This window comes from Actinoplanes sp. NPDC051470 (assembly GCF_040682035.1).
In the GTDB taxonomy this organism is placed as follows: domain Bacteria; phylum Actinomycetota; class Actinomycetes; order Mycobacteriales; family Micromonosporaceae; genus Actinoplanes.
This window is the reverse complement of record NZ_JBFBAA010000035.1, coordinates 1-107,514: the sequence shown is the minus strand read 5'-3', so window position 1 is coordinate 107,514 and position 107,514 is coordinate 1. Positions and strand designations below refer to the sequence as shown.

The window sequence follows — 107,514 nt, the reverse complement described above, 5'->3', positions numbered from 1 at the left end:
CATCGAGCACGCGCCCGGAACTACACAGCCGACACCATGTCGACCCTCCTAACTGCGAGTCCACTCGCAAAGTGCGACCTCGTGTCGCAACGGCAGATCAGGACGTGCCCTTGCCCGACGCTGTGGCCGTGTGTCCTGTACCGGGGCCGGTCAACCCCAGCCTTGGCGGCGATGCTAGATCTGGTCGAGAAGCTGGGCGGATTGACCAGGCAGTAGGACAAGAACCCGGCCGTCGAGACGGTCGTCGCGGACCAGTTCAACCACGGCGTCGGTGAACTGAGCCATTGGAATCGGATCCGGGACGGTGGCCCGCTGCGCGCCTGTCATGGCGGCCAGCTCGCGCAGCGCTCGCTCGGTGCCCACCCAGTCGGGCGCGATGCAGACGACCCGAACGTTTGTTCGTTCGCGCAGGCCGGTGAGTGACGAGGTGAACCGGATGAGCCCGGCCTTCGCCGCGCCGTACTCGGGGGACTGGTACGAACGGTGTCCCAGACCGGCGGTGGAGGCCACATTGACGATTACACCTCCGTGTCGACCCTGCATCGCCGTGATCGCCAGCTGGGTAGCCAGCATCGGGCCACGCAGGTTTAGGTCGAGCAGCGCTCCCCATTGTGCCGGGGTGGCGTCGGGGAAGTGGGGCGGGACGTGCCCGCCACCGCCGGCGTTGTTGACCAGGATGTCCAGGCCGCCTGCTTCGGTGACCGCAAAATCGATCATCCTCGCTATGCCTGTCTCTGAGCACATGTCGGCCGCGATGAACCGGGCATCACCGCCGGCGTCCCTGATCATCCGCCTGGTCTGCTCCCCACCCACACAGTCGATGTCCGCCAGCACGACCGCGGCACCCTCTGTGGCGAGGCGCCGCGCGATGGCCCGACCAGTCCCGACCGACGCGCCGGTCACCAGGGCGACCTTATTCCGGATATCCACCCACACTCCCTCGCTATGAACCAACGTCCGATCTCTCCGATACTGCCAGCGGGGTACGACAGAACAGCAATGGACAAGACCGCCCGCCAGCTCAAAAAGCATTCCCACGCGAGGCTTGACCAACTGGATTTACCGCGTCAGGCAATGGTCTACACGTTTTCATCTCGGCAAATCCGGATGCTGACCCGGCGCGACAGGGTCACGCGGAGTGACGGCACTTGGCTCACTCGGCGGTAGTCCGGTTAAGGACACCCGACGGCCGGCTGCGGCACGCATCGTGGCCGGGGGCTCCGTCCGGACCGCTCCCCCGGCGCGGCGCGACGCGCGGCCCCGCCTCCAGCGGACACCCCGCCGGACCTGACCGGTGCCCTCGCCACGCCGGACGGCCGCTGGCGCGTCGAGGTGGTCCGGCGAGACGGGCATCAGGCCGACCGCGTGCGACATGCCGACAACGGCGGGTTTCGTGAGCGGCGCCCGGGGCATTCGCCAGGACATGCATCCTGAGACGCCGACCGAGCCGTTGCCCATCGCGACGGTGAACGTGGGAATGACCGTCGTCGACCGGGACGGCGACGAGGCCGGGACCGTCACCGCCGTGCAGATGCCCGGCACCGACGTGCGGCCGGACGTGGTCGCCGGCCTGGCCGAGGAGCTGATGGGCGCCGGTTACATCCGGATCGACGGCACCGGCTTCCTGTTCAACGACACCTACGGTGGCGGGGACCAGATCAGCAAGACCGTCGAGGGCGACCCGGGCGTCGTCGAACTCCGCGTCACCCGGGGCGACCTCCACCGGGCCACCTGAGGCACCGAGCGATCCTGGCGGCGGGTAAGCCGCAGCCGGGTGGGGCACCCGGCCGCGGCTTCGGCGGCGGGTGGTTCAGATGAGCATGCCGCCGGAGACCTCGATGCGCTGCGCGGTGATCCACTGGGTGCCCTCGCCGACCAGCGCGACGATCGCGCCGGCGATGTCCTCGGGCTGCCCCATCCGGCCCATCACGTTGGCCGCGGCCAGGTGCTTCTGAACGTTCTCGTCCTGCAGACCGCCGCCGCCGAACTCGGTCGCGGTGGCGCCGGGCGCGATCGTGTTCGCGGTGATCCCGCGCGGGCCGACCTCGCGGGCGAGGTACCGGGTGAACGTTTCGACCGCGCTCTTCAGGGCGCCGTAGATCGCGTAGAGCCCCTCGCCGGTGAACCGGGCCAGGCCGGTGGAGAGGTTGACGATCTTGCCGCCGTCGGCGACCAGCGGCAGCAGCTTCTGGGTCAGGAACACCATGCCGCGCAGGTGTACGTTCATCATCCGGTCGAAGTCTTCGACCGTGGCGTCCGCGATCGTCGAGCCCAGCCCGACCCCGGCGTTGTTGATCAGGATGTCGAAGTCCTCGCGGCCGAACTGCTCGCGCAGCACGGTACGCAACTCGGTCACGAAGCCGTCGTACGACTCCAGGTCGCCGACGGTCAGCGGCAGCGCCACCGCGTCGATCTTCTCACCCGGGTTGTCGCGGTAGGTGTAGATGACCTGGAAGCCGGCGTCGAGGAGCTTGACCGCGGTGGCCCGGCCGAGGCCGCGGTTGCCGCCGGTGATCAGGGCGAGCTTGGTCATGTGGGTGCCTTTCATGATCGGGAACAGACAGGGTCAGGAATTCAGGCGCCGGGCCCGAGCAGGTCCTCGTAGCCCACGGTCCGATAGAACTCGCGCCGCACGCGGTCGCCCATGCGGAAAACCTCCTCGGCGCCGTCCTGGGCCGGGTCGATGTAGACCCGGAACGGCCGCCGGCCCCGCGGCAGGTCGACGACCCGCACGATCTCCCTTGCCACCTCCTGCGGGTCGGCGTCGTCGGGTGAGAGCCGCGCCTGCTTGCCGAGCAGGTCGTCCATCACGCCGGCGTACCTCTCCTGGTAGGACTCCACGACCGCGGTGTCCTCCGGGTGGCCGGCGTGGGCGTAGTGGTTGGTACCCGTGGTGAACGAACCGGGAACCACGATCGTGGTGTCGATCCCGAAGCGGGCGACCTCCGCCGCGATGCTGACCGCGAGGGCGTCCTCGGCGGCCTTCGCGGCGAAGTAAGGTCCCAGGTAGGGCGGGGTGCCGCCGCGGGCGCTGGACGAGCCGACCCAGACCAGCAGGCCGTCGCCCTGGCCGCGCAGGTGCGGCAGGACCGCCCGGTTGACCCGCTGGGTGGACAGCACGTTGGTGTCGTAGACGGCGGCGCTCTGCTCGACCGTGAACGCCTCGACCGGGCCGAGGGTCATGTGGCCGGCGTTGTGCACGACGACGTCGATGCGACCCGCCTCGCGCAGCACGCGCTCGACGGCGGCATCCACCGAATGCTGGTCGGACACGTCCATCTCGAGGCTGACGGCGTTCGGCGCGTACCCCTCGAAGTCGGCCGCGGCCTGCTTGTTGCGTCCCTCGATGTCGCGCATGCCGCCGAACACCCGATGGCCGGCGTCGACCAGGGCGCGCGCGCTCATGGCGCCGAACCCGCTCGACGCCCCGGTGATGATGATGGTCCTGCTGCTCACAATGATCTCCGCAGGTCGTTCGAAGTTGATCTGACGATGCGCAACTTGCCCAGGTGGAGGTGGGTGGAGGCGCGATTTATTGCGCGCTTCTCGCCGCAACTTGCGAAAGGCGACAGGCGAGACACCCATTTCCGTACGGAACGCCGCCGCGAAGTGGCGCCGGCCGGCGCCTCAGGTCGCGCGACGGGCGCCCGCCGGCGGTGAGGAACGACTCCGGGTAGTTCGGCGAGGGGCTCAGGTGCCGCGATGATGCTGTCGATAAAGGGGACGTGAGGCAGCCCGGGCCGGTGGCATGGCGGACCGTGATCGCCGTCTGCGTGATCGCAGGCGGGGTCGCCGCGACGCCGTCCGGCCGGGCGGCGCCGGTGGCGATGCTCGCGGGCCTGGCTGTGCTCGCCGCCGGGCTTGTTGCCGCCGCCCGCTCACTCGGGCCCGGCCGGCGCCGCATCTGGACGCCCTGGATCGCCGCGGTCGGCTGCGCGGTGGCCGGAGCGGCCATTTTCCAGACCGGTGTGCTGCTGGACGTCGTGCCGGTGGCGGCCGACGTGGCGCAGTTCTTCTGGCTGTTCTTCTACCTCCCGGTCACCGTTGCCACCATGCGCTTCATCGAGCGGCGCGGGCTGCCGAGGGCTGTCCGTCGCGCCGTCCTCCAGGATGTGGCGGTGGTGACCGCCGCGGCGACGGTCCTCGCCTGGTACGCCCTGATCAGGCCCGCGCTGGCGGTGACGCCGCCCGGGAACCGATGGGCGCTGATCGCCGCGTTCTCCTTCCCGCTGGGCGACGTGGTCATTCTGGCGCTCGGGCTCACCCTGGTGCTCGCTCCGGGGGCGCTGTCCGCCGCGGAGCGCCTTGCCCTGCTCGGTTTCGGCCTGACCTTGGTCCTCGACGTGGTATACGCCGTGCTGCCGATGGTGGCGGCCGGGCTGGACGCCTTCTGGCACCACCCCGGCTACCTCGTGGTCAACGCGGTGCTGACCGCCGCGGCACTGCACCCGAGCCGGGACGCCGTGTCCCCCGCCGTGCCCCGTACGACGCTCGCCGTGAGCATGACGGGCTGGCGGATGATTCTGCTCGGGGCGGCCCTGTCCGGGGTGAGCCTGAGTGTCTTCGTCATGCCACGTGACGGCTGGGACGCCGTACCGGCCGCGCTGGCGCTGCTGGTCATGATCGCTCTCATCCTCGCGCGCCTGCGCCGCTCCGTGACCGCGCTGGAACGGACCGAGCGTGCCCTGCGCCACGAGGTGACGCACGACCAGCTGACGGGCATTGCCAATCGGGCCCGCCTGATGGACGACCTCCGGGGTGCCCTGCGTACCCCTTCCGCGCTGTTCTTCATCGACCTCGACGGCTTCAAGGCGATCAACGACCAGCGTGGCCATCACAGCGGCGACCTGGTCCTGCAGACCGTCGCCGCCCGGCTCAGCACCTCGGTGCGCGAGTCGGACACGGTGGCTCGCCTCGGCGGGGACGAGTTCGTGGTGCTCTGTCCCGGACTGGAGGACGAAACCACGTCGTCGCTCGCCGCCCGGATCGAGCGGTCGATCGCCGAGCCGATCGCCGTCGACGGGGGTGCGGTCACGATCGGGGCGTCGATCGGGATCCTGATGCTGTCCGCGCCGGCGACGGCGGCCGACGGCAGCATCGATCAGGTGATCAGCGATCTGCTGCGCTCCGCCGACGCCGCGATGTACGCGGCCAAACGCGACGGCGGCGGCGTCCGCGTCGTGACCTACGGCTGAGCGGGCGCGGCGGCGTTCTCCCGGGCGAGGAATGAGCCGAGTTCGCCGATGGTGCTCATCAGCGGGGCCGGGAAGACGACCGGAATCCGAGGGCCGCCAGGGACAGCAGACACTCAGCCGTTCGCCGGCTCCTTCCCGCGGGAAGAAGCCGGCCATGGTGCGTTGGTCAGATCAGCCAGCGGTTCTTCTGGACGATGGGCAGCTGCGCCCACCGGCGACCGAGGCCCCAGGTGTGCCCGGCGTAGGTCAGGGCGAGCACGACCAGGCCGACGCCGTACACGAAGTGGTAGTCGGTGATCGGGTTGGACGATCCGGAGGGCTTGCCGTCGGCGGTGGTGCGGTCGAGCGGGAACTCGGCGAGCCACATCAGGGCCATGACGAGCACTCCGGCGCCGGCGGCGATCCGCAGGCCGATCCCGGCGATCAGGGCGACCCCGATGGCGAGCATGGAGAGCATGAACAGGCCGTTGGCGTACCAGGTGCCGGCCATCGTGTGGAACATCGACTGGAACGGACCGACGTCGACCGAGGACAGGAAACCCTTGGTCGGCGAGCCACCGTTGATCCAGGCCCGCTCCGACGGGGTCGAGAAGCCGAGCCCGAACGTCTTGTCGAGGAACGCCCACAGGAATACGAAACCGAGAGAGATCCGCAGAACCGCCAGAGCCTTCGCGGCGCCGGTCGTCAGCATCGCACCCGGCGCCTCGACATGCTCCAAGGCGTGCGATGCAGGGGGGTTGATCTTCTGAACGCTCATGAGGGCTCCTTCTAGCGGTTGACACCCAGGACTCTCGTCCCCGTAACCCCTCCGACGCCCGGGCTGCCCGACCCGACTCGACGGGACTAAAGTCCCGCCGTGCCTGCGGAGCGGGGGTGCTCGGCGATCAACCGGGTGGCCAGGACCGCGGCCTGGGTACGCCGTTCCAGGCCGAGTTTGGCCAGCAGGCTGGAGACGTAGTTCTTCACTGTCTTCTCCGCCAGGAACATCTTCGCGGCGATCTCACGGTTGGTCAGGCCCTCGGCGACGTACTCGAGGATCCTGCGTTCCTGATCGGTGAGGGAGGCCAGCTCGCGGGGCTGCTCGACGCCGTTGCGGATGCGTTCGAGGACCCGCTGGGTCACGGCCGGATCGAGCAGGGACTGCCCGGCCGCCACCCGGCGGACGGCGTCGACGAGGTCGTTGCCGCGGATCTGCTTGAGGACGTACCCGGAGGCGCCGGCCATGATCGCGGCGAACAGGGCCTCGTCGTCCTCGTACGAGGTCAGGATCAGGCCCTTGATCGTGGAGTCGACCGCGCGGACGTCGCGGCACACGTCGATGCCGTTGCCGTCGGGCAGCCGCGCGTCGAGCACAGCGACGTCCGGCCGCAGCGCGGGGATCCGCCGGGTGGCCTCCTGCGCCGAGCCGGACTCGCCGATGACCTCAATGTCTCCGGCGGCGTGCAGCAGGTCGGTCAGGCCGCGGCGGACGACCTCGTGGTCGTCGAGCAGGAAGACACGGATCATTGCTCATTCTTACCGCCGGTCCGGACGTCGACGTAGGGCCGAAGGTCCTGTCAATCAGAAACGGGCACCGGCGGCTACGACCGATAGCATGAGTGCATGGCCGGTGAGCTGGGCGAGCAGCACCGCGATGCGCCGTCGCTCGGTCTGAGCCCGCTGTCGCGGGTCCGCCTCGATGAACTCCTGCGCGAGATGCTGGACCGCGTCGGTGAGGTCGTGGCCAGCCGCGAACGACTCCGTGCACTGCTGGACGCCGTGGTCGGCATCGGCGGCGACCTCGACCTGCGGACCGTGCTGCAGCGGATCGTCGCCGCGGCGTGTGAGCTCGCCGGCGCCCGGTACGCGGCTCTGGGGATCGTCGGGTCCGACCGTCAGCTGTCCGATTTCATCACCCATGGCATCGACCCCGAGCTGCACGCGGCGATCGGTGACCTGCCGCGCGGCCGCGGGGTCCTCGGTCTGCTGATCACCGACCCCCACCCGGTCCGCATGCCGGACATCACCCAGCACCCGCGATCGTACGGTTTCCCGCCCAACCACCCACCGATGCACAGCTTCCTCGGCGCTCCGATCCGCATCCGGGACCAGGTCTACGGCAACCTGTACCTGTCCGAGAAGCAGGGCGCCGCGGAATTCACCGACGATGACGAGGAGATCGTCGCCGCGCTCGCCGCGGCCGCGGGTGTCGCCATCGACAATGCCCGGCTGTTCGCCCTGGCGACCCGCCGGGAACGCTGGCTCGCCGCGGCCGCCGAGATCACCTCGGTGCTGCTCGGCAAAGTACGCCGCACCGAGGCGCTGCGCCTGATCGCCCGCCGCGCCCGTGAGGTCGCGGATGCCGACCTGGTGCTGGTGTTGCTCTACGACGACGTGGCCGGCCAGTTCACCGTCGAGGCGGTCGACGGCCCCGACACCGTGACAGCGGGACTGCTCGGCGCCGTCCTGACCGCGGCCGACACGACCTTCCTCGACGCGGTGTCGACGCCGCACCGCATGCTGCTCGACGACCTCTCCAAGGCGGCACCGTGGCCTGTCCCGGTGCCCGGCGGGCCGGCCATGGTCGCCCCGCTGGGCCGCTCGGACGTCCTGCACGGTGTGCTGATCGTCGGCCACGGGGCCGGGCACGACGCCCGCAACGACGATGTGGCGCTGCTGTCGAGCTTCGCCGACCAGGCCGCCCTCGCCCTGGAACGCGCCCGGGCCCAGGAGGAACGCGAGCAACTCGTGGTGCTGGAGGACCGGGAGAGGATCGCCCGGGACCTGCACGACGTGGTCATCCAGCGGCTGTTCGCCACCGGCATGGAGCTGCAGAGCACCGTGCCGCACACCACCCGGCCGGAGGTCGCCAAGCGGATCAACCACGCGGTCGACGCCCTCGACGCGACCATCCGCGACATCCGCCGCTCGATCTTCGAGCTCCGCACCCCCATCGGGGTCTCCCTGCGCACCGAGTTGCGCGACACCGTCGACGCGGCGGCCGGCGTGCTCGGGTTCCGGCCCGTCCTGGACACCTCCGGGCCGGTGGACAGCGCCGTACCGGACGACATCGTCCCGGAGATCCTGGCGGTGGTACGCGAAGCCCTGTCCAATGTGGCCCGGCACGCCAACGCGAGCACCGTGCGGGTGTCGGTGCGGGCAGCCGGCGGGCAGATCGCTGTCATCGTGCAGGACGACGGAGTCGGCGCTGATGCCACGCTCGCCCGCGGCGGGCTGGTCAACCTGCTGGACCGGGCCGGCGACCTCGGCGGGACCTTCGAAGTGAGCCGCAACGAGGGCGGCGGCACCGTCGTCGACTGGCGAGTTCCCCTGAACGGCTGACCCTACGGCCCGGGTCCTTCGGCCCTGACGCAATCGCCTGCTGAGCGGCACCCTGGTCAACAGACAGAACTCGCGCCGTTGTCGTCACGACCCGCGATCTCCCGCAATCATGATCCGTGTCGCCGACGAGGGCAGCGGTGAACAGGGGTGGCCTCCATGACACCACGGTCCTACGGCCCGGCGGAGCTGCACATCGCCGCCGCAGCCGGCATCCGGGCGCCGTCACTGCACAACAGCCAACCCTGGCGATTCCGGCTGCACGACGGCGCGATCGAGGTGATGGCTGACCCCCGCGATCACCTGGCCCTGGCCGACCGGATCGGCTGGGCGGTACGGATCGCCTGCGGCGCCGCGGTGTTCAACGCCCGCCTCGCCCTGCTCGCCCACGGCAGCCCCGCCGAGGTACGGCTACGGCCCGATCCGGCTGACCCCACGGTCATGGCCGGCCTGCGACCGGGACCGCCGCGGCCCGCGACGTACCCCGAAAGTGACCTTTTCGCCGCGATCGGCCGACGGCGCAGCAGCCGGGAACCGTTCTGGCCCGATCCGGTCCCGGCCGACGTCCGGGCCCGGCTCGTCGACGCCGCCCGGGCCGAGGGCGCCTGGCTGGAGCTGCTCGTCGGGATGACCGCGCTCACCGGCTTCGCCGAGATCGCGCGGAGCGCCGACCGGGTGCTGCGCCGCGACCCCGCCTACCAGGAGCGACTGTCCGAGTGGATCCGTACCGAAGCCTCCGGCGACGGGGTGCCCGTCGCCGCGGCCGCCCGGGTCGGCGAACCCCAGGATCTACTCCCCCAGCGCGCCTACGGCGACCGCCCGCGCGCCCCGGGACGAGACTTCGAACCGGAACCGCTGATCGCGATCCTCGGCTCGACCGGTGACACCGCCGCTGACCAGATCAACGCCGGCCTGGCCCTGCAGCGGGTGCTGCTCACCGTCACCGATGCCGGCCTCGCCGCTTCGATGATCTCCCAACCCATCGAAGTGACGGGCGCCCGCGAGCAGCTGAGCCGATCACTGGGCAGCCGATTCGGCACACCGCAGATGGCCCTCCGCATCGGCTACGGGCAGCCCGGCAGCCCCACCCCCCGCCGCGACCCGGCACAGACCGTCATCTCCTGAACCACGTGCAGGAGTCACAACTGCCCGCGACCCGGCGGGTGGCCAAGTCGGGTCTTTCGGCCCTGAACACAGCCGGCCTGTCCCCGCACCCTGAGCAGTAGACAAACCGGAGGTTTCCTGTGACCGCCTCACCCCAGCGCCTGACCAGCTCCGAGACGACTGCCGTCCTCGAAGCCGCCGCGCGCGCATCGCTGCACGCACCGTCGGTGTTCAACACCCAACCGTGGCACTGGCGTGTCACCGGCGACATCTTGGAGCTGTCCTCGGACCCGGAGCGGCAGCTCGACGCCACCGACCCCGACGGACGGTTGCTGCTGATCAGCTGCGGCGCGGCGCTGCACCACGCCCGTACCGCGCTGGCGGCAGCCGGCTACGCCGTCACCGTCGACCGGATGCCCGACCCGGCTCACCCTGAACTGCTGGCTCGCATCCAGCTCGGGGCCGCCGTACCGCCCAATCCCGAGACGCAGCGGATGGCCGCCGCGATCCCCCGCCGCCGCACCGACCGGCGTGCCTTCGGCGACCGACAGGTGTCCGAGGCGATGATCACCCGGTTGCGCCGCCTCGTCGAATTCGAGGGGGCTTACCTGCACGAGGTGCCCCAGGACCAGGTGGCGATGCTGGCCATCGCCACCGAGCGGGCGGCCGGCATCGAACACGACGATCCCACGTACCGGGCGGAGCTCAACCGCTGGACCAACCGTCCTCAGTGGCGCGGCGACGGCGTGCCACCCACGACCGCGGTGGAGCCCACGCCACGACGAGTCGCTGTCCGCGACTTCACCCCCGTTGGCGCCACCGCCGGCCTGAGCGCCGGCGACGGTGTGGACAAGGGCGCCGCGTACGTCATCGTGTACGGCAATGGCGATCAGCCCACCGATCTCCTGCGCGGCGGTGAGGCCATGTCCACGCTGCTGTTGCTGGCCACCGCGGAAGGGCTCGCCACCGCACTGCTCAGCGAAGCCGTCGAAGTGACCTGGCCCCGCCGGCTGCTCCGCGGCCTGCTGTCAGATCTCGGCGAGCCCTACCTCGTCGTCCGGCTCGGATATCCCGTATCACGGGTCCCCCTGCCGCCCGTCCCCCGCCGTGACGCCGCCGAAACCATCACCACCCAGGGATAGCGGACGTCCAGACGGTCGCCCCGGAGCCCGGCCCGCTGCCCGCACCCCACAGCCTCTGCGTTCGGCGCACGTCCACGACGATCCGTGGTGCGCGCGGATGAGCGTCCGGATGAGGATGTGGCCACACGCGTGACCGGGCTTGGCGAACGTCGTGAGAAGGGTTCGCCGGAGCGGTATTCTGAAGATCAATAACCGGAGCAGATGCCCAGACCCTGCCGCTCTCCGACCGGATCGTTGTTGGGGTGACGCCGTCACCCCAACCAATGTCCTGGATATCGGCTCTGGAGGGCGACATGGTCGAGGTTGCTGAGGCGGCGCACCACGTCGGGCGCACGGAACTGGCGGCGATCGTGGCGTGTACGCACGACGCGGTCATCGGCGTGACGCCGCCAGATGTCGTCAACAGTTGCAACCCGGCGGCGGCAGCACTGTACGGCCGCCCGGCCGAACAGATCATCGGCCGTCACCTCGACGACCTCGTCGCGCCGGACCGGCGAACCGGTGATGCGGAAATCTTGCGCCGCGTGTTACGGGGCGGGCAGACCGAGCAGTACGACACGGCGTGGCTCGGCAAAGACGACCGCGTGATCGCGGTATCGCTGACCGCGTCCGCCGTCATCGACACCGCCGGCGACCAAGCGGGCGCGGTGCTGGTGTGCCGCGAACAGGACACACCGCCCGCGGAGGCGTACCCACCCGCGGAAACCGTCGATCGCGGGCCGCAGGCCGGCACCGACCAGGCCACCCTCGACGCCCAGATGCAGCAGACCCAGCGTCTGGAGGTACTCGGACGATTGGCCGGCGGGGTCGCCCACGACTTCAACAACCTGCTCGCGGTGATCCTCAACTACGCCGCCTTCGTCGCCGAAGAGCTCACCTCGGCACCCGCATGGGAGCAGCGCCAGCAAACCCAGCACGACGTCGGGCAGATCCAACAGGCCGCCGAACGCGCCGCCGAACTGACCCACCAACTCCTCGCCTTCGCCCGCCAGGACGTGATCCGGCCGCAGGTGCTACACCTCAACGACAACGTCAGCCGGGTGGAAGAACTGCTACGCCGGACCCTCGGCGAGGACGTGGAGCTGACCACCACCCTGGCCCCGGACCTGTGGCCGATCCTGGCCGACCCCGGGCAGATCGAACAGATCCTGCTCAACCTCGCGATCAACGCCCGCGACGCCATGCCCCACGGCGGCACCCTGCGTATCGACACCACCAATATCGTCGTCGACGACGACTCGGTCGCCGCCGGGTCACCAGCGCGACCCGGCCACCACGTGCAGCTGCGGGTCAGCGACACCGGCACCGGCATACCCGCCGACGTGCTCAACCACGTCTTCGAGCCGTTCTTCACCACCAAGAGCCACAACGGCGGCACCGGGCTGGGCCTGGCCACCGTGTACGGAATCGTCACCCAGGCCGAGGGCGCCATCGGCATCCAGTCCGAAGCCGGCGCCGGGACCACTTTTACCATCACCCTGCCGATCACCGACCAGGCCGCCACGCTCGAGGAACCCGACTCCTACCGGCGCACCCCGGCCGGAGAGACCATCCTCGTCGTCGAGGACCAGGAAGCACTGCGGCAGGTCACCGAACGGATCCTCACCCGCAACGGCTACAAGGTCATCACCGCCGCGAACGGCCCCGACGCCCTCGCCCTTGCCGCCGGGCACGACGGCGACATCCACCTGCTCGTCACCGACGTGGTCATGCCCAAAATGCTCGGCAAGGAAGTCGCCGAACGCATCCGCGAGTTCCAGCCGGACATCGAAGTGCTCTACATGTCGGGCTACGCCCAACCCGTCCTGGCCTCCCAGGGCAAACTCGACCGCGGCGTCGCACTCCTTGACAAACCCTTCTCCGAGGACGCCCTGATCACCAAGGCCGGACTGGTCCTCAACGCCCACTTCCACGGATACGAAACCATCGGACCCGACAAGTTGCGTCACCCTCTCGCTTGAGTAGGTCTTCGACCTGGTCACGCCGGCTCCGCAGCGCATCATGACGTCCACGTCCAGTCACGGACCTCCGGCATGTCCTCGAAGTTCTCCCGGATGTAGTCGTGGTGCCGGTCCAGCATCTCGGAACAGTGCCGGGCCAGATCAAGACCCTTTTCCGGTACGCGGTGGAAGGACACTTGGGGTGGCTTCAGGTGGTCGGATCCGGGTCAGCCGGGAACTTTCGCATCAGAGCTACGTTGCGGCTGAACCCTTGGGGTGGCGGCCTCCGCGTATCAGCAGCACCGCCCCCATGGCCGCGAAGCTGAGATCACGGACGGCGGCTGACGCCGTCTGGGCGGCGGCCGGCAGGCTCAGAGTGCTGACCATCAGCCGGCCGTACGGTCAACAGCTGCCGACGGCGGTGGTAGCCGCCCCGCCGGAACGCTGTTCCACGCCCGCAGAGCGACCGCACCGGCACGGTTCTGTGTCCTCATCGCGTACCTCCGGCAGGTGTTCGTGCCGAAAGTCTGCGCCCGCGGGTCCGCGTTGGTCAGGGCCGTTGGACCCCTCACGCCGGACGACATCCGGCAGCGCTCGGACCGGCTGGCCGGCGACAACTGCGACGCCTGACCGCTCGGCGTCTCAGCGGCCCGTCCCTCGTGCGGGCGAGATGGTTCCCGTCATCGAGCACCTCGCTGGGTGTGCCATGCACCTCCCCAACACGAGGGCCCCGGCGCTGTGAAGCGCCGGGGCCCAAGGGTTACGGGACTTTAAACACCATCTACCGACTGAAACGTCGGATTGTCATATCCACACCAGCCCGGTATTCGGGGTTCGGGTGCGAGGATCGCGTAAGCGTGACCGGAGACCACCTCTCGTTCGATGGAGAACTACGGTGTCCGCGCCCAGCCCGGAAATGCGGCTGGCAACGGGCGATCCAATGGTGTGAGACCCTCCCTTTCCTCTGACTTCTCATCCTTCGTGCTGTCCGCCGGTGTCGGAACCCACGCGACTTCATGGCCCCGGACACGTACGACGAGCCCTCTTCTTACCTGCGCGGAGCCCAGGAACTTACATCGGCCCCGCCACCTGAAACACCCCGAGACATGAACAATCAACCCCGGGAACTGCCGAACTTCACTGTCACCTGCACCCACCGGGCACATCCAACCGCGATGTGCCTGAGCCGGGGCGTTGTCGGGCCGGCTCCTTCGCCTCAGTCGGGCGGTTCTCGTCTACGTCTTTGATGTTGCCGCGTTCTCGACCAGAAATAAGTTAGCCGACGGCGGCGAGGATGTCTAGTGGCTCAGACATAGATTTTCTAACCGCCGGGTGCCGACATTGATGGGCGAGCCCGGTTAGCCACGATGGCCGCGACTAGGTCGGGCGGGGGTGGAGACCGTCGCAGACGATCTCGATCATGCGTTGTTGGGCGGCGCCGTCGTCGTCACGGGTGATGCAGCCGGCGATGAGGGCTTTGATATCGGCGGTGTCGACATCATCGCGGACCGTTCCGGCCTGCTGCGCCTGGGTGAGCAGACCGGTCATGGCCGTGCCGAAGTCGCGGATGGCGGTCGACGCGGCGGCCCGGAGGTCGAAGCCGGCGCCGGTGAGGGCGTCACCGACGGCGTGATCGGCTGCGCTCTGGCGTACCAGGAACGCGAAGAAGGTGAAGAACGCTGTTGTCGGCGGTTCCTGGGCGGCGATGTCCTCGGCGCTGCGGACGAGATGTTCGATCCGGTGGAGTGCGACCGCCCGGAAGAGCGCCTCCTTCGTCGGGAAGTGCCGGGTGACGGTGCCGGTACTGACGCCGGCGCGGCGTGCGATCTCGCGAATCGGAACCGCGGCACCGTGAGCGGCGAAGGCCGCGAAGGCTTCTTCCAGGACGCGGGCCTGGTTGCGCCGGCCGTCGGCGCGTTGGGGCCGGGGCGGCGCCGTTGAGGCGTCGGCGCGGGTGGTGTCCGGAGTTCGGTCTGACGGTGGCATCGCTGTGATCGTAAGTCCTGCCGGGCCGGCGGCTTCGTCCGCTTTCGAGCCGCCGGTCCAGTCAGCTTGGGAGAGGGCTGGAGCCGCTGATGTCGTATCGCACGACCTCCACGCTGCGGACGTGCGCCGTGGACGGCGCGGTCTGCGCGTTGCCGGACAGGTGGGCGTTGAGGTCCGCTTCGGACTCCCACCGCTCGAAGATGTTGACCCGGCCGGACTCGATGGGGTCGGCCGCCACCACGTAGTCCAGGCATCCGGGTGCGGTTCGCGTCCGGCGCAGGGCCGGCGCGAGGCCCTCCAACAGGGCGTCGCGATGGGCGGGATCGACGTAGCCGGTTCCGGCGACGATCAGCATGACGTGCCTCCAGGGTTGACCTCTCGGTGCTACGCGGGCACAGTAACACCTAAACGGCACACGCGTGCCGTTTAGGTGATCGAGGAGTTCCCTTGCGTCTGGCCATCTTCGGTGCCACCGGCCGCGCCGGCCGTGTCGTGGTCGAGCAGGCCCTTCAAAGCGGTCACCACATCAACGCGCTCGCCCGCGACCCGGCCCGGGTCCGCCCCCACGCTCAGGTTCGCGTCGTCGGCGGCGACGTACGCGACCCCGCGGCAGTAGCCCGGACGCTGCAGGGCGCCGACGCGATCGTCAGCACCCTGGGCAAACGACGGCGCGGCCCCGACGCCTGCACGGAAGGCATCCGCACAGTGCTGTCCGCCTCAGCCCACAACGGCCCCCGCCGGCTCATCATCCTGAGCAACTACGGCGTTGCGGACAGCCGCCACCGCACCGCCTACGTCGCCACATCGTGGCTGCTCGAACGGGCCGTTCTCCAGGACAAGGAAAAGATGGAGGCTCTCGTCAACAACAGCGACACCGACTGGACCGTGGTACGCGCCCCCATGCTTACCAACGGACCCCGCACCGGCCAGTACCGCACCGGAACCGACCTCCGGCTCTCCTTCGCCGCCAGGATCTCTCGCGCCGACCTTGCAGAGTTCATGCTCACCGAACTCCACGACAACGCCTACCTGCGACGAGCCGTGGCCATTACGTCCGGATAGCACGCACCAAGTCGAAGTGGCTAGAACGGGACTGAGCCGTTCCGGTTGACGTACCGTCCGGAACCGGCGCCAGGCCCCTCGGTGGCCAGTGCGACAACAGCGTCGGTGCCTTCGGTGACGCTCTGGGGGCCGGAGTGGTTGTTGAAATCCGTGGCGGTGTAGCCTGGGTCGGCCGCGTTGATCCGGATCTCCGGCATGGCCTTGGCGTACTGAGTGGTCAGCATGGTCAGTGCCGCCTTCGACGCGGTGTAGGCCGGGAAAATGACCTTCGACTCGGGCCGCGCCGGGTCGTGGGTGGCGGCGAGCGAGCCCATGTCGCTGCTCACATTGACGATGACCGGGTCGGTCGAGCGCTTCAGCAGCGGCAGGAACGCCTCGGTCGTGCGAACGACGCCGATCACGTTCACCTCGAGGACCTCGCGCAGGTCGGCGACGTCGGTCGTGCCGAACCTGCCCTGAACGCCGGCATTGTTGATCAGCACATCGACGAGGCCCTCGTGCTGTTCGACGTCCGTGACGGCCGCGGCGACCGACTCGTCGTCGGTCACGTCGATCTGCACGAATCGGGCGCCCAGCTTGTCGGCGGCCTCAGCGCCCCGGTCCGAGTCGCGGGCTCCCAGCACGACGGTGTGCCCCTGCTCGATGAGGCGGCGGGCGGTTTCGTAGCCGAGGCCCTTGTTGGCCCCGGTGATGAAGGTGATCGTCATTCGTCCATGGTTCGGCGGCCGCGGCGGCCCAGCCAGGGAAGGCTGTTACCACCCTCGGCAACCGGCCCTTGGTCATAATCGGCATCATGGCATCGGATCTCGGCACCACCATCCGCGCCTGGCGGGACCGCCTCTCTCCGGCCGAGCTGGGCCTGCCCGGCGGCCGCGCACGGCGGGCGGCCGGGCTGCGCCGTGAGGAGCTCGCTGACCTGGCCGGCATCTCGGTCGATTACGTCGTACGCCTCGAACAGGGCCGGTTCCGCACCCCGTCGGCGCAGGTCGTCGCCGCCCTGGCGCGGGCGCTGCAACTGTCCGCGGCTGAGCGCGACCACCTCTACCGGCTGGCCGGGATCGTCGCGCCGGCCGCGATCAGCGATCACCTCCCGCCGGGACTGCAGCGCCTGCTCAGGCGGCTCGGCGACACCGCCGCCATCGCCGTGTTCGCGGCCCACTGGCAGCTGATCCAGTGGAACCGCGGCTGGGCGACGTTGCTCGGCGACCCGTCCACGGTCCCACCGGCACTGCGCAACTTCGCCCGCGACACCTTCCCGGTCGACGGCGCCGCCCCACGCCTTTCGCAATGGCCGGTGATCACGTCGTCCCGCGACACGACCGAGGCCGCCGTCGTGTCCGATCTGCGCCGCGCAACCGGCCGGTTCCCGGACGACCGTCTCCTCAGCGACCTCATCGGCGATCTCCAGCGCGGCAGCCGCCGCTTCGCCGAGCTCTGGTCGGCCGGCGTGGTCGCCGCCCACCGTGAGGACCAGAAGATCATCTACCACCCGACGGTCGGCGCGATCGCCGTCGACTGCGACGTGCTCTCCGACGGTGACGCCGAACTCAAGATCGTCATCCTCACCGCCGCCACCGACAGCGAGGACGAGACCAAAATGCGGCTGGCCCTGGTCGCCGGCGCCCCACTGGAGAACCATCTCGGCCGTTCACTCATTGATGATTCGCCGACGTGAACGCCCCTGGAGTTCGGCCGGGACCACGGCCACGGCGGAAAAGCCGCGCACGATGCCGGCGCCTGTCGCGTGGCTCTACGACTTCTTCGCCACCGGGCGAATGGTGAAGCCGGAACCGGCGGCCACCACCTACTCCAGATTGCCGTAGATGAGGGCGTTGGAACCGTCGTCCTTCTGTATCCCGATCACGGCGTCGGTCGCGGACTCCACGAGCACGTCGGTGATGCGCCGGGCAGCGGTGACGGCTGGGGGGAGCTGCTGAGGCTTCGGTTCAGGCCCGGTTGTTCCAGAAGAGCCTCTCGATCCGGTCGGGGTCCTTGACGATCCTGCTGTCGGCGTCGATCCACATCGTGGCTCGGTCTTCCGGGGTATAGGCGGGCCAGCGCGGCACGCCCGGCGCGGTCGGACGGCCATGACGGGCGAAGCCTGCCCATAGCGCGCTCATGTGCCGCGCGGTCGCCCGCTGGCCCGGCCGGGCGTCAGTGGGGGTGTTGGCGAACTTGAGTGGGATGTCGGAGGCGTGCGGTGAGCCGAGCGGGAAGTTCGTGCCGGGCACCACCGTCGGGTCGGGGTAGGCGAGCTGGTACATGAACACGGGCGCGGCGTGCTGCGCCGCCTTGGCCTCGGCGATCTTGATCGCGTCGCGCCAGATCGGCGAGGTGGTGATCGCGAAATAGAGCTGAGCCGGAGTGGCGCCGGGCCGTGACCGGCGGAACGTCGCGATGATCCGGTCGAGCTCAGCGCCGTGATAAGTGCCGCTCAGGGCGCTGCGCAGGCCGGCGTCGTCGATGCGGAAGATGTCGGGTGGGCCGAAGAGGCTGAAGAACACCGTTTCGTCGCGGCAGGTGCCGACCATCAGTGGCTTGCCGGCCGACCAGGGCGCGGCGCCGTCGGCGAAGGGGTGGCGCGGGATGATGTGGCCGTCGACGAAGGCGCCGAAGCCCGGCAGCGACGGCGGGTCACCCCAGGGTGCGACGCCGTTGGCGGCCTCGGATTGCTGAATCTCGAGCAGGCGTGCGGCCGGGATTTCGTGCAGCCCGGGGATGTCCGCCGTGGTCAGTCCGAGCAGCGAGAGTGTGCGTTCGGCGCGGGCGGTGGCGCCGTCGCGGGTGGGGAAACGCAGCGGCGCGGCGCTTTCGATGGAAGCCTTGTGGAACAGGCGGGCCGCCGACGGCATGGTGTAGACGGCGGCGGTCTTGGCGCCGCCACCGCTTTCGCCCCAGACCATGATGTTGTCCGGGTCGCCGCCGAAGTTGTCGATGTTGTCGCTGGTCCAGCGCAGGGCGGCGAGGATGTCCAGCATGCCCTGGTTGGCGGCGTAGTCGCCGCGGGCGAGATCGCCCAGGAACAGGTAGCCGAGCAGGCCCAGGCGATGGTTGGACTCGACTACGACCACGTCGTAGAGCTGGGCCAGGTGGGTGCCGTCCTGACCGGTGGCGGACCCGGAGCCGATCATGTAGCCGCCGCCGTGGTTGTAGAACATCACCGGCCGGCGCCGATGGTCGGCGGCGGGGGTCCAGATGTTGAGGTACAGGCAGTCCTCCGAGGGCGCCGGCATCCGGCCGTTGCCGGTCGGTCCCATCTCGGCGCCGGCCGCCTGGAACGCCGGGTTCGGGAAGCCCACGGTGTCGCGGACGCCGGACCACCGCTGCGGCAGCTTCGGGGCCTTGAAGCGCAGTCGGCCGAGCGGGGGCGTGGCGTAGGGCACGCCGAGGAACTTGACGATGCCGTCCTCGCGGCGGCCGCGGACCTTGCCGTACCGGGTGGCCGCCTCGTCGGTCCGCCGGCCGCCGTGGGCCTGGGCCGGCAGCGGCAGGCTCAGGCCGGCGGCCGCAGCGAGCGAACCGCCGATCAGGGTCCTGCGGGTCATCGGGGTGTTCACGCTCAGATCTCCTTCGCGAAGCGGGGACAGAAGGCCGAGGGGCGGCGAGGCCGCCCCTCGGCTCGGTCAGCGCTGGACCGTGATCGTGTGGCGGCCACCGCGCAGACTCAGCTGGGCGTAGCCCTCAGTGATCCGCGGGCGTACAGGGCGGCCGTCGACCAGCACGATGCTGCGCTTGCCGGCGGGCACGGCCACGGTGCCGCTGGTGTTCCCCGGTGTGGAGACGTGCAGGTTGAAGCGGTGGTTGCCCGAGGTCCAGCGGGCGCTGATGTCGCCGTGCCGGGTGGGCACGACGCCCTGGGCCCAGGCCACCCGGCCGGGACGCGGCTGGATGGTCCACGTTGTGTAGCCCGCGCCGACCGGCTGCACGCCGAGGATCTGCTGGGTGAGCTGGACGGTGGGCGACGCGGCCCAGCCGTGGGCCAGGCTGGCCGTGGGCCGGTTGACCCCGCCACTGCTGTTCTTGAACTCCCACAGCCCACCGGTGTAGAGCGGGTTACCCGGATCGACCATCGGTCCCCAGGTGCGGCGCATCAGGGCCAGAGCCCCGTCGACGTCGTCGACGGCGAACCGGCCGGCGGTCTCCATGCCGTTGCCGAACGGCTCGATGGTGTGCCCGGTCGGATCCTGCAGACCGGGGCCGAGGATCGCACCGTACGGCGTCCACAGGGTCTTCAATGCCCGCAGCACACCGGCCCGCCGGCCGGCCGGGACGAAGCCGTACTGCAGGGCCAGGGCGTTGGCGTCCTCGACGAGCACGTCGGGGTGGTCGGTGCTCTGCCCGTACGCGCCGAGGGTGGGATTCCAGAGCTTGGCGTTGACGGCGGTCTTGATGGCGTCGGCCGTGGCGTCGTAGCCGGCCGCGTCGGTGGCCGAGCCGACGGTGCGTTCGAGCCAGGCCATCTCGCGCAGCAGGATGTAGTAGTCGATGCTGTACTTGGTGACCGCGCCGGTCTGGGTGGCCTGCCAGTAGTCGCGGTCGTTGGAGGCCACCAGGTTGTCGGCGGTCAGGAACGTGGCGTTGTAGGCCAGTTCACGGCGCAGATTCGGCAGCAGGCCGAGGATGTACTCCCGGTCGCCGGTGTAGCGGAAGTAGTCGATGGCCGCGCGGGCGCCGTACCCGGAGTAGTTGTTGGAGTAGAACAGTGGGGACCCGGCCGGTGAGGTCCGCTTGGCGAAGTCCGGCGAGCCGGGCAGGGCACCGTCGGCGCGCTGGGTGGCGAACAACGCGTCCAGCGAGGATCGCAGGTAGTCGGCGCCGACGTCGCCGAGGGTGTTGATGATGGTGGGTCCCTGGACGAGCAGGTCGCCGGTCCAGATGCTGCGGTCGCGCTTGGCGCCGTCGTAGATGCGCGCGTCGGGCAGGCCGTTGAGCCCGGCCGGTTTCATGTTGAGCTGCAGCGTGTACGCGCCGGCGTACCACATCCGGTTGAGCTGCTCGTCGCTGGACAGGAACCAGCCACGGTAGTCACGGGCGGTGGCCCGGTACGCCTGGAAGTCGACACCGAGCCCGGACACCTGCACGGTGCCCGGGGTGGTGAGGGTGAGCAGGATGAACCGGAACCCGCCGTGGAACCCGGCGGCGACCCGGCCGGGCGCGGTGACCTGCAGGTTGTCGGGCCCGCCGACCCCGGCCAGGCCGCGGGACTCGTCGGAGGCGGGCGCGCCCGGCGCGGTGGTGACCGCGGTGGCGGCGGCGACGTCCTGCTCCAGGGGCCGGTCGAGGTCGACGATGCGCGTGGCGGCGTCGAACCCGACGATGGTGCGGGTCTGCGCGCCGAGGGTGATGGTGTTGCCGACCTCCAGCCCGGTGGCGGACGCGACGGTGACCTGCTGGGCGCCGGTGGCGGCGGGAGCGGCGAGGGTCGTCGCGGCGGGGCGGCGCAGGAACTCCCGGGCTTCGCCGGTGACCAGGTTCAGCGTGGCGGTTCCGCTGACCTGGGAGATGTCCAGGTACGGAGTGCCGGCGATGTCCTGGCCGAAGTCGAGCACGACCGAGGCCGGTGTCCGGCCGGCGATCGTGGTCAGGGTCGTCGGCCTGCCGTGCGGGTGCACCAGTGACCCGGCGTGGGACACCGTGCCGCGGGCTTCGGCGCGTTTCGGGGTGACCTGGTCGGCGTGGGGGCCGAGGACGTAGGACGGCCAGGAGCGGACCGGTGTCGCGGTGGCGGCGGCCGGGGACGCGGCGAGGCCGAGGGCCACGATCGCGGCGACAGCGAGTGTTCGGCGCACGTGTTTTCCTTTCAGCGGACGGGAGCAAGGGTGTCGAGCCGGCGGAGCCAGCGAAGGCGTGGGCGCTGGGTTTGGGGTGCCGGGCGAAGTCGTCGCCGCCTACGAGCCCTTCTTGTATTCGGCGTCCATGTCCTTGAGGACCTCGTCGGGCTTGGCCTGGTTGCTGAAGACCTCCTGCAGGCCGCTGAGCATGGTCTGCTGGACCTTGGCGTTGGGCCAGAGCTGGTCCATGAACGGCACGGTCCGGTTGTCCTTGACGAACGTGCTCAGCTCGGCCAGGCCGGGGTCGACGGTGGTGCCGGCGTCGGGCAGGGTCGGCAGACTGCCCTGCTTCTCGTTGAACACCTTCATGCCGGCCGGCGACATCACATACGTGATGAACTTGAGCGCCAGGTCCTTGTTCTTGGCCTTGGCGTTCACGCCGTAGCCGGCGCCCGCCGCGGCCGGCATGAGGAACGTGGCCGGGTCGTCGGTGCCGGGCAGGGCCTTCATGGTGAAGGTGCCGCTCGGGTTCTTGCCCTTGAGCAGCCCGACGATCCAGTTGCCCTGGATGATGCCGAGCGTCTTACCGGTGGCGGCCAGGGTCTGGCTGGCCTCGTAGCTGGTGCCCAGCGGGTTCTTCTGGAAGCAGCCGGCCGTGGCCATCTGCTGGTACTTGGCCATGGCCGTGGTCCACTGCGAACCGGCGAAGGTGGCCTGGCCGGCCGCCAGCTTGGTGTTGAAGTCCTTGTCGGGGCCGAAGACGACGTCGGCGGCCAGCGCGTACAGCACCAACTGGGTGACCCAGTTGTCCTGGATGCCCAGGGCGAACGCCGGGGTGCCCTGGCCGGCCGCGTCGCCGCAGAACTTCAGCAGCTGGGTCCAGGTGGTCGGGGCGGTCAGGCCGGACTTCTTCAGGGCCGCGTCGTTGTAGACCGCGCCGATGCCGTTGAGCCCGAACAGCGCGTTGTAGGTCTTGCCGTCGTACTGGGCAACGGTCTTGAAGGCGTCCGGCAGTTTCGCGGCCCAGGGCTGGTCGGACAGGTCGAGCAGGTAGCCGGGCTTGGCCAGGACATAGGTGGCGCCGGGGTTGCCGTTGCCGGGCCAGACGGTCATCACGTCCGGGGCGGTGCCGGAGGACAGCTGGGTGCGGATCTGCTGCTGGTACTGGTCGGCGCCGGCGGTGGTGAGGGTGACCTTGACGCCGGGGTTGGCGGCCTCGAACGCCTTGACGACGTCCTCGATGGACCCCTGGTCGACGGAGGCGAGCGTGAGGGTCTTGTTGTCGCCGCCGCCGGAGGAGGAGTTGGCGTTGGTGCCGCTGCTGCAGGCCGCGACCAGTGTCACCGCCGTCAGGGCGGAAACGACAGCGGCGAATCTACGTGTCTTCATGATTGCTCCCGCGTTGGAGATAGGAGGTTGAGGTGAAGGTGAAGCGGCCGGACGTCAGCCGCGGGGTCGCCCGGTGGCTGCTGAGCTTCCGCGAGAGCCGGGGCGGGTGTCGTCGATTCCGAGCGGCTCGGTGCGTTGTTCGGTCGTCAGCGCGTACGGCGTCATCCCTTGAGCCCTCCGGCGAAGCCGTTGATGATGCTGCGCTGCAGCGCGAGGTAGACCGCCAGGACCGGCACGATGCTGATCAGCAGCGCGGCGAAGATGAGGTTCCAGTCGGAGACGTACTGCCCGACGAACCCGGCCACCGCCACGGGCAGGGTCTGCTGGTTGCTGCCGCTGAGGTAGAGCAGCGGGGTGAAGAAGTCGTTCCAGACGGCGACCGCGTTGAGCACCAGGGCGGTGACCGTGATCGGCTTGAGCATCGGGAACACGACGTAGCGGAAGCTGGCCAGCGGGCCGGCACCGTCGATCGACGCCGCGTCCTCGAAGTCCCGGGGCAGGGCGCGCAGGAAGCCGACGTACAGGAACGTGGTGAAGGGGACCTGCAGTCCGGCGTAGAACAGCACCAGCGACCACACCGAGCCGAGCAGGCCCAGGTCACGGACGGTCTGATAGAGCGGCAGGGAGGAGAGCTGGAATGGCAGGATCAGTCCCAGCATGATCAGCAGGAAGGTGCCGCGGGACCAGCGGGCGATGCTGCGCGCGAGCGGGTAGGCGGCCAGCGCCGAGACGGCCAGGACGATGACGACGCTGACCGCGGTGACCAGCACGCTGTTGATCAGCGCGCCGCCCAGGCCGGCCTCGCGCCACGCCCCGGTGAAGTTGGCGAACGTGGGATCGCCGGTGGGCCGGATCGGCGACGAGGTGTCCGAGGTGGGCCGGATGGCCAGGTTGACCAGTACGTACACCGGGAAGGCGAAAGCGGCACCGACGGCGATCATGACGGCTTCGAGCGCGAAGGTGCGCCGGGTGTAGCGGTTCATGACGCCGCCCTCTCGTTGCGGTTGAGGACGGTGTACTGGCCGGCGGACACGACCGCCACGATGATCGTCAGCACCACGGCCAGGGCGACGCTGTAGCCGAACTCGCCGAGGGTGAAGGCGTCCTTGTAGATCAGGGTGGAGATGGTGTCGGTGGCGTGTCCGGGGCCGCCGCCGGTCAGCGCGTACACCTGGTCGAAAAGCTTGATCCCGCCGATGATCGACAGCATCAGGTTGATCGTGATGGCCGGCGCCAGCAACGGCCGCACGATCGACCAGAAGCGCCGCACCGCGCCGGTGCCGTCGATGGCGGCGGCCTCGTAGATCTCCTTCGGGATGGACTGCAGCCCGGCCAGGAAGATCACCATCGAGTAGCCGGCGAACTGCCACACCACGACCAGCACGACCATCCACAGGGCCAGATCCGGGTCGCCCAGCCAGTCCTGGCGCCACGAGCCGAGACCGACCGCGCCGAGCAGGCTGTTGACGGCGCCGTCCGGGCTGAGCAGATTGCGCCACAGGTACGCCGTCACGATGGGCGTGACCACGGCCGGGGCGAACAGCAGCACCCGCAGGAAGTTGCGGGTCTTGATCAGGCTGTTGACGCCCAGTGCCAGCAGCAGGCCGATCCCGTTCTGGATCACCGTGATGGCCACCGCGATGAGCAGGGTGTGCCAGATCGCCTGCCGCGCGTCGGCGTCACCGGCGAGATCGGTGAAATTGCGCAGGCCGACGACGGCGAGGTCCGGGTCGAGGCCGTCCCAATCGGTGAAGGCGTAGTAGATGCCCCGGGCACTGGGAACCAGCACCACGAAGGTGAACAACAGCAGGGCCGGCAAGGTGAACCACCACGGCGCGGTGGCCCGTCGGCGGGTGGCCCCGAGCGCAACCACAGTCCGGCCGGGCGGTCGAGTCTTGAGATCAACTGACACAGGACCCCACTTGCTTGAATCGTTTCATCGAGCCGCCTCGGATCGGGTGTGCACGACGAGGCGGTGGTGGAGCCGCCGCGAGAGCGCGGCGACGGGGAGTGGCGTGGGTAACGTTCTCCAAATGTTTCGCCGACACTACGAGCCAGTATCAAACCCGTCAAGGGGCTCCTCGCCCTGCCGAGCTGTCGTGCGAGGCGAAAGGCTTGACCTACCTGGTGGCGAGAGCGGAAGATCCCTCCACGCCATGCCTTCCGTACGGCGGGCAACGTTTCCTATTCGAGGAGCTTGAGTGCCGAGACAGGCGAACCCCGCGCGACGCGTGACCATCGTCGACGTGGCTCGGCATGCCGGCGTGTCCACCACCGCGGTGTCCAAGGTGCTCCGCAACGCCTACGGAGCCAGCCCGCAGATGCAGCTGAAGGTCCGGTCGGCGATCGAGGAGCTGGGCTACCGACCGTCGGCCGCCGCCCGGGGCATGCGAGGTCAGACGTACACGATCGGCGTGCTGCTGCCCGAGATCCGCAACCCCTTCTTCGCCGACGTCCTCGACGGCGTGACCGAACACCTCAACGGCAGTGACTACCAGCTGCTGATGGCCCAGTGCTGCAACGACGAGGCCGGCGAGGAACGTCTGACCGACGCCATGATCGACCGGAGCATGGACGGCCTCATCCTCATCGCGCCGATCTCGTCCCGCCGGCGTCTGCAGGCCGTCGCCCGGACCACGCCGACCGTCGTGGTCGGCCGGCACGGCCACTCCGGCGACTACGACACCGTCACCGACGACGACTTCGCCGGCGCCGGCCTGGTGGTCGCCCACCTCGCCGAACTGGGCCACCGGCACATCGCCCACATCGAACACCTCGAGAAGGATCCGGTACGCCTCGTCGAGATGCCCAACGCCCAGCGCGCCGACGGCTACCGCCACGCCATGAACGCCCACGGCCTCGCCGACGGGATCGACGTGGTGTCCACCACCTACACCCAGGAGGGCGGCTACCTCGGCGCCCGGCAGCTACTGGCCCGCGACATCCGGCCCACGGCCATCTTCGCCGGAGCCGACATCGTCGCCATGGGAGTCTTCGACGCCCTGACCGAAGCCGGGCTCTCGGCCCCGGACGACATCTCCCTGGCCGGATACGACAACACCATGTTCGCCGCCTTCGGACCCATCTCGCTGACCACCGTCGACCAGGCCGGACATCAGATGGGCGTCAACGCCGCCCGGATGCTGCTCGACCGGATCGCCGACCACACGAAGCCCACCGCCCAGGTGAAACTCTCCCCCGCCCTGGTCACCCGGCGCACGACCGCCGCACCGCCCGCCCGCGGCGGGAGCTGATCAGGCGGCGGACACGCGGGATGCGGCAGGCGTCACCGCGGTTCGGTGTGGGCCCGGAACCATTCGGCCCGCTCCCGCCCGGTCGGGCGTCGGTCCGCATCGGTTACGGGCGCAGCAGGGTCTTGACGGCGCGGCGCTCGTCCATGGCCTGATAGCCCTCGGCGGCCCGGTCGAGGGGCAGGTCGAGGTCGAAGACCCGGCCCGGGTCGATGGTGCGGGCCCCGATCAGTTCCATCAGGTCCGGCAGGAACCGGCGTACCGGGGCCGGACCGCCGTGCAGGTGCACCAACGCGCCGAACAGCTCCAGACCGGGCAGGGCCACGTCGTGGGTCACGCCGACGAAGCCGACGCGCCCACCGGGCCGGGCCGAGTGGAGGGCCTGCATCATCGACTCCTGCGTGCCGACAGCCTCGACCACCGACTGGGCGCCCAGCCCGCCGGTCAGCTCCTTGATCTTCGCGATGCCCTCGTCGCCGCGTTCGGTGACGATGTCAGTAGCACCGAACTCACGGGCCAGCTTCTGCCGCGACTCGTGCCGGCTCATCGCGATGATCCGCTCGGCGCCGAGCTGCTTGGCGGCGAGCACCGCGAGCAGGCCGACAGCGCCGTCACCGACGACCGCGACGGTCTTGCCCGGTGCGGCCTCGGCGGCGACCGCGGCGAACCAGCCGGTGCCGAGCACGTCCGAGGCAGCCAGATAGCTGGGGACCAGGTCAGCCGGCGGCACTTCCGGGGTGGCGACCAGGGTGCCGTCCGCAAGAGGAATCCGCGCGTACTGCGCCTGGGTGCCGACGGTGCCCATCAGGACCCGGTGGACACAGCCGGACTGGTAACCGGCCCGGCAGATCTCGCACGTATTGTCGGAGGCCCAGAACGAGCCGACGACGAACTGCCCCGGCTCGAGAGTGCGAACCCCGCTGCCGACGGCCTCGACGATGCCGACGTACTCGTGGCCCATCGGCGTCGCGCCGTCGAGCTTCTCGATCCCTCGGTACGGCCACAGGTCCGAACCGCACACGCAGGCCGCCGACACCTTGATGATCGCGTCGGTGGGCTGCTCGATCCGCGGGTCCGGACGGTCCTCGACCCGGACATCGCCCGGCCCGTGCATGACAACACCACGCATGATGAATCTCCTCGCTGATCGTTTTTCTGCACCTCCAGCCAACCGCGCCGGTGTCGAGCGGAGAAGTTTCTGCTGATAGGCGTACCGGCAGGGCACGGCAACCAGGTTTAGGACCGGCCAGCTCTCCCACGCGGGACGACGGCGTCCACCAGGTTCTCCACAAAAGGCAGCTCTTGCCCTCGTTTTCGCATTGCTGCTCATCAGCGGGGAGCGACTTCCGGCTCTGCCTCGCCGCGGGCCAGCACGAGCAGCCCCACCATGGACAGGACGGCACCACCGACCATGATCAACGCCATCGGCACCGCGGTCTGCTCACCGCCGAGCCCGGCGATCGGGGCGATGGTCCCGGCGGCGACCCACTGGACGAACCCCAGGACCGCCGAGCCCGTACCGGGGTGCTCCGGGACCTCGGCCGACGCCAGGGCGCCGCCGTTGGCGATCATCAGGCCCTGGGCGGTCATCAGCACGAAGAAACAGCCGACGGCGAGCAGCAACGGCGTGCCGGACCACACCGCGCCGGCGAGCATCGCGACGCCGGCCGCGAGCGCGGCCACCTGCCCGGCCAGAATGACCTTGCGGGCGGCGACCCGGCCGGCCAGCCGGGCGGCGACCAGCGCAGCCACGGTCATGCCGGCGGCGTTGGCCGCGACGTCGGCCGAATAGGCGATCGGTGACATGCCGTTCATCGACTGCAGTACGAACGCCGACGTGGCGACGTAGGCGAACAACGCCGCCATGGCCGACCCGGTGACCAGTAGATAGCCGACGTAGCGGCGGTTGGCCAGGACCTGGCGCCCGGCGACGGCGAAGGCCCGCAGTCCGCCGCTGTGCCGCTTGTCCGGGTGCAGGGACTCCGGGACGGCCACCAGCACCGCGACCAGCATCGCCATGCTCAAGGCGGCGACGGTCCAGAACGACACCCGCCAGTGCGACAGCTGCAGGATGACCGCGCCGAGCAGCGGTCCGGCGATCGGGGCGACCCCGCCGACCCCGGCGATGACGTTCAGCACCCGCACGAGGCGGGCGCCGGTGGCCAGATCCACGATGATCGCCCGCCCGATCACCATCGCCCAGCCGCCGGTGAAACCCTGCACCAGCCGGGCCACCATCATGATCCCGATCGACGGGGTGAGGGCACACACGATCGAGGCGACCGTCATCAGCACCAGCGCGGCCAGCAGCGGCCGGCGCCGGCCGCGTTGATCCGACACCGGACCGCCGATCAACTGTCCCAGGGCCATGCCGACGAAGAAGGTGGTCAGGGTCAGCTGCACCTGCGTCGCCGACGCCGACAGGTCACCGGCGACCCGTGGGAACGCCGGCACGTACATGTCGGTGGCCGGCGGCGCGATCGCGGTCAGGAAGATCACGGTGGCGATCAGCCCGGAGGTCAGCGCGACCTCGCGACGGGCGACGGGCGGAGCGGGTACGGACGTCATCGAAAGCACTCGGTCAGCACATCCCAGCCCGGCCCGGGGAGGAAGTCACCGACGATGGGTGTACTGGCAGGGCATCCCACCGCGGCCGGGCTCGTCGTACCGTCGATGGTATGGACAATCGAGCCGAGGTCCGCGAGTTCCTCATCACGCGCCGCGCCAAGATCAGCCCCGAGCAGGCCGGTCTGCCCTCCTCCGGGCAGCGCCGTGTGCCCGGGCTGCGCCGCAGCGAGGTCGCCGCCCTGGCCGGGATGAGCGTGGAGTACTACGCCAAGCTCGAACGCGGCACCCTGGCCGGGGTCTCCCCCGGCGTCCTCGACGCGATCGCCCGTACGCTGCGGCTCGACGACGCCGAACGCGCCCACCTGATGCGCCTGGCGCACGAGGCCGACGGCAGCAACGCGGTCCTGCGCCCGACCCGCCGGCCACGGCAGTGGCAGATCCGGCCCAGCCTGCAATGGTCGCTGGACGCCATCACCACCGCCCCGGCCATCATCGTCAACAACCGCCAGGACCTGCTCGCCGCCAACCACCTCGGCCGGGCCATGTACAGCGACGTCTACGCCGACCCGACCCGGCCGCCGAACTTCGGCCGGTTCACGTTCCTCGACAGCGCCGCGCGCCGCTTCTTCCCCAACTACGAGGTGGCCGCCGACATGACCGTCGCGAACCTGCGCACCGCGGCCGGCAAAGACCCCCACGACAAGGGTCTGCACGACCTCGTCGGTGAGCTGTCCACCCGCAGCGACGACTTCCGCCGCCGGTGGGGCGCCCACAACGTGCGTACCCACGGCACCGGCGTCAAGACCTTCCACCACCACCACGCCGTCGGCGACCTCGAGCTCGCCTACGAGAGCATGGATCTGCGCGCCGACCCCGACCTCACCATGACGCTGTACGCCGCCGAGCCCGCCTCCCGTACCGAAGACGCTTTGCGCCTGCTCGCCTCCTGGGCCGCCACCCACCAGACCGACCCCGCCGCCGCCGAGCGACTCACCAACCGCTGACCTCCGCGAACTTCCGAGAGGATCGACTCGGCGGCATCCGCGCCACCCGACGTGCCGGACGACTCGGCTCCGGCCCGGCGACGAACGGTTCCTCGCCGAGATGCACCTGCTCGCTCCGCCCGTACACATCGAAGGAGACACCATCCACACGCGAACCCTCGGCCAGGGCCTACAGGTCTCGGCCATCGGTCTGGGCGCCATGGGCATGTCCCAGAGCTCGCCCTCGCCTGGTTGCTCGCCCAGTCTCCGGCGATTGTGCCCATCCCCGGCACCCGGCGGCCTGGAACGGGTCCGGGAGAACGCCGCCGCGACGCAGGTGCCGATGTCCGCCGACGACCTCGCCGACCTCAACGCGCTCGCCGACCGCATCGGAGTGCAGGGCAACCGCTACAACGAGCAGCACATGTCCCTCGTCGGCCGGTGACCACCGTGGCGCTGGCCCACCGAGCTGCCTCACGAGCCCGTGCGGGGACCGCTGGGGCAGCATTTCTTGTCTCGGCGCTTCAGTTCAGGGCACTTCGTGCGGTGGGGTTGTAGTGTCTCCCCTCGCGGTCCTCGCCCAGGACGGCACCCGGCCACGGAGTGAATTGTGATCGAGCACGTCAGCGCACAGCACGAACCGCTGCAACCGGACGACCCTCGGCACATCGGTCCGTACGAAGTGGTCGGCCGGTTGGGCGCCGGCGGCATGGGCGTCGTCTTCCTGGCCCGCACCGGCTCCGGCCTGCTGGTCGCGGTGAAGCTGGTGCACGCCGAGCTGGCCCGTGACGCGGACTTCCGCAGCCGATTCCGCGGCGAGGTCGAACGGGCCCGGCAGGTGCCACCGTTCTGCACGGCGGCGGTCCTGGACGCCGACCCGGAAGCGCCCCTGCCCTATCTCGTCGTCGAATATGTCGACGGACCTTCCCTCACCCAGGAAGTCCAGAGCAAGGGGCCGCTGACCTCGGCGAACCTGCACGCCGTGGCCATCGGCGTAGCCACGGCGCTGGCGGCGATCCACGACGCGGGAGTCATCCACCGCGACCTCAAACCGAGTAACGTTCTGCTCGCACCCGGCAGCCCCAAGGTAATCGACTTCGGGATCGCGCGAGCCATGGAAGCGTCGGCGGTTCAGCTCACCCGTACCGGTCAGATCTTCGGCTCGGTCAACTACATGGCACCGGAACGCTTCGGCGCGCCGGGCGTCCCCCTCACCTCGGCCTCGGACATCTTCGCCTGGGGCTGTGTCATCGCGTTCGCTCGCACCGGACGGGCACCCTTCGAGGCCGACTCACCCATGGCCACCATGGCGCGGATACTCACCCAGCCGCCCATGCTGGACGGCATCGAGGACGGTCCGCTGCGTACGCTCGTCGAGCAAGCCCTGCTGACCGACCCGGCGCAGCGACCAACGGCCCGGGAACTCCTCGACCGGCTGCTCGCGGGCGGTTCCAACCCCGTTCTCGGCCCTCAACCCGAACGAGGCGGCACCGTACCGGACACCCGCGTTCCCGCCCGGGATCCGCAGTCTGGAAGCAGACGGCGACGGCCGACCGCGCTCATGGGAGCCGCCGCCCTGGTGATGTCGTTGGCGCTGGCCGGCGGTGGCGCGTTCCTCGCCAGCCGGAACTCCTACGCGAACCTCACCGACTCCGCCGCCACGCAGAACGTCGGCCCGTTCCATCAGGCCAGCAGTCCGGCCCCGCCTCAGGCGTCCCCGACGCCGGCCCACGACCGCGCTCCGGCGCCCCGCACCGAGCGGCCGCCCGCCGCCACCGCGCCGCGGGGCGGCAAGTCCTCGCCGAAGGCCACCGGCGCCAGCCCTCCCGGACGCAGGAACCAGCCACCGGTCAAGTCGGCCGGCAGTAACGGCGTGGCCGGCTACGGCCCGTACTTCGTCCACAACTACAAGACCGGCATGTGCGTGGACCTGCCCGGCACCGGTGGCGGCAGCGCGGAGCAGCCGGTGGGCCAGTCCCCGTGCAGAAAGACCGACGACGACAACCAGGAGTGGACGTTCGTGCGGCACGGCGCCGACGCGAACGGCAACCAGCTCTACTGGATAAATAACGTCGACGACGGCTTGTGCCTTGACGTGCCCGGTACGGGCACGGTCGCCCCAGGCACGGCGGTCGTCGAGAACGGCTGCTTCGGGCAGGACAACCAGCTCTTCCGGCTCGTGCCCCGCCTCACCTCGCACGGGCGCCAGTATTACCGGCTGGTCAACGCGACCTCGGCGATGTGCCTCGACGTCTTCGGTATCGGTGACGGCGCCGCCGGCGCCGGCCTCACCCTGGTGGGCTGCGTCGACGGGGACGACCACGAGTGGGCACTCGTCGAGAAGTCGGAGTGGTGAACCACCAACGGGACAGCTTCCTCAGCTGGTCACGGCCGCCGATGCGCGGTCGCGGATCGCGCCAAGGCACAGGCAACGACCGGAGATGACTCAGCTCGAGGGCGCGGGTGCCGCCGGCCGGCCCGACCTCCATGCCGTGCTGCGGAGATCCCGGTAGAAGCGACACCTTCCGCCGGTGCTGTCCTGCCGCGAGTGCACATCGCCCGCGATGCCAACTTGGGGTGTGCCCGGCCGGCCTCCCCGTTTCGCCGGCACATGGGCCGGCGATGCCCTATGACATCGACGTGATACCGCACTCGATGGCGTGACGATGCTGGTAGACCGCGCCGTCGAAGGTCGTCACCAACTCCTCGGCTCTCGAGGGACCGTCGTTATGCGATCGAACGAAACTAAGTTGCGGGGCAATGCCGGGTGTCAACACGTCGCGGACGAGTCTGCCTCATCGCATACTTCTCGGCTGCCGTCCACGCCACCCGTGGCCCCGGCCGCACGGAGCCGCTCCACCACCGAACACATCTGGAATGCCCGGAGAGCCACCGCATCCACCATTTGAAACAATTCAAAAACGGCGTATTCAGGTGCTGTCAAAGCCGTATACGTGGCTACGACAAGGTTCTCCGGAAGTGCCGCCCACACCGATTGAACATTCTGGATACGGCTCGAACGAAGGTCGGCGTCGTCCTACGTCCGGCCTTCCGTGCCGGCCGACGCCCGCCGCCACGGTGACGCCGTGGTGGGGTGACAAGGCCGTGACCTCGCCAGTTGCGTCACTCGCGCAAATAGGACCCGGCACTCATGTCAGTAAATCGTTGGTTAGAATGCCGGCGTGACTGATGAACCGCGGACGATGAGCAGGCGTGAGCGACTGCGGGTATCGACCTTGCAGGAAATCGAGGATGCGTCTTTCGCCATCATCGACGAGGACGGCGCAAACGCGTTGTCCATCGCGGCACTCGCGCGCAGCATGGCGATGTCCGCGCCCGCGGTTTACCGTTACTTTCCCTCGCGCGACGCCTTGGTGGCGCACCTGATTACCCGTTCGTACGAGCAACTCGTGGCGGCGATGGCCGAGGGTATGAACAGCCGGCGGCGGACCCCGCGGTCACGCGTACGCCAGTTGGTCGTCGCTTACCGTGCCTGGGCGCTGCAATACCGCCGCCGCTACGGGATGCTGTTCGGCGAGCCGCCCGGGGAGATCCCCGCGGAGGTCGTCGCCGACAGCCCACTCAACATGGCCATGACGCAACTCGTCGACCTGCTGACCGAGGTGGCCGACGCCGCAGCGGTCAGCACCAGCGGTGACCGTACGCTCGACGGGCAGTTGCGCGTGTGGGCCCGCGCGATGGACCGGCCGGGCACCGCCCCCCGGATCGCCCGCGCCGCCATCGTCATCTGGACGCGGGTGCACGGGATCGTCAGCCTGGAGCTCACCGGCATGGTCGACAACCGTTCCATCGAGATACAGCGGCTGATCGACCTGGAGGTCGACAGCGCGGTCCAGTTGCTCGCCTCCACCCGCACCTGATCGCCCGATCAAGCAGCGCCGACACTGCCACCTCGTCGTCACGCGCACCGAGCCACGCGGAATGTGTTTACCGGGGTCGCTCGAGCTGACCGGATAAGCGGCTTTGAAACGGTTCATGCGCTTGCGTCTGCCGAAGGCCTGTCACATCGGGCCCTCGGTCGGCCGAGCCGCCAGGCGTGACGAGTCGCCGGCCGGCCCCGCAAACCTGGCCGGGTTCCGGTCGAGCCATGAGGCAGCCGCCTGGGATCTCTCTCCGTCGGAATCCAACTACGCCCTGACACCTCCGGCCTTGGCATTTCGCGGGTGTCCAACATCAAGCCGATGTGTTGTGCCCGTGGGGCTCACGCTTTAGCGGCGTTCGCGACGATGGCGTCCACGATCAACTTCCACGCTCCCGCCGGCAGGTCGTGTCCCATGCCCTGAACCACCAGAAGCTCGGCGCCGGGAATGGCCTCGGCCGTGGCGCGCCCACCGCTCAGTTCGACCAAAGGATCACTGTCGCCGTGGATGACCACGGTGGGCGTCTCGAGGGTACGGAGGCGCTCGGTTCGGTCGGGGGCCGTCGCGTTGGCCGCGATCTGGCGTAAGGTGCCGGCCGGGTGGTAAGCGCGACCAACCTTGGCCGTTGCGCGCCGGATCAATTCCGCATCGCTGGTCTCGAACCCCGGCGACCCGATGAGCCGGAAGAGGGCGACATCCGCGGCAATCGCCACCTCACGATCGGCGCCCGGCTGGGGCAACAGCGCGGCCGCGTTATCGATGGAGCTCCCTCCGGCCTTGCCATCGCTCGTGGTCGCCATGATCGACGCAAGGCTGGCCACGAGCTCGGGGTTTTCGATGGCCATCTGCTGCGCAATACCGCCACCCATGGACACCCCGACCACATGCGCACGGGACACGTCCAGAGCGGCGAGCAGGCCGACAGTGTCAGCGACCATGTCGGACAGCCCGTAACGCACGGTCGACAGGTCACCCGCGGCCAGGCCGGCCAGATCGACGTCGCCGGCCTCATCGAACCAGTCCGACCACCCGACGTCACGGTTGTCGAACCTGATGACCCGGAAACCGTGGCCGGCGAGGATCTCGCAGAACCCGTCGGGCCAGGCGATGAGCTGCTCGCCTACTCCCATGATCAGAAGCATGACCGGATCGGCGGCGTCGCCGATAGCCTCGTAACAGAGGCTGATGCCGTTCGACTCCACAAAAGGCAAAGCGCGCTCCTTCCCAGGTGGACGCCGGATTCCGGCTCTCGCACCGTGTCGTGGTGATGGTTCGCTTGAAGAACGCGGCACGAGGCTCAACGGTTCACGACTTGCGCCAGGCTGAGGGTCAGCCGACGGGAGCAGGTACGGCTTTGGTGGACCTGCACCGCAGCCCCGATCACGGGCTCAACCTGTGCGTCGGCACGCTCGCCTGGTGTGCCGCGCCGGACATTCGCATGGTTCTGACGAGTCAGTGCGGATCGACCCCGCCACCGCTGAACGTGGCGAGTAGTGCTCGTCGTGTCCGCGGCGACGCGCCGGCGACCAGACAGAACCGCGCTTCCCGCCCGAGACGTTCGACGTCGTTGCCACGGAGGACGGAACGGCTGCCGGCGGCGAGCGCGAGAGAGTCCGCGGCGCGGATGGCAAGATGCGCACACTCCGCCCTTACCGCGGGAAGGTCGTCCTCGGAAGCAGATATCAGGATGCCCGCCGCTGCGTCGATCTCGGCCAGGAGCGCGTCCGACCGGGCGAGACCGGCGGCGCGTCGCGCCACCCCGAGGGCAAGCGCTCCGGTGCCGTTGACCCTTCGCTCGGATGACATGCGCCAGTCCTCCAGCGACGTTTCGGACAGCTCACGATCGGCGGGCACGACGTGCCGGTCGAGGGTCAGCTCCGCGGTGCGGCTCGCTTGCGCGGCGATGAGATCCATCGGACGTGCGGCAAGCGTTGCTGCCGGAAGGGCATCGATCAAGAAGTCACGCACCACCTCGCCGTCGAGAGCGGCGATGCGGAGCACTGCGACGGAACCCCAGCCGGTCACCCACGGGGCTCGTCCCGTCAGCACCCAGCCAGCGCCATGGCGTTCGGCGGTGAGCGGAGCCGGAGCTTGCAGACCCGTGGTGGCTAGACCGGCTCGTACCGCACCGCTCGACAAGGGACCGATCCATCGGGTCCGGATCGGGGTCGCGCTGCGCGCCACGCCGAGAAGGGCGCCCTGATGTTGAAGCCACATGAACGCGGTGGCCAGGCATCCGGTAGCAAGGGCTTGCGTGATGATGACCGCCGACCCAGGCGGAAGATCCGGAAGGCCGACCAGCCCGGTCAGGCCGGCCGCATCAAGAGCAGAGAAATGACTCTCCGGCACTTGATCTGCGGCGTCGACCTCAGCAGCGTCTGGCCAGAGGACATCTTCGGCGATACGCCGGGCTTCATCCGCTTGCGTCGAGAAATCTCCGCTCACCCGCAAACTGTCACACACCATGATCACTGGCTCAACTGGTCACCACGGTGACGTCAGGAGCTTCCACGTCGTCAAGGTCGCGACAGCGCGTTCGCCGCGGGCGCGGATGCGGGCATGGGCGCGGTGGCCACGCCGATCTCGAAGCCGGCGGCCAGGCGGGTGAACGTGTCGCCGTTGCGCAGGTGAGGCAGCATAAGCAGCGCCTGACGGCCGGGACCGGGACGCCAGTGAGATCGACGGTGACGGCGACGATGCGGATGAGGTCGGCAAGGTGGTTCAGCGATCGTTCTCTGCGGCGCCCGGCGGTGCGGTCTGCCCGGTCGCCCTCGGCCGGGGGTCCGTTCGGGCAGTACGAGGCGGTCCGCGACGCGGTCGGACGGGAGCCCTCGACCGACTCGCATGCCTCACCTCGGCCCGGCCCCATGTCCTTGATCAAGGCTGTGACCTGCTATTGCACGGGGCTGAGCACCTACACCTCCGCGTCGGCCTTCACTAGCGCGTCAAGATTCCTACGCCTTCACGCTGCGTGTCGCACCGATACATAGTGACGGTCATTCGCGGAGTGATCGTAAGTACGGCACCGTGAGAAGCCGGCCAAGATGAGTCGGCCACCACCCGGACCTGTCAACTGAGCACCAGGCGCTCGATCTCGGCGACCGGGTCATGCTCCGCGTAAACCTTCGCCAGTTGGTCCACGTTCTGCTTGACCTGGGCATCGGCAAGCAGCGAGGCGGTAGCCTCGGCAATGGCCTGCGGGGTCGGCGTCGCGGTGCCCAGGTCAATACCGAGCCCGTGATAAGCCAGGCGAGCCGCGTTGGCGGGCTTGTCCTCGGTCTCCCCCGCGATGATCACCGGCAGGCCGCTCGACAGTGCCTCGTGGATGCCACTCGCGCCACCGTTGGTGATCAACAGGTCTGCTTTCGGCAGGAGCTCGCCGAAGGGTACGTAGGTGGCCACCCGGGCATTCGCCGGCACGTCGAGTGCCAATGCCTCCGGATCGGCTCCGCCGAGTGCCGCTACGACGGTCACGTCGAGGTCAGCCAGCCCGATCAACGCCTGTCCTACCAGCTGCGACAGGTCGTCATTGGCCAACGTGCCTTGGGTGACAACCACGACCGGCCTGGATCCGTCGAGCACGGGCCACCAGTACGGGTGATCCCAACGCCGGGCGGGCTCCGCCGGGAAAGCACCGACCAATTCGATCGTACGGGGAAGGTCACTGCGGTGGAACTCGAACCCCGGCACGGTAAGTACGGCCGTCGCGTCCGGAACGGTGTAGACGAAGTCGACGAACCCTTCCACCTCCGCGGCGGCCCCCATCTCACGCAGGACCGCGTTCAGGCGTTCGCGGGTCGGCGCGAACGCCTCGTTGAACTGGGCGTTGGCCGCGCGGTTGGCCGCCTTCGGGTCATGGCCGGCTTCCACCGGCACAGGACCGAAGAACGAGGAGTCGTCGCTGCTGACGGCCAGCCCGACGACGCTGACCCCGACCCAGCGAACCGGGAGCCGGCCGGGCACGCCGTACTTGACCGGCACCGCGCCCAAAAAGAACACGTTGCTGATCAGATACTGGTCGGGATCCTGCTCGAGCAGCCTCTGCAGGGCAGCATGTTGTTCCGGCATCGGATTGACGAAGTTGTGGATCCAGTCGAAGTTGAGCTGCTCCGGGCCCGGCGCGAGACCCGCTGTCGCCCGCTCGGCGACGAACTGCTGAAAGTCGTAATCCGCCGCTCCCCCGAGCGGCGCAAAATGGAGGCCGGCGCTTTCCACCTGCTCTCGATACACACTGCCCGTGAGGAACGTTATCCGGTGTCCGCGGGCCGCCAAAGCGCGGGCGAGCCGCAGCAACGGCCCGAACTCGCCGGGAATCGGCGGCGCGGCCACGATCATCTTGACCATGAATCTCCTTTGTCGAAACGAGCTGGTCGAAACGAGCTGGTCGAACACGGCGCCCACCCCGTCGGGGGCCAGCCCCGGATACGGCCGGCCCGGTCCGGTCGCGGTAGTCGATCGTCTCGGCCCCGAGCGCGCGCAGCGCCTTGTGATGGCGTGGGCTGGCGGCATCGGTCACGCTGACGCCCGCCTGCTGGGCTCCCGAGCAGACGTGATCAACATTGCGAATGATCGTAACTATGAAATGGGGTGGCACGAAGCGTCAAGTTGCTGTGACGACGTGGTCGTGGCGCTGAAGCCGCCTGAGCGACGTGCCGTGAGCAACCCACGGCTGCCTCCGGGATGGGCATGACCGCTGGACAGACCCGTCCAAATGTCTGAGGAACGGTCAGCGGATCTGCCTGACGGCGTACCGGCCGGCCCCCTTCGTTCGGCGATCGATCCGCCGCAGGCGATGCACGAACTTACCCTCGGCCACTTCCCCAAAGCCCCCGGACTTCCGGCCCACGTCGATCCGGACCAGATCTCGCACCGGTCCAGCTGTCGCGGATCAGTCGGTTCCAGCGCTGGGGTGCGGGTCGGTGACGTGGCCGGTCAGGGTTTGCGTGAACGTACGGGAGCCGAGGTGGATCTTCGCTTCGACTCGGATGTCCTCGGGAGCCTCGGTGACATCGTCGGTGACCGTGGGAATGTCCAGATCACCGGTGAGCTGGCCCGGTTCCACGCAGGTGGACGCGTACGCGCCGGCCTTCGAAAGCGGACGCGACGGCTCCGGGGTGATGTCCTGGTCGGTCAGCCAGTGCGGGTCCACGTCGGTCGTCGACAGCTCGGGCGCGCCGTCCGGCGCGACTACTGTCCCCTCCAGGCAGGCGTACGCGTCGGCCGGCTCGGAAAGCTTGATCTGCCAGCGCATGGTCGCGCCCTCGGTGACTTCGGAGGCCGGGTCCACCACGACCGTCGGGGCCGGGTCGTCGTTCTCGATCACCGACGTGGCGAAGTAGTTGCCGACGACGAGTCCGCGGACCGCCTTGGCATGGAGCAACACGAGGGTGTCATCCCCGAACCGGGTGTTGGCGGGCACGCTGAACGGAACGGTCAGCCGCCGGTCGCCCGGCTTGACCGTCAGCACCGTGGAGGACATGTTGTTGATGAACACCCGCACCTGACCCGCACCAGAGCCGGTCACCGTGAGCGGCAGGTCAATCGTGGTGGTTCCGGAGTCGCCCTCCTTCACCCGGGCGGAGCCCACGTCGATCCGCGGCAGCCCCCGGGTCTGCGGGTCCGGCGTGCCCGGCCGACGGCCCCACGCGTCGAGCAACCAGCCGGTGGCTGATCCGCGTGGATGGATCTCCAACTTGGCGATCGACGACACATCCCGCAGGGGTACGCGGACCTCACGCGCCCAGTGGCTGAACGTGTTCGTGGTACCGGGCAGGCCGTCGACGTGCACCTCGCCCAGGTCCGCACGGCGTCCGGAGCGGTCGATGACCGCGATCCCGAACCTGTTGCCCGTGGTGTTCGGCGGCACGATCAACCGCATCGCCAGCTCACCGCCAACCTCGGCGGCGTGTTCCGGAGTCAGCACGGCCAGCTTGCCGGGGTCTATCCGGACCGCCCACCGGCCGGGCTCGACGTTCATGTAGTTGAACCCGGTGAAGTGCGGCGACCCGAAACCGTCCTCCGCCCGGCACGGCAGGCAGGCCTTGCTCTCGTCGTTGTCGTTGACCTGCTCGCACAGCCGCGCCCCATCCACTCGCAGCACCGCCGGGTCAGGGATGATCACCGGTGTCCGGGCCGCTCCGATGGCATGGCTCAGCACGCGGGCCGGGCCGGCCGACGGCACGGAGACACCCGAGCCGTCGATCAGCGGCAGTACCGCGTCGTCATCCTCGAGAAACACCCTTGCCGCGGCCGCGACGTAGGTGGCACCGACCTGTTGCTGCTGTCCCGCGGTCAACCGCGTCGGCCGCCCCGGTCCGCAGACCGGATCGTCGGCGTCCCACCAGTCGTCGTCGGACGGCGCAGCCGACTGCCCCGGAGTCCACTCACTGTTGTAGAAGTTGTGGTTCGCGCCGATCACGTACAGGGCGCTGTGCAGGGCCCGGCCGCTGCTCACCCCGCGGGTGGCGTCCACGTAGATCTGCCCTGTCAGGGTGGCGTCGCCGCCGCAGCCACCCAGCATGATCATGGAGGGCACGTCGGGGACCGGGTTCTGCCCGCCGTTGGTGGGCCCGATGCCGACCAGGCCGCGGATCGTCCAGCGAACCTTGCCCCGATATCCGTCGACGCTCGGTGGCGGCGGTGCGAGGCTGTCCATCACCGCCCGGTTCGCGCCCTCGCCGCCGCGCGAGTGACCGATCACCATCACCCGGGACAGGTCGGCCGGCGGCGCCTGGCGGACAACGGCCGGGGTCTGGTTGGCGCCCGCGCCGGCCCAGTCGGCCCACTTACCGAGGTGCAACCGGATCAGCGAGGACCGGGCCTGCGCCCCGAAGTCGTCGAGCCCGTCCTGGGCGTTGACACCGTTCGCCGCGATCGACACGGTCAGATATCCCTGCGAGGCGAGCAACTGCTGCATGGACCGGAAACCACGATGGCTGGGAACCGGCAAGGAACCGTGCGGGCACGGCCAGCCAGCCACGTACTCGTCCTCGCCGGGCGTGTAGCAGGCGTCCTGCCGGCCATGCAGGAACACGACCATCGGTCGCTTCGTGCGCACACCCTTCGGCGCGATCACCAACGCCCGCATCTCGACCGGCTTCGCCAACTCCGGTATGGAAACTTCGGGCAGGTCGTACTCGCCCTCGAAGGTGCCGAAACGGCCAGGGATCCCCGGGTCGACGGGGTTCGCGGGCTGCACCGGCGGCACCGCCGCAGGCCCGATGGTCGTCGCCGGGACGGTCTCGGCCGTCGCATTCGCCGCGGTGGCCGGGACGGTCAGACCGGACACTACGGCGAGGGCGACGCCGGCGATCACTGCACCGCGCCGACTCACGGAGTAACCACAATTGTCGGCACGGGATCGATAAAGGTCATGTCCCGTTGACGACTCTGGGCGGCAGGGTGGTTGCATCGAGCCAGATGTGACACGGGCGGTAGGTCCATACGGGCAGATCAGCAACTGATCAGGCCGATGAACGCGCATTTTCTGTCCCGTGTTCGGGAAGCTTACGAAATGCCCGTGACTGTGAGCGCCCTGAGTGGACCCCGCCCCCTGCCCTTGGTCGGCAACTTACCGGAATTCGTCCGCGGGAACGTTTCGCATCGGGTGCTGGAGTCGTGGGCGGACACGTACGGCCTCACCTACCGGTTTCGTCTGCCCGACTTGGACGCGGTGGCCACCGCCGATCCGGCGATCATCGATGTGGTGCTGCGCCGCCGGCCCGATGACTTCCGGCGCAGCGCCGTGATGGCGACCGTGATCGATGAGATAGCTCCGCACGGAGTGTTCACCGCGGAAGGTGAACGGTGGCGGCGGCTGCGCAAGGTGGCGACGCGCAGCCTCAACGCCGCGTACCTGCGTCAGTACTTCACCACGATCACCAAGGTGACCGGGCGGCTGGTTCGGCAGTGGGAGAGCGCCGCGACCACCGCAGGGCCGATTGACGTGCTGGACCTGATGATGCGCTACACCCTCGACGTCACGGCCGCGCTGGCCATGGGCCACGATCTGAACTCGCTGGAGAGCACCGGCGACGGCCTGCACAGCCGGATTCCGACCCTGTTCCCGGCATTCGGCCGACGGCTTGGCGCGCCCGTACCGTACTGGCGGTACGTGAAGCTGCCGCAGGACCGCCGGCTGGACGAGACGGTCCGGGAGATTGAGGCGGTGGTGCTGCAAAGCTACGCCAAGGCCCGGGATCGCATGGCGACCGGTGCGGAACCGGCGAACTTCCTGGAGGCGCTGGTCCAGCCGCTGGACGACGAACCGCAGATCACCGAGAAGGAGGTCTTCGGTAACGTGCTGACCATGCTCTTCGCCGGCGAAGACACCACCTCGGCGGCAGCCGCATGGGCCCTCCATTACCTGGCGGCGAATCCGGACATCGCGGCAAAGGTCCGCGCCGAGGCTGACGAAGTGCTCGGCGATCAGCAACTGCCCACCGACCCGGCAACGATCGGCCGGCTCAAGTACGCCGAGGCGACGGTCAACGAGGCACTTCGGCTCCGCCCGGTCGCGCCGTACCAGGTCTTCGAGCCGACGCGGGATCTGACCCTGACCACTCGCGACGGCACCAAGCTATTCCTCCCGGCGGGACTGACCATCTTCGCGCTGCTCAGCTACGGCGCCCTCCGCGACACCGAGCGTTTCCCCGACCCGGAGGCCTTCCGCCCGCAGCGCTGGCTTGACGGGAAGCTGCCGCCCGAGGCGCTGCCGTTCGCACCGTTCGGCAACGGACCTCGGTTCTGCCCGGGCCGCAACCTGGCCCTGATCGAAGCGACAATCGCGACCTCGGTGCTGGCCCGCGGATTCGATCTCGAAGAGGACCACTCGGGCGGCCCCGTCCGAGAGCGCATGGCCTTCGGCGTCTTTCCGGAGAACCTGCGTCTCCGTGCCCGGGCACGGCTCTGAACCCAGCCCGAACCCTCACGTGCACGACCCGGCAGATCGCCGCACTTCCCTAGACGGACGGCCGCGTGACCTGCTCCCCGGGCGGCGAGGCCGCCAACATGGAGATCGCTGGTGCTACGGGTCAGGGGGCTAAGAACGCCCGGACCACGTCATCGCCCCGGACAGGACCCGGCTGGACAGAGAACGACGGCCGCGGCCACGCGGTCGAGTACCGCGACCCATCCCCCTCCGGTGGTCGAACGGCTCGTCGATCTCGTCGTCCCAGTCGGCGTGGTCGCCACGGGCGCCGAACTCCGGCGAGTCGAAGTTCGCGCCGAGCTCGGGCCGGTTGACGTCCAGGACCGCACCGTGGGACCCGGCGAGCCCACGCGGGGTAACGTCGGCCGGTACGAATGCGGGGTCATCCAGCCAGCCGGGCCGCCTGTCGTCGAAGCCCCGCTGCACCCTCCCAGCGGCCCCTGGGCTGCGCAGCGTGGCCAGCATCCCCGCACGCCGGCTGCCGCGATCGGGCGCCGGCACCAAGTCGGCGTCCGAAACCGGAGTCTCTTCGTCGTGGTACATCGGGCCCTCCTGCGACATGCGTACGGTCAAGTGCCGTTAGTCTCGGCCGGGCGTCTCCACAAAGCCTCCACGGCGTCTCCATTGCTCGGGCATGGGACCAACTTTCCCTGCGTACGACGCCCATGCCCACGCCGAGGACGTCGTCGACAAGCTCGTGGATGCGAGCGAGGTCCGCGCGGCCTAACCCGGCCCGTTTTCGCTGACGGTCCGATTGCGCCCGTTCTCTTTGGCTTGATAAAGGAATTGATCGGCGCGGCGGACAAGATCGCCCGGTGTCTGGTAACCGTCCGGTCTCGCCAACGCGATTCCGATGCTGATAGTGACGGTGCCATGGGTCGAAACCGTGTGTGGTTCAGCGAGCTCTTCCACCGCGATCCGTGTCCTTTCCGCAGCCGCGACCGCGCCGCAGAGGGTGGCGCCCGGCATGACGATGCAGAATTCTTCGCCACCATAGCGGGCAACGTGATCGGTACACCGGACGCTGCCGGCCAGAGTGGAGGCGACCTGGTGCAGGCAACGATCGCCGGCGGGATGGCCATAGTGGTCGTTGTACAGTTTGAACTGGTCGATGTCGATCATGGCGACAGCCAGCGGTGACTTGTCCCGCAGCGCGCGCTGCCATTCGGCTTCCAGAATGTCGTCCAGGCGGCGACGGTTGGGCAGGCCGGTCAGGGCGTCGGTGTGGGACATCCGTTCGAGGCGCTCATTGGCCCGGGCGAGTTCCTCGGTCCTCTCGGCTACCTTGCGTTCCAGGCGGGCGTAGAGCAGGGCGTTCTCAATCGATACCGAGAGTTGCCCAGCGATCAGGCGCACCGCGTCCAGACGCGCGGTGGTGAAGGCGCTGCGGGTGAGCCGGTTCTCCAGGAGCAACATGGCCCGTGGCTCGCCCTGCGCCAATATGGGCACCACCATCGCGGAGCAACAGGCGGCGTCCTGCAGGTAGGGGTCACGCGAAAAACGACCATCTCGTGTCGCATCCTCGACCAGCAAAGGCTCGCGAGTACGTTCGGCGTAGCGCACCAATGACATCGGCAACAGAGGCCGTGCGGTGCCCTCTTCGGCCGCCTTTCCGGAAGAGGAGGTTGCCTGTCCTGCGACCGGCTCGGTGGCGCTCGGTTCCCCGACGGGGTCGGCCACGTACCAGCTCCGGGAATCGTCGTCGCGTGAGACGACCTGTACGGAGGTCGCTCCGGTCATCGCGCTGAGCACGTCACTGACACGCGCCCGGAGCCCCCGGAGGTCGGTCTCGGAGCTGAGCGCACGCGACGCGTCCAGCACGCCGAGCAGGTCGACGGACTCGCTGGAAACACCGCTGCTGCGCCGCGTCTCGATGGTCCGCCCGCGTTGCGGCTCGGGTCGCCCGCCGTGGTGACGTGGCCGGCTGTGTGCTGCACACCGACCGCGGATCGCAATTCCGCAGCCGGAAGTTCGTCCGCGCCCTCAACCAGCGCCACATCATCGGATCGATGGGCCGAGTCGGCGCGGCCGGCGACAACGCCGCCATGGAATCGTTCTTCGGCCTGCTGCAGAACAACGTCCTCGACCGCAGCACCTGGGATACCCGTCAGCAGCTACGAACGGCGATCGTGACCTGGATCGAACGGACCTACCACCGCCGCCGACGCCAACGATCCCTGTCCCGATTGACCCCTATCGAGTACGAGACCATCATGACCCCACCGGCCAGTCAGGCCGCGTGACTGAAACTGTCACCTATCGGTGCAGCAGACCCAAGCATGGTCGAGGCGTACGACGAGTATCTGTTCACGTCGCGGCCGGTGAGACGTCTCAACGCGAACGTCTACGCCGCGATGCACGAGGCGGTTGTTCGCTACACCCCGATTCCGCACGAGTGGACGGGCGAGCCCGATCCCGAGGGCAACGACGTCTACTCCACCGCCGCTCCCATGTATGCGACGCCTTCGTCGAGCGTGCCGAACACCTCGGTCGCCGGGCGGCCCCTGGTGGCAAGGTCCGACGTCGAGTCCGCCGATCCGCAGAACCCCATCACGTATGGCGATCAAACGGATTATCAGTACGAAAGCAACTACACGGCCACCGAAGCGCCGGCACTCATCAACACGATCTTCGACGACTACTATCGCGACATCCGGCACACGACGACGGACGCCGATCGGATCTGGCTGATCGCGGAAACCGTCCGCAAGCTGCACATCGGACACTTCTTCACGGACGCCAACGCGCGACTCAACATCAACCTGGTGATGCAGCTGCTGTTGATGAACGAGCGGCTCAATCCGGTCATCTTCCCGTACATGAATCACAGCTTCAGCGGGAACCAGAGTCTGGCCTGGCTGACCCAGCAGATCCTCGAGCGCCAGGGTGTGCCCCTGGATCAGCAACTGGGGTTGAACGACCCTCCGCAGGACTATTACGGCGCCGGGTCGAGCATGCAGACCTATACCGCGATCGTCAACATTCCGATGTTGGACATGGTCCGCAGCGGTCCCGATCTGGCTGCCATGTTCGGTGCCGCGCGACACGACACGACCAACCCGGACAGCACCCGCTACGCCGAATCACTGGACGAGAACCAACGCTCCGGCCGACTCCTCGACATCCCACCCACCTCCACACCACGGACCCTCGGCGACGTCGAACGCTCCTACCCCGGCCGAGAAGTCCTCGCCTTCGAAGGCTGGCGCGGACCACTCAACCAGATCGGCGCCCTCACCCCCGGCAGCACCGGCATCGTCGCCTACCGCACCGGCAACAACCAGGCCGGCGACCCCTTCCACATGATCACCCGTCACCAAGAACCCCGACGGCAAGATCGCCTTCACCGACCCCCAAGCACGCGACCAAAGAGTCATCCCACCCTTCGGACCGAACGGCCTCGTCGTCTTCATCGACACCAGCGGGCCCGGCGACCTACCCGACACCTCGCCCCCGACCGCCGACGCCGACAACGCCGACGCGCCGACCGACGGCGAGGCCGGCCCGAACCTCTCGTCCTTCCTGGACGGCACCGACGACGGCGCCGGCGACGGCGCCGACGGCCGCGCCGACGGCCGCGCCGACGGCCGCACCGACACGAGCACGGACACCGCCGTCGACGGCGGCGCCGGTGTCACCGCGGACAACCGCATCTCACCGGCCTCGCTCTTGAGGGTCTCCAGGTCACCGCCGCCGAAGCCGGGGCCACCCGCACCCGGGAGTTCGACGCCGACGGTCTGCTGCGGGCCGAGACGGATGCCACCGGTGAGGTGGTGCGGTCCGAGCGGCTCGCCGCGAACGGTCCGTGGACCGTCCTCCAGGCCGGCCCGGCGGCCACGGTTCGCAATGCGGCGCGGCAGGTCATCTCGATGAGGTCGGGTGACGGCCACACCCGCTACGAGTACGACAGCCTCGGCCGCGTCGTCGTCATCGAGAACAACGAGGGCTTCACCGATCTCGGCTGGACGATCGGGGGCGAGCTGGCCTGGCGGGAGAACCCGGACGGCGGCTTCGAGGAGTACCACTACGACGGGGAGGGCAACCTGGTCGAGTCCGTCGACGCCGACGGGCGCCGGACCGTGCGCGAGTACGGCGCGTTCGACCTGGTTACGGCCATGATCGACGACGAGGGCAACCGCACCGTGTACGGCTACGACACCGAGCTGCGCCTCACCTCGATCACCAACCCGGAGGGCGAGACGTGGCGGTACACGTACGACCCGAACGGCCGGTTGGTCGAGGAGACCGATTTCGGTGGCCGCACCCAGCGTTACGGCTATGACGCCGCTGGTCAGGTCGTGCGGCACACCGACGCGGCCGGTGCGGTCACCGTCTACAGCTACGACCTGCTGGGTCAGATCGTCGAACGACGCACGGGCGACGCCGCGACCCGGCTGGAGTACGACGGTGCCGGTCGCGTCGTGGCGGCCACCGATGCCGACTCGGAGATCCGGCTCGAGCGGGACGCGCTCGGCCGCGTCATCGCGGAGACGGTGAACGGCCGGACCGTCACCACCTCCTACGGCGACCGGTTCGGCCTGCTCAGCGCCCGCACCTGCCCATCCGGGGCCAGGACAGAATGGACCTACGACGATTCCGGCCGGCCCGTGGTGCTGGCGGCGGCGGGTCAGAGCATCGACGTCGACTGGTTGACGTCCGTGCACGGTGCGACCGACCAAGCGAACGGGCCGGACAGTGGAGGGGCACGCTACACGCTCGACGCCCTTGGCCGGCCGGTCACCCGGACCGACGGGGCCGGCGAATGGACGTTGACCTGGGATCACCGCGATCGGCTGATCGGCGTCACAACACCGGGCGGTGATCGCTGGAGCTATCGGTACGACGCGTTCGGCCGGCGGTTGGCCAAACAACGGCACGGCGCGAAAGGCACGGTACTGGACGAGATCGAGTTCGTCTGGTCCGGCGACCGGCTCGTCGAACAGAACCGGCGCAAGCGCGGCGGCGAGGCCATCACCTCGACGTGGGAGTACCACCCGAAGCTGGCCGGCCCGGTCGCCCAGATCGTGGACGGCGCCTTGCGTGCCGTGCGGCCCGGCGCGACCGACCCGGACACCGCCGCGCTGTGGGCCGGAGGCCGTTACCACGACGCGGAGACCGGCCTGCAGTACGACCGCTCGCGTTACTACGACCCGCTCACCGGGCTGTTCCTGGATCGGCCGGCGGCTTCCCTACCGGCCGCCTGACATGCACGCCAACACACACAGGGAGAGGACCGTCATGGACGTCGACGCGGCACGCGCCCAGGCCACCGCGACACTCCGGCAGATCGAGGAGGGCGGGCACCCGCTGGCCCTGCTCGATCCGGACAGCCCGATCGAGCACGAGTGGTGCTGGCTGTTCCCGTTCAACACCGCCCGGGCGATCGAGACCGGCGACTTCATGCACAGCCTGGCCGTCGGCCCGCTGGTCGTGCCGAAGAGCGGCGACGAGCCCTGGGTGGCACCGTCGAGCCCACCCGTGGAGAAGTGGCTCAACGCGTACGCGGAACGGATGAATTTGACCCTGGTTCCGCTGCCATGACCTGACACGCCCGTGACGCGGCCGCCGGTTCCCGTCACCGGCGGCCGCGGTGGCCGGCCCGCTGTCCTGAGCCCGTGCGGCTCAGGCCTGTGCGGCCGGCCGCCGCGATTCATCCGTTCCGGAGCGCGGCGTCCGCGGCCAGGATCTCAGCGATGTCATCGGGCGACAGCAGGTTCAGGTAGGACGTGATCCCGGCCAGCTCGACGACGTCCGCGGAGCAGGCTGTGCACTCGTCCAGATGGCGCCGGGTTCGTGCCTGGTCGGCCGGGGCGAGCCGGCCGAGAATGTGAAGACCGAGCAGGTTGTGCACGGCCTTGTCGGCGCACCGGTGATTCCCCATGTCCTCTACGTCGCCCTGCCGACCGCCACCGGCAGGTCCTCGGCGGTGAGCAGGGCGAGTTCGGCGGTGCTCACGCCCGGCGCCGAGGCCAACCGGGACGCCTGCATGTCGGCCATCCGCTCGAACACCTTGCGCGCCTCGCGGCCGTTGCCGAAGGTGCCGTCCTTCGGGATCCGGTCGAAGTAGGTCAGCAACGCCGCCGCCGCGGCCGCGTCCAGCTGGTAGTCGTGCCGATCGCACTGGTTCTCCACGATCGTCACCAGCTCGGACGGGCTGTAGTTGCTGAACTCGATGGTCCGGCTGAAGCGGGACACGAGGCCCGGGTTGGCCTGCAGGAAGCGCTCCATGTCCGCGGAGTAGCCGGCCGCGATGACCACCACGTCCTCGCGGTGATCCTCCATCAGCTTGACCAGCGTGTCGATGGCCTCGCGGCCGAAGTCCGGGCCGTTCCCGCCACTGCTGTTGCTCAGCGTGTACGCCTCGTCGATGAAGAGCACGCCGCCCAGGGCCGAGTTGAACGCGTCGGTGGTCTTGATCGCGGTGCCGCCGATGATCTGGGCGACCAGGTCCGCCCGGGCCACCTCGATGAGGTGTCCCTTCTTCAGCACGCCCAGCTCGGCGAGGATCTTGCCGTACAGCCGGGCGATGGTGGTCTTGCCGGTGCCGGGCGCGCCGGCGAAGACCAGGTGCCTGGCCATCGGCGGAGCGGACAGGCCGGCCTCCTGGCGCCGCTTGGACATCTTGTTCAGGTTGATCAGTGACGTGACCTCCTGCTTCACGCCGTCCAGACCGACCAGGGACTGAAGCTCGCGTAACGGGTCGGATCCGCGGCTCGCCGGCTTGCGCTCCTCGGCCGGCGTCGGGACGGCATCCGGCGCGGCGGCGTCGGCGGTGGCCGTCCCGTACGCGTCCGGCAGCCGGTTGCGGGAGCTGGTGAGCCCGTCGACGACCAGCGGTCCGACCGGCTCGGTCTGGCGCAGTCCGGCGCCCTCGTTGTCCCGCACCGAACAACCGGCCACGCGTACGGAACGGGCGGTACGCACGCTGATGCCGTCGCCGGCGTTCGCGGTGAACTCCGAGTCCGTCACCGTCCCGGTCGCGCCCTCGGCGAGGACAAGCCCGTCGGCCGCTCCGTCGTGCACCCGGCACGCGGTCAGCGAGACCTCCGCGCCCGGCCCGGCCGAAACCCCCGCCGCCCCGGCGTCCCCGATGTCGCAGTCGCTGAGCGAGGCGGTCGCCTCCTCGACGGTCACCCCGGCGCCGGAACTGCCCCGCAGGCTGAGGCCGCTGACCGACGGATGGGCACCGCCGCCGATCCGCATCCCGACGCCGCCGCACCGCTCGATCGTGACGTTCTCGAAGCGGCCGCGGGCCGCGTCCTTGACCTCGATGGCCGCGCCGTCACAGCCGCTCACCTGCAACCGGTGCAGCAGCGGGTCGGCGCCGCCGTCCAGTCGCACACCGGCGCCGGTGCAATCGCTGACCACCATGTTGATCAGTTCCGGATTGCTGCGCTCGCCGATCTGGATGCCGACGCCGGCGATCTTCGTGGCGATGCACGCGTCCATCCGGCCGGCCGATCGCCCGAGGAACCGGAAGCCGCTGCGCTGCGCGCCGGTCACCCGGAGGCGGCGCAACGTCGGCGCGCACCGCTCACCGGTGAACACGCCGTCGGCCCCGCTCCCGTCCACCGTGCAGTCCTCCAGGGTGGAGGCCCCGGAGGTGGCGAGGTAGATGCCGACGCCGTTGGCCCGCCGGACGGTCAACCGGCGCACCGTGGCCTCGGACTGCTGCTCGGCCGCGAACGCCGGCTTGTTCGTACCCGTGATCTCGGTGTCCTCGATGTTGATCTTGCCATGGCCGTTGATGCAGATGCCGTTGCCGCGCGCCTCACGCACGCTGCACGACCGAACCCGCAACTCGCCCTGCTCGGCGACGACCACGCCCGAGGTGCCCAGCCGCTCGATCCGGCAGTCGTCGACCATGCTGCCGACCCGTGAGGTGACCACGACGCCCGCGCCGACCTGATTGGTCACCCGGCTGCCCCGCATGGTCAGCGAGCCCTGGTCGCGGACGAAGACGGTCGCCCAGGCCGACGCGGCCAGCTCGCATTCCGTGACGCTGAGCTGACCGGCGCCCAGAGCGAGAGCCGGACTGTCACCATCGGCGGCGATGATCGACAGACCGGCGAGCGCGGCGGATTCGGCCATGAGAACCACGGGCACGCCGGACACCGGAGCGAGTTTCACCGTGCCCGGCCCGTTCTGCGCGGTGATCGTGACGATCTTCGTGAGCACCAGGTTCTCGCTGTAGTTGCCGGGACGCACGGTGATCACCGACCCCTCCGGCGCCGCCGCCACGGCCGCCGCCAGCGTCCGGTAGCCGGAGCCCGCCGACGGATCGACCGTGATCGTCCGCTGACTCACGACCCCGGCGCCAGGGTGCTGGAGTTGTCGTGGTCGGTGTTCACGAACTCGTCGATCGCGCCTTTGCCCTCAGCGGCCAGCTCCCTCAGGTACGTGACGGACTGGAGCACATTCCCCAGGATGTTCTCCGCCTTGGGCTCGCGTGGCTTGGCGAACCGCCTGCCGTACTCGTCGGTGCCCCACGGCTCGGGCAGTGTCGACCGGACGGTTCGCACCCGGTCGAGCGCGGCCTGCAGGTCGCCGCCGACGGACTCGACGACGTTGAGCAACCGGCGCGCCCCATCCGGCTCGATCGTGGTCTCGTCAGCCATCGGCGCGGGTCGCCTCCTTCGCCGCCCTGGCGATCCCGGGCAGGTCGACCACCGAGGTCATCAACGTGCCGACCACCTCGTCGATGTCGACCTTGCCCGCGGCCAGCTCGCCGAAGGCGATGCCGGGCAGAACATCCCGGCCGGCCATCTCGTCGATCTTGCCGAACGCCGCGGCACGCCCGCGCTTCAGGGTGTCCATCAGCATCGTGGCGAGCTCTTTCGGCGCCATCGTGCGGTATTTGCCGTTGTTGAAGGTGAGCCGGGTCAGCTCGCCACGGCCGTCGAAGGTCGCGGTGACCATCTTGTTCGACGACTCGACGACGGTGCTCGCCTCCGACATCTTCCGCTGGAATTCGGTGATCTTGCGCTGCTCGTCGGCCAGCACGGCGAACATCGCCTCCAGCCCGCCGCTCCCGCCCGGCAGTTCCTCGTGGTCAGACATCGCGATCCCCTCTCGTCGCCTTCTTGATCTCTTGCTCGAAGTTCTTGCGGAAGTCCTCCCGGGCGGCCTCGACGGCCTCGACCCGTTCCTGACGCCCGATCACGTTCCAGCCGTCGTCCTGCCCGTCGAGCCAGACGGCCTGGTCACCCTGGAGTCCGCCGCGCTTCTGCCCGGTTCCGTCCAGTTGTCCGCCGCCCATGCCGCCACCCATGCCGCCGCCCATCCCGCCCATCGGCATGAACGGCATCATTCCCATGCCGTTGCCGGCGGCGCCGCCACCACCACCGCCACCACCGGGCGGAGCCGAATCACCGGGCTGGCCGGCGCCGGGCGGCGGCCCGGCCGGTCGGAACAGTTGCGCGGGATCGGCGCCGGCCGCGAGCCGCAGGGGCGCGGACCCGTCGTGGGCGGCTTCGAGCAGCGCCCGGCCGAGGCCAGGCTCCTCCACCGGAACGGCCGGGGGTGGTGACTGGCCGCCGGCCGCCTCGCCGGCCGCCCGGTATCCGTCCGCCACGTCGTGCAGGATCCGCTGAGCCTGCTGATCGAACGGGACGTCGGTGGCGCCCGTGATCCGCTGCGCCGTCAGGTCCCGGACGCGGGCCTGGCCGGCCACCAAGCCGTTCGCGGTGACCCGCAGCAGCCGCCCGTACTCGCCCTCGTCCAACATGTGCAGCACCTCACGGGTACGACGCAGCGGCTCATCCAGCCGCGCGCTGACCGCCGCCGCGCCCCGCCACGCCTGGTCCAGATCGCCGAGCGTGCGGTCCAGGTGTCCGGCCAGGGTGCGCAGACCGCGCCGCGCCTCATCGAACGCGCCGGCCCCGCGTTCCACGTCGGCCGGCGAGGCGGCCTCGAGCGCGGCGCTGACCTCGTCCAGGGTGTACGGCTGGGATCCGGCCATGCTCAGTCCCGGCCCACGGCATTGCTGGAGACGGCGCCCTGGCCGTCCTCGCCCCACATGCCGTCCTCACCGACGAGCCAGGTGTTGCGCTCACGGTCACGATTGCCCTCGCCGCCCATGCCGCCACCCATCGGTGGCGACATCGGCATGCCGGAACCACCGGGCTGCTGACCGGCGCCCCCGCCCGTCGGCTGGAGCACGGACTGGTCGGTCCCGGTGGGGTTCGCGGTCACCGGGGCGAGTTCGAGCGGTGCGGGCTGGTCCGGGTTGTCGCCGCCGCCGCCGCTGCCGCCGCCACCAGGGCTGCCACCACCAGGGCCGCCACCGCCGTCGCCGCTGCCGCCACCACCGCCGGGGGCCGGGTTGTCGTTCTTGCCGGTCAGGAAGTCGGACAGCTGTGTCGAGTGGTCGCCGCCCTCCTGGATGAGTTCGTCGATGGCGTCGTCGGCCGACCCCTTCGCGTCCTCCAGGGCATCGATTCGGGCCTGCCGCTCGTCGTCGGTGAGGCCGTCGGCCCCGGCGTCGTCCCGCACCTCCTGGATCAGGTCGTCGATCGACTTGTCGGTCGCGTCCTTCGCGTCCGCCAGCGCGTCGTCCCGGAGCGCCTCGGCCTCGTTGGCGTCGATCTTTCCGTCGTCGTTCATGTCGCCGTCGGGCTTGCCGTCGCCGTCCGCGTCGAGGGCGTCGCTCATCGGATCGTCGCGGAGGAGATCGTCGATGGCCTGGTCCGCGGCGTCCTGGGCGTCGGACAGCGCGTCGTCGCGGGCCGCCTTCTCGTCCGCGGAGTTGCCGTCGTCGTCGTCCGCGGAGTTGCCGTCGTCGTCGTCCGCACCGCCGCCGAGGGCATCGTCAACGGCATCCCGCGCGTCATCGAGGGCGTCGTCCGTGGCGGAATCGCCGGTGCCGGAGAGATCCTCGATGGCGTCATCGACCGCGTCCTGGGCCTGGTCGAGCGCGTTCTGCCGGGCCTCGTCCGGTGAGACGTCACCCGCCCCGGACTCCCCGAGGTCGTCGATCGCGTCGTTCGCCGCCTCCTTCGCGTCCTCCAGCGCCTCGTCGCGGGCCTCGTCGGCGGCCGGGTCCGTCGAGGACGTGGTCGGCAAGTCCTCGCCGCCACCGGTCAGGTCGTCGATCGCGTCATCGGCGGCGTTCTGCGCGTCCTGGAGGGCCTGCTGGCGAGCTTGATCAGCAGCCGAGTCCCCGGCGCCGCCCCCGCCGCCGGGCCGGCCGGTGCCGCCAGGTGTGTTGGACGTCGTCGGCACGCCCGCACCGCCGCCGTCCATCAGGTCGCCGATGGCGTCGTCCGCCGCGCCCTTGGCATCCTCGAGGGCCTGCTCACGGGCCGCGCCCGCGTCATCCGGTCCGGGGGCGCCGGTCGAGTCGCCGGTGGCCGCGGGGCCGAGGTCGTCGATCGCGTCCTGGGCCGCCTGCTTCGCGTCGTCGAGGGCCTCGTCGTGCACCGGCTCGCCGTTCTTGAGGTCGTCGATGGCGTCGCCCGCGGCGTTCTTGGCGTCCTCGAGGGCCTGCTTCTGACCGGCGTCGGCCGAACCGTCCGGCCCCGTTCCGGTCCCGGGGCCGAGACCGGATCCGCCGCCCGCGCCAGGGCCGATCCCGCCGCCCGCGCCAGGGCCGATCCCGCTGCCCGCGCCGGGGCCGTCACCCGTACCCGCGCCTCCGGGGTCGCCGGCGCCCTTGAGGTCGTCGAGCGCGTTGCTGGCGGCTTCCTTGGCGTCATCCAGCGCGGCGTCGTGCTCGGGATCCCCGTTCTTGAGGTCGTCGATGGCGTCGCCCGCGGCGTTCTTGGCGTCCTCGAGGGCATCGTCCGCCGAGCCGCCGGCACCGTCACCCGGACCTGGCCCGGGAACGTTCGCGACGCTGGCCGGATTCTCCTCCCGGTTCTCGAGCGTGTCGGTGCCCGGCTTGTGGTCCATATCCTTCTGCTGGGGCTCGGGCATCCCGTCGGGTGTCGCGGTGGGTGGCGGCGCCCCGGTTGACGTGTCGGGTGGCGGCGTGCCGGTTGACGTGGTGGGCGGTGGCGTGCCGGTCGACGTGGCCGGCGGTGGCGTGCCCGTCGACGTGGCCGGCGGTGGCGTGCCGGTCGACGTGGTCGGCGGCGTGGTCGGCGGCGCCGCCTTGGGGACGCTCTGCTGCACCGCGACCGTGAGCGGCTTGAAAGCCCCTCCTTCGGCCCGGTACGTGGCGGACAGCTGCACCAACCGGGACCGGAGGTTGGACATGATCCAGGCCTCGCCGGCGTGGTAGGCGGCGGTCATCGCCTCGGCACGGTCGGCCTCACGCTGGGCGGCAGCGTCGGTGATGCCGCTGTAGATGGCGTCGATCCGTTCGCTGGCATACGTCCGGAGCTTGTCGCTGAGCCGGTGGCCGGCGTCGACGATCGCCCAGAACTCCGCCCTGAAGTTGTTGATGTGGGTGCCGATCGCATAGGTGTGCGCGCCGAAATTGTTGGCCAGGATCACATCGCCGACACCCTTGCGACTCTTGTCGGCGAGCTGCTTCACGTGTTCCTGGAACGCGTTGGCCGCCTCACCGGCGAAGATCGGGCTGTCGCCGGCCGTGAGGTCCTTGGCATGCTGCTCCAGGTCCTCCACCATCCGTGACAGCGCGGCCAGAGACGCGGTGAACGCGTCGCCACCGTGGAACCATTCCTTGGCCGGATCCTGCCCCGTATCGACGATGTCGTTGACATACGGCATCAGCTCGGTCCACACGTGGTAATCGCCGAACGTCTCCCGTGTCGGCGGGCTCTTCTCGTCAAACGTCCCGACTTCGCCCGCGGCCACCGCTCACTCCAACACTCGAGTACGACAAGGAAACGGCGCCGGGCAGCAGTGCTGCTCCCCGGCGTCAGTTGTTTCGTCAGCCGGGGAACCGGGTGTTTCCGGAGCGGACGTCCTGCTGGCGCATTTCCTCCGCACCGTCGCGCAGCTTGACCGAGAGATCATTCACGATGGCGTTCATGTCCTCGAGGTTCCCGTGAATGCGAGAGGCCAGCATGTGGTACTGGTCGGCTGCGGTCCCCTGCCAGGCATCGAGCGCATGACCGATGCTGGTGGCCATCTCGTCGATGTGCTGACCGATGTACCGGTTGATCTGCATCATCTGGTCGGTGCCCTGCTCAATTGTGGCGTAGTTGTAATTGATTATCTGGTCCTGCGGCATGGCCCCTCCTCCTTGATTTCGCTTGCCTAGCCCAGACCCCGAAGAATGTCGACACCGGCCGCGGCGACGCCGGCCCCGCCGTCGGAGTCCGTCGAGTCGAGGTCCACGATGGTGCCGTCCACGTTGTCGGCCATCGTGTTCAGGTCATCCATGATGGCGTGCAGCTCCTGGTGCCAGGCTTCCTTTGCTCGCAGCAGCGCATCCATCATCTTGCCCTTGCAGTCCTGGTCCATTACCTCGAACGCCTGCTGGAATCTCTGAAATCCCTGTAGGCCGATTTCGGCGGACGTATTACGGTGCTGAGTGGCCACCCCCGCCGCGACGCCGGGGTCAAGGCCGGTACTCGAGGTCATCTCATCTCCTCTTCGGACACTGCTGTGGTGACAAGACCATGAGAGCAGCCGGAGCCGCGGCGGAACCGGTCGCGCGGGGCTCGGCCCGCGTTCTCGGGGATATCCCCCGTCAGCCGCCCACGATCTGACTCCGCAACGCCGCGGCCGGGTCCAGAACCGTGCCGGTGGGCAGCAGTTCGAGCAATTCGGCGGGCACGTCGATGGGTGGGCTGCCGGCATAGCCGAGCGCCTCCACACCGGCCGGCGGCAGAGGGAACTTCGCGCCGTACTCGGAGACGAGGAACAGCGCTCCGCCCGCCGTGCCCGGCGCGTAGGGGTTGCGGGCCAGTACGCCGGTCCCGGCGGCGATCAGCACCCGGTCCACGGTGCCGGCCGAGGTGACCGCGCGCGGCACCAGCAGGGCCCCGGCCGCCGCGTCCGCCTTGATCTGCGAAAGCGTCACGATCACCGTCTTGCCGGCCGTGCGATAGCCCACACACGGCATCCCGCCACCGCCGTTGAGCGGCGCCGGCGGGTCCGGCGGATAGCCGTCGACGAACTCGGTGCTCTTCGCGACCGTCGCCAGCGCCAGCTCGTCGGGCCGGACCGGGATGGGACTCACCGCACCGCCCGGATAGGCCAGCCGGATCCCCGGATCGGCCAGCGCCAGCGCTGCGACGGTGCGGCTGAGCCGGACGAAGCCGTCCGAGCGAGCCAGGAACTGCTCTGTCGTGCCGTTGACCGCGTTGCGCACCTCGAAGATCTGGCCGATCACGCTGGGCCGCCCACCGATCACCGGCCCCGGGCGGCCCCGGGCCGGAACGGGCGGGAAGGCCAGGTCACGCCCGGAAGGAATCGGGTTCAGCCAGGCCGGGGTCACCATCACCGGGTCGACCGCCGCGTAGCCCAATGCCACCGCGGCCGGACCGGCCACGCGGAACCGGCGTCCCTGCCAGACCAGATAGGCCTGCCGGTCGGCGGTCTGCACCAGGAACGCCTGCTTGGTGCCGAGCGGCGCCGGCGCCGCGGCATCGCCGAGGATCAGGGTCGTGGCCGGCTCGCCGGCCGGCGTGGGTGGTTGCGCGCACACGGTCCACGGGCCGGTGTAGAGGCGATTCGCCGCGGGCACCGAGTCCGGGGCGCCGGCGATGCCGATCGGCGTTCCCACCGGCAGGCCCTTGATCGAGTTGCGGGAGACCTGCACGATCCGGGCATCGGTGCCGCTGCCCAGCACCAGCCGGGCGGACGCGTAGTTGAGCACCGGCCGGAGCTGACCGTCGAGCAGCAGGTAGCGGCCGCCGGTCTCGCGGACGGCGATGACCACGCCGCTCTGCCGCCAGGACTTGTCGCCGCCCGGCCGGAAGATGCCGTAGATGCCGAAGCCGCCGGCGATCACCACGGCCAGCAGCATGCCGATGACGAACCCGAGCACCGGCCGGTAGTTCGGCGGCTCGTGCGGGTCCGGCCGCCCCCGCATGACCGCCGCGTTGAGCCGGCTGACAATGTAGAAGTACGCGTGTACCTGATCCTTGCGTGACTCCATCTCAGCTGGCCCAGGCCCGCATCATCGAGTAGATGCCGAGCACGGCCGCGAGCACCGGAAGAAGCGAGACCGCGACGAGGATCTCCATGATCTCCACGGTCCGGGCCCAGTACGGCCGCAATCGTCGCCCGGGCAGGGTCACGGCCGCGGTCAGCACCGCGCCCGCCACCGCCACCACCGCCGGGACCAGGACGGCGGCCCGCACCACATCGGTCTGATCGAAGGCGAACCGGAACAGGGCGAAGACGACCAGCGCGATCGCCGGGCCCATCGTCGCCCAGCGGGACACGATCAGGGTCAGATGCCGGGACCGCATGCTCAGCAGCGTGGCGACCACCAGCGCCATGATGATCGGCCAGCCGCCGCCCGGCCGGAGCAGCACCGCTGCCATCAGGATCTGCGCCGTGCCCGCGCCGACGGTGAGCGCCGCCAGGTAGGCCAGGCCGGCCGATCCGCGCTCGACGACCATCCGGTGCGGCGCCGGGTCGATGTCCTCGGAGAGCTGCTCCGGGTTGCCCGGCAGCAGCGGCAGCGCGAGCCCGCCGAGCCGGAAGGCCAGCGGGGGCAGCGTCAGGTTCACGATCATCGACAGCGTCAGCCCGCAGGCGGCGGCCTCCTGCGGCCGGACCGGGCCGACAGCGGCGATCAGCGCCGGCACCGCGACGCTCACGACGAAGGCCAGGGCGCCGGCGAAGAGCAGGCCGGAGTCGGCGACGGCGGACAGGCCGGCGCTGAGGGCAACCAGCGCGGCGAGCGCGGCGAGCGCGACCCGGACCTCCGTCGGCGAGTGCGGGGCCAGGGCCTGCGCGCCGAGCCAACCGGCCACCGCGGCGTATCCGGCGGCCGCACCGGCGAGCAGGGTGCCGGTCTGTGGGTCGGGCACCGACCGGCTGACCAGACCGGCGGCGGACAGCAGCGCCACGGCCAGCACGGCCGCTACGGTGGCCCGCCACACGGCCGGACCGCCGAATCCCAGCATCACCAGGCCGGCGGCCAGGGTGATACCGCCGAAGGCCAGGAACATCGATCGCGTACGGTCGGCGCCCCACCGCCACCGGCTGTTGCGGGCCTGCTCGCCGACCCCGTCGACGAGGTCGTCGAAGTCGATCGGCGGCAGCTGCTCGGCGCGCGGCCGGAAGTGCAGCGCCTCGCCGTCGAGCAGGTTCAGCTCGACGGCGGAGCGTTCCTCGTCCAGCGGCTTCTCGCCGGGGCGCTGCACCACCCAGCCGTCGTGCTCGGCGCCGTGGTCACCGGCCTCCCGGTCGAGTTGCGTCAGGACGGCCGGTAGCAGGTCGACAAGCGGCGCTTCGCCGGGCAGCGCCACGTCCACGGCCTTGTCGCCCAGCACGAACCGGAGCCGGACGGGCGCGGCGAGACGCTGTCGCGTGAGGCGGTCCACGGTACCTTCCGCGTCTCAGAGCGCCACGTACACGGGCTTGCTGGACTGCTTGATATACGGCTTCCCATTCAGCCACCAGACCTCGCGGCCTTTCGCGTCGGTTTGGTGGTGGCCGTCGATCTCGTAGTACCGGTAGGTGCGGCCCTGGTAGTCGTCGTCATTGTTCGAGTTGTGGGTGATCGTGCCGCCTTCCACCGGCTCTGTCTTGGAGAAGTGCTCACCGGTAGCCGGCGGAGGCGCAGCCGTCACGGGTGGAGGCGGCGTACCGGTAGCCGGCGGAGGCGCAGCCGTCACGGGTGGAGGCGGCGTACCGGTAGCCGGCGGGGGCGGCGCGGCCTGCAGGCTCATGCTCTGGTTGCTCTTCAGGTCCGGCTGCTCGTTCAGGTTGACCACGCTGTCGTTGTTCTTGCCCAGACCGCCGGGGGTCATGAACTGACCCATCCCCGGGACGTGCGCGGGGTCGAAGTCGAGGATCTTCGGGTCCTTCGGGTTCGCGAAGTCGAACGAGTCCTCGTCATTCGTCGGTGAGTCGTCACCGGTCTCGTACGACGGCTTGCTCTTCGACATCACCGGCTGGTACTCGGCCTTGCCCATCTCGGTGATGATGTTCTTGGACGCGGCGGTGGCCCTGGCCACGGCATCAGAGTTGGTCATATCGACGCCCTCGAACTCCTTGGCGATCGCGATCAGGCCCTCGTTGATCTCCTTGAACGCGGTCTCGAGGTACTTGAGGTGCGTCGCCACGGCGTCCCGGCGGTCGATGAACAGATCGCGAACCCACTGTGCCGCGTCGAACGCCCCCGCGTTCGGGGCGACCTTGCCGAGGTCGGCGATGGCGGCCTTGTGTTCGTCGGTGATGAAGCTGATCAGCGCGCCGACATCCCTCAGCCGCTGACCGTTGACCGTGGTCTGCACGGCCGCTTGCCTTAGAGGCACGGTCAATCCTCCTGTCGCACCGGAGAGCACCCTGAGACTCCGACGCTAGGGAGCGCGTGGGACCGCGGTCCGGGCCCGAGCCTGCGAGCCGCCGGATCCAGGGGAAACCCCTCACCGGGGGGAAGGATCCTCGACGTACGCGACGGCGGCGGCGTTCGCGGCGTCGGTCTCGTCGAACTCATCGGCGATCTGACCGAGCGCCGCGTGGATCTCGGCGAGCGTCCGGCGCAGGTAGGCCACGTGCGCGAGCACCGTGTCCCGGCGGCCGGTGACGACGTCGCCCAGCCACCGCGCCGCCTCGAAGTCGCCGAGTTCGGGCGTGTAGCCGTACAACCCCTCGAAGTGCTGAGCGTGATCGTCGAAGAGCACGCCGAGCGAGGCGGCGATGTCCTGCAGGCGCCGGACGTCGACCCTGGTCTCGTCGGGCACGATCATCACCTCGACTCATCCTATTCGTACTGATATGTTGGTCTCTGCCCACCACGGCATCAAGCCGAACATCGTCAGCACGGTAGGCGGGATGCGCCGGGTAACGCCCACGCGCGGCCCGGCCACCGCCCCTTTCGGAGGGAAAGCCCTCACCGAAGGAGACGAACGTGGGCACGGTTCCGTACTCGCGCAAGGCCCGCCGGGCCGGTCCCAGCGCGCCCGGTGAGGAGATCGCGCTCCAGGAGCCGCCGATCATCCCCGAGCCGGCCGAGCGCGGGCTCAGCACGGTGCTGATGCTCGCGCCGATGGCCATCGCCTCGCTGGCCATGGTCCTGATGTTCCTGCGGCCCAACGCGGGCGCGCTCGCCTATGTCGGCGTCTGCCTGATGGTCCTCTCCGCGATCGCCATGATGGTCGTGCCACTGATGCGCAACTCCGGCCAGCACAAGCACCGGCTCAACGGCGAACGCCGGGACTACCTGCGCTACCTCGGCCAGGTCCGGCGCAAGGTCCGGGCGGCGCTGACCGAGGAGCGGCGCGCCGCCCGCTGGCTGCACCCCGACCCCGGAGCGCTGTGGTCGATGGCGCTCAGCCGCCGCCTGTGGGAGCGCCGCACCTCGCACGAGGACTTCGGCGAGGTACGGATCGGTCTCGGCGCACGGCGTTCCACCACCCGTCTGATCGCGCCGAGCAGCAAACCGGTCGAAGACCTGGAACCGCTGGCCGCACATGCCCTGCGGCGGTTCCTGCGCGCCTACTCCACGCTCCAGGACTCACCGATCGCGATCTACCTGCGCGGCTTCGCCCGCATCGGCTACCGGGGCGACCGGCCCACGATCCGGTCCACGGTCCGCGCGATGCTCGCCCAGCTCGTCGTCGCGCACGCGCCCGCGGAACTGCACGTGATCCTGGCCGTCTCCGGCTCGCACTGGGACTGGGCGAAGTGGCTGCCGCACGTGCAGGACGACTCCGTGCCGGACGTCACCGGCACCCGCCGGCGGTTCATCGCGGACCCGGCCGATCTCGACGAGGCGCTCGCCGTGCTCGGTGTGCTGGACCGCCCGGGGTACGAGCCGGACACCCCGGTCACGGCGCTGGAGCCGTACGTCGTCGTGATCCTGGACGGCCCGCGGCTGCCGGTCGAGCACCGGCTGGCCAACGAGGGCTACCGCAACGTGCTCACCCTGGACATCGGATCCACGCTCGGCTGGGAGGCCCAACCACACACGTTGCTCCTGCATGCGGCCGAGGACGAGGTCAGCATCGTCTCCTTCGATCACCTCGAAAAGCCGGGCAGCACCTCGTTGTGCCGGCCGGACCGGATGAGTGTGGCCGCGGCCGCCGCGGTGGCCCGGTCGATCGCCCGGTACCGGGTCGGCGCCGGCGGCGACACCGAGGAGCCGCTGGCCACCGATTACGACCTGGCCGGACTGCTCCAGCTCGGCGACCTGACGGTGCTCGACCCGGCCGCCTACCGCGCCGGTCGCAGCGCCTCACAACGGTTGCGGGTCCCGATCGGCATGACCGGCGACGGCACGACGATCGACCTGGACATCAAGGAGGCGGCCGAGGGCGGGATGGGGCCGCACGGCATGCTGATCGGCGCCACCGGCTCGGGCAAGAGCGAGTTGCTGCGTACGCTGGTGCTCGCTCTCGCGGCCCGGCATTCGTCCGAGGAGCTCAACCTGGTGCTCGTCGACTTCAAGGGCGGCGCGGCGTTCCTCGGCTTCGAGCGGCTGCCGCACACGTCGGCGGTGATCACCAACCTGTCCGAGGAACTCGAACTGGTCGACCGCATGCAGGATGCGCTGACCGGCGAGCTGAACCGGCGGCAGGAGCACCTGCGGGCCAGCGGTTACCCGTCACGTCGCGAATACGAGCGGGCCCGCGCCGAGGGCACCTCGATGGAGCCGATGCCGGCGCTGTTCATCGTGGTCGACGAGTTCAGCGAGATGCTGAGCAGCAAGCCGGAGTTCATCGACGTGTTCGCGATGATCGGCCGGCTCGGCCGGAGCCTCGGCGTGCACCTGTTGCTGGCCAGCCAGCGGGTCGACGAGGGCCGGATCCACACCATCGAGTCGCACCTGTCGTACCGGATCGGCCTGCGCACCTTCTCCTCCATGGAGAGCCGCAGCGTGATCGGCGTGCCGGACGCCTACGAGCTCCCCAACGCTCCGGGCAACGGGTACCTGCGGCCGGACACCCAGACGCTGATCCGTTTCAAGGCCGCGTACTGCTCCGGGCCGTGGCATCCGCCGCACCAGCGCCGCCGGCACTCCGACCACGGCGGCGTCGTCCCGTTCGGCACCGAGCACCTGGTGCCGGCGGCGCCGCCCGAACCGGCGGAGGACGAGGCCACGGAGAGCGCCGACAAGCCGCCGGTCCTCGCCGACGTGCTGCTGGAGGCGCTGCGCGGACACGGTCCGGCGGCGCACCAGGTGTGGCTGCCGCCGCTGACCGTCAGCGCCACGCTGGAGAAGCTGCTACCGCCGTTGGTGGAGCACCCGGAGGTGGGCCTGGCGCCGGTCGGTGGTTACGGAACCGGCCAGCTCAGCGTGCCGATCGGCCTGGTCGACCTGCCCGCTCAGCAGCGGCGCGAGCTGCTGGTCGCCAATCTGGCGGGCAGCGCCGGCAACATGGGCGTGGTGGGCGGGCCGCAGGCCGGCAAGAGCACGCTTCTGCGTACGCTCATCTGCGCGCTCGCGCTCACCCACACCGCCTCCGAGGTGCAGTTCTACTGCCTCGACTTCGGTGGTGGCGCGATGTCGTCGCTGTCCCGGCTGCCGCACGTCGGCGGCGTCGCGGGCCGGCTCGACCGTGACAAGGTGACCCGGACCGTGCTGGAGATGACCAACCTGATGGCGCGACGAGAGGTGATCTTCAGCCAGCACGGCATCGACTCGATGGTCAACTATCGGCGGGCCCGGGCGGCGGGCAACTTCCACGACGTCGATCCGTACGGTGACGTGTTCCTGGTCGTCGACGGCTGGTACACCATCCGCCAGGACTTCCAGGAGCTGGACGACCGATTCGGCGAGCTGGCCTCGCGCGGCCTCAGCTTCGGCGTGCACCTGCTGGTCTCGGCCGGCCGCTGGACCGAGATCCGGCCGTGGCTGCGCGACGTGCTCGGTACCCGCTTCGAGCTCAAGCTCGGCGACCCGGTCGAGTCCGAGGTCAACAGCCGGGTGGCAGCGACCGTACCCAACTCCCCGGGCCGTGGCATCACCGCCGACCGGCAGCACTTCCTCACCGCGCTGCCCCGCATCGACGGCTACCCCGACACCGAGGACCTGAGCGAGGCCACCGGGGAGCTGGTCGAGGCGCTGGACGTACCCGCCGCGCCGCGGGCGCCGAAGGTCAAGCTGCTGCCGGACCGGCTCGCGGCCACCGAACTGCCGGCCGCCACCGCGCCGTCGAAGGAGGCGGAGATCCGCATCCCGCTCGGCCTGGACGACGTCCGGCTGGAGCCGCTGTGGCACGACTTCGACCTGAACCCGCATCTGCTGATCTTCGGCGACACCGAGACCGGCAAGACGAACCTGCTGCGGCACATCGCTCAGAGCGTCGCCGCACATCACACGCCCAAGGAGGCACGGGTCGTCTTCGGCGACTTCCGCCGGGAACTGCACGACGCGATCCCGGAGGCGCATCAGATCGGTTACTCGATGTCGGCCGAGCGCCTGACCGCCACGCTGCTCGAGGCCGGGCAGGTGCTCACCGGCCGATTGCCCGGGCCGGAGATCCCGCCGAGCCGGCTGCACAAGCGCGACTGGTGGACCGGTGGACGGCTGTTCATCCTGATCGACGACTTCGAACTGATCGAGAACGGCCGCGAGTCGCCCCTCGCACCGCTGCTGCCCTTGCTGCCGCACGGCTCCGAGATCGGCCTGCACCTGGTCGTCGCACGGAGCACCGCCGGCGCCTCCCGGGCCATGATGAACTCCGTCCTGCGCCGGGCCTGGGAGCTGGGTTCGCCCAGCGTCCTGTTCTCCTGCCCGCGCGAGGAGGGTGTGTTCCTCGGCAACGTACGACCACGGACGCTGCCCGCCGCGCGGGGCCAGTACATCGACCGGAGGCGATCGGTTCGTCTGGTGCAGACCCCCGAGGTCGAGGTGCCGGAGAAGCCGGTCCAATGACCGGAGAGTTGCCGCCGGACGGCTACGGGCGAGGGGATCGCTGGGCGCCGGCCATGCCGGCCGGGCGCCAGCGCCGCCGGTTCCCGGCCGGGATGAGCCGGGTGAGCAGGGCAACGACGCCGACGAGCACGACCGCGAGGCCGGCCCCCAAGGCGGCCAGGTACGGTCCGATCGGGTCCGGCGGCGGCAGCGCGGGCCGCCGCGCCGAGTCCTGGACCGGGATCCCGCCGCCGGCGCCCTCTTCCGGCAACACCGACGACACCGCGCCGGCCGGATTGACCACGCCGAAACCGAAGCCGCGGTCCGGCATGCTCGCCGCCGGGTGGTCCGCCGTCACCTCCAGCCGGTGGCGCACCTCGGCCGCGGTCAGCTCCGGCCGGTACGCACGCACCAGCGCGGCCACCCCGGCCACGAACGGGACCGCGTAGCTGGTGCCGCTGCCGATCCAGTGGCCCGGGCCACCCGGTCCGATGCTGACCACGTCCACTCCGGGCGCCGTCAGCCGCAGGTGCTTGCCCTGTTGGGAGAAGTCCGCCAGAGCGCCGGTCGAGTTGATCGCGCCGACCGCGAGGACGGTGGGCAATGCGGCCGGGTAGGCGACCGCCGCCTGTTCTTTGGCGCCGTTCGCGGCGGCGGCGACCACCACGACGTCGTGGTCCTCGGCGTATTCGACGGCCGCGACCAGGCTCGCCTCGGGGGCGGCGGTGCTGGCGGAGACGTTGATGACCGAGGCGCCCGCGTCGACCGCGGTCCGGATGCCCCGCGCCAGCAGACCGGCCGTGCCGTCATCCAGCGCGTTCGCCACCCGGACCGGCAACAGTGTCGCCTCCGGCGCGACACCGGAGAACCCCGTGCCGGCCGCCGGCGCGGCGGCGATGATCCCCGCGATGAACGTGCCGTGGCCGAAACAGTCACGGTCGCCGCGGGTGCCGCCGTCGGCGGTGAGATCGAAGCCGTGCCGCACCCGGCCGGACAGCTGAGGGCTGTTCGCCGCGATGCCGGTGTCGACCACCGCGACCGTCACGCCCGCGCCGCGGGTCAGCGGCCAGGCGCGCTCGACGCCGAGCCGGGACTGCGGCCACGGGGTTCCGGTCTCGACGCTCTGCGGCGGCCCCAAACAGCCGACGGGCTCGGACGGCGCCGCGGACACCGGCGCGCCCGCGGCAAGAAGGGGCAGTGCCGCCGTCAGGGCGAGCAGAACTCCGGCGACCTGGACCATCGGCATCTCGGGTCAGCGTGATCCGGTGGCGCTGGACACGGAATCGTTCGCCTCGCCCGGCACCGGGCCGGCCGGCCAGTCGTTGTCCAGCTCGTCAACGCCCCCGGCGGACGCCCGCCGCATCGTGCCGCGGAACCGGAAGACGAGCAGCGCGCTCAGGAGCAGGCCGACCAGCACGGTGAGCACGAATGCCAGCCGGGCGCCGCCACCGCCGCTCGCCCGTCCACCGGCGGCCGCTCCAGCGGCCGCCGTCGTCTCCTCGGGCAGCTGCTGGGTGACCGCGGCGACCGGGCTCACCATGCCGCTGCCGTACCAGCCGTCCGCCTGCGCCCCGGCCATCTTCTCCGTGGTGGCCGTCAGCCGGTGGGCGACCTGCTTCCCGGTCAATTCCGGGTGCGACGAGCGAACCAGCGCCGCCGTGCCCGCGGTCAGCGCGACCGCATACTGCGTTCCGCTGCCCACAAAGGTCTTGGTCCCGTTGATGCCGATGCTCGAGACGTTCATACCGGGCGCCACCACGTCGACCGACTTCGGCGCGTAGGCCGCGGCGGGCTTGCCGTTCTCGGCCACACCGCCGACCAGGACCGCCCCGTCCAGCGGCGCGGGCCGCCCGCCGCGGACCGGCGCTCCGGCCACCACGACGATGTTGTGTTCCAAGGCCGCCTTGATCGCCTGTGCCACGGGCGCCTGGGTGACATCCACGTGCGAACCGAGCGCGACCACGGTGGCGCCGGCCGACACCGCGACCTCGATCGCGGCCGCTTGACCGGCCGGATCCGCCGCTCTCCCGTCGGTCACCACGCGCACCGGCATGACCACCGCCTCGGGCGCCACGCCCGCGAACGTCAGCTCGCCCAGCGGCTCGGCGGCCACGAGACCGGCCATCGCCGTGCCGGTGCCCATGCAGTCGCTGTCGCCGCGGCCGTCCCCGGTCACGATGTTCGCGCCGATCGCCACCCGGCCGCTGAGCTGGGCGGCGCGGCCGTCCACACCCGAGTCCACGACGGCGACGAGCTGACCGGTGCCACGGCTGTGTTTCCAGGCCTGGTCCGCGGCGAGCCGTGTCATCGCCCAGTTGGAGGGCCGGCTCGACACGGTGGCCGCCACGCACTTCTTCCCCGTGGACGGCGGCGGCGGCGTCTTGGGAACGACTCCGGCCGGACTCCGCGTCGCGGATCCCCCGCCCGGCGCGGTGGGCGGTCCGGTCGGTTTCGCCGCCTGCCCGGCCGGACCACTCGCGCTCTTCCCGTCCGGAACTGATCCGCCCTTGTCGGCCGACGTGCCGGTTCCGGAAGCAGCGGGCGCCTTCGTCGGCAGGAATCCGTACTGCACGCCGGGCCCGTCCGCATCCCACGGCAGGACCAGGTACCAGCCGGCGCGCAACTTGTTCTGGTCGGTCAGACTGCCGCCGTCGGGCTGGCGGCGCCCCGCGTTCAGCTTGAAGATCTCGGCCGAGCGCCCCGAGTCGTGCAGCAGCCGCTCCGCGATCGCGCCCAGGTTCTCCGATGCGGAGGTGACCGCGTAGTACTGGACGTACTCGTTGTCGGCGGCCAGTGCCGGCGCGCCGGCCACCGCGACGCCGAGCACAGCGGCAGTGACCGCCGCCGTGAACCTGGCCGCGATCCGCGCCAGGCTCACGCGCACGCCGACGGTGACTTTGACTGTCACGGTTGGTTCCCTCTCCACCGAATGTGCACTGGGAACGGCGCGGAAGGCACGACGGTTCATCGTACGGCGAGAAATTTCGATCGTTATCCGAAGAAGCCGCGATTCACCAGGTCATCCTGCAGAGCGCGGAGCGCGTAGAAGGTCCGTGACTTGACCGTGCCCTCGGGGATGGACAAGTTCCGTGCCGCCTCAGACACGGAGTGTGACTGGAAGTAGATCTCGATCAAGGCGCTGCGCAACCGCTCCGGCAACCGGGCCACCGCCTCCCGCACCTCCCGGCTGTCGATCAGCCGGTCGATGTCGTCGTCGACGCTCAACCGTTCTTCGACGTGCTCGCCGAGGAGCTCGGTGGTCCGCCCCCGCGCCGCCCGGATGTGGTCGATGGCGATCCGCCGCGCCACCGTGAACAACCAGCCCCGGCTCCATTGGCCGTCCTCGGTGCGTGCCTCCGGATGATTCCAGGCGCGCACCAGCGTCTCCTGCACGATGTCCTCGGCCATGCCGCGGTTGCCCACCGTGAGGCGCAGGACGTAGTTGAGCAGGATCGGCCCGTGCTCCTGATAGGCGAGTCTCAGCGCGTCGTCGTTGTCCGATCGTGCATTGTTCGCAGCGGGGTGCACGCGGCTACAACGATTGATCGCCGTTTCAAGTTCATCGTCCGCCGTGATTTTCTGGCGCGGGCTCTCTGGTGACCGCGACCGAGACCGACAGCGGGCCGTCGACCTGCCGCAGGCTGAAGGACGAGAGATCGTCGATCGGCAACGGGATGTCACCGGCGTACGAGTTCTCGCCCTGCGCACCGGTCAACCGGCCGAGCAGCAGGTCCTCGCCGTCGCGGGTGACCGCGTAGAGCTGGTAGACACCGAGGCCGAGGCCATCGGCCGCGAGCCGTACGCTCAGTCCGCCCTCCTCCGCATAGAGCGTGGCCGAGATGTCCACACCACTGGTCCCGTCCTTGGTCGCCGCGACCGCGACCACCGGGCCGAGGCGGTCCGACGACGTCCACGGATTGAGCAACAGCACGGTGCTGAGCGCGAGCGCGACTCCCGCGGTCAGCACACCCACGACGACCGTGGGCCGGCGGCGGGTCCGGGCCGGCCGGTGCGTGTGCGGCCCGCGGGCCAGCGGGCCGGTCGCGGGCCGGGGGCGCAGAGTGCCCTCCCCGATCGTCAACGGTTGCGCCCTCTTGCGCGACGCCCGGTCGACGTGGGGTACGACCCGCGGCCGGTCCGCCGGGTCTCCGGCCCGCGGCGCCGGCCGGGGCGCGCCGGGCGCGCCGAAGAGCTGATCGGTGACCGGCGCCGGCGTGGCCGCCTCGGGCATCGCGTACTCGGACAGGAGCGCGGACACATCGGCGACGGAGAGCATGCCGAGGACTGAGACGACCTGGTCGACCTCGTCCCGTTCGCCACGGCAGGACGCACATGACTCCAGGTGCGCCGTGATGGCGACGCGTTCCTCGGCGGAGAGCCGGTCGAGCGCGAGGAAACCGATCAACGACCGCATCGCCTCGTCGTCGCAGGGAGGACTCATCCGCGCATCAGTCCCGGACCGGTGCCGGGTCGCCGCCGTCCCACCCGGCGCCGGGGAAGGCCGGCCAGGTGGTCGCCGTCGCGCGGCTGATCTGACCGAGCACGCCGTCCGGGCCGAGCAGGCCGTCCACCGCGATCGTCCACTCGTCCATGGGTTCCAGGTCCACACCCCCACCGCACCACACCGCACGCGTCGGCTCGAGCGCGGCCCGCAGCTCGGCCAGCCGCGCCGCCACGTCGGCGGCCAGCGCGGTGATCGCCTGCCCGGCGGCGGCCAGGTCGGCGTCCGTGGCGTTCACCGGAGATGCCCGCCGGCCGGCTCCAGATCGGAGCGCCCCGTCGTCCCGGCCGCGCGTTCCAGGTCACCGGCGATGTCGTGCAACGCGTCGTCAAGCATCCGGGCGTAGATGTCGTACCCGGCGAGCAGATCGGCGTAGCGCGCGCCGGTCAGGCCCAGCCGCTGCGGGTCGAGGCCGGCCAGATGCGCGCGCAGCGCACGAAGCCGAGCGCCGATGTCGGCTGCCGCATCACGGCAGGCGCTCGGAGCCTCTACCGCATACTGTGCATAAGGTGTAGTTGCCCTCATTACGCCTCCAGGTTCGGGAGAACAACCTAACAACGAGGCGCGTACGGCCATGGTTCACGAAATCGCTCACGAACCGTGGCAGCAGCAGGAGGACGATGCCGCCATGAGACGACTCGCGGTGACCGCGACGGCGCTCCTGCTCGCTCTGCCCACGACCGCCCTCGCCTCGAGTGCAGCAGCAGCCGGGGCGCCGGCCGTGCGAACGCTTCTGGCACCGGCTGATACGGGCAAGTATTACGTGGTCGGTCCGCCGGTCAACGGGCGCCGGGAGTACCTCTTCGCGATCGCGGCCACGACGCTCGGCGACGGCAACCGGTACCAGGAGATCTTCGAGCTGAACCGCGGGCGGGTTCAGCCCGACGGGCAGACGATGACCGATTCCACCCGGGTCGAGCCGGGGTGGATCCTGATGTTGCCGACGGATGCCAAGGGCCCGCGCGTCGTCAGCGGAGCCCTGCCCGTGCCCAGCTCACCGCCGCGTCCCTCGGTGCCCGTCCCGGCGCCGTCGCGGCCGTCCGCCTCGCCCTCGACGCCGCCGCCGGACCGGGCGGCCCCACCCGAGTCCGCGGATGACGGGCCGTCCGGGTTCGCGTCGCTCTGGTCACCCACCGGGTCGCTGGTCGTGGTGGCGGCACTCGCGGTCCTGTTCGTCGCTTGGACGGGGATGGTGCGGTTCTCGCGGCGGCGGTCCGCCCGCGCCGCCTCGGCGGCGCGCCTGCCGTCACCCGTCGCGGCCACCCCGGCTACGCCTCCCGGGACCTCCTGGCCGACCCGCGGCACCCCGCCCTCTCCACCGGCCATCCCCCTCCCGACCCGAATTCCCACCCGCGCCGTCGGCGCCTTCACGGAGCCGGCCGGTCCCAGGCCCGCGCCGATCACCGCCATACCGGCGCAACGCGGCACGCCCCGCACGGCACCCGCACCGGCCTCGCCGCCGGATCCCTTCGCGGCGCTGGTCACCGACCTGATGTGCGCGGCCGAGCCGGCGAGCGTGCGGCTGATCGGCGCGCGGCCGGGCCGCTGGGGCGCGGCCTACGGATGGCTCGAGAAGGGACGGCCGCCGCCGTCGGCCGCGCCGGTGATCGCCGGCGAGCGGGACGGCCGCCGCCTCTGGATCGACCTGGCGATGGCACCCGACGTGCTCACCGTGGGCGGGAGCTCAGACGCGGTGCGACGGCACGCGCGGGCCCTGGTCATGCAGCTCGGCGAGGACACGGACGTCGTGGTCGCCGGCGACACGATCGGTGACGACCTGCCGGCTCGGTGGCGGCGGGTCGACACGGTCGAGCAGGTCCCGCCCGGCCGGGCCGGCGCGGCGGCCCGGTTCGTGGTCTGCCGGGCCGCGGACGTGCGGCAGCTGTGGGCGTTACTGGGCTCCGGGCCGCCGGGGCCGCAGCGAACCGTACCGATCATCGTGGGCCCGGCCGCCCCGGCGCGGTGGTCGATCCAGCTCGACGCCCGGACATAGCGAGGAACCCGATGCAACCGACCCGCACGGCCGGCGCCGCGCCGAAGCCCGTGGAAGGGCTGACCGACCTGGTGCTTGTCCGTACCCCCACGGGCGGGCTGGCCCGGCCGGAGGCGCCCACCGAGGCGCTGACGGCGCAGGAACTGATCGAGTACGCCCAGTCGTCCACGTCACCGAACCACGATCTGCGCATCCTGGTCGACGACGGGGCGCGCAACGCCACCACGCTGGGCCTGGTCGCCGAGGGGCTGGGTTGTGACGTTCTGGTCACGCCGATCGGCGCCTCGGTGGACCGGCTGGCCGGCCCCGGCGGCGAGGACGCCGAACCGGTGCCGGTCGACCGGGCCGGCGGCGCCGTGGTCGACTGGGTGCTGCTGCAGCCACCCGCCCTGGCGACGTCGCTGCCAGGCTGGTTCGACCTGGCGGGCGGGCTGGTGCTGCCCCGGACCGGACTGGCGACCCTGCCGCTGGCCGGCGGACTGGAGTTCGCGAACCGCGACGATTTCGTGGTGCGGCGGGCCGCCGCCGCCCGGCTCGGCGCTGGCCATCCCGGCCTGGTCACGGTGGCCGCGGCGACCCGCGACGGGGCGTTCCGGTTGTCGGCCTACCAGAAGGGCACGGGCGGTCAGAACGGCCGCACCGGACAGGACGTGGCCGCGGCGCTGTCCTCCGTCTACCTCTACGGCGGCGACCTTCGGCTCTGGCTGCGCTGGCCGGACGACGCCGCCGAGCAACGGCGGCTCACCATGCACGTCCAGGCCCTGGCCGCGGCGACCGGCGCCGTCGTGTGGACACCGGAGCCGGGCGACGAGGCCGTGCTGCTGCGCGGTTGTCGTGACCTGGGCGCACGCAGCCGGACGGGCGAGGTCTCGTCCTGGGTCGAATTCCGTGCGCCGGAACTGCCCGGCCCGGCCCGGTTCACCACGGACCGCGACGGGCGACTCGTCCCGCGCAGCTCCCCGGTGGTGTTCTCGGCCGGCGCCGTGACAATGATCAGCACCGGCCGGACCGGCGAGGACGCGCTGCGCGACCGGTACGCCGGGGCACGAGCCGAGGCCGGGACCATGCTGGTGGACCTGACCATCGTGGATGACGGTCGGCTGGCGCTGCGTCACGAGGACGGCGCCGAGCTGGCCGCGGGCGTCGCCGAGCTGCACGCCCGGCTGGAGGAGGCCGGCTGGCGGAGCGAAGACCTGCTGCTGCTCACTCCCGTGGCGCCGGACCGGGCGGCCGGGCTGCGCGACCATCTGACGCTGCTGGAGGACGAGCTGGGCGTGGAGATCTGGTCGCTGTCGCCCGGCGCGGAGGTGGACGTCGCCGACGGCCTGCCGCGCGCCGTCGATGATCAGGGCCGCGCCTCGGAGTGGCTGCGCACCGACGGCACGGACACCGGCCGGTGGCGCAACGACGACGGCTGGCTGATCCCCCGCCGGCGACGCGTCGTGGCGAACGCTTCCGTGCCGCCGGCGCCACCGTCGTCGGTCCCGCCGGTGCCCGCACCACCTGCGCCGCAGTCCGAACGGCTCCTTCCGCCGCCCGACCCGCGCCCGTCGGTGACCCTGCCGGCTCGCGCCGGTCGCCGCCACGGCGTGCGATGGCTGTCGGTCGATCCGGAGGTCACCGCGGAGCCGGTTCGCCTCTGGCTGGCCTGTGACTGGCCGCCGGAGCGGGTGGCCACGGACGGCGTGCCGTCGGCCAACCTGTTCCTGATCGCGCACCTCGACGGGGAGCGGCTCGCCCGGGAGAACCCGCGCCGGTACCTCATCGGCGTGCGGGTGAAGGCGGGCGGCGCGATCGATCTGACCCGGTTGCCGGATGTGCCCGCGGACCTGCGGCATCAGTCCGCCTATCTGCTCCCCGCCGGATGGCTGGACCAGGCACGGCCGGAGGTGGGGTACGGCATCGACCACGAAGGACGGCCCGGTGAGCGTACGGAGCTGCCCTCGAACCCGATCGTGCTGCGCTGCACCGGCGCCCGGCACGGCGCCGACGGGCTGCCCAACGAGGTGGTCGCCTGGCCGCGCAGCGACCGCGGCCGGGGCGCGTGGGCACTGCTCCCGGAGGGTCCGATGCCGGAGACGGACCACCTGGAACTGCACCAGCGCCGGCCGGACGTGACACCCGGCCATCGGCTGGTGCATCTGCTGGTCGGCGCGGGCCGGGCGATCGACGTGCCGGCCAGCGCGGCCGCCCTGACCGACCTCGCCTCGGTCAGGTCCCGCCTGCCCGAGCTGGTGGCGAACGGCATGACCCTGCTGCTGCCCCGGCGGGCGTGGGACCGCTCCCGGGTCGGCCAGGTGCTGCGCACCGACGGCGACAAGTGGCGGCAGGTCGCCAAGGGCATCGACCTGCCGCTGTCCAGCCTGATGGTGCCCGAGCAGACCGAACAGCCGGCCGAATCCTCTCCACCGGCCGGCTGAGGGCGCTGGAGCCGGCGCACGCCGGTGTGTCAGCCGGGGCCGTAATCGCCGACCAGTACCGCGGCGGCCAGCTCCACCCGCGACCGGTAGCCGGTGCGGGTGAACAGGCGGGTCAGCCGGCCCTCCACGCTCTTCTCGCTGCTCTGGGTCGCGGCGGCCAGCTCCCGGTTGGACAGGCCCTCGGCGACGAGCACGGCCAGCAACTGCTCGCCCTCGGCCAGGGTCTGCGAACGACGCAGACCGAGCGCGTGCTCCCGCATGAGCGGCCGCAGACGCGACCGGTGCAGCAGCGCGCCGAGCCGGCCGAGCAGGTCGTAGGCCTCAGCGAGCAGCTCGGGCGACCGACCGGTCCATCGGACCACGCGTTCCAGGGTCCGGGCCAGCTCGTACGGCCGGCCGGCCCGCCGGGCCAGCGCGACCACCTCCCCGGCGGCCGCGGCGTCGCGCGCCGAGATCAGCCGGGCGACGGCCGCCCGCAGCTCGCTCGCCTCCGTGCCGAGCACCGCCGCGGCCGCGGTCGCCGAGGCCGCGGCGGTCCGGGCCGCCTCGTCGTCACCGCGTTCCATCGCCAGTTCCACGACGGTCAGCCACAGCTCGTCCGTACCGAGCAGCAAACCGTGCCGCGCCGCGTCGGCCAGCGCGTTCTCCGCCGTCCGGGCGGCGCCCGCGGCGTCGCCGAGGATCCACTCGATCTCGGCCACGGCCCCGTCGATCACGTGCCGGAGCGGCGCCTCGTCGGCCCGCGCCGTGTCCAGCACGGTACGGGCGCGGGCGGGACGGCCGCGAGCGGCCGTTATCTCCGCGGCGGCGCGGTGCACCAAGGCCTGCAGCGGCGGGCGGCCCACGGCAAGGTCGGCCGCCATCGCGAACAGCGCGCCGTCCAGGGCCGCGTCCCATCGGCCGGAGCGCCAGTCGAGCAGGCACCGTTCGGGCGCCGGGAGCTCGGACACCGCCGTCGCCGAACCGGGCTCGAGCCGGTCGTCCGCGATCAGGGTGACGCCGCATCGCGCGATCGCGGCGGCGGCGGATCGGCGCGCCGACCGCGCTCCGGCGTCGGCTCCGGCCGGCGGCCGGTCGTGGAACGACGGAGCAGTCCGCCCGGTGACCGCCGCGACCAGAAGGCCGAGAGTGTCGGCGGCGCCACCGTCCGGTGGGTACGAGTGGGACCGAAGTCGGCCGAGCAGACCGGCCGCCTCCGCCCAGCGGTTCAGGACGGTGAGCGCCGCGGCCCGGGTGACCGGCGTCGGCGATGGCCCGCCCGGCGCCCAGGGCTCCCCCGCCGCCACCGACCGGACCGCGTCCATGTCCCGTTCGCCACGCACACCGGCCAGGGCCATCAACTCGGCTTCCTGGCGTGCGGCAACGGACAGTCCGGCGGTGTGCTCGCCGAGCACCCGGCGCACGTCGGCGCGGACAGCGCCGTACCGTCCCGCACGTAGCCCGGCGTCGATCCGGCTGATCAACGCCTCGGCCCGGTCGGCGGGATCGCCGCTCAGCAGTTCGGCCGCACCCCACCAGCGGGCCGCCGCCGCAGGTGACCGCACGGCCGCCGCCGCGGCCCGCGACCGCAACAGAGGCACGGCAACGGTGGCCTTGACCAGCCCCCCGGCCGCGGCCACCTGGTCCGGCAGGAAGCCGGGATCCGCGCTTCGCGCGCGGCCGGTCCAGAGCGCTTCGACGGCGACCTGGGCGACCCGGGCACGCTCGTAGGGGCCCAGTCCGGCCCGGAGCGCCACGGCCATGGCGGGCACCGGCACCCGCCATCCGCCCGGGTCGCGCCGGGCCACGCCCTCCCGGCGCAGCGTGCCGAGCCGCGCGTGGACCTCTTCGGACGGTACGCCGACAGCGTCGCCGATCAGGGCGGGCACAGTGGGGCCCAGTGGTTCCAGCACGGCCAGCGCCCGGGCGACCGCGCGGGTGGCGGGTTCGAGGTGTCGTACCCGGGCCGTCAGGTCGTGGTCGGCGGGGATCCGTGGCGCGGTTGACGGGTCGAGCAGGTAGGCGCGCCGATCGACGATGTGCAGCGCGGCCGTGCGCCGATAACCCTCGATGGCCGCCAGCAGGGCGCCGGGAAGGCCGCGGCTCAGCCGGCGCAACGGGGCGCTCAATGACTCGTGCGGTACGGCTTGGAGCTGCTCGTGGATCAGCGCTCCGGCGTCCCCCGCCGTCAGTGGGCGCACCGGCAAGATCTGCGCCAGCCCGGCCGTGCGCAGCCGCGCGAATCCATCGGCGAGCACCGGGGCCGGGTCGGCCGGCGTACGCAACGCGACGATGAACCGGGTCTGCGATCCGGCCAGCTCGTGCACCGCCGCGAGCAGGACCTCCGCCGATGGCACATCGGCCCACTGCACATCGTCGACGAGGACCACCAGCCCGGGACGGTGGCGCAGCACGCGAGCGAACCTGGCGGCCGACAGCTCCGCCGGCCCGCCGTGGTCGCGACCGGCGACAAGGCGGGACGGCACCGGCGCCAGCCCGGCCAGCACCCGGCCGGCCAGGTACCAGGGTTCCGCCCGATCCGGCGGCGCCAGCCGTACCTCCAGTACCGGGCGCCGGGCGCCGGCCATGGACTGCCGCAGCGTACGCACCAGATGTGATCGTCCGATGCCGGCCGGACCGGTCAACACCGTCAGCGGCGGTCCGGCATCCGCCGACAGCGCGGCCGCGTCCCCGGTCACCGCGCCGAGCCGGCGACGCCGGTGGTCAGACGGACCGCGGCCAGCTCCACCCGGGACCGGCAGCCGGTGCGGACGAACAGCCGGGTCAGGTAGTTCTCGATGGTCTTCTCGCTCATCCGGATGTGCGCCGCGATCTGCCGGTTGGTGTACGCCTGCCGGATCAGGTCGATGATCTGCACCTCGACCTCGCTGAACGCTTCCTGGGCCGAGCGCGGACGAGGTCGCCGGACGTCGCGGTCGCGCATGGTCGCGGCCACCGCCGACCGCAGCCACCGCGACCCGATCTCCTCGGCCACCGCGCGGGCGTCCAGCAGCCAGGGGCTCGGGTCGGCCGCCATCCGCCCGAGAGCCAGCACGGCCAGACCCAGCGCCGGCCGGTGCGCACGAGCACGGATCAGGCCGGCGGCGCTCGTGGTGTCGGCGGTGTCGCCGGTTGCCAGCGCCCGGACGAGCAGGGTGGTCTCGGTGCTCAGCCACCGCCCTTGATCGGTACCGGCGAGCACGGCCAGCTCCGCCGCCTCGGTGGTGAGACCGAACCGTCCGGCCAGGATGGCCGCCCGGACCAGTAGTTGCTCGCAGCCGATCCGGCTGCCGTGCGCACGCTGCCGCTCGTACGCCACCCGCGCCCCCCGGAGCCGGTCCGCGGCCTCCTCCGCTGTGGTGGCCTCTCCGGCCGGACTGTTCTCGGCCCACCAGCGCAGCGCCGCGTACGGTGGCTCATCCGGCACCGATTGCATCCAGGACCGGGAGTCGTCGTCCTTGCCCAGCATGGCCAGCGCCTCGGCCGCCCAGAGCCGGGCGAGCCGGCGCACCACCAGCGCCTGGGCGCCGGCCAGCTCCACCTCCCGGGCCGCGGACACCACCCCGGACAGGTCTCCGCGGGCGTAGCAGTCGTGGAGCCGATGGTAGGCGGCCAGCGGCCCGTCGGCCGGCGTGCCGTACCGCTGCGAACCGAGCACCAGCCCGAAGAGCGCGACCAGATCGCCGGTCGATCCCGCCACGAGCAGCTCCTCCGTGGCCGGGTCGGCGGGGTCCACGCCGTCGCCGAGCGCCCGGCCGACGATCGCGAAGTCCGAGGCGCCGGCGGCCGGCCTGATCCCGTCGGCGGCGCCGGTGAGCCAGCGGTCGACCAGACGGAAGATGGGCTCCGCCGCCGGGCCGAGCCGTGCCATCACCTCCGGCATCCGGGTCCCGGTGTGCAACGACGCGAGCGCCGCGGCCGTCGCCAGGTCGCCCGACCGGCCGGCCGGCGCCGCGCGCACCACCTCCGCGAGGCGGGTGAACTGCCCGGTCCGGATCAGCAGCCGGGACAGCCGGGACAGGATGTCGTCGGCCGCACGCCCCCCGCCCGCGTGCCAGAGCGCGGCACGCAGCCAGTCCGCGGCCCGGTCCGGCTCGCGGTCGGTCACCTCGGCGGCGGTGGCGGCCAGGCTCACCGCAGTGCGCCGGTCGGTCGGCATGGACGGGCCGGCGAAGGCGACGTGGTCGGCCAGCGCGGACCGGTCGGCCGCCGCGCCGGCGCGGCGGAACATCGCGGCGGCGTACGCACGGTGCAGACGGGCCACCGCCTGCGGGCCGGCATCCGCGATCAGCCGGGCCGCGAGCGCCGGGCTCTGCGGCCGGATTCCGCCCTGCGGGTCGGCGAGCAGCACCCCGTCGGTGACCAGCTCGTCGACCGTACGGCCGTAGGAGTCGAGCCGGCCGAGCGTGGCGCGGGCGAACAACGGCAGATCGTCGAGCCCGAACCGGGTGACCGCCGCCATGGTGGCGATCCGGACGGCGGCCGTGCCGCGCTGATGGAGACCGGCGACGAGCCGGTGCCCGGGCGGCAGCACGATCGGGATCTGGGGGTCGAGCAGGCAGAGGTGGCCGCGGATGACGGCGAGCCGGCCGGCGTCGGTGAGCGCGTCCACAGTCGCCGCCACGGTCGCCGGGTTCCCGGCCAGTGGCCCGAGCGCGGTGGTCAGCGCGGGCAACACCGCCTCGTCCAGCGGCGCGCCGTACCGTTGGACCAGCATCTGGCCGACCGCGTCCGGCGCCAGCGGCGGCAGCGCCACGACGACGTCGGCGAGCGTCGTGAGCCGGCCACCCGCGGCACGGGCGGAGGCGACCACCATGCACTGGTCACGTACGGCCGATGCCAGCGCGGTGACCAGCCCCGGTGCGTCGTCGAGGTCATCGGCCAGCAGCACGGCGGGCACCCGGCGGCCGATCAGCCCGAACGCCATCGAGGTCTGCTCGGCCAGCATGGCCGAGCGGCCGGGCAGATCGGTGCCGGAGTCGGCGCAGAGCGCCGCTATCGTGCTCAGTGGGCGGGAAAGCAGCGGGTCGGCCAACCGTTCGTACTGATCGCGCACGACGTGCAGCACCGCCTCGAAGCCGGCGACGACGCCGCCGGCCGCCGGGCCGGGCACCCGCAGCACCGCGGCGCCCGCGGCCCGCCAGGCGCTCGCGGAGGCCTCCAGCAGCGCCGTCCGGCCGCTCCCGGACGGGCCGTTGACCAGCACGAAACGCCCTCCGGAGGCGGCGTCGAGACGTGCCTGGTCGAGGGCTTCGAGCTGTTCCCGCCGACCCGCGATCGTCCAGCGTCGACGCATGCGCCACCTCCGTACGCGTCCGGGCCTCCGGTCGCGCCTTGGTAACGACGTCTGGAACGGATCCGTTCACGCGACCGCGGTGATTTCTTCGATCCGATGCGTCAGGAGGCCGCGACCATCCGGCCCGACGCGTCGTAGCCGAACCGCGTCACCACCTCACCGGTCCGTCGTTCGACCACCCGGCCCAGCACGTCGTAGGCGTAGACAGTGACCTCACCGGCCGCATCCGTGTGCTCGATGACCTGCCCCGCGGCGTCATAGACATACCGCTGAGTACGACCACCGAAGTCCGTCTCGGAGATCACCCGACCATTCAGGTCATACGTGTACCGCCACGTCTCCCCCGCCGGATTGATGATCGCCGTGAGACGCAACTCGGTGTCGTACTCGTACTCGGTGCGGCCACCGTCAGCGTCGATCACCGCGGTCACCAGATCGAACGGGCCGTACTCGCGCCACGTCCGGCGTCCGTCCTCGCCGAGCGACTCGACCACGTTGCCCTCGCCGTCGTAGACGAACTCCTCCAGGCCGCCGTCCGGCTTCTGCCGCCAGGCCAGATCACCGTCGAGGGTCCAGCCGATCTCGATAAGCCCCTCGCCGGTCTTGACGGCGATGAGCCGGCCGAACTCGTCGTACTCGTAAGCCACGTCGCCGTCGCCGGACGTGACCGACACGATCTGACGTGCCGCGTTGCGAACCATGGCCGTCGGACCGGCCTGAACCGCCGTGCCCCTTCCGTCAGCGGCCGGCCGCTCGGACCGCACGATCGCACCGGTGGCATCGGTCTCGGCCAGCATCCGCCCATCGGCGTCGAACTCCCGCCGGCGAGTGGCGCCGTCGAAGTCCGTCCAGGACACCGCCCGGCCGAACTCGTCATAGGTCGTCGTGGACCGCTTCCCGTCCGGCCGGACGATCACGGTCGGCCGCCCGGCCGCGTCGTACGAATACCTGGTGGTCCGGCCCAGCTCATCAGTTCGCGACAACAACCGATAGGCATCGTCCCACTCGGTGCGAACGGTCCCACCGAACGGATCCGTCACCGCGACCACCTGCAGCAGGTCGTTCAGCTCATACCTGCGAACCGCGCCCAGCGAGTCCGTGACGACCGTCAGCCCGTCGGAGTACTCGAACCGGTAACTCAGATAATGACCCCTGCCGTCGGTGCCGACACAGCGACCGGCGTCGTCGTATCGGTACGTGTACCACTCGCCGTTACGGTCCTCCCAGCCGACGATGCGCCCGTCGTCGTACTCGAATCGCTCCGGGTCACCCGAGGAGTTGACCACCTCGATCAGGTTGCGGTCCGCGTCGTAACCGAATCGGGCGGCGGCGATCATGTCTCCGGCCTCGTCCGGCACGGAGATCGCGGTCAGCAGACCGGCGGTCGTGGTGAACCCGACCGTGGCGCCCGTCGACGAGCGAAGTTCCGTCGGGTCCCCGGCGCCGTCCCGGACGATCGACCAGCGGACGCCGCCCTCGCTCAGGTCGCTGAGCAACGCTTCCTTGTCGTCGTCGGCCGGGGCGAAGACCCACACCTGGCCGGACCTCGGGTCGGTGAGCAGCCAGCCGCCGCCGGCCAGCCGGCGCAACGGCAACGCCCGCCCGACCTCCGGCAACGCCGTCTCACCCTCCGCCACCAGCGGGTAGGTCAGGATGGATCCGTCCGCGGCGAGGTAGCGGGCATGGTCACCCTCGATGACGATGCGCTGGTCCAGCGTGGACGCCCAGGACGGGCCGAAGGACCGGCCCCACCGGTAGTCGGAGCGATGGGTGCGCTCCAGGGTGAGGCCCGGCAGCTTGATGTCGTTCTCGGTCAGGATCATCCGGCCGGTGGTCACGTCGATCGGATCGCCTTCGGTCGGCGTCTGCTCGGTGCTCTTCGCCACCGAGGGCGACGACACGCCGGCGAGGGCGGGCGAGGGGTCTCGCATCACCGTGTCGGCCCGGCCGGCCGAGGCGCCCGGGGCCGCCGAGCGTACCGGCACGTTACGCACCAGGCTGCTGTAGGCGACGGTGGGCTGGTTCCCCCTCGGGGCGGAAGCGGTGTAACCACTCCCGCCCGTCGAGATGGCGGCGGTCGTGGGAGGTAGGAGTTGGCGCAGGCCGCTCCCCGTCATGCCCTGGAACGCCGAGGCGATCTGGTCGTCGATGGCCTCGCCCGGGTGCTGTCGGCGCAGTTCGTCGACCCGGTCCCGGAAGCCGTTCCAGTCGGATTCGAACATGGACCGCAGGCTTCGCTTGTCGGGCGCGGTCAGCCGCACCGGCCGCGGCGCCGCCGGCACGTCTGTGCTCCGGCCGATGCCCGCCGCCTGCGCGTACCGGCGCTCAGCGATCGCCTGCGGATTGTCGAAGTCCCCGACCGCGTATTGCTCGAACTCCTCGTCGGCCGGTGAGTCGTAGTCGGCCTGCGAGTTGTCATCGGCCCGCGAATCGTAGGGGGCCTGCGAATCGTACGGGGCGGCCTGCGGGTCGTAGGGGACCTGCGGGTCGTACGGGACCCGCGGTTCGTAGGGGGCCTGAGAGTTGTTGGAGGCCTGAGAGTCGTCATCGGACGTCGCCTCGTCGGTCTCACCTTCGGGTTCGGGCTCGTAGTACGGCTCTTCGTCGGAGTCCTCGGATTCGTAGGCGGCCTCCTCCTCGAAGTCGGAGTCGTCCCGGCCCGCATTCCGCCTCTTCGCCTTCGAGACGCCGGACGGTCCGGATCGGTTCCCGCCCTCCGCCCGCCCCGCCGCTCCGCGTGCCGGCGCGTATCGCCGCTCCGGCGGGGCGAACTGCTCAGCCTCGGCGGCGGCATCGGCGGCCTCGGCCTGCCGGTCGGCCTCGGTCGCGAGCTGTGCGTCCTCATCCGCGAGCGGCGCGTAATAGGCGCGCTTTTCCCGGGCAACCTGCTGGGCCTTCGCGATCAGCGACGGCCTGGCCAGCCCGATGGTTTGCGTGGTGGCCCACTTCTTGGCCAAGGTGTGACTGACGCCGAAGAGTTCACCGATCTGTTTCGGCGACGCGCCGTTCGCGACATATCTCGAGATGCGCCGCCCCAGTGTGTCGTAGTCCTCGTTGAGGAACAGATCGATCAGCCCGACACGGTGCCGGTTCGTCAGATCGGAGTGTTGCATACCGCCGCCGGAGTGCCAGCCCTGGATCCGGTTGCCGGTGATCCTGCCGGTCGGGTCGGTCGCCCTGGCCAGCACGTCATGGGCGACATGTTCGATGCTGCGGAGCTTGGCCAGGTAGCGCGGCCCGGTCCCGCTCACTCGGTTGGCGTAGAGCTCGCGGAGCTCGAGCACGTCGGCGGCGGTGAGGCGTGGCCTGTTCGCCAATTGCTTCAGCCCGGGAATCTCGCCGGTCTGCAACCATTTCGACAACGTGTCCGGGCCCATACCCAGGTAGTCGGCGAGTTGTTGGAGCGTGACCGCCCGATCGCGATAACTCTGAAGGTCACGCAGGACTTCATCGTAGAGTCCCGCCGAGAAGTTAGCCCGCAACTGGTTGAGCTCCTCAGCGGAGACTCCTTCCGAGTTCGCCTGAGGCTCGAAGTTCCCCATCCGCGAACTGTTACCGACCGTCCGGACGACCAGTCGGCGCACCACACGGTGCTGGTTGCCGTCCGACCCGTGGTCCACGTCGGACAATGACGGCGTACGAAGGGCGTGGCTCGGCACATTCCTGGCCGGCCGGCGCTCCTCTGGTCCGGACGGGGTGCCCTCGTACGCGCTTGGCGGGGGCGCGGCGTCAGCGTAGGCGGACGTGCTGGACAACGCCGCGATGTCGGCCTTCAGCTCGTTGACGATGTAGTCGTTGCGACTGAGGTCGTCGAACATCACCAAGGCGGTGTCCCGGGCGGTGTCGAACCAGTTGCCCCAGTTCTCGTCGTACTCGATCTGGTAGCCGAGGTCACGCATGAGCTTGAGGACCTTGCCACACCAGTAGCAGGGCCGGTACTTGCCGTTGATGCGGATGATGCCGGCGTCGGCCGGCGAGATCCGGGCGGCGAGCACCAGCCGAGCCAGCTTCTGCTCGGCGTGCGCGAACGGGTACTGCTCCGCCGTGGCGAAGAAGACGTGATTCTCGTACCTGTCCGACAGCATCCGGGTGCGCAGCGTGTCACGGGCATCGCCCCGCGCCAAAGCGTCCACATAGCCGAACCCGGACAACGAAGAAAGCATCCCGGTCGCGTCGTCCGTGTCGCGTTCGCCCCGATAGATCCCCCGCAGCTTCTGCTCCGCACGGTTCACGGTTGCCGCGTACTCGTCCGCCAACTCCCGGCTCTGGGCGGCGGACAGCCGGCCCTCATCCGCGGTGAACAGCAGGTCGGCAAACGCCTGGGCCGGGCTCCGGTCACGGTCACGGGTCAGAAAATCGTGGAACAACCCGATGGTCTGGTCCGAGTTCTTGGCGATGAAGAGCCGATTTCTGATCAGCATCGCCTGAGTCTCGGAATCTCGCTGCCAGGTGGCCATGACGTCGTCGTTCGCGCGCAATGCCTCACCGCTGTCGTGCAGGGCGATCGCGATGTGGGACAGACCCTGACCGTGCCGATCACCTTCGTACGACCGCGCGTAGCGAAGCCGGACGTCCTCGGTCGTCCGGCCCAGGAACTTCTGCACGAGGCGGCGCATGTGATCGGAGTGCTGGTCGAGACTCGTGGCGTAATGACGCTGAGCCATGGTGCGGGGCACGTTGGCGGCGCGCCTTCTGCGCTTGCCGCCCTCGCCACCACGGCCGGTCCGGGACGGACGCTTCGAGCCGGTGCCGCCCGTGAACGCCTGCCGCAGCAGACCGCCCAGGGTGGATTCCTCCTTGCCCTTACCTTTGGCCCTTCCCTTACCTTTGTCCTTTCCGCCGGGCATAGTCCGGCTCGGAGCATCGGTCAGCGCACTGATCGTCCGGTCATCCGCCGGGCCGAAGACCCGGTCATCGCCCGGTCCGAACACGACGCGGCCGGACCGGGTCATGACCTGGGCCAGCTGGCCGTCGCCGTCCACCACGAACCGCGACGGCCCGGCCAAACTTTCGGGAAGCGGCACCGAACCGTCCGGGACGACCTTGAGGAACGGTTGTGCCTCTCCGTCGACCTCCTGCGGGTTCGGGTCCCAGGCCACCAGCTCGCCGTCCGGCCCTCGCTCGACCAGCATCATGTGCGAGGGGTCGCCCGGACGGTTCCCCCACACCGCGGTCGCTGCGCCCTTGCGCAGCTCGTTCAGCTTTTCCGGCGGCTCCGGCCGGTCGAAAGAGCCGCGGAGCGACTTCGCCACGGCGTCCACCGGGCGCATCCCGACACCGTCGTCGACAGTGGGCCGGGCGCCCAATTCGCGTAGCGCCAGCTCGACCCGAGGCGCACAGTCCAGGGCGTTGTCGTCCGGCCGGCCGAATGCTCCGGGCCCCTCGACAGCGTCGACGGCCCGCCGCAGCGGGATCGAGGGGTCGGCCGGCAACGGCCGCGCCGGCGGCAGCTGCGGTTCGCCGGCGAGGAAGGCGCCGAGCGAGATCCCGGGAGCCGGGTCGCCGGACGAACGAGGAGCCTGAGCGTAGTCACGGTCGTCCTCGTCGAACGTGAACTGGCTGTCATCGCGGTAGGCCTCGTCGGGACCGCTCCGGCTCGAGGAAGGCGCGTAGAGCGGGCCGGGGATCGACCGGCTGGAAGAAGGGACGTGCGGGTTCGAGGTGGGCCATTCGGAGTGCGGACTGTATGAGATGGGGAAGCCCGCCGACGTGCTGGGCGACGCCGTGGAGTACATCGGGACGTTCCCGGCCTCCGCGATCCGCGTCGACCGCGGCCACATGTCCTCCGTCGTCAGGCCGAGATAGTCCGCGACATGGATCTGGAAGCGCCGGAACATCTCGGCGCGGACCCGGTTGACCGCGTCCCACTCGCTCAACGGTTCCAAACCCTGCGCCGCGCGCTGGGCGTTGATGAACGCGGTCAACCCCTCGGCCGTACGCGGAGTGGCCGGGAAGGTGAAGCTGAACGTGCTCTCGCCGCTCGACGCGAAGTCACGCACGGGCGGGATGGCGGTTCCGTACCGCTGCGCACCGCCGTCGTAATTATCGTCCTGGGAGAAGCCCGGGTCGGTGGTCATCACCCCGACCGGAGCCATGTTCGAACGATACTGGCCCACGTTTCTCGTCGTACCCGGGTCCGAGCCGGTCAAGGTGTACAGGTACGTCCGGTCCGGCCCGCCGGCCTGAAGACCCTGCCGGCCGATCGCGCGGTAGTCCTCCCGGTCGGCCATGTGGACGTGAACCTGGACGCCATCCGGCAACGGACGCACGCCGGCGAACTCCAGCTGCAACTGGGACATGTCGGCCGGCGACGGTGTGCCGAAGGGCGTGTACACACCGGTCGACCGTGACGCCTCCGTCACCGCGTGCGGTACGGGCATCCCGTGCGCCTCGTACGCGGCTTCGTCGCGCGCGGCCTGGTTCTGCCGGTTCCGGATGTCGGCCCGCTCCGCCGCGATCAGATCAGCGAGGCCGTCCGCGAACCCGCGCAGCCGGCGGATGCGGGAACGGTTGAGCGTACGCAGCGTGGTGGTCAGCGAACGGTGGTGCCGGGTCCAATTCTCCAGCGAACCGGCGATGACATTGAGCGTCAGTTCCCGGGCGTTGACGGCTCCCTCGTCGAGACCGAGATAGCTGCGCACCGCATCCTGGACCGGCAACCACCGTGAGGTCCCGCCGGCCTCCGCCCGCAGCGCGTCGTTCACCACATCCGAGATCGCCCAGGCGTCCGGACCCGTCCACGTCCGAGCCTGGTTGCGTGGAGTACCCGCATAGGCACTGTCCTGATCGGCGGCCGCCGTGGTGTCCGCTTGATCGACCGGCCGGCCGCGGTCCGGCTGGAACGCCTCCCGGGGCACGCTCGCGATCTGGTCGAGGTCGGACCGGCTCAATTCCGGCCCGCGGTCCGCGTTCACGGTTTGCATGATCGAGTTGCCGTGGGCCGGATCGTGCCGCTTCAACACCCACCGCAGTGGTACGCCGTCCTGGTCGGTGCGCGCGTTCACGCCCTCCAGGGCGTACTTGTCGAACAGTCCCAGGAAGTGCGCGATCTCGTGCACGACGTCGGCATCCGACGTGTCCTCGGACCAGACGACCTGGGACGTGCCCTCGTTGCCGCTGCGTGCGGTGATCTGCCGGTGCGCCTCGGCGGGGTCGCCGACGAAGGTCAGCTTGACGTTGAACTGGTCGCGGTCGGGTCCGATCCGGTACTTCCCGTTGTAGAAGTCGCCGACCGCCTTCTCGATGCGGTCCAAGCGTTCCGGCGTGAACGATCGCGTCGCGCCGGGGCCGACCGGCCGCAGATGCAGCCGCAGGGAGAAGTCCTGGATGCGTTTGCCGTCGCCCGCGACCAGCGCCCGGTGATCGTAGGCGAGGTCACGCCGCACGGCCTTCAGGTCCGGCTTGCGGGGAACGAAATCGGCGAGTTCCAGACCCGCTTGGCGGTAGGAGTCGCGGACGAACTTCGGAATGGACGGATCCACGGAGGTCATCCGCTCGGCGACGTCGATGACCGTTGTCGCCTTCAGGACCCGGGGTGGCGTCTCCTGGCGCAGCACGTCGATGTCCTGCTCGGGCACCCACGAAGCGTCCGGGGAGGACGACCGCGCGCCATCGCCTCGCGCGGGGTCCACCGGGGCACGGTTGTAGTCGAGGTCGTCGAGGTCCTGCGCGTCGGGCGATTCACGGGTCGCGCGTGTGTCGTTGTCGCGCAGCTCGTCAAGAATCTGGGGCAACTCGTTCTGGAACCAGTCGAGCGCCGCCGGGTTGAGCCGCTGGGCGGGCGCCGGTGTGGTGTCGTGGACGGCGGCGTATGCCTCGGCGAACCACTCCGCCGGATCGGAGAACTGGTAGTTGGAGAGCCCGTGCCGGCTGCGCTCGGCGGTCAGGTAGCTGACCCATTTTCCGTTCGTGGTCACGTGGAAGGTGCGGTCGCCGATACGCAGAGGCTCGCCGCCGCCGTCCGGCAACGTCCACGGGTGTGCCAGCGCCCGCCGGACGAAGGTGTCGATCTGCTGGAAGGCCGCATCCGAGAGGCCCGGCACCCGGTCCTGCAGGGTGGTCAGGACATCCAGCCGATCCTGCTGGGCGGCCACCCACAGCACGCTGCCCAACGCGTCGCGCAGTCGATCCGCGAAGGGCGCGTCGGCGACTCCGGCCTTCTCCATCAGACTCTGCGCGACGTCCGGGATCCGGTTGGTGCCGTAGTTGATGCGATCGCCGAGGCCGCCGGACGGGAGGACGCGGTAGCTGTACCAGCCGGCCCGCCCGTCAAACCCGTAACCGCGGCCGCCGGCACGCATGAGGCGGGAGGTCGTCGCCTGCCGGATCATCTCACCGAGGCGCTGCGGCACCTGCGCGTCCAAAGCCGGGAACCACCTGTTGAACGCATTCAGCGTATTGGTGAGAGCGAGATCGAACTCCGATGTTTCGTCGGAGTGGTCGCGCTCGGGAAGATCGAGCATCCGCCCGAGCGTGTCGGTGAGGCCGACGAGTTCGGGCGCGGTCAGGTCGACGCCGAGTTCGGACAGCATCGCCTCGGCGACGGTCCGGAATCCGTCCGTGTTCCCATGCTGTTTCCAGCCGCCGAACCTCTCCTGCCCGGAGAACCGCTCCTCCCAGCCGGCCCGGACGTCGACGGAGTGCCCGGTCTCATGCCGGACTGTCCAGTCCACAAGGTTGCCGTGCGCGAGCACGTCCGAGACGCCGGCCATCACCTCACGGTCGCGCGGGTCGATCCCGAGGGCGCGATCGGTGGTGGAGCCCACTCCGCTCAGGGACGACAGCACGGCCTTGTCCATCACCCGGCGTTCCCAGGCGATCCCTCGGTTCAGGGTGGCGTACAAGGCGGACGGCAGTCGCAGCCCCTTGTACGCCGGGTACACGATGCCGATCGTCCGGTCGGCGCGCGAATACTCGCTGACGCTGTTGCCGCCCGTGCCGCTGCGGCGGCGCACGCCGGCGAACTCCGGGTTGTCCCGGACATGGCTGGCCGGCAGCTCGGTCAGCACCTTGTCGATGCGATCCAGCACCGACCGACCGAACGTCTTGTCGCCCTCGAACGCGGACCCGATGGGAACGCCCAGCCGGTCGGACACCGCCTGCTCGTGGTCCCTCGTCGCCCGGAACATGTCGGCCAGCCCGAACCGGTCGGTGTCGCCGGCCCACACGAGCTCCGTGTCGTCCACCGCGTCGCCGTCGTCGGGCGAGTCGTCGCGCAGCGGGCCCGCGGACGTGCCGGAACTGCCCCCAGGCTCGAAGACCAGCAGCTCACCAGGCTCGCCGTCCGGGCCGGGCAGGACGCCGATGTTGGCGTCGGAGTGGCCGAGGAACATCAGACCGTGGCTACCGATGATCACCTTCGCGTCGGCCGCGTCGGCGATCTTCTGGGCGTGCGGCACCCCGCCGTCGAGCATCTCCGCATCGCAGTTGGGCACCACGATGTAGTCGCCGCGTGTGGGGTCCTGGCTCTGGACGGTGGGCGACCGGCGAACCCGCTGCCCGAATCCCTCCCACGACGTACTGATGGTCTCGTCCGGGTGGAACAGCAGCACCTGGCCCTGCTCGGCGTGCGCCGCCGCCACATAACCCCGGGCCTCCGCGTTCCAGGGCACCGGCGCGACGTCCGCCGTGGGATGCCAGCCCACCCGGCCCTCGCCGAAACTCCGGACCCGGGCGAACGTGGGCACCGACAGGTCGACCCGGTCCAGCCCCAGCCGCGGCCAGTCATCCGGATCGATGAAGGCCCGTCCGGTCGGCTGTCCCGCGTCGGTCGGCCGACCGGCCCCGGTCAGGATCCGGGTGCCGAGCGGATCGGCACCGGCGACGAACATCATCATGTCCGCGGCCGACGGCATCGGGTTCGGGCCGGTCAGCACATGGTCGTGGAACAGACCCGCGATCTCCTGGACGGCGTCTTCGTACCGCTCCATCGAGTCGTGCAGCAGCGCGTCGCGACCGCCGTCATCGCGCGGCACCGACGACCTGAACTCGTTCCAGGCCCTCTCCGCGGCCCGCCCGCGCTCGCGATCCGGGCCGGACCTGCTCCGCAACGGCGCAAGCATCTTCGACACCTGCTCGTCCAGGACGGTCGTCTCGTCGTCCAACCGGCCCACCACATCCGGCCGAGGCGCCGAGCGGCTGGAGGTGGCGATGGCCGGCGGCCGGCTCCGGTCGGCCAGCGCCTGCCGTTTCGGGCGGCCGCCCAGGAGACCGCCACCGACGAGCAGGGTCGTCGGCACGCCGTTCTTGCCGCCACCCTTCACGTCGACCTTGGAGAGCTCCGGCCCGGTCTTCTCGCCGTCCGAGTAGGCCTGGAACCTGCCGCTCGTCAGAGGTTTCACGGCGAGATTGACGTACTCGCCCGTCCCGGGGTGCTTGATCGGGTGTAGTTCGAAGTCGGACAGATGTGCGGGCTTGGGCTGCCCCAGCGGCACCGTCATCTCCGGCGTCACCGTCAGCTTCGCACCGAGCTCAACGGCGTTGCCGCGATCGGGGAGCGGCGGCAGGTTGCTCTGGACGTCCTGGAGCGTGGAGATCTGCGATGCGGAGATCCGGCCGACGGTCGGTTGCCCGGCATTGCCGACCTCGGACTGCCAGTTGCCGGCGTGCAGCGCGGGACCGGCCGGCGGCGTGCTCACCGACGGTGATGTCTCGAGTCGCGGGAGCGGTGACGGCGGTCGCGCCCCGACCGGCAGCTGGGTCGGCCCGTTCATGCCGGCCGGACGCGACGGATCGCCGCCGTCCAGCGGATCCGGCCGCGCCTGGGCCGGCTTGCAACTGGTCAGGCCGAGGGGGTCGGCGAGGGTCAGCGGATCGCGCACGTACGCGGCCGGGTTGGGTCCCCCGGTCAGACCGAGCGGGTCGGCGCTGAGATACCGCGCGGTCGCCGGGTCGTAGTAGCGGAACCGGTTGTAGTGCAAGCCGCTCTCGGCGTCCCAGTACTGGCCGGGGAAGCGCAGCGGCGTACCCGTCGGGTCGTTGGTCCGTCCCCAGAGGTCGCCGTGCCGCGACCAGCGCAGGCCGCCGTCCGGCTCGACCAGATGGGTGGGGGTGCCGACGACGTCGGTGACCACGACACGCAGCCCGTCGTCACCGTCGGTCTGCGTCACCGGCGCGGATCCGTCCGGCCCGAACTCCCACGAGATCGTCTCGCCGGCGCCGGCCTGCTCGACCATCAGGTCGCCCGCCCAGGCGAAGCTGACCTCGTCCAGGACCGTGTCGTCGTCGTCCAGACGCAGCTTCGCGACACGCCGGCCGAACCCGTCGTAGCGGTACCGCCACCGGTCCCCGCCGGGCGTGACGACCTGCACGAGCCGGTTCTCGGTGTCCCACGCGAACCGCCACGCACCCGCCGCGTCGGTCCGGACGGTCAGGCGGCCCTGCTGGTCGTACGCGAAATCGACATCATCCGTCCGCACGAGCATGGTGCCGTCGAAGTCCCAGCGACCCCCGCCCGCGCCGACCAGGTTGCCCGCCTCGTCGTAGTCGTACCGCTCCGCCACCTCGCCGTCGACGGTCACCGCACGGACGCGGCCCACCTCGTCGGCGTCGAAGGAGCTGTCGCCGATCGCCGTGACCCGGTCGGACGCGTCATAGGAGAACCCGCGCTCGGCGACGCCGGCGATGTGCTGCGCCGCCAGGCGGCCCACCTCGTCGAAGGTCTGCCGCAGCGCGACCACCTCGCCCACCGACCGGCTGACCTCGCGACCGGCGGCGTCGTGGCCGAACCGGACCACCTGACCCGCGGTCGCCAGCATGACCGGCAGGCCCCGCGCGTCGAAACTCCACCGGCTCGACCGGCCGGACGGCAGGGTCCGGGCCGCGACCCGGTCGCCCTCGTACGTCGTACGCACCGTACGGCCGTTGATCGTCTCGGCGACCACGCGGCCGTCGGCGTCACGCTCGAACCGCACCACCGCGTCCGGGCTCTCCACCGCGGCGAGGCGACTCTCCGCGTCGTACTCCAGCCGGGTGACCGCGTCGTCGGACCGGCGCTCGACGACTCGGCCGAGCAGATCGTAGGCGTAGCGCGTGGTTTCGCCCGCCGCGTTGGTGTGGGCGATGAGCTGCCCGGCGGCGTCGTAGGTGTAGCGCTGGACGCGACCGTCGAAGTCCGTCTCGGTGGCGAGCCGCCCCGCCGGATCGTAGGTGTAGCGCCACACCTGCCCGGCGGGGTTGCGGACCTCGGTCAGCCGCAGCTCCGTGTCGTAGGCGTACGCCGTTCGGTTGCCCGCCTCGTCGATCCGCCCGACGGGAAGGTCGAACGGTCCGTACTCGATGTACGCCGCGCGCCCCAGAGCATCGATGCTTGTCACCAGATTCCCCTCACCGTCATACCGCCACTCCTGCCGGGAGCCGTCCGGGCGCGCGCGCCAGGCGAGGTCACCCTCCGCCGTCCAGCCGAGCTCCGTGGCGGTTGCGTCCGCCATCCGCGCCGACCTGGGACGTCCAAGACCATCAAGATCAAAAATTGCCGGGGGTACGCCGTCCGTCCGCTCCCGGATCGCCCGTGTGACGCCGTCGAACCCGGTCAGCGACACCGCCCGCCCGCCGGCGTCGTAGTTCACCGTGGCGCGGCTGCCGTCCGGCCGGAGCAACGTCATCGGCCGGCCCTGCCCGTCCCAGGTGAACCGGGTGGTCCGGCCGAGCGGATCGGTGCGCGACGAGAGCCGGTTGCCCGCGGCCCACTCCAGCTCCGTCCTGGAGCCGAGCGGGTCGACGATCGCGACGACCTGGAGACGGTCGTCGAGCTCGTAGCGGGTCACGCCACCGAGCGAGTCGGTCACCTCGGTCACGCCGTCGCCGTACGCGAACGCATAGCGCAGGTAGCCGCCGTTGCCGTCGGCCAGCACACATCGGCCGGCCTCGTCGTAGGTGTAGGTGTACCACTCGCCGTTGCGGTCGTCCCACCGCACGATCCGGCCGGCCTCGTCGTAGCGCAGGCGCGTGGCATCACCCGAGGAGTTGCGGATCGCGACGAGGTTCCGGCCGCCGTCGTACTCGTACGCGGGCAGCTCGACCGTCTCCGCCTCACCGCCGGGCACGAACCGCGCGCCGGTCACCAGCCCACCGGCGGAATCCAGCTCGACGGTGTGGCCGGCCGACGACAACAGCAAGGCCGGTAGGCCGTCGGCGTCCCGCTGGACGTGCCACCGCGCATCATCGCTCAGCACCTCGCACAACACCGACTCGCGGCCGTCCCCGACCGTCACGAACAGCAGCAACGCATCGTGCTCGGTCACCAGCCACCCGCCGCCGATCAGCCGGCGCAGCCGGGCGCCACGACCCAGCAGGGGCGAGACCTCCTCGCCTTCGGCGGGCATCGGGTACGTCAGGATCGAACCGTCGGCGGCCAGGTACCGCGCATGGCGCTCGTCGGCGACGATCCGCTGGTCCAGCGTGGACGCCCAGGTCCGGCCGAACGAGCGGCCCCAGCGGTAGTCCGAGCGATGCGTCCGCGTGAGGATCAGGCCCGGCAGCACCGTGTCGGTCTCGGTGTAGATCATTCGCCCGGTGGTGACGTCGATCGGGTCACCGGCGGTGGTGGTGTCCACGGTGGACTTCGCGAAGACGGCGGGCGGCACGGTCGACAGTGCCGGGACCAGTTCGGGACCAGCCGTCGGGTCATCGACCACATCGCCGTCGACCACATCGGGCACCGGCGTCGGCGACTCGCGCGAGACGCGGTCCGGGCCGCCCGTCACGCTGTCCTGCGGCCCCAACACGATCGGAACGACCTGACCGTCGTCCGCGCCGGACCGGCGCTCGTCCCTGACCTGCGGCAGCGGGGTGGCGACATTGCCGGACTCGGTGCGCACCGGACGCAGGCCATGATCGTCCGGCCGCGGCGACACCAGATCGGACACCGGCGGCACCACATCGTGCCCCGTGACCTGCTTGATCTGCGCCCGGGCCTCGGCGACCTGCTGAAGCACGTCACGCAACTCGGCCTGCCGCTGGACCGGTCGGGCGGAGTCACCGGCGGCCGCCCTGGCAAGCGAGTCCTTCGCCGCGTGGAAGGACTCCCGGACGACGTCCACCCGATCGGCGTCCGGATGCCCGGCCGGCACCGCGTCGAGGGCCCGATCGACGCGGGGGGACACATCGTTCAGGCCGTTCAGCACATCGGTCGCGGCCTGGCTGATCCGCTCGGGCGCGGCCGGGACCAGCTGGTCCACCGCGGGCGGCGGATCCGCGGCCACTACCGATCCCGGCGGCTCATCCGCCCGCGCCGGGCCACCGCTATCGCCGCGTTCGGCCGGAACATCCGGCTGGCCGGAAAGGAAGTCCGCCACGCTCTGCGGGTCACCACCGACCGGCGGGGGCGCGACGGCGACCGGCTGTGACTCGGTGAGGGGCCGGCCCTCGGCGACGCCCACCGGCGGCTGGTTGGCCTGAACCCCAGGCGGCGTGCCCTGATGCGTCGGTGCCGAAGCCGGCTGCACGCCCGCAGGCGGCCCGGCCTGCGTCCCCGAAGACTGACCAGCCTGCGTCGCGGAAGGCTCCCCAGCCTGAGCGATGGGTGGCGGGACCGGTTGCGCAGACGGCGTATTGCCCTCGGACACCGACGGCGTGGTCGCCTGGCTCTGATCGTTGAATGGTTGCGGTGGATCGAAGGTTGTGACCTGATCCGTGTCGCCAACGTGTTCGATACTGCCGGACGGAACCGCGTCGGGCTGAGCCGCCGCGCGATTCGTGTCGTCGGCCTGCCAGCCGCCCTGATCCCCGGTCTGCAAGTCGCCGCCGGTCCACCCACCAGCCTCACCATCCCGTGGCCGCGCGTCCTCCTGCCCCCCGGTATTGACGCGGTCCGGCTCTTGGCCCTGGCCCTGGCCCTGGCCCTGGCCCTGGCCCTGGCCCTGGCCCTGGCCCTGGCCCTGGCCCTGGCTCTGTCGTTCCGGCGACTGGCCTTGACCCTGACGCTCGTCCCGGCCCTGTCCTTGGTCCTGGCTCTGACCTTGGTCCTGACCCCGGCCTTGGTCGCCGTCTTGCTGCTGGTCACGGCCCTGACCCTCGCCCTGATCATGGCCCAGGCCCTGACCCTCACCCAGACCACGACCCTCACCCTGGCCGCTGCCCGTCTCGGTCCTGGCGTTGTTCGGTGCTTCGCCCGACCCCACCAGCTCGGACCCGGTGCCGTCTCCACCGACCGTGGTGATTGTCTGCGGCGCACCACCATGGGCAGTCGACTGTTGGGTGTCGTTCGCGGTCCCCAACGTTTCCTGGCCGGTCCGGTCGGCTCCGGTCTCCGGCATCCCTCGCCGGTCTTCGCCGCCGGTCCGCGAGTCGGACCCGGACCTCTCCCCGGCGCCGGCTCCCGACCTGTCACCCGCGCCCGCCGCAGACCTATCGCCCGCGCCCGCCGCAGACCCGCCACCCGCGGTCGTCCCGGACTGGTTGCCTGCGTTGGCCATTCCGTTCGACGGTGAGAACGCATTCACGGCGCCGCCGAGGTCCGTGGATTCGCCGGAAGCGCCCTCGCCGGAGCCTTGGCCGTTTCCAACGGTGGGCTGTGCGGCCCCCTCGTCGTCTTCCTGCCCGTCCTGCTGCAGGAGCGGTTCGGTGTCGTCGTCCCAGGAGGAGGTCGATTGCTCGTCGGCCGCCGGTTCGTCCCCGAAGTCGGACTCCGCATACGAGTCACCGTCGCCGGCCACCGATTCCTCGTCGCCGACCGTCTCGGCGTCCCAGAGTTCGTCGCTGTCCTCCGCCGCCGCGTCCTCACCGCCGGCCAGGTTCCCCGGAAGCCCGTCACCGTCCTCCGAGCCGACAACGGTCTCGTCGTCGGATTCCTCGGGTTGCGCGCCTTCCTCATCGCCGCCGCCCTCGTCGGGCAGCGGCCGGAACGCTTCGTCCCACCCGTTCTTCGACTCGATGTTGAGGTCGTTGACCAGGTTCGTCGGCGTCGGGACCTCGTTGGACTCGTGCAGGCCACTGACGAAGGCGCTGGTCGCCGTGCCCCAGCGGACCTCGACCGGCGCGCCGGTCGCCACCTGGCCGGCGATCTCGGCGGGGATCGCCACGCCGCCCTGCACGATGCCCTTGGTCAGGATGGAGCCGCCGCGGAAGACCCAGTCGTTCTTGATGAACATCGTGCCGTCGAGACCCGTCCGGTCCACCTTGGCGATCTTCTTGGCCGCCCATTTGGTGATGGCCTCGGCGCCGACGTTTGCCAGACCGGCCACGCCGGCGGCGATGACCGACTGGATGGCGGCATTCTTGATACCGTCCCAGTCGATGCCATCCCGGGCGCCGGATCCGTCCTGCCCCGCCTGGATGAGGAGCTTCAGCAGCGGCTCCTCCGCGAGTTCCTGCGCGATCTCGACGAAGACCTGCCGCAGGATCGCGGTGATGATCGCACGGAATCCGGCGACCACCACCGGGATGGCCAGCGCGCCGAACAGTGAGGCGATCAGCCACGCGAGCTGGATCGCGAGCAGCGCCAGCTGGATCACAATCATGATCTTGGTTTCTTGGAGCTCGGCAGCGCCGTTCTTCAAGTCCTTGCGCATGGTGTCGACGAAGTCGCGCAGCTTCGAGAGGTGATCGATGCTGCTCGTCAGCGAGCCCTTGACACCATCGGCGAACGTTCCGGACATCACATCCGGTACGGCGTCGCGTTGCTGCGCCAGCTTTTCCACCGCCGCGCCGATCTCGTCACGGAGGTTCTCCCACTGTTCCGAGTGCGCGCGCATCCCTCCCTCGCTGCCCGTCGGCCACGTCTGGCCAATCGTGAACTCGAGGAGGTGCTGCAGCCAGGAGGGGATGTGCGTGTCCATCTTGCCCACCAGCATGCGGTGACCTCGGAGGCCTTCCGATGCTCCGGTGTGGTCACGATGCCGGCTCGGGGGGAAACCCTCATCCGGCGCCGGCGGTCGCCTCCACGAAGCCCAGCGGTGGTCCGATGAGCCGGTCGATCGCGGCGCTGTCGTCGAGCGCCTGCGGCGCCGCCGATCGGCGCCGGTTCAGGGCCCGTTCCAGGCGGGTGAGCACGATCCGGTCGCCGTCGTCGAGGCCGGGTACGGGCGGCTCGCCGGGCAGAACCTCCCGCAGGAGGACCGCCGCGTCCGGGATGGCGGTCTCATCGCCAGCTGGCGCCGCGCTCTCGCGTACCCCCAGCACCTTGAACCGTGTCCCGGCCAGGAAGACCGCCTCGTCCAGCTCCGGGTCGCCCAGCAATCCGGTCTGCCGCGCCGTCCGCGACCAGATCAGGTAGTCCACGTCGGCGCCCTCGATCGCCAGGCCACCGGCCCCGCTGACGACCCGGAAGGCGGGCTCCACCAGCATCGCCCCTTCCGGGTAGAGCTGACGCGCCGGTACGGTGAGCCGGCCCTGGCAGAGCATGGCCCGGCGGCTGGGCGGCAACCGGCGCAGTCCGGAGACCAGACATGACAGGTACCCGGGCAGGTCCGGTGACCGGCCGGCCCGTAGATCCGCGTTGAGCCGTGACGCGCTGGAGCCTGATCGTCCGAAGAAGAGCCGCACCGCGACGAGGTCCGTCTTCGCGGCCACCGACGCGTCCTGGCGAAGGGCGGGCCAGGCGGCGAGCGCGGCGTTCACCGTGGTGATCGAGTCGGTGTAGGCCGGACCCAGCCCGGCGACGAAGTCCCGGCGTTCGTCCGCGGTGCTGCCCCGCTCCGGGACCGGCTCACCGGTCGCGGGCCGGTAGGAGGTGACCGCGGATGAGCCGGCGACAGGGCCGGACGGCGGGTCCGGCGATCGATCGGCGGCCCGCCACCGCTCCGGCTCGTTGCCACCGAGGTCCGGCCCGGACACGGTGATGACCGGACGCATGGCGGTGGGCCGCGGTGTTTCCGGCCGCTCCTCACGGTTTCTCGCGGGCAACGCCGGTTGGTCCGGCTCCTCGACGGTCACGCCCGCAGGCAGTGCCGGCCAGGTGGCCGGACCAGTCGCGGCCAGCTCCGATTGCGCGGTCGCTTGCGCCCCCGTCGTCCGTGGAGTCTCTTCGGCGCGCCGGCGGCCGGATCCGAACAACGAGGTTGCGACCGACGCCGGGCGGGGAGCCGGGACCGACGCCACCGACGGAACGACTGCGGGATCGGCAAGAGCGCGAACGGCCGTCGGCGCGCGCGAGGCCAGCGGCTCGTCCGACCCGGCAGTCACCCGGACAGGCAGGGCCCCGGCCGAGTACGCCGTCTCGCCTGCGACTGCGGCATCCTGCCTGAACGCGGCGGCCGCGGCCGCGGCCCGCTCTTCGTACGCCGCAACACCGTATGCCTCGACACCGTGCCCGGACGGCGGGGGCGCGGCGTTCCTACCGGATGCCGGAGCTTCCTCGTCAACCCGGTTCGCCGCACTCGGGCCCACGTCGATCGGAACGGATGACCGTGCCGCGGCGGACACGCTGCCCGACGAGGGGTCCATCGCCTTGGCCAGCCGCGCCGCACCGTCCTGGTGTCCCACCACCAGAACGCCGGGATCACCGGCTCCCCCGGCCAGCACGCGGCACAAGACGTCGACCAGCCGTTCCGGGGCCGCGTCCTCGATGGTCAGGATGCCCTCCTCCGGCTCGACGAAGGCCGATCCGTCCGCCGGGCGCGCGACCGCCGAGCGCAGCATCACCCCGGCGGGAACCACTTCGGCCACCAGATCCGTCTCGGTCGCGTGCCGGTAGTGCCGGTCGCCCGTACGGACCCAGCCACCGCCGATCAGCGCGGGCCCTTCTCCCACAGGTCGGCGACCGGCTGGAAGCGGCGCAAACGGATCGACCACCGACGCGCGGGCCCGCACCGCGTTGAGTTCCGCCTCGAGCCGGTTCAGCCAGGCGGCGGTGGGCGGCGCGGACGAGGGATCGAGCAGCCGGGTCTCGATGTGGACCATGGTGCGTTCAGGGAGTCCGGTGAAGAGCCCGGCCACGTGGGCCGGGTCGACCGGGGGCGCTCCGACGTACCGCAGCACGAGCGTGGGGCCGGTGGAGTCCACCGGCACGTGGAAGGCCGGGTCCCCAGGGCTGGTCGGGGACGTGTCGGCAGCATGCAGCAGCATGCCGGCCGGGATGGGATCGGCGACGAGGCCGGGCAACAGGACCGGCCGGTCAGACAACGCCTGTTCCCAGAGCGGGACGGGGTGCCGTAGGGCGGCCACGGGCGCAGCGCCACCGGATCGGAACGACCGCCAGCCCGACCCGCCGGCCGCGGCGTAAAGAGTGCCGTCCGGAGTGGCGTGTACCGGCCCGTCCGGGACGAGCAGTTCGACTCCGCTGCGGGCGGCCAGCCGGAGCAACCAGGCGGCGTGTGCGCCGCGAGGGCGACCGACTCCGTTCGCGGCCAACCAGACCCGGTCGGTGCGCCAGGATCTGGCCGCGTGCTCGACCGCGCCCCGGAGCGCGGCGCCGCCTGCCCGGTCGCTCATCGCCCGCTTCGAAGCCATGATCAGCACGTTGTCGCCGGGAACGGCGGCATCGCGCAGAAGCTGCCACAGCAGCAGGGGCGAGTCGGCGGGGTGCGACATGACGGCGGCCGAGCCGTACCACCGCACGATGAGAGGATGCCCGGGCGGTTGTCGGCGACGGAGCAACCGCAGCAACGCCATAGGGCTTCGCTCTCCTTCCCTCGCCTGATCCAGCTTGCGTCGAGCCTGACACGGCAGGTCCGCGACGCTCTGGCCGGCGGCAGCGAAAACGCCTGTCGGCGGGATATCCCCCGCCACCGGCCGCACGCCCGGGGACCGGTCATGTCCCCGGGCGCACCAGGTCCGAAAATCTAGATCTTGTCCCTCGTGACGAGCGCCCAGTCGTGGTCGTCGCCGGTCAGGCAGGGCACCATCTGCAGCTGGGTGTCGGGGCCGGCGGTGCCCGCCCCGGGGACCTCCAGGCACATGTTGGAGACCGTGTTGCGCAACCAGTAGTACTGCCGGCCGCCTGAGGCCACGGTCGGCTCCAGCCGGAAGTACTGGTTGTCGTTGTCAAAGCAGTTATTGACCACGAGAGGGGTAGCGTCCGGTGCCGGCCCGGTGCCGGGCGGATCGATGCAGAGGCCGTCGTCGATGTTGCGGATCCAGTAGAGCTGGTGGCCCTTGTCGTCGGTGGCCCGGGGCTGGAACTCCCACTCCTGGTTGTCATCGAAGTTCTTGAAGCACGTGGACTGGGTCAGCGGGTTCTCCGGCCGTCCCGCGCCCGATCCGGGCTGGTCGGCGCACAGCTTGGTGCGGAGGTTGGCGATGAAGTACGGGCCGAAGCCGGCCGAGCCGGGTGCGAGGGAGCCCTTGGTGGGCGGCTTGGCCTGCTTCAACTTGCTCTTCTTGGTCTTCGCCGGTCCGGCCGCCGCCTTCGCCGGCGAGGACGCGGATGGCTTGCCGCTGAGCTTCTTGGTCTCCGTCTTCGGCGCCGCCTTGGCCGTCGCCGTGAGCCGGGCGTCCTTCTCGTACTCGGCGACGTGTCTCATGACCCGGTCGGCTAGTTGCGGCACCACGGTTCGCGGCATGCCTCCTGCCTGCCGGACGACCTTGGTACCCCACTGGTAGGCGCCGAGCGCCAGCACGTACGGGTCGGCGTCGTCGACGAGCGCCAGTTCCCGGGTCAGCCCGCACATCGCGGCGCCCATCGACGCGATCGCGTCCTGCGGGTTCCAGACCGAGGCGTTCTTGCGGACGCGGTAGGTCTTCCACAGTTCGGGGGTGAACTGCGCGATTCCTTCCGCGCCGTTGCCCGACCGCAGCTCGGCGTCGAATCCCGACAGCGAGTTGAGCTGCGCGGCGACGCGCGCCGGCGTGACGGCCGGACATACCGCGCCGGCCGCCCGGACGGCCGGGACCAGCGCGTCGGGCACCGGCGTCGCGGCCGGCTCCGCCGACGGCACGGCGGCGGCGGCCTCGGCCATCGAGAATTCCGGTTGATCGGCGTACCAGCGTGCGTACGCGATCACGGTGTCCACGTGTTTCTCCTGCCTGGCGGGCACACCCTTGGCCTTCAGCACGGCGTCCACGGTCGACCGTTCGGCGGCCACCGCGGCGGGCCAGAGGTCGCTGGTCAGCCCACCGGCGCGTATCTGTCCGGCCAGTTTGCAGGTGCGGTGGGCGAGCGCGGCGATCACCTCGGCCGGCTCGGTGGCCTGCGCGTCCGGCGACGGCCGCCACTTGGACCAGGCGGCCGGGTCCATGGCGGCGAGATTGCCGTGCGGGCCGCCCTCGGAGAAGCCGGACGCCGCCATGATCTGAGCGGCGAGCCGCGGCGGGTTCAGGCTCGGGCAGGACAGGGCAGCCGCCACGATCGCCGGCACGACCTCTGCGGGCACCCGCTGACCGGCCTTCTTGTCGTCGTCCGCGACGGCCGGCACCACCGTGAACGCGACGGCGCCGAAGGCGATCAGGATCAGGCAGGCGGCGACCACCTCGACGCGCGCCCGGGTCGAACTCAGCAGCCGTCGCCACCGGGCACGCCGGTCGTCAATTCTCTCAGTCATCGACTCACTCTTGATCTTGGTCGGAGACACTCCAGCACTAGAACGTGGAAACCGACACCGAGGTTCACCAGAATCGAAACGTGTTCAAAAGTGCTTGCAGATGGACGCTCACCTCGACGAACACGCCGCTGCAGGTGTGACCCGGCGCGTTTACACGGTGGCTACGCCGCCTACCGCGCCCGCCTCGACGCCGGCTTGGCCACCCTGGTCATCGCGATCCTCCGCCGAACCGGTCGAGCTGCACCGCCCGCATCGCTTCCATGCGGAAGATTGTTACGGCAGGTGTGAGCCGTAGCCGCGGACTCGCGATCCGGAGATGGCAACTCAGGTCGCGGTGGAATCCGAGTTTGTTCCGGGACTGGCGGAATGCGATGCCGCTGGGTGCATCGTTGCCAGAATGTGGTCGGTTCTGCTGCCGGGGTCGGCCCGGAACAGCACCAGCCTCTGGCTCCGTACCCGGCCCGGCAGTACGGCGCAGCTCAGCTCGAGCCTGGCGCGTGGGTGAAGGACGAGCTTCGGGCCCGGCCGCAGCAGGCCGACCTCATGACGCTCCCACAGTTCATTGAAGGACTCGCTGGCCGCCCGGAGCCGGCGGATGAACTGGACCGAGGCCTGGTCCCCGGCGCGCATACCGATGGCCAGGCGCAGGTCAGCCACATAGGCCTGGCTGGTCTGCTCCTGTTCCTCGAGCCGGGCGACGGAGTCGCGCCAGGCCCGATCGACGAACCATCGCCAGATGATGTTTTGATCAATGCCGATCTGGTCGGCGAACCGATCGTAGACCTCCGCGCTGAGGGCATTCTGGGCCAGCACGACCCCGAGATCATCGGTGATCAGGCCGAGTGTCGTGGGCCCGAGCGAATCGAGCGCGGTGAGCAGACTCGGATCCGCTGTCAGGAACTGAGCGGGCGGTTGCGGAGGCGGGACTTGCCCGGCCAGGGTGTAGAGGTGGCCGGTCTCGTCGTTGTTCAGGCGAAGCGCGCGGGCGAGAGCCCCGAGCACTGACGCGGACGGCTGGGGGCTGCGGGCTTGCTCCAGCCGTTCGTAGTAATTGGCTGACATCGTGGCCAGCGAAGCGACTTCCTCGCGGCGCAACCCGGCGGTGCGGCGCCGACGTCCAGCCGGCAGACCGACGTCCGCGGGCATGAGTGCCTCCCGGCGCCGACGCAGGAAGTCACCGAGCGCCGGTCGGTTCATCGTCATGATCCCGCAGGATATACCCGGGCCTCAGGCCGCCTCCGGCCCACGTGGGCTGGACGTCGGAGCGCCGTGACCCGGACCGACAGTCCGTGGATGAGACTCAACGGCCTTGCCATGCTCGGCGAATGCCGAACCGAGTGTTGATTTCAGGTGCCAGTGTGGCCGGGCCGGCGCTGGCCTACTGGCTGGGGCGCGCCGGATGCGAGACAACGGTGGTGGAGGCCGCCGCCGCACTGCGCCGCGGTGGTTACGCCGTCGATTTCCGAGGACCGACACACCTCGAGGTACTCCGGCGGATGGGCGTCCTGGAGGCCATTCGCGACAATCAGACGGGCGGCCGGACGACTCGTTTCGTACGCCGGTCCGGCGAGACCATTCTGACCATGCCACCGGAATTCACGGGCGGCGACCTGGAGATTCCCCGTTCCACACTGTCCCGATTGCTCCACGAACGAAGCCGGAACAATGTGGAATATATCTTCGGCGATAAGATAACGGCCATGACGCAGGACGCTGACGGCGTCGACGTGACATTTCTGCACGCCGCATCCCGACGATTCGACCTGGTGATCGGTGCGGACGGGATGCATTCCGGAGTACGGGGGATCGCCTTCGGGCCGGACGACGACTACGTCACCGGATTGGGATATCAGATTGCCGGCTGGGATGTCCCGACAGTGGAGGATCTGCGCGGTGAGACGCTGGTCCTCAATGCTCCCGGCACCCTGATCAGCGTCTTCCCCCATGCCGGGGATCCGTCACGCACGAATGTGCTGTGCCTGTACGCCGAGCAGACCGCGCCGCCAAGTCTCGATGCCCGGGTGCGTCAGCTGGGTCAGCGGGTCGCCGGTCATGGCTGGATGGTGCCGTCGCTACTGGCGGACCTGCCTCAGGCGACAGACCTCTACTGCGACACCATCGCCCGCGTGGACGTACCCACCTGGTGGAACAAGCGGGTGGCATTGCTGGGTGACGCAGCCTGCGGAGCGACTCTGACGGGCATGGGCACAGGAACCGCTGTCGTGGGCGCGTACACTCTGGCCCACGAAATTCTGAACGCCGGAAGCGACTACGAGAGCGCATTCCTGAGATACGAACAACTCCTGCGCCCGTACGCCCAGCGCGGCCAGGCCGGCGCTCGCAGCGCCGTGAAAATGCTCGTACCCATGAGCCGGACGGCGATCTGGCTACGGAACCAGTTTCTTTCGACCGCCATGGGGCGCAGACTCGCCCTCAGCGAAAACAGCAAGGAAGCCGAGAAGCTGCAGCTGACCGACTACCAGACGACCTGAACAGCACCGAACTGACTCATCCTTGACCGCACTTCTTCCGCACAGGCTCACCTCTAAAAAGCACAAGGGACGGTCAGCGGTGAATGCCGCCGCTGACTTGCTGCTGATGGGCGGCGTCGAGTGACCCCCTTCGGTCACCCGGCCTCGCGTCGGGCCACAGCTCCAAACGCCGACCGCAAAATGATCGTCTCCGAGGTAAGCGGATCAGGCGGCTCAAACGTAAGAAGGACATGGCAGAACAACCGATGGAGTTCGCGGCCTTCTACCGCGACGCGAAGGACGGCTGCCTGCGGGCCGTCTTCGCCAGCACCGGAAACCGGCAGCTGGCGGAGGACCTGGTGTCGGAGGCGTTCGCGAAGGCCTTCTCATCCTGGCCGAAGGTGGCCCGACATCCTTCACCTCGGGCCTGGGTTGTCCGAACGGCTCTGAACACTCACATCTCGTGGTGGCGGCGCCGGCGTCGAGAGGTTCCGTGGACCGCCCACCTCGAGTCGGTGCAGGTCGGTACCGAGACCGGCGCTGAGGACAGCTGGGCCGACGCCACGGTGATGAATGCCCTCAGGGAACTGCCGGACCGGCAGCGACAGGTCGTCGCGCTGCGGATCTTCCTCGATCTGGACACCGAGACGACCGCCCGAACTCTCGGCATCGCGCCCGGGACGGTAACCGCACACCTCGCCCGGGCAACAGACGCCCTTCGTAACCGCCTTGCTCCTTCGATCAACCAGGAGACGACGTACCGATGAACAACACCGATGAGCTGTTCGGCCACCTGCGTAAGTCCTTCGATCAGGTCCACCTGGAAGAGTCCGCCGATCGGATCGTGGCGCGGGGGCAGTCGTTGCGCCGGCGGCGAGCCGGCGTCCGCGTGGCCATGACCGCCCTGGGCGCGGCCGCGGTCACCGCCGCCCTTGCGGTGTCGCTGCCGCAGGAGGCCACGCACCGTCCCGAGGCCGCTCCTGGCCAAAGCGCATCGAGCAGTTCCCAGACTCACGTGCACCTCGCCGCGTGGTCCGTGGATTCCGGTCCGCTGGACACGGTCACGCTCACGCTCCGTACGGCAAGCGACCCCGCGAGGTTGACCAAGGCATTGGCCGAAGCCGGGGTGCCCGCCAAGGTGGAGTTCTTCGAGCCCGGCCAGCAGGCCGACTGCATCGGCGCCGAGGCCAGCCTTCCCCAGCTTGCCCAGGTCGTCGATTACCAGCCGAAGCGCACACCGTCCGGCGCCACGGTCATGACCATCAAGCGCGATGCGATGCCTTCGGGATCCGTTCTGCACTTCGCGATCTTCAAGAGCGTCATGGACGGTATGAATGCCAGCGCCTCGACGGTATGGCTGCTCCACGGCGATGCCAACGCGTGTGTGCTGACAACGACTCCGAAGGGCGGCCCGACGCCTGCCCCTCGGTCGTCCTGACCCCCGTCGGAGCGGCCGGAAGGAAACACACATGCGCCGACGAAGAATACCCGCCATCGTGCTAGGTGTCGTCACCATCGCCACGGTCCCCGTCGCCTACGCACAATCGGTCGAGCCCTCGGCTGCCGGAAGTCTGCCGAGCGTGCCGGTCTCAGGCCATAGTGTCACGTTGCTCACCGGTGATCAGATCACCGTCGTCAACGGTCACACGACCGCGATCCAGCCCGGAGCGGGCCGCGACAGCATGCGGTTCGTCAGCCGGCAGGACGGGGACGCCCAATACGTCATCCCCTCCGATGCGTTGCCGCTGGTGCAGGCCGGTTCGCTGGATGAACGACTGTTCGATGTGAATACCCTCATCAGGTTCGGCTACGACGACCGGACGGCGGCGCTTCCACTGCTGGTCGCATACCCCGGGTCTGCGGCCCGGGCTCGCTCCGCGGCCGCTGTCCCAGGTGCACGGATCGTCCGCGATCTGCCGGCAACCGACATGCTCGCCGTTCAGACGGACCGCTCAACGCGAGCCCAGCTCTGGCAGTCGCTGACCGGCGGAACACCGTCGGAACGCTCCCTTCGGCCGGGGGTGAAAAAGGTCTGGCTGGACGGCAAACGCGCGATCGACCTCGACACCAGTGTGCCGCAGATCGGCGCTCCCGCGGCATGGCGGGCCGGCCTTGACGGCACCGGTGTGACTGTTGCCGTGCTCGACAGTGGTGTCGATGCGACCCACCCAGACCTGACGGGGAAGATCACACTGGCGGAAAACTTCACCGATGCCCCCGACGCCGACGACGAGGTGGGCCACGGCACCCACGTCGCTTCCATCATCGCCGGAACCGGTGCGGCGTCCGAGGGCAGATATCGGGGTGTCGCTCCGGGCGCGAAGCTGTTGAACGGCAAGGTTTGCCGGGCAGACGGCTGCCCGGACTCCGCCATTCTGGCCGGCATGGCCTGGGCGGCGCAGCGCGCACCAGTGGTCAACATGAGCCTCGGTGGCAGCGACTCGCCCGGAACTGATCCGCTCGAGGCCGCGGTCGAGGAACTGACGCAGCGGTTCGGTGCGCTGTTCGTCATTGCCGCCGGCAACGGAGGCGACGACGACGAACCCGTCGATTCGCCCGGCAGCGCAGACGCGGCGCTCACCGTGGGAGCCGTCGACCGCAAGGATCAGCTCGCTCACTTCTCCAGCCGCGGACCGCGTATCGGCGACGGGGCCATCAAACCCGACATCACTGCGCCCGGCGTCAACATCATGGCCGCCAAGGCCGCGCACGACGACAGCGACGCTTCCGCGCCGGTCGAGAAGTACGCCACCCACTCGGGAACCTCGATGGCGACACCGCACGTCGCCGGCGCCGCGGCAATCCTCACCCAGCAGCACCCCAACTGGTCGCCGCATCAGCTCAAGACGCTGCTCATGGGGGCATCGCATCCCACTGAGGGCCTCAGCGTGTTCGGTCAGGGCTCAGGCCGGGTGGACCTGGCACGAGCCATCACCCAGTCCGTTGCCACCAACCAGACCGCGGTCACTTTCGACCGGCAGACGTGGCCGCACGACGACGACAAAGCAGTCACCCGGACGGTGACCTACCGCAATGACGGCACCACGCCGGTCACGCTCACGCTTGGTGTGACCGCAACCGGCCCGGGTGGTGCACCCGCCCCGTCCGGGGTCTTCACCCTGTCCCACCACACTGTGACCCTTGCGGCCGGCGAAACCAGCGACACCACGCTGACCGCCGACACCAGCATCAACGGTCCAGACGGTGTGTACTACGGATTCCTCACTGCTACCGCACCCGGCGGCATCCGGGTCGAAACACCCTTCGCAGTCGATCGCGAAGGTGAGGTCTATGACGTCACGCTGGTGCATACCGCCCGCGACCGCACCTCACCCAGCGGCTACCGTTACACCAGGCTGGTCGGGCTCAACGGCGCCGGCTCTTTCAATGTCTTCGGCGAGCCCGGGCAGTCCACGACGACGCTGCGTGTGCCGAAAGGCCAGTACGGCGTGATCTCGAGTATCAGCGGTGATGACAACTCCGACGATCCCGCAGATGCCAACACGACGACGCTGGTGCAGCCGAGACTCGTCGTCGACGGTCCCACCACCGTGCGCCTGGATGCCCGACTCGGCAAACCAGTGTCCATCGATGGGCCGGAAGACGACGCGACACTGTCGCAGTCCTGGGTCAAGGCGGAATGGACGCGAGCGGGAAGCACCGTTTTCAGTCTCACCGCCCAAATGGGTCCGACCGGATCCTATTTCGTGGCCCAGATCGGCTCCGAGGCACCGTATGACGGCTTCCACAGTGTGATCACCGCGCAGTTCGCCCAGCCCGGGGACGGCTCGTTCCGGAACAGTCCCTCCATGTACGACACCGCATACTCCAGAGCCGGCCGATTTTTCGACGGCTTTACCAAGCGAGTACGCAATTCTGAACTGGCAACGATCCAGGAGACGTATGCGACTGAGGCGCCCGGCGCACAGGGCGACAAAACCACCGTCGCTGTCGTTCACGGCATCTCCGTGCTCACGCTGCGCAGGTATTTCGATCTGCCATTCCGGCGTACCGCATACGTCAACACCGACGGCGGGGCGCTGTGGACCTCCACGTTCACCCAGCGGATCAGAGAATCGCTTACCGACATCAGCGTCTCCGCCCAGGCGCCTACTCGACTACGGCACGGCATCCCCTATCACGAGCAGTGGAACACAGCGGTATTCGCACCCACCGTGCTCGGTCCCTCCGTCGGCCGGGACTACGTGGCCCGCACACGGGACACGATCGGGTTTGACCTGCCGGTATTTGGCGAAGGATCGGGCCATCCCGGTTACTCGACCGTCGACTCGAGCCGGATCGCGCTCTACTCCGGCGACACGCTGATCGGCGAAACCGCCGAAGGCCAGGGAACGTTCGAGGTGCCGACGGGAAAGGCCGACTATCGGCTTGAGATGTCCGCACGCCGGGGCGCCCCGCACGTCTTGTCGACTGAGGTGACTGGCACGTGGACCTTCCGATCAAGGCACACCGGCTCGAGCAAACCGCAGCGACTGCCGATTTCTACCGTACGGTTCCACCCGAAGCTGGACGACGACAACACTGCACCGGCAGGCCGGGAGTTCGCTGTTCCGTTGACTGTCGACCGGTTGGAGGGCTCTGCGGCCGGACGCGTCAAGACACTGACCGCTGAGGTCTCCTATGACGACGGGGCCCATTGGCGACCGGCGCGGGTCACCGGGTCAGGGCAGAAGCGGGTCGTCATGCTGCGGCATCCGGCCAACCCGGGTTTCGTGTCGCTGCGCGTGAGCTCCACCGACACGGCAGGCGACAGGATGAAACAGTCCGTAGTGAGGGCATACCGAATCGGTTAGCCCTGCACGACAGCAGTAGTTGACCAGAATTGCACGACGCCAATACCGCCTGCCGGTATTGGCGTCGTGTGGCACGGGGCGGCTGTCACGGGGCCCAGCCACCGTAGCCGCCCTCCCTTCCAGGGCGTCGTGAAGGCAACGAGAATCAGGAACACCAGCAACCAGCCCATGGAACCCCACCAGAGCGCCCAGACACCCACTACGGAGGCG

At 70.3% G+C, this 107,514-nt stretch carries 69 protein-coding genes and 2 pseudogenes; 24 read left to right on the top strand and 47 right to left on the bottom strand.

What is annotated here, in order from left to right; genetic code table 11:
• Positions 1-174: 174 nt before the first annotated feature.
• Positions 175-903, bottom strand: a complete 729-nt coding sequence (locus tag AB0M54_RS40125; protein WP_364477275.1) for an SDR family NAD(P)-dependent oxidoreductase — start codon at positions 901-903, stop codon at positions 175-177.
• Between the two features lie 469 nt (positions 904-1,372).
• Here AB0M54_RS40125 and AB0M54_RS40120 point away from each other — a divergent pair, with 469 nt between their 5' ends.
• Positions 1,373-1,735, top strand: coding sequence for a hypothetical protein (locus tag AB0M54_RS40120; protein ID WP_364477273.1), 363 nt, complete (start codon positions 1,373-1,375; stop codon positions 1,733-1,735).
• A 75-nt stretch (positions 1,736-1,810) separates the two neighbouring features.
• Here AB0M54_RS40120 and AB0M54_RS40115 read toward each other — a convergent pair whose 3' ends face one another.
• Complete coding sequence (locus tag AB0M54_RS40115; RefSeq protein WP_364331411.1) at positions 1,811-2,533, bottom strand: SDR family oxidoreductase; 723 nt, start codon at positions 2,531-2,533, stop codon at positions 1,811-1,813.
• Between the two features lie 41 nt (positions 2,534-2,574).
• Positions 2,575-3,456: an SDR family oxidoreductase gene (locus AB0M54_RS40110; protein WP_364477271.1), complete on the bottom strand. Its 882-nt coding sequence runs from the start codon at positions 3,454-3,456 to the stop codon at positions 2,575-2,577.
• Between the two features lie 269 nt (positions 3,457-3,725).
• On the opposite strand from AB0M54_RS40110, the gene AB0M54_RS40105 reads away from it, so the two are divergent.
• On the top strand, positions 3,726-5,195 hold the full coding sequence (locus AB0M54_RS40105; RefSeq protein WP_364477269.1) for a GGDEF domain-containing protein: 1,470 nt from the start codon (positions 3,726-3,728) through the stop codon (positions 5,193-5,195).
• A 166-nt stretch (positions 5,196-5,361) separates the two neighbouring features.
• On the opposite strand, the gene AB0M54_RS40100 is transcribed toward AB0M54_RS40105, so the two are convergent.
• Both AB0M54_RS40100 and AB0M54_RS40095 read right to left on the bottom strand, forming a co-directional pair.
• Entirely contained in the window at positions 5,362-5,952 is a 591-nt protein-coding gene (locus AB0M54_RS40100) for a hypothetical protein (protein ID WP_364477267.1), read from the bottom strand.
• Positions 5,953-6,038: 86 nt separating this feature from the next.
• The gene (locus AB0M54_RS40095) at positions 6,039-6,701 is read right to left on the bottom strand and encodes a response regulator transcription factor (RefSeq protein WP_364331400.1); all 663 of its coding nucleotides are present in this window, start codon (positions 6,699-6,701) and stop codon (positions 6,039-6,041) included.
• 96 nt (positions 6,702-6,797) lie between these two features.
• On the opposite strand from AB0M54_RS40095, the gene AB0M54_RS40090 reads away from it, so the two are divergent.
• The 4 genes from AB0M54_RS40090 to AB0M54_RS40075 all read left to right on the top strand — a co-directional run bounded on the left by AB0M54_RS40090 (position 6,798) and on the right by AB0M54_RS40075 (position 12,720).
• Positions 6,798-8,516 carry a GAF domain-containing sensor histidine kinase gene (locus tag AB0M54_RS40090; protein WP_364331397.1) on the top strand — a complete coding sequence of 573 codons (1,719 nt, stop codon included), beginning with the start codon at positions 6,798-6,800 and terminating at the stop codon, positions 8,514-8,516.
• A 156-nt stretch (positions 8,517-8,672) separates the two neighbouring features.
• Entirely contained in the window at positions 8,673-9,638 is a 966-nt protein-coding gene (locus AB0M54_RS40085) for a nitroreductase family protein (RefSeq protein WP_364477265.1), read from the top strand.
• A gap of 119 nt (positions 9,639-9,757) precedes the next feature.
• Positions 9,758-10,759: a nitroreductase gene (locus AB0M54_RS40080; protein WP_364477263.1), complete on the top strand. Its 1,002-nt coding sequence runs from the start codon at positions 9,758-9,760 to the stop codon at positions 10,757-10,759.
• A 293-nt stretch (positions 10,760-11,052) separates the two neighbouring features.
• A complete protein-coding gene (locus tag AB0M54_RS40075) occupies positions 11,053-12,720 on the top strand; it encodes an ATP-binding protein (RefSeq protein WP_364477261.1) in 1,668 nt (555 codons plus the stop codon).
• Between the two features lie 38 nt (positions 12,721-12,758).
• Here the strand turns inward: AB0M54_RS40075 and AB0M54_RS40070 are convergent, their stop codons facing one another.
• The 3 genes from AB0M54_RS40070 to AB0M54_RS40060 all read right to left on the bottom strand — a co-directional run bounded on the left by AB0M54_RS40070 (position 12,759) and on the right by AB0M54_RS40060 (position 15,040).
• Complete coding sequence (locus AB0M54_RS40070) at positions 12,759-12,896, bottom strand: hypothetical protein (RefSeq protein ID WP_364477259.1); 138 nt, start codon at positions 12,894-12,896, stop codon at positions 12,759-12,761.
• A 1,180-nt stretch (positions 12,897-14,076) separates the two neighbouring features.
• The gene (locus tag AB0M54_RS40065) at positions 14,077-14,685 is read right to left on the bottom strand and encodes a helix-turn-helix domain-containing protein (RefSeq protein WP_364477257.1); all 609 of its coding nucleotides are present in this window, start codon (positions 14,683-14,685) and stop codon (positions 14,077-14,079) included.
• A 61-nt stretch (positions 14,686-14,746) separates the two neighbouring features.
• Complete coding sequence (locus AB0M54_RS40060; protein WP_364477256.1) at positions 14,747-15,040, bottom strand: putative quinol monooxygenase; 294 nt, start codon at positions 15,038-15,040, stop codon at positions 14,747-14,749.
• A gap of 92 nt (positions 15,041-15,132) precedes the next feature.
• Between AB0M54_RS40060 and AB0M54_RS40055 the strand changes: the two genes are divergently transcribed.
• Entirely contained in the window at positions 15,133-15,747 is a 615-nt protein-coding gene (locus AB0M54_RS40055) for an NAD(P)H-binding protein (RefSeq protein ID WP_364331375.1), read from the top strand.
• A 20-nt stretch (positions 15,748-15,767) separates the two neighbouring features.
• Here AB0M54_RS40055 and AB0M54_RS40050 read toward each other — a convergent pair whose 3' ends face one another.
• Positions 15,768-16,454 (bottom strand): SDR family NAD(P)-dependent oxidoreductase, encoded by a 687-nt coding sequence (locus AB0M54_RS40050; protein WP_364477254.1) that lies wholly within the window; start codon positions 16,452-16,454, stop codon positions 15,768-15,770.
• Between the two features lie 86 nt (positions 16,455-16,540).
• Between AB0M54_RS40050 and AB0M54_RS40045 the strand changes: the two genes are divergently transcribed.
• Complete coding sequence (locus tag AB0M54_RS40045) at positions 16,541-17,422, top strand: helix-turn-helix transcriptional regulator (protein WP_364477252.1); 882 nt, start codon at positions 16,541-16,543, stop codon at positions 17,420-17,422.
• A 271-nt stretch (positions 17,423-17,693) separates the two neighbouring features.
• Here the strand turns inward: AB0M54_RS40045 and AB0M54_RS40040 are convergent, their stop codons facing one another.
• The 5 genes from AB0M54_RS40040 to AB0M54_RS40020 form a co-directional block, all read right to left on the bottom strand.
• The gene (locus tag AB0M54_RS40040) at positions 17,694-19,304 is read right to left on the bottom strand and encodes a carboxylesterase family protein (RefSeq protein WP_364477250.1); all 1,611 of its coding nucleotides are present in this window, start codon (positions 19,302-19,304) and stop codon (positions 17,694-17,696) included.
• A 66-nt stretch (positions 19,305-19,370) separates the two neighbouring features.
• Positions 19,371-21,536 carry an alpha-L-rhamnosidase C-terminal domain-containing protein gene (locus AB0M54_RS40035; protein WP_364477248.1) on the bottom strand — a complete coding sequence of 722 codons (2,166 nt, stop codon included), beginning with the start codon at positions 21,534-21,536 and terminating at the stop codon, positions 19,371-19,373.
• Between the two features lie 99 nt (positions 21,537-21,635).
• A complete protein-coding gene (locus AB0M54_RS40030; RefSeq protein ID WP_364331361.1) occupies positions 21,636-22,907 on the bottom strand; it encodes an extracellular solute-binding protein in 1,272 nt (423 codons plus the stop codon).
• A gap of 161 nt (positions 22,908-23,068) precedes the next feature.
• The gene (locus AB0M54_RS40025; RefSeq protein ID WP_364331358.1) at positions 23,069-23,890 is read right to left on the bottom strand and encodes a carbohydrate ABC transporter permease; all 822 of its coding nucleotides are present in this window, start codon (positions 23,888-23,890) and stop codon (positions 23,069-23,071) included.
• Positions 23,887-24,726 carry a sugar ABC transporter permease gene (locus tag AB0M54_RS40020; RefSeq protein WP_364477246.1) on the bottom strand — a complete coding sequence of 280 codons (840 nt, stop codon included), beginning with the start codon at positions 24,724-24,726 and terminating at the stop codon, positions 23,887-23,889. The genes AB0M54_RS40025 and AB0M54_RS40020 overlap by 4 nt, the downstream gene beginning before the upstream one ends.
• A gap of 382 nt (positions 24,727-25,108) precedes the next feature.
• Here AB0M54_RS40020 and AB0M54_RS40015 point away from each other — a divergent pair, with 382 nt between their 5' ends.
• Positions 25,109-26,161: a LacI family DNA-binding transcriptional regulator gene (locus AB0M54_RS40015; protein ID WP_364331353.1), complete on the top strand. Its 1,053-nt coding sequence runs from the start codon at positions 25,109-25,111 to the stop codon at positions 26,159-26,161.
• A gap of 103 nt (positions 26,162-26,264) precedes the next feature.
• Here the strand turns inward: AB0M54_RS40015 and AB0M54_RS40010 are convergent, their stop codons facing one another.
• Positions 26,265-27,287 carry a zinc-dependent alcohol dehydrogenase family protein gene (locus AB0M54_RS40010; protein WP_364477244.1) on the bottom strand — a complete coding sequence of 341 codons (1,023 nt, stop codon included), beginning with the start codon at positions 27,285-27,287 and terminating at the stop codon, positions 26,265-26,267.
• 200 nt (positions 27,288-27,487) lie between these two features.
• Positions 27,488-28,726: a multidrug effflux MFS transporter gene (locus tag AB0M54_RS40005; RefSeq protein ID WP_364477242.1), complete on the bottom strand. Its 1,239-nt coding sequence runs from the start codon at positions 28,724-28,726 to the stop codon at positions 27,488-27,490.
• Between the two features lie 110 nt (positions 28,727-28,836).
• Between AB0M54_RS40005 and AB0M54_RS40000 the strand changes: the two genes are divergently transcribed.
• From AB0M54_RS40000 to AB0M54_RS39985, 4 genes are all read left to right on the top strand, one after another.
• Positions 28,837-29,730 (top strand): helix-turn-helix transcriptional regulator, encoded by an 894-nt coding sequence (locus tag AB0M54_RS40000; RefSeq protein WP_364477240.1) that lies wholly within the window; start codon positions 28,837-28,839, stop codon positions 29,728-29,730.
• 100 nt (positions 29,731-29,830) lie between these two features.
• On the top strand, positions 29,831-30,154 hold the full coding sequence (locus AB0M54_RS39995) for a hypothetical protein (protein ID WP_364477238.1): 324 nt from the start codon (positions 29,831-29,833) through the stop codon (positions 30,152-30,154).
• Positions 30,155-30,319: 165 nt separating this feature from the next.
• Entirely contained in the window at positions 30,320-32,065 is a 1,746-nt protein-coding gene (locus AB0M54_RS39990) for an RICIN domain-containing protein (RefSeq protein WP_364477237.1), read from the top strand.
• Positions 32,066-32,891: 826 nt separating this feature from the next.
• Complete coding sequence (locus AB0M54_RS39985) at positions 32,892-33,590, top strand: TetR/AcrR family transcriptional regulator (RefSeq protein ID WP_364331336.1); 699 nt, start codon at positions 32,892-32,894, stop codon at positions 33,588-33,590.
• Between the two features lie 341 nt (positions 33,591-33,931).
• On the opposite strand, the gene AB0M54_RS39980 is transcribed toward AB0M54_RS39985, so the two are convergent.
• The 5 genes and pseudogenes from AB0M54_RS39980 to AB0M54_RS39960 all read right to left on the bottom strand — a co-directional run bounded on the left by AB0M54_RS39980 (position 33,932) and on the right by AB0M54_RS39960 (position 40,923).
• On the bottom strand, positions 33,932-34,792 hold the full coding sequence (locus AB0M54_RS39980) for an alpha/beta hydrolase (protein WP_364477277.1): 861 nt from the start codon (positions 34,790-34,792) through the stop codon (positions 33,932-33,934).
• 250 nt (positions 34,793-35,042) lie between these two features.
• On the bottom strand, positions 35,043-36,035 hold the full coding sequence (locus AB0M54_RS39975; RefSeq protein ID WP_364477235.1) for an acyl-CoA dehydrogenase family protein: 993 nt from the start codon (positions 36,033-36,035) through the stop codon (positions 35,043-35,045).
• A 119-nt stretch (positions 36,036-36,154) separates the two neighbouring features.
• A pseudogene (locus AB0M54_RS39970) lies at positions 36,155-36,315 on the bottom strand (transposase family protein); the annotation flags it as partial.
• Between the two features lie 344 nt (positions 36,316-36,659).
• Positions 36,660-37,934, bottom strand: a complete 1,275-nt coding sequence (locus tag AB0M54_RS39965) for a nucleotide disphospho-sugar-binding domain-containing protein (protein ID WP_364477233.1) — start codon at positions 37,932-37,934, stop codon at positions 36,660-36,662.
• A gap of 544 nt (positions 37,935-38,478) precedes the next feature.
• Positions 38,479-40,923 carry a hypothetical protein gene (locus tag AB0M54_RS39960; RefSeq protein WP_364477231.1) on the bottom strand — a complete coding sequence of 815 codons (2,445 nt, stop codon included), beginning with the start codon at positions 40,921-40,923 and terminating at the stop codon, positions 38,479-38,481.
• A 72-nt stretch (positions 40,924-40,995) separates the two neighbouring features.
• On the opposite strand from AB0M54_RS39960, the gene AB0M54_RS39955 reads away from it, so the two are divergent.
• Positions 40,996-42,501, top strand: coding sequence for a cytochrome P450 (locus AB0M54_RS39955; protein WP_364477229.1), 1,506 nt, complete (start codon positions 40,996-40,998; stop codon positions 42,499-42,501).
• Between the two features lie 129 nt (positions 42,502-42,630).
• Here the strand turns inward: AB0M54_RS39955 and AB0M54_RS39950 are convergent, their stop codons facing one another.
• Together AB0M54_RS39950 and AB0M54_RS39945 are read right to left on the bottom strand one after the other, a co-directional pair.
• On the bottom strand, positions 42,631-43,062 hold the full coding sequence (locus AB0M54_RS39950; protein WP_364477227.1) for a hypothetical protein: 432 nt from the start codon (positions 43,060-43,062) through the stop codon (positions 42,631-42,633).
• A 180-nt stretch (positions 43,063-43,242) separates the two neighbouring features.
• The gene (locus tag AB0M54_RS39945; RefSeq protein ID WP_364477225.1) at positions 43,243-44,340 is read right to left on the bottom strand and encodes a diguanylate cyclase; all 1,098 of its coding nucleotides are present in this window, start codon (positions 44,338-44,340) and stop codon (positions 43,243-43,245) included.
• A 107-nt stretch (positions 44,341-44,447) separates the two neighbouring features.
• On the opposite strand from AB0M54_RS39945, the pseudogene AB0M54_RS39940 reads away from it, so the two are divergent.
• From AB0M54_RS39940 to AB0M54_RS39930, 3 genes and pseudogenes are all read left to right on the top strand, one after another.
• Positions 44,448-44,762 (top strand): annotated as a pseudogene (locus AB0M54_RS39940) (IS3 family transposase); the annotation flags it as partial.
• 36 nt (positions 44,763-44,798) lie between these two features.
• Positions 44,799-47,723 (top strand): hypothetical protein, encoded by a 2,925-nt coding sequence (locus AB0M54_RS39935; protein WP_364477223.1) that lies wholly within the window; start codon positions 44,799-44,801, stop codon positions 47,721-47,723.
• A 34-nt stretch (positions 47,724-47,757) separates the two neighbouring features.
• Positions 47,758-48,060 (top strand): YrhB family protein, encoded by a 303-nt coding sequence (locus AB0M54_RS39930; RefSeq protein WP_364477221.1) that lies wholly within the window; start codon positions 47,758-47,760, stop codon positions 48,058-48,060.
• A 109-nt stretch (positions 48,061-48,169) separates the two neighbouring features.
• Here AB0M54_RS39930 and AB0M54_RS39925 read toward each other — a convergent pair whose 3' ends face one another.
• From AB0M54_RS39925 to AB0M54_RS39870, 12 genes are all read right to left on the bottom strand, one after another.
• Complete coding sequence (locus AB0M54_RS39925) at positions 48,170-48,400, bottom strand: zf-HC2 domain-containing protein (RefSeq protein ID WP_364331305.1); 231 nt, start codon at positions 48,398-48,400, stop codon at positions 48,170-48,172.
• A 5-nt stretch (positions 48,401-48,405) separates the two neighbouring features.
• Positions 48,406-50,826 (bottom strand): right-handed parallel beta-helix repeat-containing protein, encoded by a 2,421-nt coding sequence (locus AB0M54_RS39920; RefSeq protein ID WP_364477219.1) that lies wholly within the window; start codon positions 50,824-50,826, stop codon positions 48,406-48,408.
• Complete coding sequence (locus tag AB0M54_RS39915; RefSeq protein ID WP_364331299.1) at positions 50,823-51,137, bottom strand: hypothetical protein; 315 nt, start codon at positions 51,135-51,137, stop codon at positions 50,823-50,825. Before AB0M54_RS39915 ends, AB0M54_RS39920 begins: the two co-directional genes overlap by 4 nt.
• Positions 51,130-51,579, bottom strand: a complete 450-nt coding sequence (locus AB0M54_RS39910; RefSeq protein ID WP_364331297.1) for a YbaB/EbfC family nucleoid-associated protein — start codon at positions 51,577-51,579, stop codon at positions 51,130-51,132. Before AB0M54_RS39910 ends, AB0M54_RS39915 begins: the two co-directional genes overlap by 8 nt.
• Positions 51,572-52,480, bottom strand: a complete 909-nt coding sequence (locus AB0M54_RS39905) for a hypothetical protein (RefSeq protein ID WP_364331294.1) — start codon at positions 52,478-52,480, stop codon at positions 51,572-51,574. Before AB0M54_RS39905 ends, AB0M54_RS39910 begins: the two co-directional genes overlap by 8 nt.
• 2 nt (positions 52,481-52,482) lie before the next feature.
• Positions 52,483-55,281 (bottom strand): hypothetical protein, encoded by a 2,799-nt coding sequence (locus tag AB0M54_RS39900; RefSeq protein WP_364477217.1) that lies wholly within the window; start codon positions 55,279-55,281, stop codon positions 52,483-52,485.
• A 76-nt stretch (positions 55,282-55,357) separates the two neighbouring features.
• Positions 55,358-55,660, bottom strand: a complete 303-nt coding sequence (locus tag AB0M54_RS39895) for a WXG100 family type VII secretion target (RefSeq protein ID WP_364331288.1) — start codon at positions 55,658-55,660, stop codon at positions 55,358-55,360.
• A gap of 26 nt (positions 55,661-55,686) precedes the next feature.
• Positions 55,687-56,013 carry a hypothetical protein gene (locus AB0M54_RS39890; protein WP_364331285.1) on the bottom strand — a complete coding sequence of 109 codons (327 nt, stop codon included), beginning with the start codon at positions 56,011-56,013 and terminating at the stop codon, positions 55,687-55,689.
• A 109-nt stretch (positions 56,014-56,122) separates the two neighbouring features.
• Positions 56,123-57,535: a type VII secretion protein EccB gene (gene eccB / locus AB0M54_RS39885; RefSeq protein WP_364331282.1), complete on the bottom strand. Its 1,413-nt coding sequence runs from the start codon at positions 57,533-57,535 to the stop codon at positions 56,123-56,125.
• 1 nt (position 57,536) lies between these two features.
• Positions 57,537-58,934 carry a type VII secretion integral membrane protein EccD gene (gene eccD / locus AB0M54_RS39880; protein WP_364477215.1) on the bottom strand — a complete coding sequence of 466 codons (1,398 nt, stop codon included), beginning with the start codon at positions 58,932-58,934 and terminating at the stop codon, positions 57,537-57,539.
• A 15-nt stretch (positions 58,935-58,949) separates the two neighbouring features.
• The gene (locus AB0M54_RS39875) at positions 58,950-59,900 is read right to left on the bottom strand and encodes a hypothetical protein (protein ID WP_364331277.1); all 951 of its coding nucleotides are present in this window, start codon (positions 59,898-59,900) and stop codon (positions 58,950-58,952) included.
• Positions 59,901-59,981: 81 nt separating this feature from the next.
• Complete coding sequence (locus AB0M54_RS39870; RefSeq protein ID WP_364477213.1) at positions 59,982-60,308, bottom strand: hypothetical protein; 327 nt, start codon at positions 60,306-60,308, stop codon at positions 59,982-59,984.
• Positions 60,309-60,466: 158 nt separating this feature from the next.
• Between AB0M54_RS39870 and eccCa the strand changes: the two genes are divergently transcribed.
• A complete protein-coding gene (gene eccCa / locus AB0M54_RS39865; protein ID WP_364477211.1) occupies positions 60,467-64,435 on the top strand; it encodes a type VII secretion protein EccCa in 3,969 nt (1,322 codons plus the stop codon).
• 22 nt (positions 64,436-64,457) lie between these two features.
• On the opposite strand, the gene mycP is transcribed toward eccCa, so the two are convergent.
• The 6 genes from mycP to AB0M54_RS39835 all read right to left on the bottom strand — a co-directional run bounded on the left by mycP (position 64,458) and on the right by AB0M54_RS39835 (position 69,440).
• Positions 64,458-65,660: a type VII secretion-associated serine protease mycosin gene (gene mycP / locus AB0M54_RS39860; protein WP_364477209.1), complete on the bottom strand. Its 1,203-nt coding sequence runs from the start codon at positions 65,658-65,660 to the stop codon at positions 64,458-64,460.
• Between the two features lie 6 nt (positions 65,661-65,666).
• Positions 65,667-67,322, bottom strand: a complete 1,656-nt coding sequence (locus AB0M54_RS39855) for a S8 family serine peptidase (protein WP_364477207.1) — start codon at positions 67,320-67,322, stop codon at positions 65,667-65,669.
• Positions 67,323-67,405: 83 nt separating this feature from the next.
• Positions 67,406-67,942 carry a sigma-70 family RNA polymerase sigma factor gene (locus tag AB0M54_RS39850; protein WP_364331265.1) on the bottom strand — a complete coding sequence of 179 codons (537 nt, stop codon included), beginning with the start codon at positions 67,940-67,942 and terminating at the stop codon, positions 67,406-67,408.
• 31 nt (positions 67,943-67,973) lie between these two features.
• Positions 67,974-68,855, bottom strand: coding sequence for a zf-HC2 domain-containing protein (locus AB0M54_RS39845; RefSeq protein ID WP_364477205.1), 882 nt, complete (start codon positions 68,853-68,855; stop codon positions 67,974-67,976).
• Between the two features lie 7 nt (positions 68,856-68,862).
• Positions 68,863-69,153: a hypothetical protein gene (locus tag AB0M54_RS39840; protein WP_364331259.1), complete on the bottom strand. Its 291-nt coding sequence runs from the start codon at positions 69,151-69,153 to the stop codon at positions 68,863-68,865.
• The gene (locus AB0M54_RS39835; protein WP_364331256.1) at positions 69,150-69,440 is read right to left on the bottom strand and encodes a hypothetical protein; all 291 of its coding nucleotides are present in this window, start codon (positions 69,438-69,440) and stop codon (positions 69,150-69,152) included. Before AB0M54_RS39835 ends, AB0M54_RS39840 begins: the two co-directional genes overlap by 4 nt.
• 103 nt (positions 69,441-69,543) lie before the next feature.
• On the opposite strand from AB0M54_RS39835, the gene AB0M54_RS39830 reads away from it, so the two are divergent.
• A complete protein-coding gene (locus tag AB0M54_RS39830) occupies positions 69,544-70,908 on the top strand; it encodes a hypothetical protein (protein ID WP_364331253.1) in 1,365 nt (454 codons plus the stop codon).
• An 11-nt stretch (positions 70,909-70,919) separates the two neighbouring features.
• On the top strand, positions 70,920-73,328 hold the full coding sequence (locus AB0M54_RS39825; protein ID WP_364477203.1) for a hypothetical protein: 2,409 nt from the start codon (positions 70,920-70,922) through the stop codon (positions 73,326-73,328).
• 29 nt (positions 73,329-73,357) lie between these two features.
• Here the strand turns inward: AB0M54_RS39825 and AB0M54_RS39820 are convergent, their stop codons facing one another.
• From AB0M54_RS39820 to AB0M54_RS39795, 6 genes are all read right to left on the bottom strand, one after another.
• Complete coding sequence (locus tag AB0M54_RS39820; protein ID WP_364477202.1) at positions 73,358-76,006, bottom strand: AAA family ATPase; 2,649 nt, start codon at positions 76,004-76,006, stop codon at positions 73,358-73,360.
• The gene (locus AB0M54_RS39815; RefSeq protein WP_364477200.1) at positions 76,003-78,603 is read right to left on the bottom strand and encodes an AAA family ATPase; all 2,601 of its coding nucleotides are present in this window, start codon (positions 78,601-78,603) and stop codon (positions 76,003-76,005) included. Before AB0M54_RS39815 ends, AB0M54_RS39820 begins: the two co-directional genes overlap by 4 nt.
• A gap of 101 nt (positions 78,604-78,704) precedes the next feature.
• Positions 78,705-95,393: a DUF6531 domain-containing protein gene (locus tag AB0M54_RS39810; RefSeq protein ID WP_364477198.1), complete on the bottom strand. Its 16,689-nt coding sequence runs from the start codon at positions 95,391-95,393 to the stop codon at positions 78,705-78,707.
• A 64-nt stretch (positions 95,394-95,457) separates the two neighbouring features.
• Positions 95,458-98,097, bottom strand: a complete 2,640-nt coding sequence (locus tag AB0M54_RS39805) for a hypothetical protein (RefSeq protein WP_364477196.1) — start codon at positions 98,095-98,097, stop codon at positions 95,458-95,460.
• Between the two features lie 224 nt (positions 98,098-98,321).
• Entirely contained in the window at positions 98,322-100,019 is a 1,698-nt protein-coding gene (locus AB0M54_RS39800; RefSeq protein ID WP_364331235.1) for an RICIN domain-containing protein, read from the bottom strand.
• Positions 100,020-100,343: 324 nt separating this feature from the next.
• Positions 100,344-101,222: a helix-turn-helix transcriptional regulator gene (locus AB0M54_RS39795; RefSeq protein ID WP_364331232.1), complete on the bottom strand. Its 879-nt coding sequence runs from the start codon at positions 101,220-101,222 to the stop codon at positions 100,344-100,346.
• 122 nt (positions 101,223-101,344) lie between these two features.
• Between AB0M54_RS39795 and AB0M54_RS39790 the strand changes: the two genes are divergently transcribed.
• From AB0M54_RS39790 to AB0M54_RS39775, 4 genes are all read left to right on the top strand, one after another.
• Positions 101,345-102,511: an FAD-dependent monooxygenase gene (locus tag AB0M54_RS39790; protein WP_364477194.1), complete on the top strand. Its 1,167-nt coding sequence runs from the start codon at positions 101,345-101,347 to the stop codon at positions 102,509-102,511.
• 230 nt (positions 102,512-102,741) lie between these two features.
• Positions 102,742-103,257, top strand: a complete 516-nt coding sequence (locus AB0M54_RS39785) for a SigE family RNA polymerase sigma factor (RefSeq protein WP_364331227.1) — start codon at positions 102,742-102,744, stop codon at positions 103,255-103,257.
• A complete protein-coding gene (locus AB0M54_RS39780; RefSeq protein ID WP_364477192.1) occupies positions 103,254-103,928 on the top strand; it encodes a hypothetical protein in 675 nt (224 codons plus the stop codon). Before AB0M54_RS39785 ends, AB0M54_RS39780 begins: the two co-directional genes overlap by 4 nt.
• Before the next feature lie 31 nt (positions 103,929-103,959).
• Entirely contained in the window at positions 103,960-107,304 is a 3,345-nt protein-coding gene (locus AB0M54_RS39775; protein ID WP_364477190.1) for a S8 family peptidase, read from the top strand.
• Positions 107,305-107,514 lie beyond the last annotated feature (210 nt).

What these genes read in the sequence shown, in the direction of transcription:
- AB0M54_RS40120 (WP_364477273.1), top strand. Translation starts at nt 1,373, where the DNA reads ATGCCGACAACGGCGGGTTTCGTGAGCGGCGCCCGGGGCATTCGCCAG.
- AB0M54_RS40115 (WP_364331411.1), bottom strand. Translation starts at nt 2,533, where the DNA reads ATGACCAAGCTCGCCCTGATCACCGGCGGCAACCGCGGCCTCGGCCGG.
- AB0M54_RS40100 (WP_364477267.1), bottom strand. Translation starts at nt 5,952, where the DNA reads ATGAGCGTTCAGAAGATCAACCCCCCTGCATCGCACGCCTTGGAGCAT.
- AB0M54_RS40095 (WP_364331400.1), bottom strand. Translation starts at nt 6,701, where the DNA reads ATGATCCGTGTCTTCCTGCTCGACGACCACGAGGTCGTCCGCCGCGGC.
- AB0M54_RS40090 (WP_364331397.1), top strand. Translation starts at nt 6,798, where the DNA reads ATGGCCGGTGAGCTGGGCGAGCAGCACCGCGATGCGCCGTCGCTCGGT.
- AB0M54_RS40085 (WP_364477265.1), top strand. Translation starts at nt 8,673, where the DNA reads ATGACACCACGGTCCTACGGCCCGGCGGAGCTGCACATCGCCGCCGCA.
- AB0M54_RS40075 (WP_364477261.1), top strand. Translation starts at nt 11,053, where the DNA reads ATGGTCGAGGTTGCTGAGGCGGCGCACCACGTCGGGCGCACGGAACTG.
- AB0M54_RS40065 (WP_364477257.1), bottom strand. Translation starts at nt 14,685, where the DNA reads ATGCCACCGTCAGACCGAACTCCGGACACCACCCGCGCCGACGCCTCA.
- AB0M54_RS40060 (WP_364477256.1), bottom strand. Translation starts at nt 15,040, where the DNA reads ATGCTGATCGTCGCCGGAACCGGCTACGTCGATCCCGCCCATCGCGAC.
- AB0M54_RS40050 (WP_364477254.1), bottom strand. Translation starts at nt 16,454, where the DNA reads ATGACGATCACCTTCATCACCGGGGCCAACAAGGGCCTCGGCTACGAA.
- AB0M54_RS40045 (WP_364477252.1), top strand. Translation starts at nt 16,541, where the DNA reads ATGGCATCGGATCTCGGCACCACCATCCGCGCCTGGCGGGACCGCCTC.
- AB0M54_RS40030 (WP_364331361.1), bottom strand. Translation starts at nt 22,907, where the DNA reads ATGAAGACACGTAGATTCGCCGCTGTCGTTTCCGCCCTGACGGCGGTG.
- AB0M54_RS40025 (WP_364331358.1), bottom strand. Translation starts at nt 23,890, where the DNA reads ATGAACCGCTACACCCGGCGCACCTTCGCGCTCGAAGCCGTCATGATC.
- AB0M54_RS40010 (WP_364477244.1), bottom strand. Translation starts at nt 27,287, where the DNA reads ATGCGTGGTGTTGTCATGCACGGGCCGGGCGATGTCCGGGTCGAGGAC.
- AB0M54_RS40005 (WP_364477242.1), bottom strand. Translation starts at nt 28,726, where the DNA reads ATGACGTCCGTACCCGCTCCGCCCGTCGCCCGTCGCGAGGTCGCGCTG.
- AB0M54_RS40000 (WP_364477240.1), top strand. Translation starts at nt 28,837, where the DNA reads ATGGACAATCGAGCCGAGGTCCGCGAGTTCCTCATCACGCGCCGCGCC.
- AB0M54_RS39995 (WP_364477238.1), top strand. Translation starts at nt 29,831, where the DNA reads ATGCACCTGCTCGCTCCGCCCGTACACATCGAAGGAGACACCATCCAC.
- AB0M54_RS39965 (WP_364477233.1), bottom strand. Translation starts at nt 37,934, where the DNA reads ATGGTCAAGATGATCGTGGCCGCGCCGCCGATTCCCGGCGAGTTCGGG.
- AB0M54_RS39950 (WP_364477227.1), bottom strand. Translation starts at nt 43,062, where the DNA reads ATGTACCACGACGAAGAGACTCCGGTTTCGGACGCCGACTTGGTGCCG.
- AB0M54_RS39935 (WP_364477223.1), top strand. Translation starts at nt 44,799, where the DNA reads ATGGTCGAGGCGTACGACGAGTATCTGTTCACGTCGCGGCCGGTGAGA.
- AB0M54_RS39930 (WP_364477221.1), top strand. Translation starts at nt 47,758, where the DNA reads ATGGACGTCGACGCGGCACGCGCCCAGGCCACCGCGACACTCCGGCAG.
- AB0M54_RS39925 (WP_364331305.1), bottom strand. Translation starts at nt 48,400, where the DNA reads ATGGGGAATCACCGGTGCGCCGACAAGGCCGTGCACAACCTGCTCGGT.
- AB0M54_RS39915 (WP_364331299.1), bottom strand. Translation starts at nt 51,137, where the DNA reads ATGGCTGACGAGACCACGATCGAGCCGGATGGGGCGCGCCGGTTGCTC.
- AB0M54_RS39910 (WP_364331297.1), bottom strand. Translation starts at nt 51,579, where the DNA reads ATGTCTGACCACGAGGAACTGCCGGGCGGGAGCGGCGGGCTGGAGGCG.
- AB0M54_RS39905 (WP_364331294.1), bottom strand. Translation starts at nt 52,480, where the DNA reads ATGGCCGGATCCCAGCCGTACACCCTGGACGAGGTCAGCGCCGCGCTC.
- AB0M54_RS39895 (WP_364331288.1), bottom strand. Translation starts at nt 55,660, where the DNA reads ATGCCGCAGGACCAGATAATCAATTACAACTACGCCACAATTGAGCAG.
- AB0M54_RS39890 (WP_364331285.1), bottom strand. Translation starts at nt 56,013, where the DNA reads ATGACCTCGAGTACCGGCCTTGACCCCGGCGTCGCGGCGGGGGTGGCC.
- eccB (WP_364331282.1), bottom strand. Translation starts at nt 57,535, where the DNA reads ATGGAGTCACGCAAGGATCAGGTACACGCGTACTTCTACATTGTCAGC.
- mycP (WP_364477209.1), bottom strand. Translation starts at nt 65,660, where the DNA reads ATGCCGATGGTCCAGGTCGCCGGAGTTCTGCTCGCCCTGACGGCGGCA.
- AB0M54_RS39845 (WP_364477205.1), bottom strand. Translation starts at nt 68,855, where the DNA reads ATGAGTCCTCCCTGCGACGACGAGGCGATGCGGTCGTTGATCGGTTTC.
- AB0M54_RS39835 (WP_364331256.1), bottom strand. Translation starts at nt 69,440, where the DNA reads ATGAGGGCAACTACACCTTATGCACAGTATGCGGTAGAGGCTCCGAGC.
- AB0M54_RS39830 (WP_364331253.1), top strand. Translation starts at nt 69,544, where the DNA reads ATGAGACGACTCGCGGTGACCGCGACGGCGCTCCTGCTCGCTCTGCCC.
- AB0M54_RS39825 (WP_364477203.1), top strand. Translation starts at nt 70,920, where the DNA reads ATGCAACCGACCCGCACGGCCGGCGCCGCGCCGAAGCCCGTGGAAGGG.
- AB0M54_RS39815 (WP_364477200.1), bottom strand. Translation starts at nt 78,603, where the DNA reads ATGCGTCGACGCTGGACGATCGCGGGTCGGCGGGAACAGCTCGAAGCC.
- AB0M54_RS39810 (WP_364477198.1), bottom strand. Translation starts at nt 95,393, where the DNA reads ATGCTGGTGGGCAAGATGGACACGCACATCCCCTCCTGGCTGCAGCAC.
- AB0M54_RS39800 (WP_364331235.1), bottom strand. Translation starts at nt 100,019, where the DNA reads ATGACTGAGAGAATTGACGACCGGCGTGCCCGGTGGCGACGGCTGCTG.
- AB0M54_RS39795 (WP_364331232.1), bottom strand. Translation starts at nt 101,222, where the DNA reads ATGACGATGAACCGACCGGCGCTCGGTGACTTCCTGCGTCGGCGCCGG.
- AB0M54_RS39790 (WP_364477194.1), top strand. Translation starts at nt 101,345, where the DNA reads ATGCCGAACCGAGTGTTGATTTCAGGTGCCAGTGTGGCCGGGCCGGCG.
- AB0M54_RS39785 (WP_364331227.1), top strand. Translation starts at nt 102,742, where the DNA reads ATGGCAGAACAACCGATGGAGTTCGCGGCCTTCTACCGCGACGCGAAG.
- AB0M54_RS39780 (WP_364477192.1), top strand. Translation starts at nt 103,254, where the DNA reads ATGAACAACACCGATGAGCTGTTCGGCCACCTGCGTAAGTCCTTCGAT.
- AB0M54_RS39775 (WP_364477190.1), top strand. Translation starts at nt 103,960, where the DNA reads ATGCGCCGACGAAGAATACCCGCCATCGTGCTAGGTGTCGTCACCATC.